The sequence below is a fragment of the Starkeya sp. ORNL1 genome (assembly GCF_012971745.1).
In the GTDB taxonomy this organism is placed as follows: Bacteria; Pseudomonadota; Alphaproteobacteria; order Rhizobiales; family Xanthobacteraceae; genus Ancylobacter.
Genome location: NZ_CP048834.1, coordinates 4,011,846 through 4,126,424, shown reverse-complemented (window position 1 = coordinate 4,126,424; position 114,579 = coordinate 4,011,846). Strand labels below are relative to the sequence as shown.

105 protein-coding genes, 1 tRNA gene and 1 pseudogene (2 of these 107 running past the window's edge) are annotated in these 114,579 nt (G+C 66.0%); 70 read left to right on the top strand and 37 right to left on the bottom strand.

Annotated elements, in window-relative coordinates:
* The 4 genes from fixJ to G3545_RS19630 all read left to right on the top strand — a co-directional run.
* A protein-coding gene (gene fixJ, locus G3545_RS19645; RefSeq protein WP_170014943.1) for a response regulator FixJ crosses the window boundary here: on the top strand, positions 1–393 show its 3' portion. 231 nt of this gene lie to the left of the window's left edge; 393 of the gene's 624 nt are visible here — the last part of the coding sequence; the start codon falls outside the window, past its left edge; it ends in the stop codon at positions 391–393.
* 101 nt (positions 394–494) lie between these two features.
* Entirely contained in the window at positions 495–845 is a 351-nt protein-coding gene (locus G3545_RS19640; protein WP_348644585.1) for a response regulator, read from the top strand.
* Positions 846–1,000: 155 nt separating this feature from the next.
* Complete coding sequence (locus tag G3545_RS19635; protein ID WP_246702485.1) at positions 1,001–1,699, top strand: helix-turn-helix domain-containing protein; 699 nt, start codon at positions 1,001–1,003, stop codon at positions 1,697–1,699.
* A 98-nt stretch (positions 1,700–1,797) separates the two neighbouring features.
* Positions 1,798–3,060, top strand: a complete 1,263-nt coding sequence (locus tag G3545_RS19630; RefSeq protein ID WP_170014941.1) for an MgtC/SapB family protein — start codon at positions 1,798–1,800, stop codon at positions 3,058–3,060.
* 136 nt (positions 3,061–3,196) lie between these two features.
* Here G3545_RS19630 and G3545_RS19625 read toward each other — a convergent pair whose 3' ends face one another.
* A complete protein-coding gene (locus G3545_RS19625) occupies positions 3,197–4,150 on the bottom strand; it encodes a LysR family transcriptional regulator (RefSeq protein ID WP_170014940.1) in 954 nt (317 codons plus the stop codon).
* Positions 4,151–4,577: 427 nt separating this feature from the next.
* Here G3545_RS19625 and G3545_RS19620 point away from each other — a divergent pair, with 427 nt between their 5' ends.
* The 10 genes from G3545_RS19620 (at position 4,578) to G3545_RS19575 (ending at position 15,447) form a co-directional block, all read left to right on the top strand.
* Positions 4,578–5,279, top strand: a complete 702-nt coding sequence (locus G3545_RS19620) for a cyclase family protein (protein ID WP_170014939.1) — start codon at positions 4,578–4,580, stop codon at positions 5,277–5,279.
* A 10-nt stretch (positions 5,280–5,289) separates the two neighbouring features.
* A complete protein-coding gene (locus tag G3545_RS19615) occupies positions 5,290–6,735 on the top strand; it encodes an amidase family protein (protein ID WP_170014938.1) in 1,446 nt (481 codons plus the stop codon).
* The gene (locus G3545_RS19610; protein WP_170014937.1) at positions 6,732–7,208 is read left to right on the top strand and encodes a nucleoside deaminase; all 477 of its coding nucleotides are present in this window, start codon (positions 6,732–6,734) and stop codon (positions 7,206–7,208) included. The genes G3545_RS19615 and G3545_RS19610 overlap by 4 nt, the downstream gene beginning before the upstream one ends.
* A gap of 66 nt (positions 7,209–7,274) precedes the next feature.
* Entirely contained in the window at positions 7,275–8,432 is a 1,158-nt protein-coding gene (locus tag G3545_RS19605) for a spermidine/putrescine ABC transporter substrate-binding protein (protein WP_170014936.1), read from the top strand.
* A 218-nt stretch (positions 8,433–8,650) separates the two neighbouring features.
* Complete coding sequence (locus tag G3545_RS19600; RefSeq protein ID WP_246702484.1) at positions 8,651–9,553, top strand: ABC transporter permease; 903 nt, start codon at positions 8,651–8,653, stop codon at positions 9,551–9,553.
* On the top strand, positions 9,550–10,353 hold the full coding sequence (locus G3545_RS19595; protein WP_170014935.1) for an ABC transporter permease: 804 nt from the start codon (positions 9,550–9,552) through the stop codon (positions 10,351–10,353). The genes G3545_RS19600 and G3545_RS19595 overlap by 4 nt, the downstream gene beginning before the upstream one ends.
* A 5-nt stretch (positions 10,354–10,358) precedes the next feature.
* Positions 10,359–11,441 carry an ABC transporter ATP-binding protein gene (locus tag G3545_RS19590; RefSeq protein ID WP_246702483.1) on the top strand — a complete coding sequence of 361 codons (1,083 nt, stop codon included), beginning with the start codon at positions 10,359–10,361 and terminating at the stop codon, positions 11,439–11,441.
* A gap of 50 nt (positions 11,442–11,491) precedes the next feature.
* A complete protein-coding gene (locus G3545_RS19585) occupies positions 11,492–13,009 on the top strand; it encodes an amidohydrolase (RefSeq protein WP_170014933.1) in 1,518 nt (505 codons plus the stop codon).
* An 11-nt stretch (positions 13,010–13,020) separates the two neighbouring features.
* A complete protein-coding gene (locus tag G3545_RS19580) occupies positions 13,021–13,809 on the top strand; it encodes a creatininase (RefSeq protein ID WP_170014932.1) in 789 nt (262 codons plus the stop codon).
* A gap of 201 nt (positions 13,810–14,010) precedes the next feature.
* Complete coding sequence (locus G3545_RS19575) at positions 14,011–15,447, top strand: DHA2 family efflux MFS transporter permease subunit (RefSeq protein WP_170014931.1); 1,437 nt, start codon at positions 14,011–14,013, stop codon at positions 15,445–15,447.
* A gap of 9 nt (positions 15,448–15,456) precedes the next feature.
* Here G3545_RS19575 and G3545_RS19570 read toward each other — a convergent pair whose 3' ends face one another.
* Positions 15,457–16,536: an SAM-dependent methyltransferase gene (locus G3545_RS19570; protein WP_170014930.1), complete on the bottom strand. Its 1,080-nt coding sequence runs from the start codon at positions 16,534–16,536 to the stop codon at positions 15,457–15,459.
* Between the two features lie 91 nt (positions 16,537–16,627).
* Positions 16,628–17,311 carry a FadR/GntR family transcriptional regulator gene (locus G3545_RS19565; protein ID WP_170014929.1) on the bottom strand — a complete coding sequence of 228 codons (684 nt, stop codon included), beginning with the start codon at positions 17,309–17,311 and terminating at the stop codon, positions 16,628–16,630.
* A gap of 170 nt (positions 17,312–17,481) precedes the next feature.
* On the opposite strand from G3545_RS19565, the gene G3545_RS19560 reads away from it, so the two are divergent.
* The 5 genes from G3545_RS19560 (at position 17,482) to G3545_RS19540 (ending at position 23,241) form a co-directional block, all read left to right on the top strand.
* On the top strand, positions 17,482–18,336 hold the full coding sequence (locus tag G3545_RS19560) for a fumarylacetoacetate hydrolase family protein (protein ID WP_170014928.1): 855 nt from the start codon (positions 17,482–17,484) through the stop codon (positions 18,334–18,336).
* 68 nt (positions 18,337–18,404) lie between these two features.
* Positions 18,405–20,144 (top strand): iron ABC transporter permease, encoded by a 1,740-nt coding sequence (locus tag G3545_RS19555; protein WP_170014927.1) that lies wholly within the window; start codon positions 18,405–18,407, stop codon positions 20,142–20,144.
* Positions 20,144–21,238: an ABC transporter ATP-binding protein gene (locus tag G3545_RS19550; RefSeq protein ID WP_170014926.1), complete on the top strand. Its 1,095-nt coding sequence runs from the start codon at positions 20,144–20,146 to the stop codon at positions 21,236–21,238. Before G3545_RS19555 ends, G3545_RS19550 begins: the two co-directional genes overlap by 1 nt.
* A gap of 14 nt (positions 21,239–21,252) precedes the next feature.
* A complete protein-coding gene (locus G3545_RS19545; RefSeq protein WP_170014925.1) occupies positions 21,253–22,179 on the top strand; it encodes an alpha/beta fold hydrolase in 927 nt (308 codons plus the stop codon).
* Positions 22,180–22,221: 42 nt separating this feature from the next.
* Positions 22,222–23,241, top strand: coding sequence for an ABC transporter substrate-binding protein (locus G3545_RS19540; RefSeq protein WP_170014924.1), 1,020 nt, complete (start codon positions 22,222–22,224; stop codon positions 23,239–23,241).
* 156 nt (positions 23,242–23,397) lie between these two features.
* Here the strand turns inward: G3545_RS19540 and G3545_RS19535 are convergent, their stop codons facing one another.
* Complete coding sequence (locus G3545_RS19535) at positions 23,398–24,345, bottom strand: LysR family transcriptional regulator (protein WP_170014923.1); 948 nt, start codon at positions 24,343–24,345, stop codon at positions 23,398–23,400.
* A gap of 184 nt (positions 24,346–24,529) precedes the next feature.
* Between G3545_RS19535 and G3545_RS19530 the strand changes: the two genes are divergently transcribed.
* From G3545_RS19530 to G3545_RS19445, 18 genes are all read left to right on the top strand, one after another.
* Entirely contained in the window at positions 24,530–25,342 is an 813-nt protein-coding gene (locus G3545_RS19530; protein WP_170014922.1) for an aldolase/citrate lyase family protein, read from the top strand.
* 14 nt (positions 25,343–25,356) lie between these two features.
* Positions 25,357–26,421 carry an Ldh family oxidoreductase gene (locus G3545_RS19525; protein ID WP_170014921.1) on the top strand — a complete coding sequence of 355 codons (1,065 nt, stop codon included), beginning with the start codon at positions 25,357–25,359 and terminating at the stop codon, positions 26,419–26,421.
* 111 nt (positions 26,422–26,532) lie between these two features.
* A complete protein-coding gene (locus G3545_RS19520; protein ID WP_246702482.1) occupies positions 26,533–27,738 on the top strand; it encodes an alanine racemase in 1,206 nt (401 codons plus the stop codon).
* Positions 27,739–27,840: 102 nt separating this feature from the next.
* The gene (locus tag G3545_RS19515) at positions 27,841–29,358 is read left to right on the top strand and encodes an ABC transporter substrate-binding protein (RefSeq protein ID WP_246702481.1); all 1,518 of its coding nucleotides are present in this window, start codon (positions 27,841–27,843) and stop codon (positions 29,356–29,358) included.
* Between the two features lie 224 nt (positions 29,359–29,582).
* Positions 29,583–31,106: an ABC transporter substrate-binding protein gene (locus G3545_RS19510; RefSeq protein ID WP_170014920.1), complete on the top strand. Its 1,524-nt coding sequence runs from the start codon at positions 29,583–29,585 to the stop codon at positions 31,104–31,106.
* A 23-nt stretch (positions 31,107–31,129) separates the two neighbouring features.
* Entirely contained in the window at positions 31,130–32,047 is a 918-nt protein-coding gene (locus G3545_RS19505) for an ABC transporter permease (RefSeq protein WP_170014919.1), read from the top strand.
* A gap of 293 nt (positions 32,048–32,340) precedes the next feature.
* The gene (locus G3545_RS19500) at positions 32,341–33,219 is read left to right on the top strand and encodes an ABC transporter permease (protein ID WP_246702920.1); all 879 of its coding nucleotides are present in this window, start codon (positions 32,341–32,343) and stop codon (positions 33,217–33,219) included.
* Positions 33,212–34,906, top strand: coding sequence for an ABC transporter ATP-binding protein (locus G3545_RS19495; RefSeq protein ID WP_170014917.1), 1,695 nt, complete (start codon positions 33,212–33,214; stop codon positions 34,904–34,906). Before G3545_RS19500 ends, G3545_RS19495 begins: the two co-directional genes overlap by 8 nt.
* A gap of 1 nt (position 34,907) precedes the next feature.
* Entirely contained in the window at positions 34,908–35,984 is a 1,077-nt protein-coding gene (locus tag G3545_RS19490; protein WP_170014916.1) for a tartrate dehydrogenase, read from the top strand.
* Between the two features lie 10 nt (positions 35,985–35,994).
* On the top strand, positions 35,995–37,011 hold the full coding sequence (locus G3545_RS19485; protein WP_170014915.1) for a phosphoglycerate dehydrogenase: 1,017 nt from the start codon (positions 35,995–35,997) through the stop codon (positions 37,009–37,011).
* Positions 37,012–37,052: 41 nt separating this feature from the next.
* Positions 37,053–37,760 carry an RraA family protein gene (locus tag G3545_RS19480; RefSeq protein WP_170014914.1) on the top strand — a complete coding sequence of 236 codons (708 nt, stop codon included), beginning with the start codon at positions 37,053–37,055 and terminating at the stop codon, positions 37,758–37,760.
* 274 nt (positions 37,761–38,034) lie between these two features.
* On the top strand, positions 38,035–39,498 hold the full coding sequence (locus G3545_RS19475) for a carboxypeptidase (RefSeq protein ID WP_170018165.1): 1,464 nt from the start codon (positions 38,035–38,037) through the stop codon (positions 39,496–39,498).
* 142 nt (positions 39,499–39,640) lie between these two features.
* Positions 39,641–40,432, top strand: a complete 792-nt coding sequence (locus G3545_RS19470) for an ABC transporter ATP-binding protein (protein WP_246702919.1) — start codon at positions 39,641–39,643, stop codon at positions 40,430–40,432.
* On the top strand, positions 40,429–41,238 hold the full coding sequence (locus G3545_RS19465) for an ABC transporter permease (protein WP_170014913.1): 810 nt from the start codon (positions 40,429–40,431) through the stop codon (positions 41,236–41,238). Before G3545_RS19470 ends, G3545_RS19465 begins: the two co-directional genes overlap by 4 nt.
* Positions 41,239–41,263: 25 nt before the next feature.
* Positions 41,264–42,289: an ABC transporter substrate-binding protein gene (locus tag G3545_RS19460; RefSeq protein WP_170014912.1), complete on the top strand. Its 1,026-nt coding sequence runs from the start codon at positions 41,264–41,266 to the stop codon at positions 42,287–42,289.
* Between the two features lie 18 nt (positions 42,290–42,307).
* Entirely contained in the window at positions 42,308–43,324 is a 1,017-nt protein-coding gene (locus G3545_RS19455; RefSeq protein ID WP_170014911.1) for an Ldh family oxidoreductase, read from the top strand.
* Between the two features lie 294 nt (positions 43,325–43,618).
* On the top strand, positions 43,619–45,076 hold the full coding sequence (locus G3545_RS19450; RefSeq protein WP_206151283.1) for an MFS transporter: 1,458 nt from the start codon (positions 43,619–43,621) through the stop codon (positions 45,074–45,076).
* Positions 45,077–45,147: 71 nt separating this feature from the next.
* Entirely contained in the window at positions 45,148–45,957 is an 810-nt protein-coding gene (locus G3545_RS19445; protein WP_170014910.1) for an aminoglycoside phosphotransferase family protein, read from the top strand.
* A 90-nt stretch (positions 45,958–46,047) separates the two neighbouring features.
* On the opposite strand, the gene G3545_RS29515 is transcribed toward G3545_RS19445, so the two are convergent.
* On the bottom strand, positions 46,048–47,139 hold the full coding sequence (locus G3545_RS29515; protein WP_206151281.1) for a DUF2778 domain-containing protein: 1,092 nt from the start codon (positions 47,137–47,139) through the stop codon (positions 46,048–46,050).
* Positions 47,140–47,381: 242 nt separating this feature from the next.
* On the bottom strand, positions 47,382–48,266 hold the full coding sequence (locus G3545_RS19435; RefSeq protein ID WP_246702480.1) for a DMT family transporter: 885 nt from the start codon (positions 48,264–48,266) through the stop codon (positions 47,382–47,384).
* Between the two features lie 194 nt (positions 48,267–48,460).
* Between G3545_RS19435 and G3545_RS19430 the strand changes: the two genes are divergently transcribed.
* Both G3545_RS19430 and G3545_RS19425 read left to right on the top strand, forming a co-directional pair.
* Positions 48,461–48,844, top strand: coding sequence for a hypothetical protein (locus tag G3545_RS19430; RefSeq protein WP_170014908.1), 384 nt, complete (start codon positions 48,461–48,463; stop codon positions 48,842–48,844).
* A 106-nt stretch (positions 48,845–48,950) separates the two neighbouring features.
* Positions 48,951–49,352 carry a DUF6006 family protein gene (locus G3545_RS19425; protein WP_170014907.1) on the top strand — a complete coding sequence of 134 codons (402 nt, stop codon included), beginning with the start codon at positions 48,951–48,953 and terminating at the stop codon, positions 49,350–49,352.
* A gap of 90 nt (positions 49,353–49,442) precedes the next feature.
* On the opposite strand, the gene G3545_RS19420 is transcribed toward G3545_RS19425, so the two are convergent.
* Positions 49,443–49,868 carry a lipocalin-like domain-containing protein gene (locus G3545_RS19420; protein ID WP_246702479.1) on the bottom strand — a complete coding sequence of 142 codons (426 nt, stop codon included), beginning with the start codon at positions 49,866–49,868 and terminating at the stop codon, positions 49,443–49,445.
* A 167-nt stretch (positions 49,869–50,035) separates the two neighbouring features.
* Between G3545_RS19420 and G3545_RS19415 the strand changes: the two genes are divergently transcribed.
* Entirely contained in the window at positions 50,036–50,512 is a 477-nt protein-coding gene (locus G3545_RS19415) for a type III secretion system chaperone (RefSeq protein WP_170014906.1), read from the top strand.
* A gap of 23 nt (positions 50,513–50,535) precedes the next feature.
* Positions 50,536–53,280 (top strand): inositol phosphate phosphatase SopB, encoded by a 2,745-nt coding sequence (locus G3545_RS19410; RefSeq protein ID WP_170014905.1) that lies wholly within the window; start codon positions 50,536–50,538, stop codon positions 53,278–53,280.
* Between the two features lie 73 nt (positions 53,281–53,353).
* On the opposite strand, the gene G3545_RS19405 is transcribed toward G3545_RS19410, so the two are convergent.
* Positions 53,354–54,415 carry an amidohydrolase family protein gene (locus G3545_RS19405; RefSeq protein WP_170014904.1) on the bottom strand — a complete coding sequence of 354 codons (1,062 nt, stop codon included), beginning with the start codon at positions 54,413–54,415 and terminating at the stop codon, positions 53,354–53,356.
* Positions 54,415–55,560, bottom strand: coding sequence for a beta-propeller fold lactonase family protein (locus G3545_RS19400; protein WP_170014903.1), 1,146 nt, complete (start codon positions 55,558–55,560; stop codon positions 54,415–54,417). Before G3545_RS19400 ends, G3545_RS19405 begins: the two co-directional genes overlap by 1 nt.
* 463 nt (positions 55,561–56,023) lie before the next feature.
* On the opposite strand from G3545_RS19400, the gene G3545_RS19395 reads away from it, so the two are divergent.
* On the top strand, positions 56,024–57,313 hold the full coding sequence (locus G3545_RS19395) for an MFS transporter (RefSeq protein ID WP_170014902.1): 1,290 nt from the start codon (positions 56,024–56,026) through the stop codon (positions 57,311–57,313).
* A 97-nt stretch (positions 57,314–57,410) separates the two neighbouring features.
* The gene (locus G3545_RS19390; protein WP_170014901.1) at positions 57,411–58,712 is read left to right on the top strand and encodes an MFS transporter; all 1,302 of its coding nucleotides are present in this window, start codon (positions 57,411–57,413) and stop codon (positions 58,710–58,712) included.
* Between the two features lies 1 nt (position 58,713).
* Here G3545_RS19390 and G3545_RS19385 read toward each other — a convergent pair whose 3' ends face one another.
* Both G3545_RS19385 and G3545_RS19380 read right to left on the bottom strand, forming a co-directional pair.
* Positions 58,714–60,393 (bottom strand): FAD-dependent oxidoreductase, encoded by a 1,680-nt coding sequence (locus G3545_RS19385; RefSeq protein ID WP_170014900.1) that lies wholly within the window; start codon positions 60,391–60,393, stop codon positions 58,714–58,716.
* Positions 60,394–60,553: 160 nt separating this feature from the next.
* The gene (locus tag G3545_RS19380) at positions 60,554–61,534 is read right to left on the bottom strand and encodes a FecR domain-containing protein (protein WP_170014899.1); all 981 of its coding nucleotides are present in this window, start codon (positions 61,532–61,534) and stop codon (positions 60,554–60,556) included.
* 448 nt (positions 61,535–61,982) lie between these two features.
* On the opposite strand from G3545_RS19380, the gene G3545_RS19375 reads away from it, so the two are divergent.
* Positions 61,983–62,339 carry a hypothetical protein gene (locus tag G3545_RS19375; RefSeq protein ID WP_170014898.1) on the top strand — a complete coding sequence of 119 codons (357 nt, stop codon included), beginning with the start codon at positions 61,983–61,985 and terminating at the stop codon, positions 62,337–62,339.
* 108 nt (positions 62,340–62,447) lie between these two features.
* On the opposite strand, the gene G3545_RS19370 is transcribed toward G3545_RS19375, so the two are convergent.
* Positions 62,448–62,705: a hypothetical protein gene (locus G3545_RS19370; protein WP_170014897.1), complete on the bottom strand. Its 258-nt coding sequence runs from the start codon at positions 62,703–62,705 to the stop codon at positions 62,448–62,450.
* A 158-nt stretch (positions 62,706–62,863) separates the two neighbouring features.
* On the opposite strand from G3545_RS19370, the gene G3545_RS19365 reads away from it, so the two are divergent.
* Positions 62,864–63,133 (top strand): hypothetical protein, encoded by a 270-nt coding sequence (locus G3545_RS19365; RefSeq protein WP_170014896.1) that lies wholly within the window; start codon positions 62,864–62,866, stop codon positions 63,131–63,133.
* A gap of 27 nt (positions 63,134–63,160) precedes the next feature.
* Here G3545_RS19365 and G3545_RS19360 read toward each other — a convergent pair whose 3' ends face one another.
* The 3 genes from G3545_RS19360 to G3545_RS19350 all read right to left on the bottom strand — a co-directional run bounded on the left by G3545_RS19360 (position 63,161) and on the right by G3545_RS19350 (position 65,540).
* Positions 63,161–63,424, bottom strand: a complete 264-nt coding sequence (locus tag G3545_RS19360; RefSeq protein WP_170014895.1) for a DUF1488 domain-containing protein — start codon at positions 63,422–63,424, stop codon at positions 63,161–63,163.
* Positions 63,425–63,542: 118 nt separating this feature from the next.
* Positions 63,543–65,177, bottom strand: a complete 1,635-nt coding sequence (gene groL / locus G3545_RS19355) for a chaperonin GroEL (protein ID WP_170014894.1) — start codon at positions 65,175–65,177, stop codon at positions 63,543–63,545.
* Positions 65,178–65,225: 48 nt separating this feature from the next.
* The gene (locus G3545_RS19350) at positions 65,226–65,540 is read right to left on the bottom strand and encodes a co-chaperone GroES (RefSeq protein ID WP_170014893.1); all 315 of its coding nucleotides are present in this window, start codon (positions 65,538–65,540) and stop codon (positions 65,226–65,228) included.
* Between the two features lie 315 nt (positions 65,541–65,855).
* Between G3545_RS19350 and G3545_RS19345 the strand changes: the two genes are divergently transcribed.
* Complete coding sequence (locus tag G3545_RS19345) at positions 65,856–66,881, top strand: fatty acid desaturase (RefSeq protein ID WP_170014892.1); 1,026 nt, start codon at positions 65,856–65,858, stop codon at positions 66,879–66,881.
* A gap of 137 nt (positions 66,882–67,018) precedes the next feature.
* Positions 67,019–67,735 (top strand): class I SAM-dependent methyltransferase, encoded by a 717-nt coding sequence (locus G3545_RS19340; RefSeq protein WP_170014891.1) that lies wholly within the window; start codon positions 67,019–67,021, stop codon positions 67,733–67,735.
* Positions 67,736–67,765: 30 nt separating this feature from the next.
* Here G3545_RS19340 and G3545_RS19335 read toward each other — a convergent pair whose 3' ends face one another.
* Together G3545_RS19335 and G3545_RS19330 are read right to left on the bottom strand one after the other, a co-directional pair.
* The gene (locus G3545_RS19335; RefSeq protein WP_170014890.1) at positions 67,766–69,379 is read right to left on the bottom strand and encodes an MDR family MFS transporter; all 1,614 of its coding nucleotides are present in this window, start codon (positions 69,377–69,379) and stop codon (positions 67,766–67,768) included.
* A gap of 50 nt (positions 69,380–69,429) precedes the next feature.
* Positions 69,430–70,653, bottom strand: coding sequence for an HlyD family secretion protein (locus G3545_RS19330; RefSeq protein ID WP_170014889.1), 1,224 nt, complete (start codon positions 70,651–70,653; stop codon positions 69,430–69,432).
* Between the two features lie 117 nt (positions 70,654–70,770).
* Here G3545_RS19330 and G3545_RS19325 point away from each other — a divergent pair, with 117 nt between their 5' ends.
* The 6 genes from G3545_RS19325 to G3545_RS19300 all read left to right on the top strand — a co-directional run bounded on the left by G3545_RS19325 (position 70,771) and on the right by G3545_RS19300 (position 77,077).
* Positions 70,771–71,418: a TetR/AcrR family transcriptional regulator gene (locus tag G3545_RS19325; protein ID WP_170014888.1), complete on the top strand. Its 648-nt coding sequence runs from the start codon at positions 70,771–70,773 to the stop codon at positions 71,416–71,418.
* 132 nt (positions 71,419–71,550) lie between these two features.
* The gene (locus tag G3545_RS19320; RefSeq protein ID WP_170014887.1) at positions 71,551–72,579 is read left to right on the top strand and encodes a YeiH family protein; all 1,029 of its coding nucleotides are present in this window, start codon (positions 71,551–71,553) and stop codon (positions 72,577–72,579) included.
* A 7-nt stretch (positions 72,580–72,586) separates the two neighbouring features.
* Entirely contained in the window at positions 72,587–73,495 is a 909-nt protein-coding gene (locus G3545_RS19315; RefSeq protein WP_170014886.1) for a LysR family transcriptional regulator, read from the top strand.
* Between the two features lie 134 nt (positions 73,496–73,629).
* On the top strand, positions 73,630–74,559 hold the full coding sequence (locus G3545_RS19310; RefSeq protein WP_170014885.1) for an alpha/beta hydrolase: 930 nt from the start codon (positions 73,630–73,632) through the stop codon (positions 74,557–74,559).
* Positions 74,556–76,157, top strand: a complete 1,602-nt coding sequence (locus tag G3545_RS19305; RefSeq protein WP_170014884.1) for a rhodanese-like domain-containing protein — start codon at positions 74,556–74,558, stop codon at positions 76,155–76,157. Before G3545_RS19310 ends, G3545_RS19305 begins: the two co-directional genes overlap by 4 nt.
* Before the next feature lie 143 nt (positions 76,158–76,300).
* Positions 76,301–77,077 carry an enoyl-CoA hydratase-related protein gene (locus tag G3545_RS19300; RefSeq protein WP_170014883.1) on the top strand — a complete coding sequence of 259 codons (777 nt, stop codon included), beginning with the start codon at positions 76,301–76,303 and terminating at the stop codon, positions 77,075–77,077.
* Between the two features lie 96 nt (positions 77,078–77,173).
* Here the strand turns inward: G3545_RS19300 and G3545_RS19295 are convergent, their stop codons facing one another.
* The 3 genes from G3545_RS19295 to G3545_RS19285 form a co-directional block, all read right to left on the bottom strand.
* Complete coding sequence (locus G3545_RS19295; RefSeq protein WP_170014882.1) at positions 77,174–78,733, bottom strand: tripartite tricarboxylate transporter permease; 1,560 nt, start codon at positions 78,731–78,733, stop codon at positions 77,174–77,176.
* A 10-nt stretch (positions 78,734–78,743) separates the two neighbouring features.
* A complete protein-coding gene (locus G3545_RS19290; RefSeq protein WP_170014881.1) occupies positions 78,744–79,244 on the bottom strand; it encodes a tripartite tricarboxylate transporter TctB family protein in 501 nt (166 codons plus the stop codon).
* Positions 79,245–79,314: 70 nt separating this feature from the next.
* Positions 79,315–80,310, bottom strand: a complete 996-nt coding sequence (locus G3545_RS19285) for a tripartite tricarboxylate transporter substrate binding protein (protein ID WP_170014880.1) — start codon at positions 80,308–80,310, stop codon at positions 79,315–79,317.
* A gap of 452 nt (positions 80,311–80,762) precedes the next feature.
* Here G3545_RS19285 and G3545_RS19280 point away from each other — a divergent pair, with 452 nt between their 5' ends.
* The 5 genes from G3545_RS19280 to G3545_RS19260 all read left to right on the top strand — a co-directional run bounded on the left by G3545_RS19280 (position 80,763) and on the right by G3545_RS19260 (position 85,657).
* Positions 80,763–81,872, top strand: coding sequence for an AbrB family transcriptional regulator (locus G3545_RS19280; protein WP_246702478.1), 1,110 nt, complete (start codon positions 80,763–80,765; stop codon positions 81,870–81,872).
* Positions 81,856–82,650 (top strand): SDR family oxidoreductase, encoded by a 795-nt coding sequence (locus tag G3545_RS19275; protein WP_170014879.1) that lies wholly within the window; start codon positions 81,856–81,858, stop codon positions 82,648–82,650. Before G3545_RS19280 ends, G3545_RS19275 begins: the two co-directional genes overlap by 17 nt.
* Before the next feature lie 69 nt (positions 82,651–82,719).
* Positions 82,720–83,817, top strand: a complete 1,098-nt coding sequence (locus G3545_RS19270) for an isocitrate/isopropylmalate family dehydrogenase (protein WP_170014878.1) — start codon at positions 82,720–82,722, stop codon at positions 83,815–83,817.
* Positions 83,804–84,913, top strand: a complete 1,110-nt coding sequence (locus G3545_RS19265) for a tartrate dehydrogenase (protein WP_170014877.1) — start codon at positions 83,804–83,806, stop codon at positions 84,911–84,913. Before G3545_RS19270 ends, G3545_RS19265 begins: the two co-directional genes overlap by 14 nt.
* A 48-nt stretch (positions 84,914–84,961) precedes the next feature.
* Positions 84,962–85,657 (top strand): FCD domain-containing protein, encoded by a 696-nt coding sequence (locus G3545_RS19260; protein WP_246702477.1) that lies wholly within the window; start codon positions 84,962–84,964, stop codon positions 85,655–85,657.
* 216 nt (positions 85,658–85,873) lie between these two features.
* Here the strand turns inward: G3545_RS19260 and G3545_RS19255 are convergent, their stop codons facing one another.
* Both G3545_RS19255 and G3545_RS19250 read right to left on the bottom strand, forming a co-directional pair.
* Complete coding sequence (locus tag G3545_RS19255; protein ID WP_170014875.1) at positions 85,874–86,917, bottom strand: 4-hydroxythreonine-4-phosphate dehydrogenase PdxA; 1,044 nt, start codon at positions 86,915–86,917, stop codon at positions 85,874–85,876.
* Between the two features lie 34 nt (positions 86,918–86,951).
* Positions 86,952–87,638, bottom strand: coding sequence for an FCD domain-containing protein (locus G3545_RS19250; protein WP_170014874.1), 687 nt, complete (start codon positions 87,636–87,638; stop codon positions 86,952–86,954).
* 311 nt (positions 87,639–87,949) lie between these two features.
* On the opposite strand from G3545_RS19250, the gene G3545_RS19245 reads away from it, so the two are divergent.
* The 3 genes from G3545_RS19245 (at position 87,950) to G3545_RS19235 (ending at position 91,154) form a co-directional block, all read left to right on the top strand.
* On the top strand, positions 87,950–89,035 hold the full coding sequence (locus tag G3545_RS19245) for a tartrate dehydrogenase (RefSeq protein WP_170014873.1): 1,086 nt from the start codon (positions 87,950–87,952) through the stop codon (positions 89,033–89,035).
* 26 nt (positions 89,036–89,061) lie between these two features.
* Positions 89,062–90,483 (top strand): MmgE/PrpD family protein, encoded by a 1,422-nt coding sequence (locus tag G3545_RS19240; RefSeq protein ID WP_170014872.1) that lies wholly within the window; start codon positions 89,062–89,064, stop codon positions 90,481–90,483.
* A gap of 107 nt (positions 90,484–90,590) precedes the next feature.
* Entirely contained in the window at positions 90,591–91,154 is a 564-nt protein-coding gene (locus G3545_RS19235) for a PadR family transcriptional regulator (RefSeq protein WP_246702476.1), read from the top strand.
* 194 nt (positions 91,155–91,348) lie between these two features.
* Here the strand turns inward: G3545_RS19235 and G3545_RS19230 are convergent.
* Positions 91,349–91,423 (bottom strand) — tRNA-Gly (locus tag G3545_RS19230).
* A gap of 222 nt (positions 91,424–91,645) precedes the next feature.
* On the opposite strand from G3545_RS19230, the gene aguB reads away from it, so the two are divergent.
* Positions 91,646–92,536: an N-carbamoylputrescine amidase gene (gene aguB / locus G3545_RS19225; protein WP_170014870.1), complete on the top strand. Its 891-nt coding sequence runs from the start codon at positions 91,646–91,648 to the stop codon at positions 92,534–92,536.
* Between the two features lie 10 nt (positions 92,537–92,546).
* Positions 92,547–93,641 (top strand): agmatine deiminase, encoded by a 1,095-nt coding sequence (aguA, locus tag G3545_RS19220; protein WP_170014869.1) that lies wholly within the window; start codon positions 92,547–92,549, stop codon positions 93,639–93,641.
* A 140-nt stretch (positions 93,642–93,781) separates the two neighbouring features.
* Here the strand turns inward: aguA and G3545_RS19215 are convergent, their stop codons facing one another.
* The 11 genes from G3545_RS19215 to G3545_RS19165 all read right to left on the bottom strand — a co-directional run bounded on the left by G3545_RS19215 (position 93,782) and on the right by G3545_RS19165 (position 103,069).
* Positions 93,782–94,252 (bottom strand): MucR family transcriptional regulator, encoded by a 471-nt coding sequence (locus G3545_RS19215; RefSeq protein WP_170014868.1) that lies wholly within the window; start codon positions 94,250–94,252, stop codon positions 93,782–93,784.
* Positions 94,253–94,584: 332 nt separating this feature from the next.
* Positions 94,585–95,235: a TenA family protein gene (locus G3545_RS19210; protein WP_170014867.1), complete on the bottom strand. Its 651-nt coding sequence runs from the start codon at positions 95,233–95,235 to the stop codon at positions 94,585–94,587.
* A 79-nt stretch (positions 95,236–95,314) separates the two neighbouring features.
* Positions 95,315–96,190 carry a Pnap_2097 family protein gene (locus tag G3545_RS19205; RefSeq protein WP_170014866.1) on the bottom strand — a complete coding sequence of 292 codons (876 nt, stop codon included), beginning with the start codon at positions 96,188–96,190 and terminating at the stop codon, positions 95,315–95,317.
* A 12-nt stretch (positions 96,191–96,202) separates the two neighbouring features.
* Positions 96,203–97,480: an MSMEG_0569 family flavin-dependent oxidoreductase gene (locus tag G3545_RS19200; protein WP_170014865.1), complete on the bottom strand. Its 1,278-nt coding sequence runs from the start codon at positions 97,478–97,480 to the stop codon at positions 96,203–96,205.
* A 17-nt stretch (positions 97,481–97,497) separates the two neighbouring features.
* Entirely contained in the window at positions 97,498–97,785 is a 288-nt protein-coding gene (locus tag G3545_RS19195) for an MSMEG_0570 family nitrogen starvation response protein (RefSeq protein WP_170014864.1), read from the bottom strand.
* Positions 97,778–98,932, bottom strand: a complete 1,155-nt coding sequence (locus G3545_RS19190) for an MSMEG_0565 family glycosyltransferase (RefSeq protein WP_170014863.1) — start codon at positions 98,930–98,932, stop codon at positions 97,778–97,780. The genes G3545_RS19195 and G3545_RS19190 overlap by 8 nt, the downstream gene beginning before the upstream one ends.
* A complete protein-coding gene (locus tag G3545_RS19185; protein WP_170018159.1) occupies positions 98,929–99,906 on the bottom strand; it encodes a sll0787 family AIR synthase-like protein in 978 nt (325 codons plus the stop codon). The genes G3545_RS19190 and G3545_RS19185 overlap by 4 nt, the downstream gene beginning before the upstream one ends.
* Positions 99,906–100,448 (bottom strand): MSMEG_0567/Sll0786 family nitrogen starvation N-acetyltransferase, encoded by a 543-nt coding sequence (locus G3545_RS19180; RefSeq protein WP_170014862.1) that lies wholly within the window; start codon positions 100,446–100,448, stop codon positions 99,906–99,908. The genes G3545_RS19185 and G3545_RS19180 overlap by 1 nt, the downstream gene beginning before the upstream one ends.
* Positions 100,445–101,572, bottom strand: coding sequence for an MSMEG_0568 family radical SAM protein (locus G3545_RS19175; protein WP_170018158.1), 1,128 nt, complete (start codon positions 101,570–101,572; stop codon positions 100,445–100,447). The genes G3545_RS19180 and G3545_RS19175 overlap by 4 nt, the downstream gene beginning before the upstream one ends.
* Complete coding sequence (locus G3545_RS19170; protein ID WP_170014861.1) at positions 101,490–102,545, bottom strand: Nit6803 family nitrilase; 1,056 nt, start codon at positions 102,543–102,545, stop codon at positions 101,490–101,492. The genes G3545_RS19175 and G3545_RS19170 overlap by 83 nt, the downstream gene beginning before the upstream one ends.
* A gap of 41 nt (positions 102,546–102,586) precedes the next feature.
* Positions 102,587–103,069 (bottom strand): MSMEG_0572/Sll0783 family nitrogen starvation response protein, encoded by a 483-nt coding sequence (locus G3545_RS19165; protein ID WP_170014860.1) that lies wholly within the window; start codon positions 103,067–103,069, stop codon positions 102,587–102,589.
* A gap of 487 nt (positions 103,070–103,556) precedes the next feature.
* Here G3545_RS19165 and G3545_RS19160 point away from each other — a divergent pair, with 487 nt between their 5' ends.
* The gene (locus G3545_RS19160) at positions 103,557–104,948 is read left to right on the top strand and encodes a PLP-dependent aminotransferase family protein (RefSeq protein WP_170014859.1); all 1,392 of its coding nucleotides are present in this window, start codon (positions 103,557–103,559) and stop codon (positions 104,946–104,948) included.
* 16 nt (positions 104,949–104,964) lie between these two features.
* Here G3545_RS19160 and G3545_RS19155 read toward each other — a convergent pair whose 3' ends face one another.
* The 3 genes from G3545_RS19155 to G3545_RS19145 form a co-directional block, all read right to left on the bottom strand.
* The gene (locus G3545_RS19155) at positions 104,965–105,435 is read right to left on the bottom strand and encodes a hypothetical protein (RefSeq protein WP_170014858.1); all 471 of its coding nucleotides are present in this window, start codon (positions 105,433–105,435) and stop codon (positions 104,965–104,967) included.
* Positions 105,422–105,721 (bottom strand): hypothetical protein, encoded by a 300-nt coding sequence (locus tag G3545_RS19150; RefSeq protein WP_170014857.1) that lies wholly within the window; start codon positions 105,719–105,721, stop codon positions 105,422–105,424. The genes G3545_RS19155 and G3545_RS19150 overlap by 14 nt, the downstream gene beginning before the upstream one ends.
* A gap of 241 nt (positions 105,722–105,962) precedes the next feature.
* On the bottom strand, positions 105,963–106,742 hold the full coding sequence (locus G3545_RS19145) for an SDR family oxidoreductase (protein WP_170014856.1): 780 nt from the start codon (positions 106,740–106,742) through the stop codon (positions 105,963–105,965).
* A gap of 183 nt (positions 106,743–106,925) precedes the next feature.
* On the opposite strand from G3545_RS19145, the pseudogene ligD reads away from it, so the two are divergent.
* The 6 genes and pseudogenes from ligD to uraD all read left to right on the top strand — a co-directional run.
* Positions 106,926–107,768, top strand: a pseudogene (ligD, locus tag G3545_RS19140) (non-homologous end-joining DNA ligase); the annotation flags it as partial.
* A gap of 221 nt (positions 107,769–107,989) precedes the next feature.
* A complete protein-coding gene (pucL, locus tag G3545_RS19135) occupies positions 107,990–108,829 on the top strand; it encodes a factor-independent urate hydroxylase (RefSeq protein ID WP_170014854.1) in 840 nt (279 codons plus the stop codon).
* Between the two features lie 15 nt (positions 108,830–108,844).
* Entirely contained in the window at positions 108,845–109,666 is an 822-nt protein-coding gene (locus G3545_RS19130; RefSeq protein ID WP_170014853.1) for an FAD binding domain-containing protein, read from the top strand.
* Positions 109,663–112,365: a molybdopterin cofactor-binding domain-containing protein gene (locus G3545_RS19125; RefSeq protein WP_170014852.1), complete on the top strand. Its 2,703-nt coding sequence runs from the start codon at positions 109,663–109,665 to the stop codon at positions 112,363–112,365. Before G3545_RS19130 ends, G3545_RS19125 begins: the two co-directional genes overlap by 4 nt.
* Positions 112,362–113,696, top strand: a complete 1,335-nt coding sequence (gene guaD / locus G3545_RS19120) for a guanine deaminase (protein ID WP_170014851.1) — start codon at positions 112,362–112,364, stop codon at positions 113,694–113,696. Before G3545_RS19125 ends, guaD begins: the two co-directional genes overlap by 4 nt.
* Before the next feature lie 4 nt (positions 113,697–113,700).
* A protein-coding gene (uraD, locus tag G3545_RS19115; RefSeq protein ID WP_170014850.1) for a 2-oxo-4-hydroxy-4-carboxy-5-ureidoimidazoline decarboxylase crosses the window boundary here: on the top strand, positions 113,701–114,579 show its 5' portion. 6 nt of this gene lie beyond the right edge of the window; the window shows 879 of its 885 coding nt (coding positions 1–879); the start codon lies at positions 113,701–113,703; the stop codon falls past the right edge of the window.

Below are 114,579 nucleotides of genomic sequence, written 5' to 3'. Positions count from 1 at the left end.
CCGGTGATCGTCATGACCGGCCATGGCGACGTGCCGCTGGCGGTGACGGCGATGAAGGAAGGCGCCGCCGACTTCATCGAGAAGCCGTTCGACGATGACGCCATCATCGATGCGGTGCGCGCCGCCCTCGAACGCCAGAGCCAGGACCGCGACCGCAAGGAAGCCGTCGAGGCTGTGGCGCAACGCGTCGGTTCGCTGTCCGAGCGCGAGCATCAGGTATTGCTCGGCCTGATCGAGGGCCATTCCAACAAGGTGATCGCGCAGAATCTGTCGATCAGCCCACGCACCGTCGAGATCTACCGCGCCAATCTGATGACCAAGATGCAGGCCTCCAGCCTCTCCAAGCTGGTGCGCATGGCGCTGACGGCAGGGATCGGCTCCGATCCGGTTTGAGCGACATCAAGTCGCCCGGACATTGAAGAGCCTATGGATGAGCATGGCTCATTCCCGGGCCCGGTCAAATCCCGATGCCGCCCCTTCCTGGACCAGTCCTGGTGATCGACGACGACGTGGCAGTGCGCCGCGCGCTGAAATTCGCGCTCGAGACCGAAGGCCTCGACGTGCGCCTCTATAGCGGCCCGGCCGAGCTGCTTGACGAAGTGGCGCTGCCGGCTGCGGGATGCCTCGTCGTCGACTACAGCATGCCGGCGATGAACGGCATCGAGATGGTGGCGGCCCTCCATCATCGGCACGTCGTCCTCCCCGTCATACTCATCGCCGCCCGTGTCGACACCGAGCTACGCGCCCGCGCCGCCCGCGCCGGCATAGACCGCGTGCTGGAAAAGCCGCTCTCCGACGGCGCCCTGATCGACAGCATCCGCAGCGCCCTGACGGCGCAAGGGTAGGAACCGGCTCAAACAGGACCTCATGCTGAGATAGCCCTGATCGACCTACGGGATTCCCCTTAAGGGCTTTCCCTCAGCGTCGAACCGGAATTTCGAGAGCCCCGGCAGCGCGTTACCCATTACGCATCGCTCCCGAGGCAATCGACGAGGCTCCGATGCAGACCGCGCTCACGGCAATCGATCGCACCTTCTCCATGCCCATCGCGACGGAGAACGCCGCACCGCAACCGCGCTTCGCCGCGGAAGCCGCCGGCATCGGCGCGACCCGCTCCTTCGCCAAGGACGAGGAGATTTATGCCGAGGGCGATCCGGCCACGCGCTATTACAAGCTGATCTCCGGCGTGGTGCGCACCTGCAAGCTGCTCACCGATGGTCGCCGCCAGATCGAGGCATTCCACGTCGCCGGCGAGATCTTCGGCATCGAGCGCAGCGCGGAGCATCGGTTCTCGGCCGAGGCGGTGAGTCCGGTGACCGTCATCGCCTATCGCCGCTGTCCGCTCGAAGTGCTCGCTTCGAGCGACGGCCCGCTGGCCCGCCAGATCGTCGCCACGGCGTTGCTCAATCTGGAGCGGGCGCAGGAGCACGCGGTCCTGCTCGGCCGCAAATCGGCGATGGAGAAGGTGGCGACCTTCCTGCTCGACATGGCGGAGCGGGTCCATCATCACGACGACGCGTTTGACGCCATCGAGTTGCCGATGGCGCGCAGTGACATCGCCGACTATCTCGGCCTCACCATCGAGACCGTGTCGCGCACGCTGACCCAACTCGAACGCGACGCCGTCATCGCGCTCCCCGCCGCCCGCCGCAACATCGTGCTGCGCAACAAGGCAGCGCTGCGGCGCCTGAATGCGTAAGGCTGCGCCCTTTCCATCAGGCGCTCGAGCGACCAGATGATTCCTTAAGCCCGATCCGGCTATAGAGACCGGGGTCCGTACCAAACCCGGCCTGCGGGATGAATGACGATCTGGCGTTCCGGCTTGCTCTTGCGCTCGCCATCGGCCTGGTGGTCGGCGTCGAGCGCGGCTGGCGCGAACGCAAGGCCGAGCCCGGCAGCCGCACCGCCGGTGTGCGCACCTATGCACTGATCGGCCTGCTCGGCGGCGTATTCGGCGCGCTCGGCACCGCGACGTCGACGCCCCTGTTGATCGGGCCTGGCTTCGTCGGCTTCGTCCTCGTCTTCGCCTGGTTCAAGCGTGCCGAGGCAGAGCAGGACCGTGATTTCAGCATCACCGGGACCGTGGCGGCGATGCTGGTCTTCGGGCTTGGCGCCTTTGCGGTGGTCGGCGACATGCAACTCGCCGCAGCCGCGGGCATCGGCACCGCCGCGGTGCTGGCGAGCCGGGAATATCTGCACGGCGTCCTCAGGCACCTGACCTGGCTCGAATTGCGCTCCGCGCTGCTGCTGCTCGGCATGACCGCGATCGTGCTGCCGCTGCTGCCGGATCGCCCGCTCGACCCGCTCGGCGCCATCAACCCGCGCGAGATCTGGCTGTTCACCATCTTCGTCGCCGGCTTGTCCTATGCCGGCTACATCGCGATGCGGGTGCTCGGTCCGGAGAAGGGCATACTCGTTACCGGAGTGACGGGCGGCCTCGTGTCCTCGACCGCGATTGCCGTCGCCTTCGCCCGTCGCGCCGTGGACGGCGAAGACGCGGGCCGGCTGGTCGCCGGCGCGGCAGCCGCCGGCGCGGTTTCCCTGCTCCGGGTGATGGCGCTGGTCGGCACCATCGTGCCGTCCCTCGGTTTGCAGCTGGCACCGGTCGCGATTATCGCCGCGGCGGCCTTCTGCGTTCCGGCCTTCCTCGCTCTGCGCCGTCCGGCACCGGACCAGGCCGGCAAGACGGAGCTCGGCAACCCGTTCGACCTCATGCCGGTGCTCGGTTTCGCAGCGCTGCTGGCCGCTGTCATGCTGCTGACGGCATGGGCGACGCAGCAGCTCGGCAGCGCCGGTCTCTATCCGCTGGCGGCGCTCTCCGGGCTGGTCGATGTCGACGCCGTCGCGCTCTCCACCGCCCGCCTTGCCGGCGGCAGCCTCGATCTCGGCGTCGCCACCGTGGCGATCCTGCTCGCTCTGGCGTCGAATGCGGTGGCGCGGCTGGTCTATGCCGCGCTCATCGAACGCGGGCCGTTCGCGCTGCGCTATGCCGCCGTCACGCTCGGTGCTCTCGCCGTGGGTGCGGCGGCGGCGGCGCTGACGGGCACGCTGCTGTTCTGAGAGACGAAGACGAAATAGAACCATGTCATCCTGAGGTGCCGCGAAGCGGCCTCGAAGGATATCCATCCCCGATCGCCGTCTTCTGCTTGAACATCCTTCGAGGCTCGCTGCGCTCGCACCTCAGGATGATGTGGAATCACCGCGGGTTCCTTGCCGCGTAGGACTTCTCCGACTTCAGCCGCGCGCGCCAGATGCCCTGGTCGACGAGGTCGGCGATCACTTCGGCCATCACCCGGGCGACGCCGTCGCTGCCGCGCATGTTCATGGTGCGCTGGGAGACCACGACGGAAAGCCGCCAGGACGGCGTCGGGTCGATTATGGGAATGGCGATCATCTCGCCGCGCTCGATCTCGGTCGCAAAGGCGAAGTGCGGCATCACTGTGTTGTATTGCGACGAGCGCACCAATTGGGCGATGGCCGGCAGGCTGTCGCAATCCATCGCCCTGGCCTCGACATTGTGCCGGGCGGCGAGCTGCTCCAGCACGATGCGCGCCACGTTCGGCCGCGCCGGCAGCACCATGGGCAGATCGAACAGCTCGGCGAACGGGATGGAGGTGAGCTCCGCCAGCGGGCTCCCAGTGGGGACGAACAGCATCAGGTCCTCGACCATCATCTCGGTCCAGGCCACGTGCTCGAACGCCTTGTGGTCATAGAGCAGCGCGACGTCGAGCCGGCCGACCTGCACCAGCTCGTCGAGGTAGCCGGTCATCGCCTCGACGATATGCAGCTGGATGTTCGGCAGCCGTTCGGCGATCGCCTTGAACAGGTGCAGCGACAGCCCGCGGCAGGCCGAGGTCGGCAAGCCCACCGAGACCCGCCCCGCCGGGCTCGCCGATCGCGAGCGCACCGCTTCCTTGGCGCGGTCGGCCTCCTGGATGATGCGGCGCGAATGATCGCAGAACTGCATGCCGAGATCGGTGAGCGTCACGCCGCGGGCGTGGCGCACGAACAGATCGACGCCCAGTTCGTCTTCCAGCGTCCTGATCTGCTGGCTGAGCGAAGGCTGCGCGACGCGCAGCATCTCCGCGGCGCGCGAGAAGTTCCCGCAATCGGCGATCTGCACGAAATAGCGAAGTTGTCGGAGATCCATCAGCGGCCGTCATGTCCTGATCTTCGGTCATGGTGGCGGCATGCCTGCTTTTGTCAACTGCTATCAAATTGTGCAATCTGCTTATTCTATAAGCATTTGTTTTATCAATGCATTGATATAACACGATAATTCAGCCTATAGGGTCGATCAAAGCTGCCTATAGTTCTGATCAATAGTAAATTCCTATGGGATGGATTGGAATTCCGTCTTTGTTTGCCTGGCCCGGAAATGCCTATCGTCGGGTCCGCCGGATGGATGAAGCCAAGCGCACCCGCCGCAAGTGCGGCGCATCCAGGCGCGGCATACTGAGGGAATAGGAAAACCGAAAGGCAGTTTTCGCGCGGCCGCGCTCGTGGCCGCGACCGCCATTGCTTTGCGTCGTGCCAGTCATTCGGGCGCGGCGCCGTTCACAGGACAGGTACATCGCATGAGCCAGCGCATCGTCGATCTCAGCGTCGCCATTGAAGACAACATGCCGGCGCACAAGCTCTTCCAGCGCCCGGTCATCACAACGCATCTGAGCCACGAGAAGTCGAAGGCGTTCGATCTCGGCGTACCCGGCGACGCCATGACCTTCCAGACCAATTTCATCGCCATGCTCGACCATGTCGGCACCCATGTGGACGCTTTCCGCCATGTGAAGCCGGACGGCGCACCGATCGACGAGATGCCGCTCGACCTGTTCATGGGCAAGGCGGTGTGCTTCGACCTGCGCCACATCCCCGATCTCGGCGATATCGAGGCCGCCGACATGGAGGCGGCCGAGGCGAAGTCCGGCGTCAAGGTCGATGGCCACATCGTGCTGCTGTGCACCGGTTTCCACGCCCGCAACTATCCGAGCCTCGATTCGGTGTGGAAGAACCCGCTGCTCACCGTCGGCGCCACCCGGTGGCTGCATGAGCGCGGCTCGCGCATGCATGGCGTCGAGGGTCCCTCCACCGACAAGCCGACCGACAACATCTTCGCCCAGCATCGGCTGTGCCGCGATCTCGGTATCAGCCATTGGGAATGGCTGATGAATCTGGAGGAGCTGATCGGCAAGGGCGAGTTCCAGTTCTTCGGCGTGCCGCTGAAGTTCAAAGGCGGCTCGGGCTCGCCGGTGCGCGCCTTCGCGCTGCTGCCGAACTGACGGAACCCAGATGTCGGCCGGGTTCGACCACAGGACGGCGAGCGAGCTCAGGGCGCTGGTTGCGTCCCGGCAGGTTTCGCCGGTCGAACTCACCCGGCGCGCGCTGGACGCCGCCGAGGCGACGCAATCGACGCTCAACGCCTTCTGTTTCCTCATGCCTGACGAAGCCATGGCCGCCGCCCGGCAAGCGGAAGACGCCCTCATGCATGGACTCCCGCTCGGGCCCCTGCACGGTCTGCCGTTCTCCGCCAAGGACCTGATGGCGGTCGCCGGCAAGCCTTATGCCTCCGGCTCCCGCGCCATGGCGGACAACATCGCGACGGTGGACGCGCCCGCGGTGGAGCGGGCAAAGGCAGCTGGCGCCATCCTGATCGGCAAGACCACCACCAGCGAATTCGGCTGCAAGCCGGTCGGCGACAGCCCGCTCACCGGCATAACCCGCAACCCCTGGAATCCCGCCAAGACCCCCGGCGGCTCCAGCGCCGGCGCGGCCGCCTCGGTCGCTGCCGGTGTCACGCCTTTTGCGCTGGGCACCGATGGCGGCGGCTCGATCCGTATTCCCTGCGCCTTCACCGGCCTCGCCGGCATCAAGGGCCAGTTCGGCCGCGTGCCGGTCTGGCCGACCTCGGCGACGCCGACGCTCGCCCATGTCGGGCCGATCGCCCGCAACATCGCGGATGCGGCGCTGCTGTTCAGCGCCATCGCCGGCTACGACCCGCGCGACCCGTTCAGCGTCGCCGGCAAGGTGCCGGACGTGCTCGCCGCCACTGCGGAACCCATCGACGGCATGCGCATCGCCTGGAGCCCGACGCTCGGCTATGCCCGCCCGGACCCCGACGTGCTGCGCGTCGCCGAAGGCGTGGTGCGCGCTCTGGAAGATCGCGGCGCCGCCATCGAAGAGGTCGATGCCGTGTTCGCCGCCGACCCCGCGGACATGTGGATCGCCGAATTCTATGCCGGCGTCGGCACCCGGCTGCGCGAGGTCGTGGAACAGCGGCGCGAATTGCTCGATCCCTCAGTCGCCACCGTGCTCGACGCCGCCTTGGCACAGGAGATGCGCGCCTATTACGAGACGGTGTTCCGCCGCTACGCGCTACGCGAGGAGATGCGGCGCTTCTTCGAGCGCTACGACGCGCTGGTCTCGCCGGTGCTGCCCGTCACCTCGCTCGATGCCGGCGTCGACATGCCCGCTCACCTCTCAGACCGCAATCTGGTGAGCTGGGTGTTCTACACCTACCCGTTCAACCTCACCGGCCAGCCGGCCGCGTCGGTCTGCGCCGGCCTTGCCGCCGACGGCATGCCGGTCGGCCTGCAGATTGTTGGCCGCTCGCTTGCAGAGGCGGATGTGGTGCGCCTCGCCGCCGCTATCGAGCGGGCGCGCCCCCCGGTCAGCCTGGTGCCGCCGGCCTTCCGCTCTTCCGATCCCGTCCGCTCTCTCAACGAGGCCCTCTCATGAGTACTCCCGAGACCTTCATGCGCCGTGCCATCGAGATCAGCCGCGACAAGATGAGGGCGGACGGCTCGGCGCCGTTCGGCTGCGTCATCGTCAAGGATGGCGTCATCGTCGGCGAGGGCGTCAACAACGTCGTCAATAATCATGACGCAACGTCCCACGGCGAGGTCGAAGCAATCCGCGACGCCGGCCGCAATCTGAAGACGTGGGATCTCAGTGGTTGCGACCTCTATACGACATGTGAGCCGTGCGAGATGTGCGTCGCCTCGATGTTCTGGGCGAAGATCGGCCGCATGTACTACGCCAACACGCTGAAGGATTGCGCCGAGATCGGCTTCAAGCTGGAGCCGCTGACGACGATGGTACGCAGCGATCTACACGATCGCACGCTTCCGGCACAGCGCTTGCTTGAGGGCGAGGCCCGCGCGGTTCTCGACGAGTGGGCGTCCACGCCTGGTTTCGAACCCTTCCAGTGACCACCGGCCGGCGCATGCACCCGGCCCCACCAACCAACAAGACCGCTTCCAGATGGAGATGACGACATGACCCCGCCGGATGAGCCGATCACCGATTTTCGCGCCCTTCTGCATCCGATGAACCGCCGCCGCCTGCTGCAGGGCGCGGCCGGCCTCGCCGGCGCCGCCGCACTCGGCAGCTCGCTGCCCGAGCCCGCTTATGCGCAGGACAAGGTGCTGAACCTGCTCTCCTGGCCCGGTCACGCCGACCCGGCGGTGGTGAAGCCGTTCGAGGACAAGTACGGCGTCAAGGTCGTCGCCAAGGAATATGTCGGCGGCGAGCCGATGCTGGCGCTGATGAACCAGTCGCCCCCCGGCTCGTTCGACGTGGTGCTCGCCGATGCCGAATATATCGGCATGCTGAAGGAAGGCGGCTTCATCGACAAGCTGAACCCGGCGGATTATTCCTTCGCCGACTATTGGCCGGAGTTCCAGAAATTCGAGCCGCACTGGCCCGGCGGCGAGCTCTATTCGGTGCTGATCCGCTTCGGCTATCTCGGCATCGCCTATCGCACCGACGTGCTCACGGAAGCCGACGTGAAGTCCTACAAGGTGCTGTGGGATCCGAAGATCAAGGGTAAGCTCGGCTTCTTCGACTGGTACTTGCCGACCATGGGCTGCCTCAGCCTCTATAACGGCAACAAGCCGCCCTTCGACATCTCCGACGCCGCCTTCGGCAAGCTGAAGGAGACACTGTTCTCGCTGAAGCCGCAGGCCAGCGGCTTCTATTCGATGGCCGACCAGTTCTCCATGCTGACCAACGGCACCGCTGCCGCCATTCCCGGCGTCGGCGACTGGGTGGTGCTGCTCTTGCAGAAGAACGGCGTGCCGGTTTCCGCCACCGTGCCGGACGAAGGCGGCATCCAGTGGACCGAGTCCATGTCGATCGTCTCCTCCTCGCCGAAGAAGGACCTCGCCAAGGCTTTCATCCAGTACATGTCCTCGGCCGAAGGCCAGGTGCGCTCGGCGCACATGCCGGCCTATTGGGCCTCCATCCCCAACAAGAAGGGCTGGGAGCTGCTCAACAAGGACTTCCCGGCCGACGCCAAGGCGCTCCGCCACACCTTCGACGCCCGCAACGTCATGGACGAGTACAAGGACGGCAAGATCTTCATCCGCAAGACCCCGGTGAAGCAGAGCATCGAAGCCTGGAACGACGTCTGGTCCGAATTCAAGGCGATGTGACAGCGTCCTGGGTGCCGATAACTCCCTCTCCCCGACGGGGAGAGGGTTGGGGTGAGGGGGTCTTCGCGGCTTCCCGGCCGGGCTCCCCCTCACCGACCCGCTTCGCGGGCCACCTCTCCCCAATGGGGAGAGGGAAGTACGGGGCCGCACACTAAGAACGCAGGCGGCCGTGTGCCGCCCGCCGCTTCCACCGGACGCTTCAAGCAGGGTTCATATCAGTGACGTCGCCTACGGACGCCGTGTCCGCTCCATCGACGCCGCCGGGCACACGCCGCGCCACCGGCGCGCGCTTCGCCGTGTTCTGGGGCGCGCCGCCGCTCATCTGGCAGCTGGCCTTCTTCCTGGTGCCGCTCGGCTTCCTGGTGGCGATGACCTTCTGGTCGGTGAAGAACTTCCGGCTGGCGCCGGATTCCACGCTGGCCAACTGGATCTTCATCCTCAATGCCGGCTTCTTCCGCAGCGCCTATGTCTACACTTTCTGGCTCTCCGCTTTGACCGCGGTGCTCGCCAGCCTGATCGCCTTCCCCGCGGCCTATACACTCGCCTACAAGGTGAGCCCCGCGACGCGGCGCTTCATGATCTTCATGCTGGTGGTGCCGTTCTTCACCTCCTACCCGGTCCGCATCTACTCGACGCAGATCTTCTTCAGCCCGCAGGGCATCATCAATACCGTGCTGACCCCGCTCGGCCTCGGCCCGCTCCAGGTGCTGAACACCGCGACCGGAACGATAGTCGGCTACATGGTGCTGGTGCTGCCGCTGGTAGTACTGCTGCAGACCTTCGCGCTCTCCAACGTGCCGCGCATCCTCATCGAGGCGGCGCACAATCTCGGCTGCGGCCGGCTGCGCACCATCCTCACCGTCATCATCCCCTCGGCCCGGATCGGGCTGATCGTCGCCGGCACCTTCGCCTTCGTGCTGGCATTCGGCGACTATGTCGCCCCGGTCTATCTCGGCGGCTCGAAGCCGCCGACGCTGAGCATCCTCATCGCCGACCAGGTGAAGTCCGGCAATAACTGGCCGCGTGCCTCGGTGGTCGCGGTGACGATGATCGTGACGCTGATGACGGTGATGCTGGTCATGCTCGGCCTCGCTTACGGCAAGCGGGGGGCGAAGCGATGAGCGGCGCCGTGCTCCGCCGAGGCATGCTGGTCGCCTATACCATCCTGGTGTTCGGCTTCATCTTCGCCCCGATCGTCTCGACCATCGTGTTCTCGTTCAACGCCGACCGCTTCCCCAGCCTGCCCTGGGGCGGCTTCAGCCTGCAATGGTACGAGGCGATCTTCGCCGACGACACCATCAAGCGCGGCCTGATGAACAGCCTGACCGTGGCCGGCGCCACCGCACTGATCGCCACCTTCCTCGGCTTCGCCGCCGCCTATGTCGACTACCGCTACCGCTTCATCGGCAAGTCGGCCTATCTCGCGCTGGTCGCGCTGCCGCCGACCGTGCCGGTGGTGATCCTCGGCGTCGCCATGCTCACCTTCGAGGGCCGCGTCGGCCTGTCGGGGACGATAACCGGAATCATTGTCGGCCATGTCGTCCTGAGCGCGCCGTTCGCCATGGCGCTGGTGCGGATGCGCCTCGCCGATCTCGACCCTGACATCGAGCGCGCCGCCTGGAATCTCGGCGCCACGCCCTGGGCGACGATGTTCGGCGTGATCGTGCCGTTTTGCCTGCCGGCGATCCTCGCGAGCCTGTTCCTCACCGCGGCGGTGTCGTTCGACGAATTCATGATCGCCTGGTTCGTCTCCGGCCTCAACGAAACGCTCCCGGTGCGCGTGCTCGCCATGCTGCAGGGCCAGGTGAGCCCGCGCATCAACGCCATCGGCGCCGTGGTGTTCGGCGTCAGCATCACCCTCGTCGTGCTGGCGCAAATGCTGATCGGCCGCCGCCTCGGGCGCACAGCCAAGGAAGGATGAGACCCATGGCCGCTCCCATGATCGAGATCGACCGTGTCGCCAAGCACTATGACAACCACGTCGCGGTGGCCGAGGTGTCCTTCGTCATCGAGAAGGGCGAGTTCATCGCGCTGATGGGTCCTTCCGGCTGCGGCAAGACCACGACGCTGCGCATGATCGCCGGGCTCGACCAGCCGACCTCCGGCGAGATCCGGCTGTGGGGCCGGCGGCTGAACGAGGACGCGCCGTGGGAGCGCGACGCGCCGCTGGTGTGGCAGAGCTACGCGCTCTTCCCGTTCCTGTCGGTGCGCAAGAATGTCGAGTTCGGCCTGAAGCAGCGCGGCCTGCCCGCGCCCGAGCGCCGCAAGAAGTCCGACGAATGGCTGGAGCGGCTCGGCATTTCCGCCTTCGCCGAGCGCGGCGTCGACCAACTGTCCGGCGGCCAGCGCCAGCGCGTCGCCTTGGCTCGGGCGCTGGCGCTCGAACCCGAAATGCTGCTGCTCGACGAGCCGCTCAGCGCGCTCGACCCGCATTTGCGGGTGCGCATGCAGGCGGAGCTGGTGCGCCTCCATCGCGAGCTCGGCATCACCTTCATCTGCGTGACGCACAGCCATTCCGAGGCCTTCGCCATGGCCGACCGCGTCGTCATCATGAATGAGGGCCGGGTGCAGCAGATCGGCAGGCCGCAGGAGATCTATCGCCGCGCCGCCAACCGCTTCGTCGCCGAATTCGTCGGCGGCAACAATATCCTCTCCGGCACCGCCAGGGTGGACGGCGAAGCGATCGAACTGGCCGGCGCGTTCGGCACGGTGCGCGCGCCACTGCCCGAGGGCCGCACCATCGCCAGCGGCGAGGCGGCCACGCTGGTCGTCGCCGCCGACCGCATCGAGCTGGCGGAAGTCCGCAACGGCACCGGTAACGAGGTCGCCGGGCGCATCGCCACGCTCGAATTCGTCGGCTCCACCGTCACCGTGTTCCTGGAGACCGACGGCGGCGGTGAATTGCGCGTGCAGCGCCCGCTGCACGACATCGAGAACACCCCGCTCAGCGTCGGCCAGCCGGTCGTCGCCCGCTGGTCGCCCAGCCTAGGCTTCTTCCTGCCGGGGTGATTGCTTTTTCCTTCCCGCCTGAACTTGCCGGAAATCATGGAGTGAATCCGATGTCGATCTTCATTCGCGGCGCCACCGTGCTCGCCATGGGCGGCGCGCAGGGGTCGGTACCCTTCGTCGGCGACGTGCATGTCGAGGGCGAGCGCATCAAGGCCATCGGCACCGGCCTGCCGGTTCCGGAGGGCGCGGAGATCATCGACGGCACAGGCAAGCTGGTGATGCCGGGCCTGATCAACGCCCATCTGCATTCCGGCGAAGCGCTCTACAAGGGGCGCTACGACAACATGCCGCTCGAGATCTGGATGCTTTATTCCTATCCGATCCTCGGCGCCAAGGCGCTCAGCGAGCGCATGATCTATCTGCGCTCCATGGTGGTCGCCATCGAGTCGCTGAAGACCGGCGTCACCTGCCTCACCGACGATATATTCGAGGCGCCGCGGCAGACCCTTGGTCAGCTTGGCGCGGCGGTCGCCGCCTATGACGATGCCGGCATCCGCGCCACCGTCTCCGGCCATGTGATGGATCGCGATTTCCTCGATTCCATCCCCTATTCGCGCGAGCACGTGCCGGCTGAGCTCCAGGCCGAGGTGGCCAAGCTCGTCCCGCCGACCACGGCCGAATACATCGCCTTCGCCAAGGAGGCTTATGCCGCCTTCCATGGCCGCTCGGGCCGCATCCGCTTCATGCTGGCACCCTCGGCGCCGCAGCGCTGCACGCCGGAGCTGATGCAGGCGGCCAACGAGTTGGCACTCGAATGGCAAGTGCCGTTCCACACCCACATCGTCGAGACCAAGGTGCAGGGCGTCACCGGGCCGGCGCTCTATGGCAAGACGCTGATGCGCTACATGGCCGATCTCGGCCTGATGCATCCCGGCGTCACCATCGCCCACTCGATCTGGGTGACTGAGGACGACATCGCGCTGATGGGCGAGGCCGGTGTCTCCATCGTCCACAACACCATCTCCAACCAGAAGCTGGGAGCCGGCGTTGCGCCGGTGCGCAAGCTTCTGGAGGCGGGTGTAAACGTCGCGCTCGGCTCGGACGGCATCTGCTCCAACGACACGCCGCGCATGTTCGACGTGATGCATGCCTGCGGCCTGATCCACAAGGTGACGACGCCGGACTACAAGCAATGGCTCAGCGCCGCCGAGGTGCTGCACGCCTGCACGCTGGCCGGCGCGAAGAGCGCGATGATCGGCCATGAGACCGGCTCGCTGGAGGCCGGCAAGAAGGCGGACTTGCTGATCCTCAATCTCGACACGGTGAGCTTCACGCCACGCAACGACATCCTCAACCACCTCGTCTATTGCGAGAACGGCTCGTCGATCGAAAAGGTGATGGTGAATGGCGAGATCGTCGTGGCGGACGGCAAGCTGACAAAGATCGACGAGGCCGCGCTGCTCGCCGAATTGCGCGCGTTGATGCCGGAGTTCAACGCCTATCACTCCGGCGTCGAGGCCAGGAACCGTGCCTTCGAACCCTATTTCGACGCCATCCATCGCCGCTGCAACAGCCAGGATCTCGGCGTGCATCGCCTGATCGGCAACTCCGACATGTGGCCGGCGTGAGAGTGATTGACATGCCCCAGTCTTCCGTCCGCATCGCCGACCTCACCTGGTACGACTTCGCCGCACGAGTGAAGGACGATCCGATCGTCTTCCTGCCGACCGGCTCGGTCGAGCAGCACGGCCCGCATCTGCCGCTGTTCACCGACGTGATCCTGCCGGTCGCGGTGGCCGAGGCGGTGGCCGCAAAGCTCGGCGGCCTCGTCGCGCCGCCGGTGACCTATGGCTACAAGTCGCAGCCGAAATCCGGCGGCGGCAACCACTTCCCCGGCACGCTCAGCCTCGACGCCAGCGTGTTCATCTCGCTCGTGCGCAACATCATCAATGAGCTGGCGCGCCATGGCGTGCGCAAGGTGGTGCTGTTCGACGGCCATATGGAGAACCAGTGGTTCCTGGTCGAAGCCGCCGACCTCGCGCTGCGCGACCAGCGCGCGGAGGGTGTGCACGACCTCAAGATCGTCAAGCTCGGCTATTGGGAGTTCATCACCAAGGCGACCGAGGCGGCACTGTTCCCGGAGGGCATGCCGAGCTGGGAGCTGGAGCATGCCGCGGTGATGGAGACCTCGGTGATGCTCCATCTGCGGCCCGATTTGGTGCGGGTGGACAAGATCCCCGACCACCCGGCGGCGAGCTTCCCGCCCTACGACGTCTACCCCTTCGACACCACGCCGATCCCGCCAGACGGCGTGCTGTCGTCCGCCAAGCCGGCGAGTGCGGAGAAGGGCGCGATCGTGATCGAGCAGGTGGTGCCGGACATCGCGGCCAGCCTGGCGAAGGTATTCGGGAAGCCGACAGAAGCTTGAGCATCCTTCGAGGCTCACTGCGTTCGCACCTCAGGATGACGTGGCTCTCGATAAGCAAACCACGTCATGCTGAGGTGCCGGCGCATCGCGCCGGCCTCGAAGCACGCACGCGCCCGCCGCTGGCTCACTTCATTGATAAGACTCTAAAATCGGCATCGAAAACACTTGCGGCGGCGGCTCGGCGGTCATAGACCGCGCCTCATGCATCCGCCGGAGAGTGCCCCAGAAGAGCCGAGCTTCGCGACCCAGCGCGATCCACGTCTGCGCATCCTCATCCCGGTCATCGTCGCCATGGCGTTCCTGATGGAACAGCTGGATTCGACGATCATCACCACCGCCATCCCCGACATGGCCCGCAGCCTCGGCACCACTCCGGTGCGGCTGAACGTGGCGGTGACCGCCTATGTGCTCACCGTCGCCGCCTTCATTCCGGTGAGCGGCTGGTTCGCCGACCGCTTCGGCGCTCGCCGCGTCTTCATCGCCGCGCTGCTCATCTTCACCACCGGCTCGGTGCTTTGCGGCATGGCCGACAGCTTCGGCATGCTGGTGGCGATGCGCATCGTGCAGGGCCTCGGCGGGGCGATGATGACGCCGGTCGGGCGGCTTATCCTGCTGCGCAGCTTCCCGCGCAGCGAGCTGATGACGGCGATGATGTACATGTCGCTGCCGGCCGTCATCGGGCCGGTGGCCGGGCCGCTGCTCGGCGGCTTCCTTACCACCTATATTTCCTGGCGCTGGATCTTCTACGCCAATGTGCCGTTCGGGATCATCGGCATCGTGTTGGCGCTGCGCTATCTCGACGACGTGCGCGACGACACCAGCCACAAATTCGACTTTGGCGGCTTCTTCCTGGTCGCCACCGGCGTCGTGCTGCTGCAGTTCGGCATGGAGAATGTCAGCCACCCGCTGGTCTCGGCTCCGGCCAATGCCGCCTTGATGGTGGCGGCGGTGCTGCTGCTCCTCGGCTTCCGCTATTATGCCCGCGGCGTCGCCGAACCCGTGGTCGACCTGACGCTGTTCCGGCAGCGATCCTTCGCCGTGGGCACGCTGGCCGGCGGCTTCTGCCGCATCGCCATCAACGGCATGCCCTATCTGCTGCCTTTGATGCTGCAGATCGGCCTTGGTCTCAGCCCGGTCGCCTCGGGCTTGCTGACCTTCGTGGGCAGCGTCGGCGCCATCTTCATCCGTCCGCTGCTGTCACGGCTGCTGCGCGCCTTCGGCTTCGGCAATGTGCTGATCGGCAGCGCACTGGCGGCCTCGGCCATGATGGCGGCAGGCTCCCTCATCGGTCCGGCCACACCCTACTGGCTGATCGTGCTCTATGTGCTGGTGTTCGGCGTGACCCGGACCGTGCAGTTCATGACCTCGAACACGCTGGCCTATGCCGATACGCCGGACGAGAAGCTCAGCCGGGCGACCAGCTTGGGAGGCATCCTGCAGCAGCTCACCGTCAGCTTCGGCGTGTCGCTGAGCGCCATGCTGCTGAGCATCGTCAGCTGGCACGGCGAGGCATTGACGCCCGGCCATTTCCACGAGGTGTTCCTGATCATGGCGATCCTGCCGCTGCTCGCCATCCCCGGCTTCCTGCTGCTGCGGCCGGAAGACGGCGTGCATATCAGCGGCTATCGGAAGAAATAACGGGCCGCCTTACGCCTTGGCGAGGACCAGCGCCGCCAGCGGGATCACCATCGCCTCCGGCTTCGCCGCCAGCCGCTGCGCCATGCCGGCTTCCAGCCGCGCAACGAAATCAGCGTGGCGCGGATCGGCGCTGCCGCCCTCCAGGCCAAGCGCCAGCGTCGGCAGCACGGACGCGCGCGAGAAGGCCGCCCAGCGCGCGCCGTAGGAGGCCGCATCGCCGTCGCGCTGGAAATCGTGCCAGATCGAATCCTCGCCGAGGAACACCTCGGCATGCTCGACTTCAAGGCCGGCAAATCCGCCGGTGGCGGCGAAGGGCGCCAGGAATTGCGCTCGCGTGCGGCCGACGGTCGGTATCGCCATGCGCCGGGCTTCCTCCGGCCGCACGAGGCCTTCGCTGACCAGCGCCAGCAGGCTCGCATACATCGCCTTCAGCACCGGCCGGTAGCCGAAGTCGCCGGCGTCGGTCAGCGCCATGGTCAGCACCACCAATCGCCCGCCGGCGCGCAGCTCGCTCGCGCGGTGGCGCAGGAACGTCTCCCAATCCGCCGCAGCCTGGCGCGTGAAGGCGGCATATGCCCGCTCGTCCCGGCTATAGGCGACCTGCACCTGGTCGGGAATCGGACAGGGCGTGCGGCTCAGCCACTGCACCGCCCATGAGCTCCAGCCGAGCGTGACGGATGAGGCCGGCAGGATCTGCCCATAGAAGGAGCGGCCGACGGCCGAGGCGAAGCTTGAGGGATCGCCCCGCAGATAGCTGGCCGGATCGGTCTCCAGCGTCTGGAACAGCACGCTGAAATCATTGCTCGGCAGATCGGTATGGACAACCGAGACGGTCCGCTCCAGGCCGACCCGCGCGCGCAACGCCTTGATCGTGGCGCCGATCGGCGCCAGCGAATTGCGCCCTTCCGACGAGCCGTAATCGGCAATGACGATCGGCTCGGGCGCCTCCGCCAGCGCGACGCGCCGTGCCGCTTCCTCGATCAGCGGCAGTGCTGGCGAAGAGCCCGCCGCCTGGACGCCGGAGCTGCGATTATAGGCGCCGTGCCCTTCCATCGGGGCCGGAGCGGCCGGAACAGCTGTGCTTGCCATGGCGATGCCCCCGCCTCGCTGCGATGATGTCGCGACACATCAGCCATAACACGCCCCGCGTGCAAGAGGCCTCGCGGCTCAAAGGCCAGCCTCACTCCCCCAGCAAATTCGCCTTCACCCGGTTGAGGTGCCGCGTCAGCGCCGCCTCGGCCTGCTTCGCATCGCGGGCGCGCAGTGCGGCGACGATTTCGCGGTGCTCCTGGCGATAGTGGTCGCGGCGCTCCTTGGTGATGCTCATGCGCTTGAGATCGCCCCACTCGGCATGGTCGCGCGCCGCGGTGATGGTGGCGTAGATGTCGATGATCAGCCGGTTGTGGGTCGCCTCGGCGATCGCCTGGTGCAGCGCCGCGTCCCACTTCTCGAAGCCCTCGAAATCCTCCGCGGCTTCGGCGCGCCGGTTGCACTCCTCCATGCGTTCGAAATCGGCGGCGTTGGCATTCATGGCGACGAGCTGGGCGAGGCGCGGCTCGACGATGAGGCGCGCCGCCATGATCTCGGTCGGGCTGGCGTCGGAAAGCGCGGGACCGACGGCAGCAGAGGCGGGCAGCGTCTCGGCGACATAGGTGCCGCTGCCCATGATGCGCACCACCTTCTGCTGCGCCTCGAACACGGACAGCACGTCGCGCACCGCCGAGCGCGGCACCCTCAGCCGCTCGGAAAGCGCGCGCTCGGTCGGCAGCTTGGAGCCCGGACCATATGTGCCTGACCGTATCGCCTGGTCCAGGAAGTCCTGGACCAGCAGCGTCGGCCGGCGGTCAACCAATTCCCTGTCCATACCATTCCTCGGCCCCCGATTGGCATTCTGTATGCCAAGCGAATCTCCCCGTCAATTCACTCAAGCCTCAGCATTTATAGCAAAACCGCGATTGACAAGCGATCAACCAATCGGTTTTAAGTGGGCTGAATTGGTGTACCAATCAAGGCCAAGAGCGACAAGGGCAACACATGAAATTCGCCACCTACACGCACGGCGGGCATGAGCGGGTCGGGCTGGTTGATGCCGAGGCCGGGCGCATCCACCCCGTGGATGCCGCGGACATGGTCGACCTCATCGCCCGCTATGACGAGATCAAGCCGGCGATCCACATGAATGGCAGCGGCGTGGCGCTGGACGAAGTCACGCTGCTGGCGCCGATCCCCCGCCCGCGCCGCAACATCTTCTGCGTCGGCAAGAATTATCGCGACCATGCCAGGGAATTCGCCAAGAGCGGCTATGAGGCCGGCGCGGTGAAGGATGTCGACGATTATCCGGCCGTATTCACCAAGCCCGCCACCTGCGTGGTCGGCCCGGGCGCCACGGTCGAAACCCATCCGACCGTGACCAATGCGGTCGACTACGAGGTCGAGCTGACCATCGTGATCGGCCGCGGCGGCCGCGATATCAAGCGCGCCGATGCGCTGAGCCACATCTGGGGCTACACCATCATCAATGACGTGACCGCGCGCGACCGTCAGAAGAACCACCGCCAGTGGTTCCTCGGCAAGGCGCTCGACACCTTCTGCCCGATGGGCCCGTGGATTACCACCGCCGACGAGGTCGACGGCTCGAACGTCCAGGTGCAGACCTGGGTGAATGGCGAACTGCGCCAGGACGCCAACACAAGCGACCTGATCTTCGACATTCCCGGCCTGATCGAGACCATTTCCGCCGGCACCACGCTGGAGCCGGGTGACCTGATCGCCACCGGCACTCCGGCCGGCGTCGGACTCGGTTTCAATCCCCCCAAATTCCTCAAGGCGGGTGATACCGTGACCATGTCGATCACCGGGCTCGGCACGCTCACGAACCCGTTCGCCTGAGCTAACGACCCTCGTCGAGCATCGATCGGCCGAAGCGCAGGGAACATGCGCCGGCCCTTGGAGGAAAAATGGCTGTCTCCACCGTCGCGGTCCCGTCTCGCACCCCCGCATTGCCTGCCTGGCTGAAACTCGAGAATCTCGTCATCGGCGGCGCCATATTGGCGCTGGTGGTGCTGGTCGTCCTCCCCGTCGCCTCGCTGCTGGTGGCGAGCGTGTGGAAGGATGGTGGCCTCACCCTCGAGTATTTCGCCGAGGCGGTGAGCGGGCGCTCCTATCTGCGCGCGCTCGGCAATTCGCTTGTCCTCGGCGCCTGGACCGGCCTGCTCAGCATCGCCATCGGCGTCCCGCTGGCCTGGGCGGTCAGCCGCACCAACGTGCCCGGCAAGGCGTTGATTCAGTTCACCTCGACGCTGTCCTATCTCTCGCCGCCCTTCCTCACGGCGATCGCCTTCGTGAACCTGTTCAGCCCGAACGCCGGCATCGTGAACGTCTTCTTTCGCGACGTGATGGGTCTGCCGGAGGTCGGCTTCAACATCTTCACCATGAGCGGCCTGGTCTTCGTCACCGTGCTGCATACGTTTCCCTTCGTGTACCTGCTGGCATCGAGCGCGCTGCAATCGGTCGACGCCTCCTACGAGGAAGCCGCGCAAATCCTCGGCGCCAGCAAGCTGCGCACCGCGCTCACCATCACCGCGCCGCTGGTGGCCCCGGCCATCCTGTCGGGCGCGCTGCTCGCCTTCGTCAACGCCATCGCGCTGTTCGGCTCGCAGGCCATTATCGGCCTGCCCGGCCGCATCGTGACGCTGCCGACCCGCATCTATTCGCTGTTCGATTATCCTCCGCAGTACGGGCTGGCCTCGGCGTTGTCGCTGCTGTTCGTCGCCATCACCGTGGTCGCGCTCTATCTGCAGCGCGCCTTCCTCGCCCGTCGCTCTTATGTGACGCTCGCCGGCAAGGGCGCCCGCCCGCAACTGATCGATCTCGGGCCATGGCGCTGGCTGCTGTTCGCGCTCTGCGTCGTCACCTTCATCGTCGCCATCCTGCTGCCCTATGGCACGCTGATCGCGGTGTCGTTCTCGAAGTCGTGGGGCCTGAATTTCTGGCAGAACCTCACGCTCGCCAACTACCGCTTCGTGCTGATCGACTACGACGTCACCCGCCGCGCCATCTTCAACAGCCTGGTGCTGGCAACCATCGCCGCCACCTTCTGCGCGCTGTTGGGGGCCATCATCAGCTGGATCGACCTGCGCACGCGCCTACCCGGCCGCAAGCTGCTGGACTATGCCGCGCTGATCCCGCTCGGCCTGCCGGGCATCGTGATGGCGGTAGCGCTGCTGCAGTTCTGGCTGACCATGCCGATCGCGCTCTACGGTACCTTCGCCATCCTGCTGCTCGCTTATGTCGGCCGCTATGTGCCGCTCGGCGTGCGCGCCGCGAACTCCTCGCTGCGCCAGATCGACCCCTCGCTGGAGGAGGCGGCGCAGATCCTCGGCGCCTCCTGGGGCCACACCATGCGCGAGATCACGCTGCCGCTGATCCGCCCCGGCCTGTTCGCCGGCTGGCTGCTGGTATTCGTGCCGGTCATCCAGGAACTGAGCGCCTCCATCCTGCTGTTCAGCTCCAAATCCATCACCCTCGCGGTCGCGGTCTACAACCTCTACGAGACGGGCTACACCGAGCCCGTCGCCGCGCTCGCCATCGTCAACATGATCATCATCGCCGTGGCCATCAGCATCGCCCGCAAGTTCGGGGGTAGCCGCATCGGTCTCAAGACCGGCGAGAATTCGCGCACTGGAGTTATGGGCTGATGGCAAGCATCCGCATTTCCGGCCTATCGAAATCCTATGCCGGCAAGGATAGCGGCGCCGCGGTGAGCGGCCTCGATCTCGACATCAAGGACAACCAGTTCGTCACGCTGCTCGGCCCGTCGGGCTGCGGCAAGACCACGACGCTGCGCCTGATCGCCGGCTACATGACGCCCGACACCGGCACCATCCGGGTCGGCGATCGCGTGGTGTCCTCCGCCGAGGGCGTCGCCCCGCCGGACCGCCGCGGCATGGGCATGGTGTTCCAGAACTATGCAGTGTGGCCGCACAAGACGGTGTTCGAGAACGTCGTGTTCGGCCTCAAGCTGCGCAAGATCGCATCGGCCGAAGCCAAGCGCCGCGTCGAGGAGGCCCTTGCGCAGGTCAATCTCGCTGGCCTCGAGGGCCGCTTCCCGGGCGAGCTTTCCGGCGGCCAGCAGCAGCGCGTCGCGCTCGCCCGCTCGCTCGTGGTCGAGCCGGAGATCCTGCTGCTCGACGAGCCGCTCTCCAATCTCGACGCCAAGCTGCGCGAGCGCATGCGGGTCGAGCTGAAGCAGCTGCAGCGCCGCACCGGCATCACCTTCGTCTATGTCACCCACGACCAGGCCGAGGCGCTGGCGCTGTCCGACCAGATCGCCGTCATGCATGGCGGCAAGCTGCAGCAATACGGCACGCCCGATGATGTCTATCGCCGGCCGGCCAACAAGATCGTCGCCGACTTCATGGGCATCGTGAATTTCGTGCCAGGCACCGCCCGCGGTGGCGATATCGTCGACATCGACGGCGTCGAGATGCGCTCGCCGCGCGCCCTCGGCCTTGCCGCCGGCGCGCCGGTCGATGTCGCGGTGCGGCCGGAGAATGTCCGGCTGTTCCGCACGGCGAGCGCCGAAGCCCGGCTGGCCGGAACCATCACCGAGAAGACCTATCTCGGCAACATCATCGAATATTGGGTGCAGCTGAAGTCGGGCGCGGTGCTGCGCGCCCAGACCCACCCGGTCGAGCAGTTCGCGCCCGGCGACGAGGTCCATCTCATCATCGATGCGGCCGAGTGCAGCGTCTTCCCGCGCACCGAAGCCGCGCCCGCCACCAAGCATTAGGAACGGAGAAGACCATGCAGAGCGCAAGCGCGCTGAAGCCCGCCGCTGTCGGCCAGGAACACTGGACCAAGAACGGCGATTCCGACCTGTTCCTCTTCCAGAAGGCGCCGGCCGACGGCAAGGCACCGGCCGGCACCGTGCTGTTCGTCCACGGCTCCTCCATGGCCTCGCAGCCGACCTTCGATCTCCAGGTTCCCGGCCGGCCCTATTCCTCGGCGATGGACTATTTCGTCGACCAGGGCTTCGAGACCTGGACGCTCGACTTCCGCGGCTATGGCCGCTCCGACAAGCGCCCCGGCACCCGCGCCACCATCGCGGAAGGCGCCGAGGATCTCTCCGCCGCCACCGACTACATCCTCAAGACCCGCGACTGCGGGCCGTTCCACGTCTATGGCATCTCCTCCGGCGCGCTGCGCGCCGCGGCCTTCACCGAGATGCATCCCGATCGTGTGAAGCGCCTCGCGCTCGATGCCTTCGTATGGACCGGCGAGGGCAGCCACACGCTGGACAATCGCCGCAAGAAGCTCCCGGATTTCCGCGAGGGCGAGCGCCGGCCGATCGACAAGGCCTTCGTCTATTCCATCTTCAACCGCGACCATCCGGGCACCGCGGAAGACAAGGTGATCGACGCCTTCGCCGACGCCATCACCTCGCTCGACGATTCCATGCCGAACGGCACCTATATCGACATGTGCACGCGGCTGCCGCTGATCGACCCCGCCAAGATCACCGTGCCGACCATTGTCATGCGCGGCGAATATGACGGCATTGCCGGCTTCGATGATCTCATCGAGTTCTACAAGAAGCTGCCCAATTCCGACAAGCAGTTCGCGGTGATGCCGGGCATCTCGCACGCCTCGTTCCAGCAGAAGAACTACATGCTGGTCTATCACATCCTGCATGCTTTCTTCACCCAGCCGGAACCCATCTATCGCGGCTGACGCCATTACGACGCCACAACAAGAACGCTCCGGGAGGAAACAATGACGAAGACGATCATCGCAACCCGCATGCTCGGTGCGGCGCTCGGCCTGATGGCTGGCGCCGGCCTGGCCTTCGCCGACGATGTCGACATGGCCAAGGCCAAGGCCGAGGGCAAGGTAGTGTGGTACACCTCGACCCCGATCGAACAGGCCAACAAGATCGCCCGCCTGTTCGAGGCCGACACCGGCATCAAGGTCGAGATGTTCCGCTCGGGCGGCTCGGCCATCCTGCGCCGCTTCAACCAGGAGCAGTCCGCGGGCCTGAAGGCCGCCGACGTGCTCACCACCTCAGACCCCGCCGCCTCGAACGTCATGGCCGAGCAGGGCATGTTCGTTGCCTTCAAGCCGGTGGATTTCGACAAGGTGCCGGCCGAGGCCAAGGACCCCGCCGGCAACTGGATCGGCCAGCGCCTCAACCTCATCACCATCTATATGCGTGGCGACAAGGTTGCCGAGGCCGACCGCCCGCAGAAATGGACCGACCTCACCGACAAGAAATACAATGGCAAGCTGGTGATGACCGACCCGTCCTTCACCTCGCTGCAGCTCTCGGTGGTCGGCACGCTGTCGCAGAAGCTCGGCTGGGACTATTACGAGAACCTCTCGAAGAACGACGTCATGGTCGTGCAGGGCAACCAGCAGGTCTCCGACAACCTCAAGCGCGGCGAGCGCCTGATCGCGGTCGGCGCGCTGGATTCCTACGCCGCCGAGGACCGCAAGAGCGGGCATGAGATCATCACCGTCTATCCCAAGGACGGCACCTTCGTCATTCCCTCGCCCACCGCGGTGGTGAAGGGCAGTCCGAACCCGAACGCCGCCAAGGCCTTCGCCGCCTTCATGATCAGCCCGAAGGCGCAGCAGATCTTCCCGGAAGACGGCGGCTATTCCGCCCGCAGCGACATCGACCCGCCCAAGGGCAGCCCGAAGGTCGGCGACCTGACGCTGCTGCACGTCGACTATGACGCGCTGGAGAAGAATGGCGGGAAGATCAAGGAACAGTTCAACGACATCTTCCGCTGAGCGAAGCGTGTCCTGAAAATAACGGCCCCGTCTCGAAAAAGACGGGGCCGCTATCATTTTATACCCAACCTCATCCTGAGGTGCCCGGCAAAGCCGGGCCTCGAAGGATGCCCGTCCCCGATCGCCGTCTTCTGCTTCAGCATCCTTCGAGGCTCGCTACGCTCGCACCTCAGGATGAGGTTCCGCAGGGCCGATGGAAGGCTCCCGCCACGGCGTCGGCGACAGGATCTCTTGCAATATCTGCAGGAAATGCGTGGTCCGCGCGGTGCGCCCATGCTTTGAGCCGAGCAGCACCACCACATCGGCGGACGGTGGCGACCAGCCCGGCAGCAATTGCATCAGCCGTCCGGCCTTCAGGTCCTCCGCCACGTCCCACTCCGAGCGGATGACGACAGCGCGCCCGTCGAGCGCCCAACTGCGCACCACCGCGCCGTCATTGCTCGACATGACCGGATGGATGCGCACCGACTCGGTGCCGAGCTCGGCATGGTGGAAACGCCAATAGGTGGCATCCTGGCTGTTCTCGCGCAGCGCCGCGCACTCATGGTGGCGCAGTTCTCTAGGGCTCTCCGGCACGCCGCGGCGCTCCAGATAGGCCGGCGAGGCGCACAGGATGCGATCATTGCGTGCCAGCACCCGCACTTGCATCGCCGAATCGATCAGTTCGCCGACATGGACGATGATGTCCCACGCCTCCGCCTTGTCGGAGATCGGGTTGTCGAACAGATCGAGCCCGACCGAGGTCTCCGGATAGCGCGCCCGGAACAGCGCCGCGGCCGGGGCGACGAAGCGCCGGCCGAAGCCGAACGGCGCGGCGATGCGCAAATGTCCGGTCACCGCGCCGCGCCGACTGGCGAGGATCTCGGCGAGGTCGTCGACCTCCTCGATCAGCCGCCGCCCGCGCGCCGCCAGCAATTCGCCCTCGGTGGTGAGCGTGAGATGCCGGGTCGAGCGATCGACGAGGCGCACCCCGATCTTCTCCTCCAGCAGGCGCAGCCGCTGCGTCACCGCCGGCGAGGAGACGTCGAGCGAACGCGCCGCCGCCGCCAGCGAGACGGATTCGGACACGATCGAGAAGAAGCGCAGATCTTCGGTCGAGATCATCGGGCAGCCCGGATCATTAAGGTGTAGCTTAATTCATAAACCGCTTTGAGCTTAGTGGAATCCTCGCCTCGCCGTCGATAGCGTTCACCGGTCCGATAATCAGAACAACGGACCTTTGCCGGCTCGCCAGCCGGCTCAGCAGCACGGCCAGGTTCGGAAACGCCAGGGTTCGAGGAGACGCCAAATGGAAGTCAGTGGCAGCATTGCGCGCCAGCGCATGGAGCGCGGCGAGGTCGCGATCGGCATCGGGGTCAAGTTCGCGCGCACCGTCGATATCGCCAAGGCGATGCGGGCCGCCGGCTATGACTGGCTCTTCATCGACCTCGAGCATGGCTCGATGTCGCTCGACACCGCCTCGCAGATCGCCATGGCCGCGCTCGATGTCGGGGTGACGCCGCTGGTGCGGGTGCCGAACGGCGAGTTCGGCATGGCGACGCGCATTCTCGACAATGGCGCCATGGGTATCGTCATGCCCCATGTCGACACCGCCGACGAGGCCCGCGAGATCGTCTCCAAGCTGAAATTCCCGCCGGTCGGGCATCGCTCGGTGTCGAGCGGCCTGCCGCATCTCGACTACAAGCCGCTCGGCATGCGCGCCATCGCCGAGACGCTGAACGCCGCCATGCTGCTGGTGGTGATGCTGGAGAGCCCTGAGGCCATCGCCAATGCCGAGGAGATCGCCGCGGTACCCGGCATCGACGTGCTCCTCGTCGGCTCCAACGATCTCTGCGCCGAGATGGGCATCCCCGGCGACTACGGCAATCCGCGGCTCGGCGAGGCGGTGAAGCAGGTGGTCGCCGCCTGCGAGAAGCACGGCAAATGGCCGGGCTTCGCCGGCGTCTATGACGAAGCCCTGATGCCGCGCTATCTGGAGCTTGGCCCAAAGTTCGTGCTGTGCGGCACCGACATCTCCCTCATGATCTCCGCCGCATCCAAGCGCAGCGCCTTCGTCCGCAAGAGCATGGACGGCTCCGAGGCGCAGCGCGCGGCAATCTGAGGCGAGGGATTACGATGAATGTGAATGCGGCGGGCACGGTGCATGTGGCGGCACCGGCGCTGGAGGATTGGGTCGCGGCGGTGTTTGCCCGGGCTCGCGTGCCGGAGGTGGACGCCCGCCAGACCGCGGCGGTGCTGGTGCGCACCAATCTTCGGGGCATCGACACCCACGGCGTGATGCGGGTGATGCCCTATCTGGAGAAGCTGCGTTCCGGCGAGGTGAATGCCGCGGCGCATCCCCGCGCCGAGGTCCGCGAGGGCGTGCTGCATGTCGATGGCGATCGCGGGCTCGGCCAGGTGGTGGCCAGCTTCGCGGTCGAGCGGGCGGTGGAACTCGCCCGTTCGCAGCCGGTGGTGATGGGCATCATCCGCAATAGCGGCCATCTCGCCGCGCTCGGCCTGTTCGTGCTGCCGGCCGCCGAGCAGGGCATGATCGCCGTGCTGTGCCAGGAGACGCCGCCCTTGATGGCGCTGGAGGGCGCCTCCGGCGCCGCCATCGGCAACAACCCGATCGCCTTCGCCGCGCCGGTGGCGGAAGGGCAGCCGCTGGTGTTCGACATGGCGACCAGCATCGTGGCGCGCGGCAACGTGCTCCAGGCCGCACGCGACAAGACGCCGATCCCGGAAGGCTGGTCGATCGGCCCGGACGGCCTCCCGACCACCGATCCGATGGTGGCGCTCAAGGGCGCGATGCTGCCCATGGCCGGCCACAAGGGCATCGGGCTCGCCATGATGGTGCAGATACTGGCCGGCAGCCTCTCCGCCTCGCGCACCGCCGAAAGCGCGGCGACCTTCGGGGCCACGAGCGCGGCGGGCAATGTCAGCGCCTTCCTGCTGGTCATCAATCCGGATCGGGTGGTGGGCCGCGCGGCGTTCGACGCCCATGTCGCGCAATGGCTGACCACCTACGCCACGGCATCGGGCGAGGAGGCGCGCTATCCGGGCGAGCGCGCCAGCCTCTGCGAGGTCGAGCGGCGGCGCGACGGCATACCGCTGTCGCTCGGGGCGGTGGCGGAACTGCGAAAGGTCGGCGAGCTGGTCGGCCTCGAGTTTAATCTCGCGCCCGCGGCATGTCCTTAAGCCACCTACTGATATGCGGTATACGCCGGGCGATGCGGCCTCTGGCATTAAGGCTGGACTTAATCGAATAGTCACCGCGGGCGGAATTGTTGCCTGCCCCCGACCTGGGACATGCTGAACGTCATGAGGGACGCCCGCGACACTTCGCTCGTTCTCGACCGCCCCGGCGCCGCAGACGCGGCCATCCTGGTGCGGCTCGACGATCTGGCGACCCCGGCGCTGGTGCTTGATCGCGACCGCATGGACGCCAACATCGCCCGCATGCGCCGGCAGCTCGCACCCCACGACGTGCTGCTGCGCCCGCATCTGAAGACCGCCAAGTCGATCGAGGTGGCGCACGCGCTGCTCGCATCGAGCGGTGGCCCGGCCACGGTGTCGACCTTGAAGGAAGCCGAGCAGTTCGCGGGCGCCGGCCTCACCGACATGATCTATGCGGTCGGCATTTCCGCCGACAAGCTCGACCGCGCGGTTGCGCTGCGCCGCCGCGGCGTCGATCTCGCACTGCTGCTCGACAGCGTGGAGCAGGCCCGGCTGGTCGCGGCGACGTCCCGCGAGACCGGCGTGCCGCTGCCGTGCTGGATCGAGATCGATTGCGACGACCATCGCGGCGGGCTGAAGAGCGACGATCCCGCGATCCTCACAGTGGCGCGGGCGCTGCAGCAGGGCGGCGTGCCGCTGCGCGGCGTGCTCACCCATGCCGGCGAATCCTATAATGGCATGGGCGGCGCGGACGACCTCGCCGCCGCCGCCGAGCAGGAGCGCCGCGCCGCAGTCGGTGCCGCCGCCCAGATCCGCGCCGCCGGCCTGCTTTGCCCCGGTGTCAGCGTCGGCTCGACGCCGACGGCGCTGTTCGGGCGCAATTTCGAGGGCGTCAGCGAAGTCCGCGCCGGCGTCTATGTGTTCTTCGATCTGGTGATGGCCGGCCTCGGCGTCTGCCGCGCGGAGGACATCGCCGTCTCGGTGCTGGCAACGGTGATCGGCCGGCGCGGCGATGGCAAGGCGATCATCGATGCCGGCTGGATGGCGCTGTCGCGCGATCTCGGCCGCAGCCTGCGCGAGGGCCAGCCGAACTATGGCGCAGTCTGCGACCTCGACGGCCATGTGCTGCCCGGCCTCGCCGTCACCGGCGTCAACCAGGAGCACGGCATCGTCGGCTCGCTCAGTGCAGACGGCATTGTGCCGCTGCAGATCGGCGAGCGCGTCCGCATCCTGCCCAACCATGCCTGCGCCACCTCGGCGCAACATGACCGCTACCACGTCGTCGCGACCGGCTCGCGCGCGGTCGAGGCGGTGTGGCCACGCTTCAACGGCTGGTGATCGCCTCTCGCGCGAGACCACAGGAATTTCGTGCCGCGAATACCGAGCTTCGAAAAAACGAAGCCGACTTATCAAAGAGAAACGCCACCCTGGGAGGAGGCCGTGAAGTTATCGCCCGTGCTGGCCATGGCACTGTCCATGGCGTTTGTACCCACGCATCTCTACGCGCAGAATCCGGCGCGCTCGGTCACCATCGTCCTGCCTGAAGCGCTGCAGACCGTCGAGCCGTGCCAGTCCGCAGTCTCGACCGTGGGCCGCGTCGTCAAGCAGAACGTCACCGAGACGCTGACCGAGCTCGATTTCGACACCGGCACCATCAAGCCGCGCCTCGCCACCTCGTGGGAGCGGCTCGACGACACCACCTGGCGCTTCAAGCTGCGCGAGGGCGTCAAATTCCATGACGGCGCGCCGTTCAATGCCGATGCGGTGGTCTATTCGATCAACCGCACCATGGACACCGCGCTCACCTGCATGGTGCGCAACAAGTTCTTCGGCAGCACGAAGTTCAGCTTCAAGGTGGTCGATCCCTATACGCTCGACATCACCACCGATCCGGCACAGCCGATCCTGCCGACCGTGCTCACCACCATGACCATCACCTCGCCCAACACCAAGCTGGGCGAGGCCAGCCGCAAGCCGGCCGGCACCGGCCCCTATGTGATGAGCACCTGGGATCCCGGCCAGAAGATCGTGCTGGACCGCTTCGAGGGCTATTGGGGCGACAAGCCGGCGGTCGAGCGCGCAACCTATGTCTGGCGCACCGAATCCGCCGTGCAGGCGGCGATGGTGGCGACCGGCGAGGCCGACATCGCGCCGACCATCGCCATCCAGGATGCCACCAACCCGGCGACCGACTTCGCTTATCCGAACTCGGAGACCAGCCGCATCCGCATCGGCGCCGACCAGCCGCCGCTGAACGACGTGCGGGTGCGCAAGGCGCTGAACCTCGCCATCAACCGCGAGGCCTTCCGCGGCAGCATATTGAGCAAGGACGTCATCCCGGCCTCGCAGCTCGTGGTGCCGGGCACCAATGGCTACAACACCGACCTCAAGCCGTGGCCCTATGACCTTGCCGAGGCCAAGAAGCTGCTCGCCGCCGCCAAGGCCGACGGCGTGCCGGTGGACAAGGAAATCCGGCTCATCAGCCGCACCAACATCTTCCCCAATGTCACCGAGACCATGGAAGCCCTGACCCAGATGTGGGGCGAGGCCGGTCTGAACGTGAAGCTGCAGATGCTGGAAGTGGCGCAGGTGCTGAAGCTCGGCACCAAGCCCTATGCGCCGGATCGTCCGCCGACCTTGGTGATCGACCAGCACGACAACAACACCGGCGATGCCTCCTTCACCATCCTCTACAAATACTCGTCCTCTGGCGCCCAGTCGGACTCGGCAGATCCCGACCTCGACCGGCTGATCAAGGAAGGCACCGCCTCCACCAATCCGAAGCGGCGCGAGCTCTACCAGCAGGCTTTCGCCCGGATCCAGCAGGTGGTGGTGCCGGATGTCATGCTGTTCCACATGGTCGGCTACACAAGGGTCAATCCGCGCCTGATCTACCGGCCGAGCATCTCGACCAATAGCGAGCTGCAACTCGCCCAGATCAAGTTCAAGTCGTCCTGAGTCTTTCGGGGACGTCATCCTGAGGTGCCGCCATCGGCGGCCTCGAAGGATGCTGAAGCAGGAGAACGGCCATCGGCTTGGGCATCCTTCGAGGCTCGGGCTTTGCCCGAGCACCTCAGGATGAGGTGGCTCTGAAATCTTCCCTGTCCGACCGGCACGCCAAGGCCGGCCGGACAGACCAGACCAAATCAAAAACCAACAGAACAGCTTTCCGGGAGGAGACCATGAGACACTGGATTTTGCCTGGTGCCGCGATCGCCGCCACGCTGTGGCTGGCCGCCGGCCCCGCTTTCGCCGACGCGTCGAAGGACATCACCATCGTGGTGCCGGACTCGATCGACAATCTCGATCCCTGCCGCTCGGCGCGCAACGATGTCGGCCGCATCATCAAGCAGAACGTCACCGAGACGCTGACCGAATTGAAGGCGGAGGACGGCTCGATCCAGCCGCGCCTCGCCACCTCCTGGCAGCAGCTCGACGCCAATACCTGGCGCCTCAAGCTACGCACCGGGGTGACGTTCCACGATGGCAGCCCGTTCGACGCCAATGCGGTGGCGCGCTCCATCGACCGCACGCTGAACCCCAAGCTCGACTGCATCAACCGCCAGAAATTCTTCGGCGGCGTCACCCTCACCCCGAAGGTGATCGATGCCGAGACCATCGAGATCGCCACCACGCCGCCGCAGCCGATCCTGCCGACGCTACTGTCGACCATGACCGTGGTGCCGGCCTCGACCCCGGTGGACCAGTCGGTGAAGAACCCGGTCGGCACCGGCCCCTATGTGTTCAAGGATTGGCAGCCGGGCCAGAAGGTGACGCTGGAACGCTTTGACGGCTATTGGGGCGCCAAGCCCGAGGTCGAGCGCGCCATCTTCGTCTATCGTGGCGAATCCGCCGTGGCGGCGGCGATGGTGACGACCGGGGAGGCCGACCTCGCGCCCTATATCGCGGTGCAGGACGCCACCAACACGAAGACCGATGTCAGCTATCTCAACACCGACACCGCGCAGGTGGTGCTAGCGAACAACGTGCCGCCGCTGAACGACATGCGGGTGCGCAAGGCGCTGAACCTCGCCGTCGACCGCCAGGCCTTCATCGGCACCATCCTCTCCAAGGACGTGCAGCCGGCGAGCCAGCTGGTGCTGCCCTTCATCAACGGCTACGCGCCGGACCTCAAGCCCTGGCCCTATGATCCCGATGCGGCCAAGAAGCTGATCGCGGCCGCCAAGGCCGACGGCGTGCCGGTCGACCGCGAGCTGACGCTGTTCGGCCGTCCCGGCTTCCTGCCGAACCTGCCGGACGTGATGAGCGCGCTGGCCCAGATGTGGCAGGCGGTCGGCCTCAATGTGAAGACCCAGATGATCGAGAAGGCGCAGTTCATAAAGCTGGTCAGCGCCCCGCATCCAGCCGACCGTCCCGCCAGCATGTTCCTGAACCTGCACGACAATGCCAGCGGCGACGCGGTCTTCACGCTGTTCTTCAAATACTCCTCGAAGGGCGGCCAGAGCGAGCTGGCCGATCCCCAGCTCGACGCGCTCATCGTGGAAGGCGGCCAGGCCACCGGCGACAGGCGCCGCGACCTCTACCAGCAGGCGTTCCGCCGCATCACCAAGGACATCGTGCCGGACGTGATGCTGTTCCACCTCGTCGGCAATGCCCGTGTCGGCCCGCGCATCGAGTTCAAGCCGAACGCGCTGACCAATAACGAGCTGCAGATCGCCACCATCCGCTTCAAGCCGAAGTCGTAAGCCGGCGCGATCGGGAGAAAGCCATGTTCAGCTATCTCGGAAAACGGGTCGGGCAGAGCGCGCTGTCGATGATCGGCCTCATCGTCCTCGTCTTCTTCCTGGCTCGGCTGACGGGCGATCCGTCGGCGCTCTATCTCCCGATCGACGCCACCGCCGAAATCCGTGCCGAGTTCTCCGCCCAGCACGGCTTCGACCAGCCGGCCTTCGTGCAGTTCGGCAGCTTCCTGTCGGATATCTCGCGTGGCGATTTCGGCGAGTCGCTGCGCCAGGCCCGCCCGGCGCTTCCCGTGGTGCTGGAAGCCTTCCCCACCACGCTGACGCTCGCCGCCTTCACCATGGCGATCGCACTCACCATCGCCATCCTCACCGGGGCGCTGGCCGCCTGGCGCCCCGGCGGCTTCTTCGATCGCGTCACGAGCATCCTGTCGCTGCTCAGCGCCAGCGCGCCGAACTTCTGGGTCGCGATCGTCGGCATATTGGTGTTCGCGGTCGGCCTGCACTGGCTGCCGACCTCCGGCACCGGCGGGCCGAGCTACTGGGTGCTGCCCATCGCCGTGCTGGTGCTGCGCCCTTGCGGGCTGATCGCGCAAGTGGTGCGCGGCTCGATGATCAGCGCGCTGTCCTCCGCCTATGTGAAGACGGCACGCGCCAAGGGAGCGAAGAGCCGGGCCATCATCTTCATCCACGCGCTGCGCAACGCCATGCTGCCGGTGATCACGGTCGCCGGCGACCAGGCCGCCGGCATCATCAATGGCGCGGTGGTGGTGGAGACGGTGTTCGGCTTCCCCGGCATCGGCAAGCTGCTGATCGACGCCATCACCTATCGCGATTTCGCCGTGCTCCAGGCCGCCGTGCTGGTCACCGCGGTCGCCATCTTCGCGCTGAACATCGCGATCGACATCGGCTACGCGCTGCTCGATCCGCGCATCCGGCACATCTGAGGGAGCGCGATGATGAGAAGTCCTTTCGAGCCGGCGACCTTCGCTTTCCCCATTTCACCACCTCATCCTGAGGTGCTCGGGCAACGCCCGAGCCTCGAAGGATGCTCGCCGCCGATGGCCGTCGTCCTGCTTCAGCATCCTTCGAGGCTCGCTGCGCTCGCACCTCAGGATGAGGTTGCTGGTTTTGAGTTCGACCCCGAGGGCTAGAGATGAACCGCACGATGACATCCGTTCTCAACCCCACGACTACCACGACGCCGAAAGAGCGCAGCGGCCTCGCCACCGCGTTCCGCATGCTGTGGCGCGACAAGCTGGCGCTCATCGCCGCGATCTTCCTCACCATCATCGTGCTCAGTGCGATCTTCGGGCCGATGCTGGTGGGGCCCGAAGCCACCACCATGAATCTGCGCATGCGCAATGCCGCGCCATTCCAGCTGGACAAGGGCTGGCTGTTCTTCCTCGGCGCCGACACGCTGGGGCGCAGCATCCTCGCCCGCATCATGGTTGCCAGCCGCAACACCATGGCAGTGGCGGCCGGCGCGGTGCTGCTCTCGGCGCTGATCGGCACCACGCTCGGCCTCATCGCCGGCTTCCGCGGCGGCTGGGTTGCCAGCGTCATCATGCGGCTCGCCGACATATTGATGAGCTTCCCCTCGCTGCTGCTCGCCGTCGTGGTGCTCTATGTGCTGGAGCCGCGGGTCTCCAACGTGGTGCTGGTGCTCGCCGTCACCCGCGTGCCGGTCTATCTGCGCACCGTGCGCGCCGAGGTGCTGGAAGTGCGCGAGCGCATGTTCGTCTTGGCGGCGCGGGTGATGGGCGCGAGCCCATGGCGCATTGTCTGGCGCCATATGTTGCCGGTGGTGGTGCCGACGCTGATCACCGTGGCGACGCTCGACTTCGCCTTCATCATGCTGGCGGAATCCAGCCTCTCCTTCCTCGGCCTCGGCATCCAGCCGCCGGAGATCAGCTGGGGCCTGATGGTGGCGGACGGGCGCAATTACCTGTCCTCCGCCTGGTGGCTCGCCTTCTGGCCGGGCCTCGCCATCATGCTCACCACCACTGCGCTGAACCTGCTCTCCAACTGGGTGCGCATCGCCACCGATCCCAAGCAGCGCTGGCGGCTGGAGCAGAGCCGCGCGGCGACCGCGACCGCGGGGGACGACGATGAGTGAAGCGAGCGAACATCTCCACGCCGAGCATCTCATCCAGGTCGAGAATCTCAGCGTCGATTTCGACACCCGCTACGGCGTGGTGAAGGCGGTGCGCAAGGTCTCGTTCCATGTCGACCGCGGCGAAACCCTCGCCATCCTCGGCGAGAGCGGATCCGGCAAGAGCGTCAGCGCCTCCGCCATCATGGACCTGATCGACATGCCGCCGGGCCGCATCCGCTCGGGCGTCATCCGCTATCGCGGCGAGGATCTGCTCACCGCCCCGCGCGAGCGCCGACGCGCCATCAATGGCCGCAACATCGCGATGATCTTCCAGGATCCGCTGGCGGCGCTCAATCCGGTCTATACGGTCGGCTGGCAGATCGCCGAGATCTTCAAGATCCATGGCGCCGAAGCCGGCAACGAGCGCGAAGCCTCGATCCGGCTCATGGAGCGCGTCGGCATCCCCGACCCCACGCGCCGCATCGACGACTATCCGCACCAATTCTCCGGCGGCCAACGCCAGCGCATCATGATCGCGATGGCGATCGCGCTCAGGCCCGATCTCCTGATCGCCGACGAGCCGACCACGGCGCTCGACGTCACCGTGCAGGCGCAGATCCTGAAACTGTTGAAGGATCTGCAAGCCGAGACCGGCATGGGGCTGTTGCTCATCACCCATGATCTCGGCGTCGCCCTGGAGGTCGCCGACCGGGTCGCGGTGATGCAGGAGGGCCGCATCGTCGAGACCGGGAGGGTCGCTGACGTGCTCGGCAACCCGCAGCATCCCTATACGCGCCGCCTGGTCGATGCGGTTCCCGGCCGCCACGGCTTTGCCGACGCGCAGGCCTGCGAGGGCGAGACGCTGCTGGCGGTGAACCACCTCTGCAAGACCTATGAGGTGACGAGCCTGTTCTCCCGCAAGCCGGCGCAAAGCGTGCGCGCGCTCGACGATGTCAGCATCGCCCTGAAGCGCGGCGAGAGCCTCGGCATCGTCGGCGAGAGCGGTTCCGGCAAATCGACGCTGGCGCGCACCATACTTGGCCTCGAGGAGGCGAGCGAAGGCGAGGTGCTCTATCGCGGCAAGAATGTCGCCGGCTTCACCCGCGAGGAGATGTTCGCCTTCCGCCGGCAGATCCAGGTGGTATTCCAGGACCCGACCGCCTCGCTCAACCCGTTCATGACGGTCGGCCAGATCATCGCCGAGCCTTGGGCGATCCATAAGGATGTCGTACCGCGCAATGAGCGGCCGGCTCGCGTGCTGCAATTGCTGGAGAGCGTCGGCCTCAAGGCCGAGCACGCCCAGCGCTACCCGCATCAATTCTCCGGCGGCCAGCGCCAGCGCATCGCCATCGCCCGCGCTTTGGCGCTGAACCCCAGCATCATCGTCTGCGACGAGGCGGTCTCCGCCCTCGACGTCTCGATCCAGGCGCAGGTGATCGACCTGCTGAAACGGCTGCGCCGCGACTATGCGCTGTCCTACCTCTTCATCGCCCACAACCTCCCGGTGGTGCGCGACTTCTGCGACCGCGTGGCGGTGATGTATCGCGGCAGCATCGTCGAGATCGGCGAGACCGCCGCGCTCTTCGAGGCGCCGCAGCACCCCTATACACGCGACCTCCTGAATGCGAGTCCGGTCATCGAAGGCATCGCCTTCACGCCGGCGGGCAAACCGGCGGGTCCCTCCACCATCACCAGTGCAGCAGGATAAAATGAGCGAACGTCGGACACATCGCATCGCCGTCATTCCAGGGGACGGCATCGGCAAGGAAGTCGTGCCGGAAGGCGTCAGGGTGCTGGAGGCGGCGGCGGCCAAATTCGGCTTCGACCTCCAGCTCGATCATTTCGACTTCGCCAGCGCCGACTATTATTTGAAGCACGGCAAGATGATGCCGGACGACTGGAAGGCGCAGATCGGCAGCCATGACGCCATCTATTTCGGCGCCGTCGGCTGGCCGGCCGTCGTGCCCGACCATGTCTCGCTCTGGGGCTCGCTGGTGCTGTTCCGCCGCGAGTTCGACCAGTATGTGAACCTGCGTCCCGTCCGCCTGATGCCCGGCGTGCCTTGCCCGCTGGCCGGCAAGGTGCCCGGCGACATCGATTTCTATGTCGTGCGCGAGAACACCGAGGGCGAATACTCCGCCATCGGCGGGCGCATGTTCAACGGCACCGACCGCGAGATCGTGATGCAGGAGACGGTGCTTACGCGCTACGGCGTCGACCGCATCCTGCGCTTTGCCTTCGAGCTGGCCGCCAGGCGCGGCAAGAAACACCTCACCGCTGCCACCAAGTCCAACGGCATCGCCATCACCATGCCGTACTGGGACGAGCGCGTGGAGGCGATGGCGCAGAACTATCCCGACATCAAGTGGGACAAGTACCACATCGACATTCTCGCCGCGCAGTTCGTGCTGCACCCCGAATGGTTCGACGTGGTGGTGGCCTCCAACCTGTTCGGCGACATTCTCTCCGATCTCGGTCCGGCCTGCACCGGCACTATCGCCATCGCCCCGGCCGGCAACATCAATCCGGAGCGGAAATTCCCCTCGCTGTTCGAGCCGGTGCATGGCTCGGCCCCCGACATCGCCGGCAAGGGCGTGGCCAATCCGATCGGCCAGATCTGGTCGGGCGCGATGATGCTGGAGCATCTCGGCGAAGTGGATGCCGCCCGCGCAGTGGTGAAGGCGATCGAGGCGACGCTGGCGGAGACGGCGCTGCGCACCCGCGACCTCGGCGGCAAGGCCAACACCGTCGAGTGCGGCAAGGCCGTCACGGCGGCGCTCGGCTGAGGATTGCGACATGAGCGCGAACGACCGCAACGTCCTGGTGACGCTCCGCTTCTTCGACGACGAGTCGATGGCGATCCTCACCGATGCCGGCTGCACCGTCACTATCCACGAACCACCCCAGGGCGCCAATGACGGCGCCTTCTCGCCCGGCCAGCTGAAGGAAATGCTGGAAGGCAAGCAGGGCTGGGTCGTCGGTCATGCCTGGGTGACACGCGAGGTGCTGGAGGGCTCCCCCGAGCTTGCGGTCGTCGCGCGGCGCGGCGTCGGGTTTGAGCGCGTCGATGTCGCCGCCGCCAAGGAGCTTGGCAAGGTCGTCACCATCGCGGCGGGGGGCAATGCGCCCTCCGTCGCCGACCAGGCCATCGGCATGATGATCGCCGTCGGCCGCCGCTTCCACGAGCAGCAGGCCCGCATGGCCACTGGCGACTGGACCATACTGGTCGGCAGCGAACTCTATCGCAGCACGGTCGGGCTCATCGGCTTCGGCCGCATCGCCCGCCAGCTGGCGCGCCGGCTCAAGGGTTTCGAGACCGAGATCCTCGCATATTCCCCGCGCCTCGATGCGGCGACCGCGGCGGAATATGGCGTGCGCCCGGTCGACCTGCCGACGCTGCTGCGCGAGAGCGACTATGTCAGCGTGCATGCTCCGCTCAACACCTCGACCCGGCATATGATCGACGCGCCGGCGCTAGCGGCGATGAAGCAGACCGCCGTCCTCATCAACACCTCCCGCGGCGGCCTCGTCGACGAGACCGCGCTGCTCGCCGCCCTGCGCGCCGGCACCATCGCTGGCGCTGCTCTCGACGTGTTCGAGGGCGAGATCGATCCTGCCATGCGCGCGGTTGCCCAGGAGCTGTTGAAGCTGCCCAATTTCATCGGCCAGCCGCATTCCGGCGCCTCCACCAATGAGGCGCTGGGCCGCTCCAATGTGCTCGCCGCCCGCTCCATCGCCGCGGTCCTCACCGGCACGCCGCCGGCCGCCGATTGCGTCGTCGTCGACGGGCGCGCTCCCGCTCACGCCGGCTGACTGCCGCACCTCGTCTTCAGAACACCAAGGAAGGAAACGACATGTCACAAGCTGCAGTGAAAGACGCCTCGAAGAGCTGGCCGGCCGGCTATGCCTGCAACCCGCGCGGCGCCGGCCCGACCAGGGAGCAGATCGAAGCCTTCAAGAAGATCCCCGCCGCATGGGCGAGCGACTGTCTCGGCCGCTCCACCGGCGCCATCGGCCTCAACCGCTACCACCCCTCGCTGTCGCTGATCGCCTGCGGCCCGGCCTTTACCGTGCGGGTGCGCCCGGGCGACAACCTCATGGTCCACAAGGCGCTGGAGCTGATCCAGCCCGGCGACATGCTGGTGATCGACGGCGGCGGCGACATCACCCAGTCGCTGATCGGCGGTAATATGCGCATCACCGCACTGCGGCAGAAGATAGCCGGCTTCGTGATGGACGCAGCCATCCGCGACATCGCCGACTGGGACGACGAGATGCCCTGCTGGGCGAAGGGTATCAACCATCGCGGCCCCAGCAAGGACGGCCCCGGCGAGATCAACATCCCGATCGCCTGTGCCGGCATGGTGGTGAATCCCGGCGACCTGATCCTCGCCGACGGCGACGGCGTGCTGGCGATCCCGCCGGCCGAGATCCCGGCGCTGCTGGTGCGCATCCGGGAACAGGAAGCCAAGGAAGCCAAGCTCAAGGTCATCAATGCCGACGGCACCGCCGACCCCGAGCGCTTCAACTCGATCCTGCGCGCCCGCGGCTGTCCGGTGTGACAATGACCGGCGCCTTCTCCCTCTCCCCGATGGGGAGAGGGTTGGGGTGAGGGGTCTTCACCGCTCTGCAATCGTGTTCCCCCTCACCGACCCGCTTCGCGGGCCACCTCTCCCCAACGGGGAGAGGGATATTCGAGGGGCGCTCATAACGCGGGATTGACCGTCATCACGCGGCGGTGCCTTGGAACTGCGCGTCTTCACGTGCAGGAAGGCCCATGACATCAACCGCGTGGACGTGATCATCGTGAACCGGATTTTCGTGCGTGGCATTGCCATGGCATTGCTGTTGCTCGGCTTTGCCAATGCTCCGGCATTGGCGCAGCGCGGCCAGGATGCGCCCGCCGCCGGTGTGCTGGCGCTGCTGCCGTCGGATTCCGTCACCGAGCACACGCTCGACCTTGGCGGGCAGAAGCTCGCTTATACCGCCACCGCCGGCACCTATTCGCTGTTCGACCGGAATGGCGAGCGCTCGGCGGCGATCTTCTACACCGCCTATACGCTGAAGGGCACTGACGCCGGCACGCGGCCGGTGACCTTCGTGTTCAATGGCGGGCCCGGCGCCTCCTCCGCCTATCTGCATCTCGGCGTGGTCGGCCCGCGCGTCGTCGATTTCAGCGCCAATGGCGACGCCGCCGACGCCCGCCTGCACGACAACCCCAGCACCTGGCTGAAATTCACCGACCTGGTGATGATCGATCCGGTCGGCACCGGCTGGAGCCGCGCCGCCAAGGCCGACAAGGCGAGCGACTTCTGGAGCGTCGATACCGACGCCGAGACGCTCGCCAAGGTGATCGCGCTCTACATCGCCAAGAACAGCCGCGCCGCCTCGCCGAAATATCTGCTCGGCGAGAGCTATGGCGGTTTTCGCAGCGTGAAGGTCGCCCGCGCCCTGCAGGAGGACCAGGGCATTCTGGTCAATGGCATCGTGATGCTCTCGCCCTTCCTGGAGGGGCGGCTGCAATTCGCCGCCAACCGCTTCCCGCTCGGCGCCGCGCTGCAATTGCCCTCGCTCGCCGCCGCCGCGCTCGACCGCAAGGGCAGTTTCACGCCGGAGGCGCTTGCCGCGGCGGAGCGCTTCGCCTTGAGCGACTATCTCACCGCGCTGGCCGGCAAGCCGCTGGAGGGCGAGGCCGCGAAAGCCTTCTATGCCAAGGTTTCCGACATCAGCGGCGTGCCGCTCGACATCGTCACCCGCACTCGCGGCGTCATTGGCGACGCCTATACCAAGAATGCGGGCAATGCCGACGACAGCGTCGCCAGTTCCTATGACGCCGCCACCATCGCCCCCGACCCGTTCCCGGAATCCCCGTCGGATGACGGTCCCGACCCGGTGCTGGACGGTTACACCCAGGCGCTTGGCGGGCTGTTCGTCGGCTATGCCCGCGACACGCTGGGCTTCAAGACCGACATGACCTTCAACCTGCTCAATCGCGAAGTGTCGGGCAAATGGGATTGGGGGCGGCGCAGCAGCCTCGGCTCGGCCAGCATCGCCCGCGACCTGCGCGAATTGCTGGCGCTCAATCCCAAGCTCACCGTAATGGTCGCGCATGGCCGCAGCGATATCGTCACGCCCTATTCGGTCTCGCGCTATGTGATCGACCACATGCCGCCGCTCGGCAGCGCCAAGCGCGTCGACCTCAAGCTCTATAAGGGCGGCCACATGTTCTATTTCGACCCCGCCTCGCGCGCCGCCTTCGCCAGCGACGCCGGCGCCTTCTACGCGGCGGGAGAGCTTTAACGATCGTCAGGCTTGCGCCGCGGCCGCATGCCGCTAATTTCCCGGCAGAAAAAACGGTTCAACGTGCCGTCGGGAGGAAAGATTGGGAGTGGTCGCCGCGCAGCCCCTGGCCGGGGACGCGCTCTTGTCCCGCGCGGTTGCGCTGAGCGGCGTTCGCATCACCTTCGCGGCGCGTGATCGCGGCCGGCAAGGCTTCACCGCGGTCGAGAATGTCGATCTCGCGGTCGCCGACGGCGAATTCGTGGCCATTGTCGGCCCCACCGGCTGCGGCAAGTCCACCCTGCTCAATGCCAGCGCCGGCCTGCTCACCCCCAGCGCCGGCACCGTCAGCATCTTTGGCACACCGCTCGCCGGGCTGAACCGGCAGGCCGGCTACCTGTTCCAGGCCGAAGCGCTGTTCCCCTGGAAGACCGCGCTCGACAATGTCGCCATCGGCCTCGAAGTCGCCGGCGTCGCCACGGGCGTAGCCCGCGAGCGCGCCCGCGGCTGGCTCGGCCGGGTCGGGCTCAAGGCCTTTACCGACCGCTATCCGCACATGCTCTCCGGCGGACAGCGCAAGCGCGTCGGCCTCGCCCAGGTGCTGATCCGCGATCCCAAGATCCTGCTGATGGACGAGCCGTTCGGCCCGCTCGACGCGCAGACGAGGCAGATCATGGGCAACCTGCTGCTCGAACTGTGGAACGCCGAGCGCAAGGCGGTGCTGTTCGTCACCCACGACCTCGAGGAGGCCATCGCGCTGGCCGACCGCGTCGTCATCATGAGCGCCGGGCCGGCCTCGCGCATCATCGGCGAGTGGCGGGTCGACCTGCCGCGGCCGCGCGACATCATGGAGATCCGCGTCCATCCCGCCTTCCATGCTCTGCACCGGGAGATCTGGTCGACACTCAAGGACGAGGTGGTGAAGACCTATCGCGACGCGGAGGGCGTGGCGTGAAGCATTTCAAGCTGCTCGCCTTGCAGATTCTGGTCGCTTTGGTGCTGATCGGCGTCTGGCATCTCGGCTCCACCATCAAGGTGCCGGCCGGCATCCTCTCGCCGAAGGCGTTCTATCCGCTCGACCCGTTCTTCTTCTCGACGCCGGTCGACGTGTTCGCCCGCACCTGGAAGGATTTCGCCTCGGGCGTGATCTGGTACCACCTCGGCATCACGCTCTTGGAGACCGCGCTGGCCTTCGTCATCGGCGCCGCCGGCGGCGTGCTGATCGGCTTCTGGTTCGCCCGGCAGGCGCTCGTGGCGGCGGTGTTCGACCCCTATGTGAAGATGGCGAACGCGCTGCCGCGCGTGGTGCTGGCGCCGATCTTCGCGCTGTGGCTCGGCCTCGGCATCTGGTCGAAGGTCGCGCTCGGCGTGACGCTGGTATTCTTCATCGTCTTCTTCAACGTCTATCAGGGCGTGAAGGAAGTGAGCCCCACCGTCCTCGCCAATGCCCGCATGCTCGGCATGAATGAGCGGCAATTGATGCGCAACGTCTATTGGCCGTCCGCACTCTCGTGGATGTTTTCCTCGCTGCACACCGCGGTCGGCTTCGCGCTGGTCGGCGCCGTGGTCGGCGAATATCTCGGCTCGGCGGCAGGCCTCGGCTACCGCATCCACCAGGCCGAGGGCGTGTTCGACGTCACCGGCGTGTTCTCCGGCATGCTGGTGCTCGCCATCTTCGTCATCATCATCGACGCCTTCGTCACCGCGATCGAGAACCGGTTGCTGGTCTGGCGGCCGGCGCCGGCGGCGAGCCAGAACTGAACACGGCATAACAGGAGGAAGCCCGATGAAAACCTTGATCAAGGCTGTTGCGGTGGCCACGCTCGGCGCCCTTGCGCTGACCGCGCCCGCGCTCGCCCAGAAGGCGGAAAAGCCCAGCCTGACGCTCGGCGTCGGCGGCAAGCCGCTGCTCTATTACCTGCCCCTGACCATTGCCGAGCAGAAGGGGTTCTTCAAGGAAGAGGGACTCGACGTCACCATCAATGATTTCGGCGGCGGCGCGAAATCGCTGCAGGCGCTGATCGGCGGCTCGATCGACGTGGTGGCGGGCGCCTATGAGCACACCATCCGCATGCAGGCCAAGGGCCAGGACATCGTCGCAACCATCGAGCTCGGCCGCTATCCCGGCATCGTACTGGTGGTGAAGAAGGACAAGGCCGACCAGATCAAGTCGATCAAGGATTTGAAGGGCGCCAAGATCGGCGTCACCGCGCCGGGCTCCTCGACCAATTTCTTCGTCAACTTCCTGCTCGCCAAGAACGGCCTGAAGCCTGACGACGTCTCCTTCATCGGGGTCGGCGGCGGCGCTTCTGCGGTGGCGCAGATGAAACGCGGCGAGATCGACGCCATGGCGAACCTCGACCCGGTCATCACCAAGCTGGAGAGCGACGGCGACGTCGTGGTGCTGGCCGACAGCCGCACCGAAGCCGGCAACAACGCCATCTTCGGCGGCACCAATCCGGCGGCGGTGCTCTACATGAAGACCGACTTCGTGAAGGACAATCCGGTCACCACGCAGAAGCTGACCAACGCCTTCTACAAGGCGCTGAAGTGGTTGCAGACCGCGACCCCCGAGGACGTCGCCAAGGTGGTGCCGGAGGAATATCTGCTCGGCGACAAGGCCCTCTATATCGCCGCGGTGAAAGCCTCCAAGCCGATCTATTCGGTGACCGGCGTCATTCCCGAGGCCGGCATGAAGAACGCGCTCGGCATGCTGGTAGAGTTCGATCCCGAGTTGAAGGCCGCCAAGATCGATCTCTCCAAGACCTTTGACGGCTCGTTCGTCGCCAAGGCTGCCGCGACGATCAAGTAGCCCTACCCAGGAGACGACATGGACTCGATCCGCCTGAGCCTCGCCGAGGTGCATGATCTCACTTTGGCGACGCTCCGGGACAATGGGCTGGGCGAACCGCATGCTGCGGCCATCGCCCGCTCCATCACCCGCGCCGAGGCGGACGAATGCCATTCGCACGGCATCTACCGGCTTCCGGGCTATGTCGCCTCGACCCGCAGCGGCAAGGCCGATGCCGCCGCGCTGCCGGAACTCACGCAGGCGACGCCCGCGGTGCTGCGGGTGGATGCGCGGCGCGGCTTCGCTCCGCTCGCCATCGAGACCGGCATCCCCGCGCTCATCGTGGCAGCGAAGACCTATGGCATCGCCGCGCTGGCGATCCATGATTGCTACCATTACTCCGCGTTGTGGGCGGATATCGAGGGCGCGGCGGAAGCCGGCCTCGTCGCCTTCGCCTTCACCGTCGGCCAATGCTGCGTGGCGCCGGCCGGCGGGACGCAGGCGCTGTTCGGCACCAATCCGCTTGCCTTCGGCTGGCCGGGTCCGAGCGGGCGGCCCTTCATCTTTGACTTCGCCACCAGTGCGGCCGCGCGGGGCGAGATCGAACTGAAGCGGCGCGCCGGCGAATCCATTCCCGCCGGCTGGGCGGTCGATCCCGACGGCAAGCCGACCACCGATCCCGCCGCCGCGCTCAAGGGCGCGCTGCTGCCGTTCGGTGGCCACAAGGGCTCGGCGCTCTCCATGATGGTCGAGCTGATCGCCGGACCGCTGATCGGCGACCTCACCAGCCGGCAATCCAGGGCGGCCGAGAATGGTGACGGCGGCCCACCGCTCGGCGGCGAGTTGATCCTGGCGATCGATCCCGCCGTGTTCGGCAAGGATAGCGTGGGCGAGCGCCTCACCATCGCCGACGAATTGTTCGCCCTCGCCCGGCAGCAACCCGGCGTGCGCCTGCCCTCCGATCGCCGCTACGCCGCGCGCCAGCGCACCCGCGAGCACGGTGTCGAGGTGCCGACTGCCTTGTATGCGGAGTTGAAGGCACTGATGCCGGGGTGAGATACTGTCGCATGTTGCGAAACCTCATCCTGAGGTGCCCGGCATTAGCCGGGCCTCGAAGGATGCTCCCGCAGAAGACCGTCTTCGGCTTCAACATCCTTCGAGGCTCGCTATGCTCGCACCTCAGGATGAGGTGGTTTGTTGAATCCCATCCCCGGATTTTTAATTGATAGCTCACTCAATCGCCTATAAAGGGCAATCATCCCGCCGCCCAAGCCGGTCTCACCCGCGCCTGCCTTCCGCGACGGACAATGCCGGCTCCTCGGGTCAGGGGCCGATCGTGGTGGCACGCCGTTGAAACGTGAAGAGCTCACCGAACAGGGCGCCGGAGCCCAGCAGCCGTCCCCGGAGCCGGTGCCGGCCAGCAGCATGACGCTGACCTTCCTGGTCGCGGCCTCGCTGTTCATGGAGAATCTCGACAGCACCATATTGGTGACGGCGATCCCCGACATGGCCGCCGCGTTCGGCGTGCGCCCGGTCGATCTCGGCATCGGCGTCTCCGCCTATGTGCTCACCTTGGCCATCCTCATCCCGCTCAGCGGCTGGATGGCCGATCGGTTCGGCAGCCGGCGGGTGTTCGCCAGCGCCATCATCATCTTCACCGGCGCCTCGATCCTGTGCGGGCTCAGCGAGAGCCTGCTGACCTTCACCCTCGCCCGCGTTCTCCAGGGCATAGGCGGCGCCATGATGGTGCCGGTCGGCCGTCTCGTCGTGCTGCGCTCGATCGACAAGAAGGACATGATCCGGGCGATCACCACCCTCACCTGGCCGGGCCTTGCCGCGCCGGTGCTGGGGCCGCCGCTCGGCGGCTTCATCACCATGTACCTCTCCTGGCACTGGATCTTCTTCATCAATGTGCCGCTCGGCATCGCCGCCTTCTTCTTCACGCTCAAGCTGATGCCGAAGGAGAAGATCCACGCCGTGCGCCCGTTCGACGTGCTCGGCTTCGTGCTGACCGGGGCAGCCTGCTTCTCGCTGATGTACGGCGTCGAACTGATCACCCACGAAGACGTATCGTGGCCGCTGGTGGCGGCGGCGATCGTGGTCGGCTTCGCCAGCGGCCTTTATGCGATCGTCCATGCCCGCCGCCACCGCCACCCGCTGGTCGAGCTGTGGGCGATGTCGGTGCCGAGCTATGCCGCCGCGGTCCGCGGCGGCTCGGCGGTCCGTGTCGCCATCCACGCCATCCCGTTCCTGCTGCCGCTGCTGTTCCAGGTCAGCCTCGGCCTCGATCCGCTGACCTCGGGCCTGCTGATCCTCAGCGTGTTCGCCGGCAATCTGGTGATGAAGCTGGTGACGACGCGGCTGCTGCATCGCTTCGGCTTCCGCCCGGTGCTGATCGTCAACGGCGTGCTGAACGCGGCGATGATCTTCGCCTGCATGCTCATCACCGCGGAAACGCCGTTCGCAATCATCGTGATCCTGCTGTTCCTCAGCGGCCTGACGCGTTCGCTCCAGTTCACCGCGGTGAACGCGCTCACCTATGCCGATGTGCCGCAGGACCGCATGAACGGCGCCAACACGCTCTCCAACATGGCGCAGCAGATGGCGATGGGCGGCGGCGTCGCGCTGGGCGCGCTCGCCCTGCGCTTCGCCGAGTTTGTCAATCCGGCCGGCGCTTCGCCGGGTATTCCCGCGGCCGATTTCCAGATCGCCTTCTTCATCGTCGGCATGGTGGCGCTGCTCGCCGCGCTCGACGCCATCCGCCTTGCACCCAATGTCGGCGAAGCCATCCGCCGGCGCCGGGCATGACACTTACCTAACGTAACAAGACCCGCTGGCGCTGGCGCTGGCGCTGGCGCCGGATGTGCTAAGGCTCCGGCATGTTCGACATGTATCTCGACCGATGGGACCTCGTCCCCGACGGCGCCCCCATCACCACCCATTCGAGCCACCTGCTCCCGGTTCAGCATCGCGGCGCGCCCGCCATGCTCAAGCTGGCGCTCGACGAGGAGGAGCGCTTCGGCGGCGCGCTGATGGAATGGTGGGACGGCATCGGCGCCGCGCGCGTGCTGGCGCGCGATCCCGATGCTCTGTTGATGGAACGCGCCGAAGGCGGCGCATGTCTTGCCGACATGGCCCGCGACGGGCGCGACGACGAGGCCTGCCGCGTGCTGTGCGCGGTAGCGGCCCGACTGCATGCCCCGCGATCGAAGCCGCTGCCGGAACTTGTCCCGCTGACCCGCTGGTTCCGCGACCTGGAACCCGCCGCAGCAGTGCACGGCGGCATCCTCGCCCGTAGCGCCGAGACCGCCCGAGCCCTGCTGGCTGAGCCGAGCGAGGCGGTCGTGCTGCATGGCGACCTGCACCACGGCAATGTGCTGGACTTCGGCGCGCGCGGCTGGCTCGCCATCGATCCCAAGCGGCTGATCGGCGAGCGCGCCTTCGACTACGCCAATATCTTCACCAATCCCGACCTCGACGATCCCTCCCGTCCGGTCTCGACCGTGCCGGGCCGTTTCCAGCGGCGCCTCGACGTGGTGGTGGAGGCAGCCGGCCTCGATCGCCGGCACTTGCTGCGCTGGATCCTGGCGTGGACCGGTCTGTCGGCGGTCTGGTATCTCGGCGACGGCGACCCGGCCTTCACCGACCTGACGATCGCCGAGCTGGCAGCGGCGGAGCTGGACCGCTGATCGCGGGCGACACTCGTGATTTGCCACGTCATGGCCGGGCTTGTCCCGGCCATCCACGGTTACTCGCCTGGTGAGTTGCGAGGCAGATCTTCAGATCTTCAGCCAGGAGAACAGGTTCTTGCCTGGCGCCGTGTTCGGCATCTCGGTGACGACGACGATGCGCGAAATCTCGCCGCGCTTATAGGCCGCCAGGAACCGCTCATATTCCTTGAACGACACGCAGCCATTCGAATCGCCACGCGGTCCAAGCAGATAGCTGTGGGCGAGGATGCCGTCGCGGCCATACATCTTGCTATGGTCGGCCGGCGTCATGCGCAGCGCTTCGACGCCGTGGAACAGCGCCTCGCGGGGGGTGAGGTCGTAGATATTCGGCGGCGTCGGCCCGCGCATCTTCACCGAGATATGGCGCGGATTGTCAAACATCTCGCCGAGCCCGGAATGGGCTTCCAGCTTCTCGCCGCTGGGCAGGTAGACGGTCTTGGCGCGGATGTCATAGACCGCATAGCGGTCGGTGCGGCCGGGCAGCGTCACCTCGGCGTTCAGGTCCGGCTCGTCGCTCGGCGAAGGACCGGGCTGCGGCGGCGGCAAGGCCGCGACCTCGCCGCGATCGCCAAGCGGATTCTTGAGCGGGAGCGGTGCTACCGCCATCGGCACGGCCGGCGCCTGCAGCGTGAAGGGCTCGGCGGCCGCGCGCTCGGCGAGCAGCGGATTGGCCGGCGGCAGCGGCACCTTGGCCTGTGCCACCTGCCCCGGCGCCGGATCGGCCGGGGACGCGTCGGCCTGCGCGGTGTCGGCCTTGGCGGCCGGCGCGATCGCCAGCACCGGGGCCGCAAACACCCAATCGCCGCCGTCAACGAGCGTGCCGGCCGAACGGAAATCCATGATGTCGGTGACGGTGCCGCCCGCGGCCTCGGTCTCGGCCGGGACCGTCGCGACATCGGTCGTGGTGGTGTCGACGGGACCGAGCGACGCCATGGCGAACCGCTTCTGCGGCGTGACCAGCGCCGCCTCGGCCGGCCTCGGGCCAGCGGCGAGCATGAACCAGGCCCCGACCATCGCCACGGTGGCAATGCCCCCGAAGCCGATCAGAACAGCATGAGCTATGCGCGGACGCGCTTTGGTCTGGCGAGCAACGGCGGCCTTGCGACGGCCCTTGTCGTCGGTCCGAACGTTTTGCCTCATGATCCCCACAAGTCGAACTGCTACGCTTACGGCTACCGGGACCAATCGGCCCCGTTCCCCAGGCCGGACGCGCGCGGCAGTGAGCTCATCTGCGCAGCCAGCACGTCAATAGACCCGATTCTTGGTAACGAATCTATTTACGCGGCCCTTTGTGAAACAGATGAGCGCGGCGATAATGTGTTTACACTCTGGACCGCGTGATTTCGGCAACACCTTTAAGCTGCGACTCACCGCGATTCGGTTCAGCGCGGCTGGATTCGCGCCTTGCGGCCAATTGCCACGATGCCGACCACGGCGAGCGCGGCCACGATCGTGACCGGGTCGATATGCTCGCCATTCACGAGAGCGGAAAGCGCAAGCGTTACAAAGGTTTGCAGTAGCTGCACCTGGCTGACGCGGGCAACGCCCCCCATCGCCATGCCCGCATTCCAGGCGAAGAAGCCGAGGAACATGCTGAACAGTGCGACATAGCCGAAGCCCGCCCAGGCGCTCGCCGGGACGGCGGAGACATCGGCCGGCATGGTCCAGAGCGCCAAAGGCAGCATGACCGGCAAGGCGAGGACCAGTATCCAGCAGATTACCTCCCACCCCGGCATGTCGCGCGCCAGTCGGCCGGAATAGACGTAGCCCACCGAGGCGCAAATCGCCGCAGCGAACATGTAGAGGTCGCCGATCGCGACATGCCCGCCGCCGTCCCGCAGGGCAAAGACGATCACCACGGCGGTGCCGAGGACGGCGAAGAGCCAGAAGCGCAGCGAGGGCCGCTCGCCGAGGATCAGGCTTGCCGCCGCGGCCGTGGTCAGCGGCAAAATGCCGAGCACCACGCCGCCATGGGAGGCTGGCACCGTCTGCAACGAGAGCGCCATCAGCCAGGGAAAGCCGATGGTGATCATCGATCCGGCCAGCGCCATGGTGCGAAGCTGCGATGGGATCGGGAGTCGGCGCCGGAGCAGCAGCAGGATCCCCGCCGACAGCACGCCAGCGACTGCCGCGCGGCCCACGGTGATGAAGAGTGGATCGAGCCCGACGACCGCAAGCCGCGTCGCCGGCAGCGTACCGCCGAAGAGGACGACGCCAAGCAAGCCCAGCCACATGCCGAGCGTTTCGCGGGAGACGCCTGGTGTCATTGCCGATTCATGCTGCATGTCGGCCGTGGCACCGCATTCTGCAAAGGATACTTATGTGCGCCGCTCTTAGCAGCATCGAGGCACGGTGTTTAATCAAAGCTTGTGATGCAGCTGATATGCGCGTTTCACGCTCGACTCACGGCGCCGGCGTATTCCCTGCCCCATGCATTGGAGCAGACAGGGGAGACGCCGCCATGATGAAGAGCCTGGTGAATAGACGCCGCTGCTACTGGACGCGCATCCTGCCGGCAATCGCCATCGCCGCGCTCGCCACCACGGGTGCCCACGCCGACCCGCACCAGCGTTCGACCACCGGGAAGATGTTGCTGCAGTTCTGCCTCGGCCCGTCCGCGGATGCGACCTGGTGCGACGCCTATATTACCGGGGTGGTTGAAAGCATCTACGGCTCCAGCACCCTCCCGGCGCGTTGCTTCAAGGACCGGCCGCAGCTCGGCGACATGAAGAAGGTGATCGTCGACTATGTCGAATGGTCGAACCTCGACGGCGACGACTATCCGCTGCGGCGCCCGGCTCCGCTGGTGATCCAGCAGGTGCTCACGGTAAAATACTGCGGCTGACGCCGGCCGCGCTAGGAACGGCACAGCATAATCACGGCCGATTCACGCAAGGGGAGCTCTTCTCACCATCGCGGTCAAACCGATCGCCAATCGAGGAGGCTTCGACATGCGACATGTTCTTTACGCGAGCCTGATCGGCCTTGTTCTCTGCTTCGGCAGCTTCAGCTCCGCCGGAGCCAGCCAGGCCGTTGGATGGTGGGGCGGTGCGTGGTCCTGCAACATCGATGGACGGCCGGCACAGATGAAATGGGCCGTCGTCGACGACAGCCAGACCAGCTGCAACGGCAACATCTGCAGCACCAGCAGCGGCGTCAAATGGAAGGGCAGCTTCTCCGACAACGGCTCGCGCTGGGTGCCGCTCACCAATCCGCGTACCGGGAACCTCGGCGGCGTCTATTTCAACCATGCCGACGGCAACCGATGGTATCTGCCCAAGCCGAACGGTCGGCAGAGCGTCGGCTGGACCACCTGGAACGGCCAGCGCTACCGGCTCGCCTGCTGGCATTGATCGCCGATCTGTAGTCGCCAGAAGAATGACGGGACCGGCGCCGGCATCGGCCGACGCGCTGGTCCCGATCCATTGCAGAATCCTGCGGCGTCAGACTTTGCGGAACTCGATCCGGTAGATGACTTCCTCTCCGGTGGTCGGATCGACCGCCGGGGCGCCGCTGATGACCAGGCTCTCGCCATCGCAGGTCAGCGGGCGGACCTGGTCCACCTGCCAGGCCGGATTCCACGCCGCATCGACATGATGGATCACCCGGTCGGCCTCGAGCGTATAGGTGCCGGTATAAGCGAGCATCGAGTCGAACAGCTTCACCTTCTCCTCCGCGGTCGGCGCCGGTGACGCCGGCTTGATCCGGTCGCGGGTGAACACCATCGCGGTCATGCGCCCGTCGGGATGATAGGCGATGTAGCCGACCGGATCGGGGCCCATGGCGTCGTCGACCTTGCCGGTGGCGACCACCGTTCGGGTCCACGACAGCATCTTCCAGGTGCCCAGCATTCGTCGTCCATTCAGCATGGCCGCGCCCTCCCGGGGCCGACGATAGCGCAACTTCCTCGCTGCGCCTCGTGATTGAGCAGCGCCGGTGTCCCATACGGCACAGGCTCCCTCCTCCCGTTTGCTAGCACTTGCCGGATCGGCCGGATCACACGGCCGCGGCTGCATCAGCAGAAGGGGGATGGATCATGTCGGTGGAAGCCTACGCGGAACTGATCCGCAATTTCGGACACTCGATCGGCCTGGCCGAGGCCACCCCGGACGCCGACGGCTATTGCGCCATGAGCTTCGACGAACTGGTCGTCCATTTCCAGTATGACGCCGACGATTTGGTGATCTTCTCCCGGCTCGGCGAGGTCGACGAGGACCGCGTCGAGGGCATTTACGGCATGCTGCTCGCCGCCAACATGTTCTGGCAGGGCACCAAGGGCGGCACCATTTCGGTGGAGCCGGATTCCCGCGTCGCCTTCATCGCCGACCGCCGCCCCCTCGCCCATACCAGCGACGCCGCGTTCCGCGACTGGCTCTCCGGCTTCATCGACATTGCCGAGCACTGGACCGACCGGCTCGCCACCGCGAACGCCGGCGGGCCGCTGCTTGCGGGCGACGACGAGCTGCCGCCCGAGCCGCTCGATCCCGGCGCCGAATTCATGACCCGCGTCTGAAGCCGCAGGCAGGAGACGCCGTCATGAGCCTGGAAATTTCCGCCTTCCGCTCCGCCCAGGGTAATCGGCTGACGCTCGACCAGGCGCAGCATCCCACCGGGGTCATCCAAGCCGAGCTGCCGTTCGGCGACCGCGTCGTCAATTTCTTCAAGACCGGCGATGCCCGCTACGGCACCGTGCAGCAGCAGCAGGACAATCGCGACTTCAAGACGAACTTCCGCACGGCACTGATCAAGGCCGAGGGCGCACACATCGCCAACCGGGCGGCTCGTTCCGCCGGCCTCCCGCCGGGCTGGCAGAACAGCGCCAAGCCGATGAGCGAGAAGACGGTGAAGCTGGTGCTGGAGAAGGCCCAGCAGTACCGCAAGGAGGCCGTCGACCAGACCGAGCACAATATCGGAGCGTTCCTGCGCCGCACCACGCCGCCGAGCTTCACCAGCACCTTCCAGGGCGGCATCAATCTCGGCTTCACGCATCTGCCCGTCACCGACGCCGGCAACGAGACGCTGCACGCGCTGTTCCGGCGCGAGGTGCGGCAGGATCCGCATTTCGCCACGCGCACGCTCGACGCGACCGACATGCAGAACATCGCTGCGCGCGCCATTGCCAAGTTCGAGCTGCAGAAGCAGAACGCCTTCCGCGAGCAGCATCCCGGCCTTGCCCAGTATGTGAATGCCGGCCATGCCGGCACGCCGCGCGAGGACCAACGCAGCTTCGTCCAGGAGATGCTGCCGAAATTCTCCACCACGACCGCGCAGGGACATCCGCTCTCCACCGAGCCGGTGCAGTTCCGCAGCCTCGCCCAGGACGCACTGGTCGCCATTTCCCACAATGGCGAGCTGCTGTCGGAGATGCGCTACGACCCCGAAGGCTGGCAGGAGTTCGGCAATGAGCTGGTCGCGGCCCATGATCGGCTGAGCCGCCTCGAAGTGGCGCTCAGCCAATTGGCCGGTCCGAACGCGCCCAACACCCAGGAGGGCCAGGACCTGTTCCAGGCCCTGACCACCGAGCTGCGCCACCAGCAGGGCTTGCTGCTGGCAAAGGCCAGCTTCATCGACGATCTCCAGGAGAACGATCCGCTCGGCCAGAAGACGGTCGACTACAGCAACCTGCTGTGGGCCCACGCCGCCGGCAAGATCTTCGACCAGGCGATCGCCGGTACCCAGGACCAGGCGACCATCGCCCGGCTGACGCTGGCCAAGACCAGCTTCATCGACATGCAGCAGCAGATCTACGACAACTCCGGCTCCGGCCCGCGCACCAATCTGCCGGGCACCATCAGCAAGGACCAGCATCCGGCGACGCTCGGCAAGAACACCGCCAAGCAATATCTGACGACGTTCCTGACCCAGGCCGGCATACCGCGCGACACCATCCGCGAGCTGACCTCGTCGGAGAATCTGAGTTCGGCGCGGCGCCAGGCGCTCAACGAGAACCAGGACTGGGCGCCGATCCGCCGCGACATGGTGGTGCATCGCGACGGCGTGACCCGCACCTATCAGAGCCGCATCACGCCCGGCAACGCCATCAATCCGCGCTTCGGCCGGCTCTATGGCGCCCAGCAGGGCATCAGCTCGGCGACCAAGGACGACCAGACCCACGCCCGCAACCTCAAGGTCAGCGAGCTGGTGCGCATGCTCCCCGGCCAGCAGGAAGTGAGCCGGATCAAGCTGATCGGCCACGGCGTGCTCGACATGTGGGACATCCAGAATCCCGGCCAGCGCCACACCGCCAATGTGAACGGCGCCCATGAGGTGCTGGAAGCCGCCATCTCGGTGAACGACCGCATCCGCACCGAGGCGCTGAACCGCGTGCAGGCCGGCGACAACAGGCCGGTGAAGATCACCCATGTCAGCGTGAACCTGATCACGCCAGCGGGCTGGCGCGAACTGCCGGGCATGGAAGGCACCAAGAAGCTCCACGACTATCAGGAGCAGACCTACACGCTCGAGCAGTTCAACGCTTTCCACGAGAATTCCACCGCGCATAATGGCGGCCCGATCCAGTTCCATGTCGACGACGACCGCACGCCGGGCCACGGCGTGGTGCTGGCCGGCAACGATACGCCGATCAATGTCGAGGTCGACGTCATCAGCTTCAGCTTCGGCATCAACCCGATGGCGACCGGCCGGGCGCCGGATTGGGTCGGTGGCTGGGCCAGCGTCTACGACCACAATCGCGGCATGATGGAGAAGTTCGTCGGGGATCTCGGCGAGGGCGAGTTCGGCGCCTTCGGCTCGCGTCCCGGCGGCTTCATCGGCGAGGTGATGGACGGGCTCGACATGAACAACCCGGCGCACCGCGAACTGGCGACGCGCATGCAGGAGCAGGCCGACCTGGTGCGCTCGATGTTCACCCACGAGGATTTCAAGCGCGGCAATGGCGACCCGGCGAAGATGGGCCGCCACATCCTGGCGCTGCAGGGCCTAGCCGAGGAGGCGCTGGCGATCGGCAATGTCGTCGACCACGCCGCCACCATGTCCAAGGGCTGCAAGAGCGACAAGGACCGCGGCGGCGTCACCGACACCGAGCTGAAGCACCAGATCATCACCGAGGACATGGGCGGCGAGATCAGGCCCGACGCGCGGCTCGAAGGCGACGACCAGCAGAATTACTATGTGATCGCCTCGAGCTCCGGCCAGCTGGAGAACCAAGTCTACAATACCGGCCTTGGCGGCTCGAAGGAGGCCGGCAAGCTCGGCACCCGCATCCCCGACACCATTGTGCGGCAATATCTCTCCGGCCTCGGCGAGTTCGCCGCGGAGTAGGCGCAGGTAGAAGCCTGGGGCCGACAAAAGCCCCGCGATTGCGGGGCTTTTCATTTCAGGGGCGCCGGGCGCCCTATCCATTCAGCCGATACACCCGCGCCGCCGTGCCGCCGAACAGCGCCGCCTTCTCCTCGGCGGAGGCCCCGGACGCCAGCCGCTTGAAGGCGTTCCACAAGGTGCCATAGCGGCAGGATTGCTTGTCGACCGGGAAATTGCTTTCGAACATCGCCCGATTTACGCCGAAGGCCTCGATGCAGGTTTCCATATAGGGCCGCCATGCCGCCGCGAGATCTTCCGAAGGCGGCGGGACGTCGCGCAGATGGAAGTCGAAGCCGAAATGCAGCATGCCGAGGCCGCCGAGCTTGACCTGCACGTTCGGGGAGGCGGCAAGCGTGACCATGTCCCGGCGCCAGCTCTCGAAGATCTCCTGCCGCTGCCCGGCATAGGGCCCGACGCAGATCGGGCCGCCGACATGGTCGACGATGATGGTGGTCTCGGGGAAGGCCCGCGCCAGGTCGATCAGGTCGGGCAATTGGTGGAAGAACAGCCAGGTCTCGAAGTTCAGGCCTAGGCCCGCAAGTTGGGCCACGCCTTCCCGCAGTTCGGGCGCCAGCAGCAGCTTCGGCGGCACCGGGTGCGCCACAAATTTGCCGACGGCATCATGCCCGTCCCAGGCGGCGCAGAACCGGATTCCGCTCAGGCGTCCCGCCGCCGCTTCGATCTCGGCTTCGAGCACATCGCGCACGCTGGCGCCGAGCGTCAGGTCGGCATGGCCGATCATCGCGCTGGCGACCCGCGCCGGGCCGTATTTGCCGGAGGCACTCATCGCCGCCATGCCGCGGACGAACTCGACCTCGCCGAGCGGGCGCAGCGCAGGATCGCCATCGGCGCGGTACATGGCCTCGCATTCGGCGAAGATGGTCCGCCTTATATCGTGACCGCCCTCGGCGACATCAGCGACGAACTCATGCAGCAGATAGCGCCCGCGCTGCGGGGTCTCCCACAGATGATGATGCGGATCGATGATCGGCAGATCGGAATCAAGCGGCGCCTCCGGCGGCGCACCCGCGAGCCAGGCGTTCAGCGCGGCGGGATCGCGATAGATCGAGCCGCGATAGACATAAGGTTCGCTCATCACTCTCTCCCGTCACCGCCGGATAGCGGGACCATGCCGGTCCAGAACAGCTGATGGCCGCCGGTCGCGATCTCGTGGAACCTGAATTGGCTGAGACGGCCGTCCTCGCCGATGCGGAAGAAGGACAGGCCCGCCGGCACGAAGCGCGCGGGATCACCGTCAATGTTCAGCCCGACGATATGCGCGGCGATCAGCTGGGTCGCGCTCGGATCGATCTGAAAGGTCCGGCAATGGATGCCACCGGAATCGACATGCTGGATCGGCGTGGGCTCGCCGGTCGCCGCGTCGATCGCATAGACCACGATGGAGTTGCCGCCGCCGGCATAGGACGGCAGATGGCCATCGCCAAGAATTTCGGGCGCGCGATTGGCGACATAGACGAAGCGCCCATTGGGATGGACGTGGATCGGCCCGGGTCCGGGATGCTGATGGACGGCGTCTTCGCTCTCCAGCGTCGAGCGGCTGAACAGCATCTCGGGTGACACCGTATCCCCGACGCGCGCGAACACGTCGAGCCGGTGCTGCCGCTCCAGCGCAACATAGATCCAGCCGCCTTCGGGGTGGAAATCCAGGTGCCGCGGGCCGAAACCGTATCCGCCGTCCGGGGCGATGCGCTGCTGGCCGGTCAATTGTCCGTCGCGATAGGTGAAGACGCTCAGCATGCCCGGCCGCTCGGGCCGGTCGGGCTTGGCGTCATGACCGCGGCTCACCAGGATCACGAGGCGGTTGTCGGCGGCGACACGAACCTGATGCGGAAATATGCCCGGATCGATCGGCTCGCGCTGCTCCACCTCGCCGCGAGGGCGGCCGTCCTCTGCGATCTGGTAGACGCGCAGCGCCGGCGGATCGCTGAAGGCGATCAGTGCATGGCGAGACGGCGCATCACAGGTCATGTGGATCGGCCGCGCGGGAAGCGGTACCGGCTCGCCATGCGGCGAGAGGGCTCCCGTGGCAGGGTCGACCGCAAACGCACTGAGATGATGGCGCTCGCCAATGATGCCGAGGCCCGGCGCGCCGTCGCTCGACGCGACATAGAGAAAGCGGCCGGAGACGTGCGGCCAGGCATACTGGACATTTGCCGGCAAATCGGCGGCGCGGCCTTCGAAGGTGAAGCTCCCCGTGGCCACGTCCAGCCGGTAACTCAAGATGGTCGGCCCGATGCTCGCGAAGAAAGCGAGGCTATCGGAAAAAGGCGGCTGCGAACTCATCGACACGTCACTTTGGCTGGCGAAGGGGTGGATCGCTCAATGATTCGTCGCAGCGCATGGCGCGCCCTCCCCGCTCGTCACGGTCCATTTTCAGGCGGGCGGTTCGATCAAATCGATCGGCGGCCCTTGCTTTCTCTTCATATAATAGTACTTATAAGCCTATAACTGTCAAGCTTGCACCTTGGCCGCCGGAGCAAATCGCCCGCCCGCCATAGCTTTCGCGAGGTGTTTCGATCCGACACGCTGTCGTCGATTGACCATCTTTGCCCTGACCGGCCACGCCACCGGTCCCCATTACGTAATACGACTACATTACGTAACGTAATATACAATAAAGCACGCGCCATTTTCTCGTGAATATTTCGCTGCGGAAACAACAAAGAATCTCGTGGAGGAAAACATGGTCGACGAAAAGGCCGTCATCGGCAAGGTGGCGTGGCGCTTCATACCCTTGCTGGTGACCGCGGCATTCCTGGCCTATCTGGACCGGGTGAATGTGAGCTTCGCCGCGCTCACCATGAATGCCGATCTCGGGCTTTCGGCCGCGGCCTACGGATTTGGCGCCAGCATCTTCTTCGTCACCTATGTGCTGACCGAAGTACCCTCCAACATCATTCTTGCCCGCGTCGGCGCGCGGATCTGGCTCGCCCGCATCATGTTCACATGGGGGCTGATTTCGCTGCTGATGATCTTTGTGCGCGGCGAATACAGCTTCTATCTGCTGCGCGCCTTGCTCGGCATTGCTGAAGCCGGGCTTTATCCCGGCATCGTCTATTTCATGGCGCTATGGTTCCCGGCCAGATACCGGGCGCGCATCGGCAGCTTCTTCTGGCTGTCGATACCGCTGTCGACGGTGATCGGCGCGCCGATCTCCGGCCTGTTCCTCAATCTCGACGGCCTCATGGGGCTGACCGGCTGGATGTGGCTGTTCATCCTCGAATCCGTCCCCACCATCCTGATGTCGTTCGTGCTCTACACCGTGCTGCGCAACAGCCCGGCGGAAGCGGAATGGCTGACGCCCAGTGAGCGCGAATGGCTCACACGGCGCATGGCGAGTGAGGCCGATGCGGTCGAGACCAACCACGGCGTCCTCGCTGCTCTGGGGAATTCCGTCGTCCTCGCGCTCGGCTTCGTCTGCTTCGGCGCGGTGATCATCAATTACGGCGTGAATTTCTTCCTGCCGCAGATCGTCAAGGGTTTCGGCCTGTCGAACACCGCTGTCGGCTTCGTCACCGCCTTGCCGTCGATCGCTGCGGTCTGCGGCATCCTGTTGTTCGGCTATATTTCCGACAAGACCGGCAATCGCCGCGGCTGCGTCGCCGTCGCCATCACCGCCGTCGCCGGCTGCCTGGCCTTGTCCACGCTCTTTGCGGACCCGGTCTACAAGATGGTGGCCCTGGTCGCCGCCGGCTTCTTCATGTTCGGCTATCTCGCGCCGTTCTGGGCGATTCCCCACCAGTTCCTGAAGGGTGCGGCGCTGGCTGCCGGCATCGCCGCGATCAATTCCCTGGGCAATGTCGGCGGCATCGTCGGCCCCTGGCTGATGGGCTATCTGCGCGACCGCACCGGAAGCTTCGAGGGTGGGCTGCTGGCGCTCGCCGCCGTCGGCCTGCTGGCGGTTCCGCTGCTGCTGATCCTGCGCCGGCCCACCCCGGCCATGCAGGTCGACGTCTCGCGCTCGAGCGCCTGAACCCTGCATTCGAGAGACACGGAGGCACTCCGCCAAGGGTGCCCTCGTTCGCGAGCCCACAAGAAACACGAGAGCAATCCGTCATCGGAGGAACACCATGCGTGGCATTCCCAAGCGGGCATTCATCTATGCCCTGCTGTTCACCTTCCTGCTCATCAGCATGCTCGACCGCATCAATATGTCGGTTGCCGGCAGCTCGATCGCCAAGGAGATGAATCTCAATCCGACCGAGCTCGGCTATCTGTTCTCGTCCTTCCTGTGGATCTACATCCTCTGCCTGCTGCCGGCCGGTGCGATGACGGACCGGCTCGGCACCCGCTGGGCGGTCGCCGGCGCCGTGAGCTTCTGGTCGCTGGCGCAGATGCTGGGTGGCTTCGCCTCCGGCATGGTGACGCTGCTGCTGACGCGGCTCGGCCTCGGCGTCTTCGAATCGCCCACCAACCCCTGCGCCAATCGCGTGATTCGCGAATGGGCACCGCGCTCGGAGCGCGGCCTCGCCTCCGCCATCTGGATCAGCGGATCGCTCGCCGGTCCCTCGATCGGGGCGCTGCTGGTCTCCTGGCTGGTGACCGATTTCGGCTGGCGGCTATCCTTCATCATCACCGGCCTGGTCGGCCTGCTATGGGTGGCGGTCTGGATCGCGGTGTTCCGGCGGCCGGAGCAGGCCGGCTGGCTCGACGAGGCCGAGCGGGCCAAGATCCTCGCCGAGCGCGACATCGCCTCCACCGCGGCCGGGGCCCAGGCCTCCATCGGCTATCGCGGCCTGCTCGCCTCGCCGACGATGTGGAGCATCGCCGTCGCGCAGGGCTGCCTGACCTACATCACCTATTTCTTCCTCACCTGGCTGCCCGGCTATATGCAGATGTCGCGGGGCCTCACCATCATGTCGAGCGGCATCTACACCGCGCTGCCTTACGGCCTCTCGATCATCTTCTGCCTGCTGCTGAGCTACGGCATCGACCGCATGCTCAGCACCGAATCGCTGCGCGCCGGCAAGCGCCGCTATGCGGTGGCGTTCGGCTGCCTCGCCTCGGCAAGCGTGCTGCTGATGCCCTATGCCGATTCCATGTGGACCATCGTGCCGCTGCTCACCGTCGCGCTTACCTTCAGCGCCTCGTCGCAGTCCTGGAACTTCGCGCTGACCAACGACCTGCTGCGCTCGCCCGCCGATGTCGGGCGCGCCTTCGCCTTCGTGACGCTGGGCGGCAACAGCTTCGGCATATTGGCGCCGATCGTCACCGGCTATCTGGTGAATTCGACCGGCAACTTCACCATCGCCTTCGTGATCTGCGGCATCCTCGCTCTTGTCGGCGCGCTGATCGAACTCTTCCTCGTGCGCGGCAGCATCGGCGAAAGCGCCGCCACGCCGAACCTGGCGCCGAGCGAGGCAACAGCCTGATTTAGGCCTGCGTCGTGGTCGCGCCGAGGAAACTATGGATCTGCGCGACCACCGAGGCGCCCTCGCCGACCGAGGCGGCGACGCGCTTGGTCGATCCCGCCCGCACGTCACCGATGGCAAAGACGCCGCGGCGGTTGGTTTCCAGCGGCAGCACCGGCCGCCCGGATTCGTCGCCGGGCTGCGCGCCGGTGATCACGAACCCGTTCGGATCGACGGCGACGCAGCCGTCCAGCCAGCCGGCATTGGGATCGGCACCGATGAACAGGAACAGATGCCGCACCGGGCAGGTGTGCGGCTGTCCGGTGTCGCGATCGCCGAACACGACGGCGGTCAGCCCCTGGGCGCGGTCGCCCTCCAGCGCCCGCACCTCGGTGCGGGTGTGGATCTCCACATTTGGCAGCGATTCGATCCGCTCGATGAGATAGCGCGACATCGACGCCTCCAGGCCGGTACCGCGGATGATGAGGTGCAGCCGCTTCACCCGCGGCGCCAGATAGACCACCGCCTGGCCGGCGGAATTGCCGCCGCCGACCAGCGCGACCTCCTCACCTTCGCACAGCCGGGCCTCCACCGGGGAGGCCCAATAGGAGACGCCGGCGCCCTCGAACGTGTCGAGATTGCTGATGTCCGGGCGGCGGTAGCGGGCGCCCGAGGCGATCACCACGGTCTTCGAGCGCACCGCGACCCCGTTCGACAATTCGAGACGCAGCGAGCAGCGGCCTGCCTTGTCCGGCTCGCCGCAATCCAGCCGCCGCACCCCCAGCGGTATCGCCAGTTCGGCACCGAATTTCTGTGCCTGGACATAGGCGCGGCCGGCGAGCGCCTGGCCGGATATGCCGGTGGGAAAGCCGAGATAATTCTCGATGCGGGCAGACGCGCCAGCCTGCCCGCCTATGGCCCGCTGGTCCAGCACCAGCACGCTCAAGCCTTCCGATGCCGCATAGACCGCGGTGGCGAGCCCGGCAGGGCCGGCGCCGACGATGGCGACATCGTAAAGTCGGTCAGCGGTGAGTTCGGGGACCATGCCGAGGCATACCCCCGCCTCGGCCTCGCTCGGGCACTTCAGCACCGCACCGGTCGGACAGACCATGAGCGGCAATTCGCTTGGCAGAATGCCGAGCCGCTCGACCAGCGCTCGGCCCTCCTCGCTGTGGGCGTTGAGGGTCTTGTGCGGATAGCCGTTGCGCGAGAGGAAACCCTCGAGGCGCGTGACATCGGGATGGCCGGGAACGCCCACCAGCACCGAGCCCACCGCATCGGCCTCGATCAGCCCGACCCGGCGCAGGATGAGCGCGCGCATCACCACTTCACCGATCTCGGCGGAGCCGATGATGAGGGCGCGGAGATGCGCGCTGTCGAGCGGCGCTGCGGTGCAGCCCTCCGGCCCGGCGATGCCGGCAGCCAGAGAGGCGCGAGCGGCAAGCTGGCTGATCTCGCCGGTGAATTCGCCGACCCCCATCGAGGTGATCGCCCGCTCATGGCCAAGCCCGTCACGGCGGCGCACGTCGATGGTCCCCTCAAGGATGATCCAGGTCGAGGAATTCCGGTCGCCGACATCATAGATGGTCTCGCCCGGCGCGAAGCTGCGCGCCTCGCCACTGGCAAACCGCTTCACCAGCTCAAGCTGGGTCGCGTCGAAGACCGGGAACATCTGGTGGCGCCGTGTGTCGAGCAGGCTCATCGCATCCCTCGCAACCGAACGGGGGTGTTCTATCACGATTGCCGAGCCAGCCCTCAAGATGGCGGGAACCCCGCACGTGCGGGGCTCCCATAGTGTGATGCGGTGGCACCGACCCGTTGAGCTTGCTGCAACGATCCGAGGCTAGCAGGAAGCTCCGTCCCTAATCCTTGCTGCGGCCATTACTTCCGCCGGACCTGCCGCTATTGCCGGCACCGCTCTTCCCGCTCCCCTTGGAACTGCCACCGAAGCTGCGACCGCCAAAGCTGCCCCCGAAGCCGCCACCAAAGCTTTTGGCACCGGCGGACAAGGCGGAAGCGCCGAGCCGTGTCGAGGTGTCATAGCTTCCCGTTTCTTCACCTTCGTCGCCGCAATGGTCGTCGGGCGGGCTGGGATCCGGGGCCGGCCGGCTGCTGCTGGTACGGCTATTGGCGCGCCTGCCGTCATTGGTGCTCGCCGGATTGACGCTCAGGCTCGCCTCGCGGTCGGCACATGAGGTGGTGTTCACCCGGAAACGCGGCAGCAGGCTGGCCTGCGAGGCCACATAGGGGAACCGCGCGGCGACGGGCTGGCTCCAGGTCGCCGGGTCCACCCCGCCGCTGGCGGGCGCGACGACCACGGCGCAACTGCCGCGCACGTCGCGGCACACACCCGCGAGATCGCACACCCGCGCCTGCCCCTCGAACAGCGCCAGCGTCATCTCGCCATTGCCCGCCACCGAGAAGTCGAACTCCGTGCCGCGCACGCCGATGGTCGCGGTCGGCGTCTTGATCGTGTAGGCCTGCTTTTCGCTGTTACCGGTGATGAAGCGGAACGCGCCCTTGGCCGCGTTCACGGTGATCTTGCGCGCGGTGTTGTCCGCGTTGAACACGAAGGCGTCGATGGTCATCAGCGAGTTGGGGCCGACAACAAGCTTGGTCGCATCCTTGAACTCGATCTGCGCCTCGCCGCCCGGGCCGGTCTGCACCTTGTCGCCCATGAAGACGTCGCCATCGACCTTGAGGACACGGCGCCCTTCCGCTCCGTTGGCGGCAGCGGCGGGGATGACCGAGACGGCGGTGCCGCTCGGGCCCGCCGCCTGAACCGCGGACACGCCGGCCAGGGCCGAGGCCGAGATGATCGCGCCCCATAAGGCGAGACGCACGGCGATAGGCTTGATACGCAAATGCACGTTTAAGTCCGCCAATTGCGGAACCGATTGGAGTTGCACAAGAGCCTCCTGCTCGAACGATCAATTCGACCCGCGGCAAGAGAGTGCTGGCGTGCGTGAATGGAACGTGAAACCGGGAAATAATCCTTACCCGATGACGGCGCCGCCCGGACGCAGACGCGCCGAAGCGCCCCGCGAGGATTTCAAAACCGCCGGCGCCGAGACGGAGATGGCGATCGGCGTGGTGTGCACCCGCATGGTGTGTTCGCCTGCCTTCGATGATCGCAGTGTATGTATGACAACAATGCTGTGGTGTTCTGTGGTAATATTTCGAGCTTGCAATACGACGTGATGCCAAGTTGAACCACTAATCTTCCGCTACTGGAACTTAGTTTAGCATTCGAAGTTGTTAGCCAGATCGTCCTGACGATTTGGAGGTACCATGAACAGGATTGCCATCTCCGCGATTGCCGTCGCGGTCTGCAGCTTTGCCGGTGCGGCGAGCGCCGCCCCCCTTGGCCCCAGCGCAGGCATTTCGACCCGATCGTCGGTGGAGAATGTTCGCGTCGTCTGCCAGGAGCGGAGGGTGTGGCGCACCGATAAATGGGGCAACCCCAAGCGCGTGACGATTCGCGACTGCGACCGCGTCGGCGGCGGCCCGCGCTATTACGATGGTCGCTATGACGGCCCGCGCTACGTCGAGCCGGGGTACGGCGGCGGGTACGGCGGCGGTGGCGGGCGCTACTACCACGAGGGCAATTACTACTCCGACCCGGGCTTCACGATCCGCATTCGGTAAGCATTGGGCCTGACGCAGAACAGAACGGCGGCGCGATCGAAAGATCGGCCGCCGTTTCTGTTGCATCGAGCGCAGGTGGTTGCTGGTCCGCCCATTGGGCGCGCGAGGCTAAACCGTCGCCGTCACACGGGACCAGTCGGCGTCGGCAAATGTCAGCTGTCCACTTCTGAAGACTGCGACTTCAAGGCCGTCGAGGGTGCCGTCCTCGTGGCGCCCGACGAAGGCGCGGAACTTGCCCGATACCGGGTCATCATAGCGCTGCACCAGGAACGAGCCGTCGGTGCGCGCCTCGATGCTGTATGAACCCGTCAAATCCTTGCGATTTTCCAGTTTAGCGATAATCGCAGCGTCGTTCGCGCTGTTCATTCGTCGGATATTCATTCCTGTCCCTCGCCTCATGAGCGATAAAATCGTGCGCCCGCGGATCAGTACTATATCGTGAGCGGCCATATTAATTTGTTTTTATTTGATATCGACATCCAGGCGAGGCGCGCGTAACCTGTCAGGTCCATGGAGACAGGGATTTGATCAAGATAGCGAAGTCATTCCTCGGCGAGGGCCATGTTCTGGCCGGCGGCAAGGAAATATCGGCCGCCTACAAGATCGAAGGCCGGAGCGGCTCCAACGGATTTGGCTATCTCACCAATGTCGATCCTGCTCAGATTGCGACGATCTGGAAAGAGCGTGGACCGATCATGCTGCGGCTGGTCAATGGCGCAAAGCTTGAAATAAAGCTCGGCACATTCGTTTCCGGTCAGCCTATACCGGTCTCATCGGTGGCAAAACTCACCTGAGCGCGCCGAAATGCTGATGCACAGCCGTCAGAAATCGGCTTTCGAGAGCATGTAGAAGCTGCGCCGCTGGCGTTCATAAGCGGCGTGGGCCGCTCTCTCGATACGCTTGCGATTGCCGTCGAACACGCTCAGCGAGACGGCTTCGTCCATTTGCGGCTGCGGACTGAACTTCTGCAGCGCATCTTCGGCGAGATAGAACGAGATCTCGAATGTCGAATCATACCCCCAGAAGCGGACGCAGCGCTTGAGCGGGTCGTAGGACCGGCTGGTGTTCGGAAAACTGATCGCCATCATAGCCTCCGCGGCTTGAAGAGCCTGGATATGGCCGTAGCCTCCCGGACTACCGGGAGGCTGGTCCACGCGCGACGGGTGGTCCGTCGCACCGGTGCGACGGACCAGTCTTCGCGTCTCAGTAGTCCATGCCGCCCATTCCACCCATGGCCGGCGCGACCTGGGCATTCTTGGCAGGAATGTCCGCAATCATCGCCTCGGTGGTGATGAGCAACGCCGCGACTGAACCGGCATCCTGCAGAGCGGTGCGCACGACCTTGGCCGGATCGACGATGCCGGAGGCGATCATGTCGACGAACTGCTCGGTCTGGGCGTTGAAGCCGAAGTTCTGGTCCTTCGATTCCTGCACCTTGCCGACCACGATCGAACCTTCCACGCCGGCATTCTCGGCGATCTGGCGGATCGGGGCTTCCAGCGCGCGCAGCACGATCTTGATGCCGGCAGCGATGTCGGGATTGTCGGAGGTCAGCTTCTCCACCGCCTTCTTGGCGCGCAGCAGGGCAATGCCGCCGCCCGGGACGATGCCTTCTTCCACCGCGGCGCGGGTGGCGTTCAGCGCGTCGTCGACGCGGTCCTTCTTTTCCTTCACTTCGACTTCGGTCGCGCCGCCGACGCGGATCACCGCGACGCCGCCGGCGAGCTTGGCCAGACGCTCCTGCAGCTTCTCGCGGTCGTAGTCCGAGGTGGTCTCCTCGATCTGCGCCTTGATCTGCGACACGCGGCCCTCGATGTCTTTCTTCTTGCCAGCACCGTCGACCACCGTCGTGGTGTCCTTGTCGATCCGGATCCGCTTGGCGCGTCCGAGCATGTCGATGGCGACATTCTCCAGCTTGATGCCGAGATCTTCGGAAACCACCTGGCCGCCCGTCAGCGTGGCGATGTCTTCCAGCATGGCCTTGCGGCGATCGCCGAAGCCCGGAGCCTTCACCGCCGCGACCTTCAGGCCGCCGCGCAGCTTGTTGACGACGAGCGTGGCCAGCGCCTCGCCCTCGACATCCTCTGAAACGATCAGCAGCGGCTTGCCGGTTTGGGCGACGGCTTCCAGCAGAGGCAGGAAGCTTTGCAATGCGGAGAGCTTCTTCTCATGGAGCAGGAGATAGGCATCCTCCAGCTCAACGGTCATCTTCTCGGCATTGGTGATGAAGTAGGGCGAGAGATAGCCGCGGTCGAACTGCATGCCCTCGACCACTTCGAGCTCGGTCTCGGCGCTCTTGGCCTCCTCGACGGTGATCACGCCCTCATTGCCGACCTTCTGCATCGCCTTCGCGATCATATCGCCGACGGTGTTGTCGCCATTGGCGGCGATGGTGCCGACCTGGGCGATCTCCTCGGACGACCGGACCTTCTTGGCGCGCGCCGCGATGTCCTTGACCACGGCGACCACCGCGAGGTCGACGCCGCGCTTCAGGTCCATCGGGTTCATCCCGGCGGCGACCAGCTTGGCGCCTTCACGGATCACCGCGGCGGCCAGCACGGTGGCGGTGGTGGTGCCGTCGCCGGCGAGATCATTGGTCTTCGAGGCCACTTCGCGCACCATCTGCGCGCCCATATTCTCGAACTTGTCGGCCAACTCGATCTCCTTGGCGACGGTGACGCCGTCCTTGGTGATGCGCGGAGCGCCGAAGCTCTTCTCGATGACGACGTTGCGGCCCTTCGGGCCGAGCGTCACCTTCACCGCATTGGTGAGGATCTCGACGCCGCGCAGCATGCTGTCACGGGCGTCAGTGGAAAAACGTACTTCTTTGGCAGCCATGGTGGTGCTCCAATATATTTTATGAAAAGCTGACGAGGCGGGAAGTTGTCAGGCCGCCTTCTTGGCGGACGTGACCTTCTCGATAACGCCCATGATGTCAGCTTCCTTCATGATCAGGAGCTCCTGACCATCGATCTTGACTTCGGTGCCGGACCATTTGCCGAACAGCACCAGGTCGCCGACCTTGACGTCGAGCGGCACGAGCTTGCCGGCCTCGTCGCGGGCGCCGGGGCCGACCGCAAGTATCTCGCCCTGGGAGGGCTTCTCCTTGGCGGTATCGGGAATGATGATGCCGCCTTTGGACTTCTCTTCGCCTTCGAGACGCCGGACGGCGACGCGGTCATGCAGCGGGCGGAATTTCATGGGATGCCCCTTTCGGGCTGGGCAGGCATTTCCTGCTGCCGTGAGGTGTACACCCTTTGGCACTCGATTGATACGAGTGCCAAAGGGTGCGGTTCCGGAATGTTCGAGACGATCGGCCCGGCTTACGGGCAATCCGCACGTCACGCGGCGGCTTGGTCGGCTGGGTGAGGAACGACCACCCGCACATTTTCGACACCGTGAACCAGCATATTACGATATGGAAGGGTCGGCGCCCCGCGCGACCATCCATTCACGAACGTCACGATCCGCCCGGACACGCGCGATCAAGGTGCGTACCCAGCCGGAGAAACGTTGATGTCGACTTCCATCCAGCCCGTGACGTTACAGCAGGATGCCGTGAGCTGGATGCGGAAGCTGAACCACTATCGGCGTTCCGACGCGCGCCGCAGCGCCCTGGAAATCGCGATCACCGCCCTGCCGTTCGCCTTGGCCTGGGGCGCGATGCTGCTGGCGCTGAAGCTCGACCAGGTCTGGCTCTATGGCCTGCTAATGCTGCCGACCGCCGGTCTCCTGGTCCGCCTGTTCATGATCCAGCACGATTGCGGCCATGGCTCGTTCTTCTCCAACAAGAGCAGCAATGACTGGACCGGCCGGGTCCTCGGGGTCCTGACCCTGACGCCGTATGACCACTGGAAGCGCAGCCATGCGATCCACCATGCCAGCCAGGGCAATCTCGACCATCGCGGCATCGGCGACATCGATACGCTGACGGTCCGCGAATATCGCGCCCTCTCGCGATGGGGGAAGCTGCGCTATCGGCTGTATCGCAATCCATTGGTAATGTTCGGCATTGGTCCGATCTATATCTTCATGCTGCAAAGCCGCCTGCCGCTCGGCGCTTTCCGCAAAGGCTGGACGCCCTGGGTCAGCACCATGGCGACCAATCTCGCCATCGCCCTCATCGCCGTGGCGCTCATCTATGCGGTGGGCTTCTGGTCGTTCGTGCTGGTGCACCTGCCGATCGTGTTCCTTGGCGCCGCGGCGGGAGTCTGGCTGTTCTACGTCCAGCATCAGTTCGAGGGCGCGCACTGGGCGGGAGACGAGAACTGGAGCTTCCACGAGGCGGCGCTGCACGGCAGCTCGCACTACGATTTGCCGGCGCTGCTGCGGTGGTTCACCGCCAATATCGGCATGCACCATGTGCACCATCTGTGCAGCCGCATCCCCTATTACCGCCTGCCGGAAGTTCTGCGCGACCACCCGGAGCTCCGCGACATCGGCCGCCTCACGCTGTGGGAAAGCTTCAAATGCGTGCGGCTGACGCTCTGGGACGAGGAGCGGCGGCGCCTGATCTCGTTCCGGGAACTGGCCTCGGCATAGCTCGGCGTTCGACGGGGCGCTGCCGTGTTGTCGGCGGCACTGGTCGCGTTTCGCTTCGTCCCCCATATGGAGGCGCCTTCGAAAGGCCGGCCGGGCAGCCGAGGCCGGCCATTGTCGCGACCAATGCAGGGATCCCCATGCCTGATGTTTCGCAGGAGCCGGATGGCGGCGACGCCCGCCAGGACCGTTCCCATGCCGGACAGGCGATCTACTCGCCGATCACGCTGGCGCTCTACGACTTCGTCGTCCTCACTGTGTCCAATCCGCTGGTCTGGCGCTGCCCGACGGACCGCATCCTGCAGCTCTACAATCAGCACGTGACCGACGATCACCTCGATGTCGGCGTCGGCACCGGCTGGTATCTGGATCGCTGCCGGTTCCCGGCTGCCGCGCCCCGCGTCGGCTTGCTGGATTTGAATCCGAACCCGCTTGCCGCGGCCTCGCGCCGGATCGCGCGATACCGGCCGGAGCTCCATCAGGCCGACGTCCTCAAGCCGCTCGCCATCCCGGCACCGCCATTCCGATCCATCGCGCTGACTTACCTTCTGCATTGCCTGCCGGGCGACATCGCCGAGAAGGCCGTGGCGTTCGATAATCTCACGCCGCTATTGGCACCCGGAGGCGCCGTGTTCGGGGCGACGCTGCTATCGATCGGGGTCGAACGCTCGGCGGCCGCGCGGGCGCTGATGGGCGCCTATAATCGCAAGGGCGTGTTCTCGAACGCCGCCGACAGCGCATCCGCACTCCAGGCTGCGCTCGATCAGCGGTTCCGGACGGTGCGGATCGATATCATCGGCTGCGCCGCCTTGTTCGTCGCCGGCGATCCCCGCCGCCCGGACGCTCCCGGCGGATAATGCCGGACGGCAAGGGCTCCGGACACGCTCTCAGTGTGCCGCGGCGCTGCCGCCCGGCTTGCCCTTTTTCGCGAACAGCAGCAGCACGGCGGCGATGGCGAGCATCACGCCGATCACCGCGAAGGTGTCGCTGAAGCCCATCACGAGCGCCTGGCGCTTCACGGTCTTGCCCAGCGCAATCACGGCCTGCTGCTGGGCGGCGGCGTGGTCGGACATGCCGTGCGCCATGAAGTAGTCGGTCATCTGGGCGATGCGCTGGCGGACTTCCTCCCGCGAGGTCGTCACCGCCTGGCCGATGATGTTGGAGTGGAACTGCTCGCGCTTGGTGATGATGGTGCCGAGCGCAGCGGTGCCGACCGCGCCGCCGAGATTGCGCAGCATGTTGAACAGGCCGGAGGCATTGGCCGCGTCCTTCGGCGCGATTCCGAGCGTGGCAATGGCGGTCAGCGGCGTGATCACCATGGCCTGGCCTACCGCGCGCACGATGTTCGGCAGGAAGAACTGATCGCCGGAATAATCGAGCGACATTTGCGTGTTCATGAAGCAGCTCACCGCGAACAGGCCGATGCCGACGAAGCCGATATAGCGGACGTCGAAGTACCGCATCATCAGCGGCACCAGTGGGATCAGCAGCAGCTGGGGCAGCCCGGTCCAGGCCAGCACGGCGCCGATCTGCTCGGCATTGTAGCCCTGCACCTGCCCGAGATACTGCGGCAGGATATAGACCGAACCGAACAGCGCGAATCCCACCAGCACATTGGCGAGCGTGCCGATGCCGAAATTGCGGTTGCGCAGCAGGCGCAGATCGACGAGCGGCTTTTCAATCTTGAGTTCGATCCAGATGAAGGCCGTGAGAAACACGACCGCCACCACGGCCAGCTTCACGATGAAGGGCGACTGGAACCAGTCGTCCTTGTTGCCTTCCTCCAGCAGGGTCTGCAGCGCCGAGAGCCCGACCGCCATGGTGAGGATGCCGAACCAGTCACCTTCCTTCAGCAGGCTGAACTTCATTGGGGCGCGCTCCAGGGTGAGATAGAGCGCGACGATCATCACCGCGCTCGGCGCGGTGTTGATGAAGAAAATGGTCTGCCAGCCGTAATTCTCGGTGAGATAGCCGCCAATGGTCGGGCCGATGGCCGGCGCGAACGTCACGGCAAGGGCGAACATGGCGAGGCCGGTCGGCTGCTGCGCCTTCGGCAGGCGGGTGGCGACCATGGTGAACGCCATCGGGATCAGCACGCCGCCGGCAAAGCCCTGCAGGCCGCGCATCGCGATCATCTCGCCGAGATTGCTGGCGAAGGCGCACGCCATCGAGAAGATGGCGAAGAAGAAGGTGCTGCCGATCATGTAGGCGCGGAACGAGAACACCCGGCTGAAATAGGAGGTGAGCGGAATCACCACGATCTCGCCGATGAGGTAGGAGGTCGAGATCCACGCGCCGTTGTCGACGCCGGTGCCGATGCCGCCCTCGATGTCGAGCAGCGAGGCATTGGTGATCTGGATGTTGAGGATCGCCATGAAGGCGCCGATCATGCCGGCGAGGATGGCGATCCAGGTGGTGAGGCTGGCCTTCTCGGTGACGCCCGCCGCGCTCGGCCCTGCGCCCGCTGGCATGGCGCCGGCTGTTGCTGTGATGCTCGACATGTCCCTGCCTCCCGGCATCGCGCCGTGCGCGTGCCCGATATGCGGCTGTCCTAGTGCGTGGTTGTCTCAGCGTGCTGCGCCAACGGCGTCGAAACGTCCGCTGTCGAGACGTCCGCCTTGGTGTCGATGGTCGGGTTGACCGACATGCCGGGGCGAAGCTCGCCTGCGAGCGGGTTGTCGGCATCCAGCACGATCTTGACCGGGATGCGCTGCACCACCTTGGTGAAGTTGCCGGTAGCATTGTCGGGCGGCAGCAGAGCGAACTCCTGTCCGCTGGCCGGGGCGATGCTGTCGACATGGCCCGTGACGGTCGTGCCGGGGAACATGTCGACCTCGACCTCGACCTTTTGGCCGGGACGCACGTCAGTGAGCTGGGTTTCCTTGTAGTTCGCCACGATGTAGGTGCCGGCGATCGGCACGACCGACATCAGCTGGGTGCCGGCCTGCACATACTGCCCGACCCGCAAGGTTCGGTTGCCGACCACGCCGTCCACCGGCGAGACGATGGAGGTATAAGAGAGGTTCAGCTCGGCCTGGCGCTGCACCGCCTCGTCACCTGCCAATGTCGCCTGTGCCTGGGCGACCTCGGCCTTCAGCAGGTCGACCTGCTTCAGCGCGTTGGTGAGCGCCGCATTGTCGCGATCGATAGTGGCGCGAGCGGCGGCGATTCGGGAGGCGGCCTGCTGGGCGTTCTGCTGGCTGCCATAGCCGGAGGCGGCAAGCGTCGAATAACGCTTGTCGTCCTGCGCGGCGAAGGCCGCGTTGGCCTGATCGACGCTGATGGTGGCCCGTGCGTTGTCGATGATGGATTGCTGCGCATCGAGCTGCGCCTGCTTGCCCGCGACCATCGCCCGCGCGGCATCGACATCGGCCTTGGCCTGCTGGAGCGCCACCGCGAAGTCGCGGTCGTCGATCCGGGCGAGGACCTGCCCGGTCTTCACCGGCTCATTGTCGGCGACCAGGACGGTGGCGATATAGCCCGAGACCTTGGGGGCGATGGTGGTGCTGTCGGCCTTCACATAGGCATCGTCGGTCGAGATGTTGAAACGCCCGACGGTCCAGTAGTCGTGGCCGTAGTAGCCGGCAGCCGCAAGGGCCGCGAGGCCGGCGCCGATCAGCAGCAGGGTGCGCCCCACACGTCTGCGGGCCGGAGGCGGAGCGGGCGGCGCCCCGGCTTCGGCAGGCTGGGCCGGCGTGACCTCGACGGGCTGAGGAAGCGCTTCGGATGCCGGCACCGTCCGTTCGGCCGAGAAACTACCAGAATGCTTCGACATCTCACCGCTCCCGCGTTTCCGGAATGCGTCGCCACGCGGCGCTCAGATATTGGAAACTTGCTGATTTCCAAAATAGGCACTATAAAATGAGTGTCAACGGGAATTTGGAAAATCGCTATGGTCGAAATTCAACAAGCTGAGAAGCGCGCGCGCGGACGGCCGCAGGCCCGCTGCGACGACGACACCCGCCACCTGATCGTTGAGGCGGCGGCAGCGGAGTTCCAGGCCAATGGCTACGCAACGACCAATATGGGCACGGTCGCGCAGCGCGCGGGCGTGTCCACCAAGACGCTGTACCGCCTGGTGCCGACCAAGGCCGAGCTGTTCGAGAATGTGGTGAAGGATCGGATCTGCCGTTTCATGCTGGCCATAGATAACGACGTCGTCGGCGGGCAGGACCTTGCGGCCGGCCTCGAGCGGCTCTTGTTCGCCTTCGGCACGCTGACCCTCAGCGACGAGGTCATCGCCCTGAACCGGCTGGTGATCGGGGAGTGCGATCGTTTCCCGGAGATCGCGCGGACCTTCTATTTGTCCGCCATCGTGCCGGTGAACGGAATGCTCGAAGGCTGGCTCCAGCGGCAGATCGACCAGGGCAAGCTGCAGATCGCCGACATCCACCTCGCCTCCGGCATCTTGCGCGGCATGATGATCATGGAGCCGCAGCGCGTCGCCATGCTGCGCCAGCGCGAGGCTCCGGATGCGGCCGAGATTGCAAGCCGCGCGAAGATCTGCGCGCAACTCTTCCTCGACGGCTGCCGAAGCTGACAGGGCTACGGGCAACCCGGCACATCGGCGCGCACTAATCATTCGATTTAGTCGAACGATTCGTGCGATATAATGCGTTGGATCGATTGATCACTTGCTGCGATGAAAGATTGTCATCCAGGAGGTGTGGACATGGTCGCGCAGTCCGAGTTCGCCCACAGCGATAGTGCAGCAAAGGCATCGCGGAATGGCATCTGGCCGGGTCTGGTGCTCGCGGCGACAATCGCGGCGGCCGCATTCGGCCTCCGGCAGATACCGATGGTCGGCGTGCTCAGCCCGATGATCCTCGCCATCACGATCGGCGTCGCCGTCCGCAACATTGTCGGCATGCCGGCTCAAGCGACGGCAGGGGTCAAATTCTCGCTTCGCCGCATCCTGCGCTTCGCGATCGCGCTGCTTGGACTTCAGCTCACCGCGGCACAGGTGATCGAGGTCGGCGCCACCGGCATTGCCATCATCGCGCTCACCCTCCTCGCCACCTTCTGCTTCACCATCTGGCTCGGCCGAGTGATCGGCGTCGAGCCCAAGCTCGCCGAGCTGATCGCCGCGGGCACCTCGATCTGCGGCGCGTCCGCCGTGATTGCGGCCAACACGGTAACGCGGGCTCACGATGAAGACGTCGCCTATGCGGTTGCCTGCGTCACCGTATTCGGCTCCGTCGCGATGTTCCTGTACCCGCTGCTCCCGGGCCTGTTGCACCTGACGCCGCATGCCTACGGTCTCTGGGCCGGCGCCTCGATCCACGAGATCGCGCAGGTGGTGGCGGCAGCCTATCAGGACGGCCAGTCGGCCGGCGAGTTCGGCACTATCGCCAAGCTGTCGCGGGTCATGATGCTGGCGCCGGTGGTGCTCGCGCTCGGCCTGCTGGCCAGCCGGCGCGCCCCGCAGGGAGCGGGACAGGCGAAGCCGCCAATCCCATGGTTCGTGCTGGGCTTTCTCGCATTGGTCGCCGTCAACAGCGCGGTTCCCATTCCGCCGGACGCCAAGGCCGCGCTGGTGATCGCCACGACGTTCCTGCTGTCGATGGCGCTGGCAGCCATGGGTCTCGAGACCGACATCGCCAAATTATGTGCAAAGGGACGCAAGCCCTTCCTGCTTGGCCTGGCGGCGTTCATCTTCATCGGCACCTTCAGCCTGCTGCTGGTGAAGATGACCGCATGAGTTGAGCATGACGCTGGAACAGCTGCGCATCTTCGTCGCCGTTGCCGAACGCGAGCACCTGACACAGGGCGCGCGCGAACTGAACCTCACCCAATCGGCCACGAGCGCGGCCATTGCCACGCTCGAAGCCCGCTACGCTGCCCGCTTGTTCGATCGGGTGGGCCGCCGCATCGTCCTGACCGAAGCCGGCCGGCTGTTCCTCGCCGAGGCGAGGGCGGTGCTGGCCCAGGCGGCCGCAGCCGAGAAGGTCCTTACCGACCTCGCCGGACTGGAGCACGGCTCATTGAGCCTGGCCGGCAGCCAGACCGTGGCAAATTATTGGCTTCCCGGCCTGATCGAGCGCTACCGCGTTCTCTATCCCGGGATCGCGGTGAGCCTCGCCATCGGCAACAGCGACTTCGTCGCCGGGCGCATCCACGACGGTGGCGCCGATCTCGGCTTCGTCGAGGGCGCGGTCGACGACCCAGCGCTTGCCGCCATGCCGGTGGCGGAAGACGACATGGTGCTCGTCGCGCCGGTGATCCACCCGTGGGCGTGGCAGGCGCCGCGTGGCGCCGAGCAGCTCAAAATGGGCCCCTGGGTGCTGCGCGAGCCGGGATCGGGCACACGTTCCTTCTTCGAAGCCCACCTGCAGGCCATCGGCTTACCGACCGGCGAACTCAATGTCGCGCTGGAATATCCTTCGAACGAGGCCGTGCGCGCCGCTGTCGAGGCCGGCAGCGGCGCGACGGTGATCTCCCGGCGCGTCGTCGAGGGGTCGATCCGGGCCGGCACCATGGCGGCCATCGACTTCCCGATCCCGCCGCGCCGATTTCTCGCTCTGCGTCACAAGGAGCGCTACGCCACCAAGGCGGCGCAGGCGTTCCTCGATCTCGTGACGAGCGCGACGACACGCTCGCCGGACCTGGTACCGTAGAGCGCGTTTGCTCGCCACCCCATGAAATTCGTCGAAAGGCCGGAAGAAGCCATCGCACGTTTCGTCAAATGAATTGTCGACAGTTGGCAGAAATATACGATAAATATGGCCAAGCCTGCTTAAGGAGGAAATCGATGCTCGTCGACGGCGCAATTCCGGAACTCGTTGAATCCCGCAGCCTGATGGAAGGCTTCACCTGGCAACGCATCCAGACCCGCGGTGCCGAGATCAATGTCGCAACCGCCGGCGAGGGACCGCCTCTGCTGCTGATCCACGGCAACCCGCTCTCGCTGGTGAGCTGGCACAAGATTGCGCCCTCGCTGGCCCGTGACTTCTCGGTCGTCGCCATCGACATGCGCGGCTATGGCGACAGCTCGAAGCCCGATGGCGGCGAGGACCATTCCGGCTATTCGTTCCGCGCCCTCGGCGAGGATGCGTTCGATGTGATGGACGCGCTGGGGCACCACCAGTTCGGCGTCGCCGGCCATGATCGCGGAGCCCGCGTCGGCTTCCGCATGGCGCTCGACCGGCCTGAGCGCGTCACCGGGCTTGCCGCGCTGGACATAGTCCCGACCCACCATGTCCTGAACAACATCACGCTCGGTTGGGCGCGAGAAAGCTATCACTGGTTCTTCATGGCGCAGAAGGCGCCATTCCCGGAAAAGCTCATCTGCGCCGATCTTGATTATTACATGCGTTATAAGCTGAACAAGAAGGGCGTTGGCCTGGAGATATTCACGCCTGAGGCGATGGCTGAGTATATTCGCTGCGCGACGCCCGAGCAGATCCACGCGGTGTGCGAGGATTACCGCGCCACGGTGACCGTCGATCTCGACATGGACACCGCCGAATATGGCAAGCGCAAGATCGCCTGTCCGACCCTCGTCATCTGGGGCGACAACAGCCATTGCGGGCGGCATTTCAAGCCGGTCGAGGCATGGGCGGAATGGGCCGATGACCTCGTCGGCTTCTCCGTTCCGACCGGCCATTATCCGGCCGAGCACCGGCCGGATCTCATCTATGCCGCCTTCTATCGCTTCTTCCGCGGCGAACCCGTCACATGAGTGCACGCAGCCTCACTGCGGCAGCCGCGAAGCAGCGTCTGCACGCCGGCCGGGAGATCGCCTTCCTCGACGTTCGCGAACCCGCCGCTTTCGGCGAAGGGCACCCGCTCTTCGCCGTGCCGTGCCCGTATAGCCGGCTCGAAGTGTTGACAATTGCCCTCGTCCCGCGTGCCGATGCGGCGGTGCTGCTCATCGACGACGGCGATGGTGTCGCCGCGCGTGCGGCGGAGCGGCTCGCGGCATGCGGCTACACCGATGTGAGCCTCATCGAGGGCGGCATGCCGGCCTGGGCGGCGGCGGGATACGGCGTGTTCGCCGGCGTGAACGTGCCGAGCAAGACGCTCGGCGAAATGCTCGAGCACACGCACCATCCGCGGACCATCGATGCCGCGACGCTGCGCCAATGGCAGCGGGAAGGGCGCGAGCACCTGTTCTTCGACGCCCGCCCGCCGGCCGAGTTCGCCAAGATGCGGATCGAGGGCGCACGGTGCCTGCCCAATGGCGAGCTCGCCCATCGCTTCGCCGCCGTGGTGCCGGACGAGGCGGTGCCGGTCGTCATCACCTGCGCCGGCCGCACCCGCGGCATTATCGGTGCGCTCGGCCTGCGGGCCGCAGGCATACGCAACCCGGTGCTGGCACTGGAAAACGGCACGCAGGGCTGGGCGCTCGCCGGCTTCCCGCTCGATCGCGGTGCGGATCCCAACAAGCTGCCTGATGAGCTTCCCCTGCTCGATCCGCAAGCGCGGCAAGCCAGCCGCGCCCGTGCCGAGACCCTGATCGCCCGCAACGAGCTGGCGCGGATCTCGGCGACCGACGCCGCCGCGATGCTCGATGACCGCAAGCAGACCAGCTACCTGTTCGACCTGCGCAGCGCGCACGAGCGCTCCGAGCGCCCCTGTCGCGCCGCCGTGCCGGTATTGGCGGGGCAATTGGTGCAGGCCACCGACCAGTATGTCGGCGTGCGGCACGCGCGGCTGATCCTCGTCGACGACACCGGCCTGCGCGCCGCACTAACGGCGCTGTTCCTGCGCGCGCTCGGCTTCGAGCCGCATATCCTTGTCCTCGACGACGAGCCGCAGGCCGCGCTGCCGCAGAACCGCACAACCACGCTTCGCCATCCTGAAGCGCCGCCGGCGATGACAGCCGGGGAGGCGCTGCGCCACGTGGAGGCGGGAGCCGCTCTTTTGGATCTGCGCCCGTCGCAGGCCTGGGAGGCACGCCGGCTTGAAGGCGCGCATTGGATCAGCCGCGCGGACTTGCCCGCAACGCTGCCCGCCGGCACGCGCGCAGTGGTGCTGCATGCCGAGGAGGCCGATGCCGTCGCGGCGGCAACGATCGATCTGGCGCAGGACGGGATCGCGGTGCACTGGCTGGCAGCGAGCCTTGATGCCTGCGCCGAGGCCGGATGGGTCATCGAAAGTGAGCCGCGCACCCTGACGCGGGAACAGGCGAGCGACCGGGTATGGTTCGTCCATGACCGGCACGACGGCAATCGCGAGGCGTCGCTGCAATATCTCGCCTGGGAGATGGGTCTCATCGCCCAGCTCGACGCAGATGAGCGCGCAGCGTTCGGCGCGGTCGATCTGGCCAACGCTTGATCGTCCCGGATGGGATGAGAGCCTCGTGAACGCCGAAATCGCCGCCCGGTGCCCCGCCACTGTCGGATATAGTGGGTGAGGCGCCGTCGTCGCCCCTCAACCCGGCGGCTTCGCAGCGGCGCCGGCACAGGAGGCCGAGCGCGATGACCAGCCGCTACAAGGACATTCTCTACGACATCGAGGACGGAGTGGCGCGGGTCACCATCAACCGGCCTCAGGTGCTGAATGCCTTCACCCAGGACACGCTGGACGAAATCGAACATGCCATCGACACCGCCGAGGCCGACCGGCGGATCGGCGTGCTGGTTCTGACCGGCGCGGGCGAGCGCGCCTTCTGCGCCGGCGGCGACGTGAACTGGGAGGCGACGGGCGGCCTCAATGGGGTGCGCTACGAGCTCGGGCGCCAGATCGTCAACTGCTCCAAGCCGGTGATCGCCAGAGTGAACGGCTACGCGATCGGCGGCGGGAATCATCTCCAGTATTTCTGCGACATCACGGTTGCCGCCGAGCACGCCGTCTTCGGCCAGAACGGGCCGAGGGTCGGCTCTCCCGCCAGCGGCCACATCGTCAGCCATGCAGCGAACATCATCGGTCACAAGCGGGCACGCGAGATGTGGCTGACCTGTCGCCGCTATTCGGCGCGTCAGATGCTCGACTGGGGCCTGATCAATGCCGTCGTGCCGTATGCCGAGCTCGATGCCGAGGTGCGACGCTTCGCCGACGACATGCTGGCGCTCAGCCCGACCTGCCTGCGGCTGATAAAGGCGTCGTTCCGGCAGCAGATGGAACCGATCCTGGCGCTCGACATGAACGACTTCGTCCGCCAGTTGAAGCCGGACTATTACGAGACCGGCGAGCAGGCCGAAGGCGCCGCCGCATTCCTGGAGAAACGCAAACCCGACTTCAGCCGCTGGCGCTGAGCGTCCGTCGCATCCACCACGCACCAACGTGAATGCCCGGGACAAGCCCGGGCATTTTGGTCGTACCACGCGACATGCGCGCCGGCTTTTCGAAGCTCAGACCTTATGGCCGCGTGCCATCTCTTCCTGGTGCAGGCGCTCGATCGCCGCTTCCTCCGCGGCTTCCGCCCTGGCCTGCTTGCGCTTGCCCCAGGCGGTCATCAGCAGCGACAGCAGCATTACCGCGACGATCCCCATCGCCCCGGGCCGATTCAGGATGTAGAGCGGATTGCCGCCACTGAGCTGATAAGAGCGCAGGAACTCGGTCTCCAGCATGCGGCCGAGCAGGATGCCGACCACCACCGCCGAGATCGGATATTCGTAGCGCACCAAAGCGAAGCCGAGCAGCGCGAAGACGAACAGCGTGATTGGACCCGCCGTCTCGCCGGTGACGGCATAGGTGCCGAGCGTCGCGATCACCAGGATCGCCGGTAGTATGTAGCGCGTGCGCACCCGCACGATATTGCTGGCGACATAGATGAAGCCGATGCCGACCGCCAGCAGCACGATGGCCTGCACGATGTTGTTGAGGATGATGGCATAGACCATCGGCTTCTGGGTTTCGATGAAGTTCGGGCCCGGCACGATGTTGTGCATCATGAAGGCCGCGATCAGGATCGCGGTGGCACCGCCGCCGGGGATGCCGAGCGCCAGCATCGTCGCCATCGAGCCGCCCTCGGCGCTGGCCACCGCGGATTCCGCGGCGATGACGCCCTTCGGATTGCCCTTGCCGAAGGTGGCGCTGTCCTTGGCGGTGCGCTTGGTCTCGGCATAGGCGATGAGGTTGCCGATCGAGGAGCCGACTCCCGGCACCGCGCCGATGATGATGCCGATGATCGACCCGCGGATCAGCACGCCGGGATATTTCAGCGTGCCCCAGCAGCCGATGAGGATCTTGCGCACGCTCACCTCGCGCGCGCTCTCGGCATCGAGAATGTAGTCCTTGCCGGCAAGCGTAAGCAGCTGGCCCGCCGCGAGGAGGCCGATCATCGCCGGGATCGGCGCGATGCCGTCCAGCAGTTCCGGCAGCCCCATGGTGCCGCGCGTAAAGCCGGCAGTGTTCATGCCGACGGTGCCGAGCAGGATGCCGAAGGCCGCGGCCAGCAAGCCGCGCGTGAGGTATTTGGAACCCAGCGAGCCGAGCAGCAGCATGCCCCAGATCGCCACCGCGAACATTTCCAGCGGCCCGATGCGTAGCACGATGTTGGCCATCGGCTCCACCACCAGCAGCAAGAGCACATAGCCGAGGATGCCGCAGATGGTGGAGGCGAACAGCGCATAACCGAGCGCCTCGTTGTGCTCGCCCTTCTTCGACATGGCGTAGCCGTCGAAGGTGGTGGCAAACGAGGATGGCGAGCCGGGAATATTCATCAGGATGGCCGGCACGGATCCACCGAAGCCGGCGCCGGTATAGACCGACGTCAGGAAGACGATGGCGGAAAAGAAATCCATGTAGAGCGACATCGGCAGCACGATCGCCATCGCCATGGTGATCGAGATGCCGGGAATGGCGCTGAAGACCAGGCCGACGATAAGGCCGGGCACGATCCATCCCCAGGACCCGGCGGAAGTGAACATGATGCCGAGAGCTTCCTGGAAGGCAGAAACATCAAGCATTTTCGTGCCCTCAGAGGATGACGGTGAACATGGGGAAGGGAATCAGGGCGCGGAAGCCGTAGATCGCCACCACCGTGACGGCGAGCGGGTACAGCACCAGGCGGACCGGCCGGCGCTCTCCGCAGATCGCCATGGCGGCAGCGGCGAACAGGAAGATCGCGACATCGAAACCGATGGTGTTGAACGTGAACACCATCACGCCCAGCGAAAGGCCCAGCAATCCCATGCGGATGACGTCGGAGCGCTCGGTCGGCAGCTTCGGCGCCAGCGGATCGTACTCTTCCGGCTTCTGCACCACCGGTTCCGCGGTCTCCCTCTGGAAGCATTGCGGAATGATCAGCAAATACATGACCAGCGCGAATATCGCCGTCGGCTGCACCAGAAGCAGATTGTTGATGCTGGTGGAAACACCGCGCGCATCCAGCAGATACCAGATCACCGCCCCGGCGATTACGGTAAGCAGGGCGAAATGGCCGTAGTCGACGGTATAGGAATGGCCACCGATACGCATCGTCGCCTCCTCGAGATCAAGAGTAGAAGAGGCGCGGGCAAGCACGAAGCCGGCCCGCGCCGGGACGCGCCTATTTCAGGAGATTGACATAACGGGCCATCTTGGCCGCGTTGTCGCGATAGGCCTTGTCGGAAGCCTCCGGGCCGTACCAGGTGGTCGCAAGATCCTGCATCTTCAGGGCCTCGATCGCCTTGGGATTCTTGCTGGCGCGCTCGATCGCGGCAACCAGGAACTTGTAGATCTCGGGCTGCTCGTTCTTCAGCTTGCTGGTCACCGCCCAGCCGCGCTGGGAGCCTTCGACGAAATCGGTCTTGAGGCCGCTCTCGGCGATCAGCGGGGCTTCGGGATACCACTCGACCTTTTCCGCCGCGAACATCGCCAGCGGCCGGATCTTGCTCTTGAGCGGCAGGAAGCCTTCGGCACCGACGAAGCCGACATCCACCTGGGCGCCGGCGGTCGCATTGCGGGCGGGACCGCCGCCATCATAGGTGACGATGCGCAGCTTGGTGATATCGATCCCGGCAGCCTGCATCGCCAGCACCATATTGGCATAGTCGGCCGAGGCCGGCTGCACGCCGATGCTGATGCTGCTCGGATCGGCCTTCAGCTTGTCGACGACTTCCTTGTAGCTCTTCAGCGCGCTGTCGGACGAGGTCGCTGCCAGCGTGTAGTCGCGCGACGGCAGGTTGATCATCGCGAAGTCTTCGAACTTGTACGGCGCGTTCTGCAGCAGCACGGTCAGCGGAATGTAGGGCGCGGCCGAGGTGCACAGGATGCTGTAGCCGTCTGCGGGCTGGTTCAGCGCGTAGGAATTGCCGAGCTGGGTTCCGGCGCCCGGCTTGTTGACGATGACCGTCGGCTGCCCGAGCTCCTTGTCGAGATAGGGGGCGAAAGCCCGTGACAGGCGATCATTGTAGCCGCCAGTGGCGAAGGGCACGATGACGTTGATGGGCCGCGTCGGGTAGGCTGCGGCCCGCAAGATGGACGGCATGGCGATGATGCCTCCTGCCGCAGCCAGACCGCCTGCCGTCCATTTGAGTGCGTCGCGTCGCGTGAGATGTGTCATTTGGTCTCCTCCTGCCGCTCCATCTCGATTTGGCCGGCGGAGACGACGAGCGTCGCTGGCCTGGTGGATTTGGCATGCCGAGCCTCTCGCGCCGAACGTCAACTGTCAACACATTTGACGCGGATGCCCGGCGATCGCCTTCGCGAACGCAAAAAGCGTCGGCGGCGGCAAGCGTTTTTCCCGGTCGATGGGCCCGGTTATGACCGTTTCACGCCACTTTGTGCCCAATTGAAGTTACGCTATAGCATCATGATACCGTGTGGGTATCTGTTGACAGTCTACATGAATACTGCCTCAATCGCCCAAACAAGCCTCGCATGCGACGAGGCGCGAACGGGAGGGTGGCACGCCATGCGCGCAGGATCGATCTCAAGCCGGCCGCCATGCCTGTTCGACGTCTCGCAGGCGGGAGCTGCCGGGAAGGTCGACAAGCGGTACCGGGCGCCCGCGTCATGACCAGTACCCAGCTTGACCCCGGGACGGCTCGCCCCGCGTGGCGCAGCTATGGCCCGACCTGGTGGCTGCGCCTGGTCGTGACGTATGCGATCGCGGCGCTGGCCGGCTATCTCGCCATGCGCGCCCATATGCCCCTGCCCTGGATGCTCGGCCCGCTCTTCGCCTGCGGCGCAGCGACGGCATGCGGCGTGCGCCTGCAGGCCGGCCCGCACATGCGGGAGATCGGGCAGGTGATCGTCGGGGTCGCCGTCGGCATGCGTTTCACGCCTCACGTCCTCGCCGCGGCGCTGCACCTGCTGCCGGCCATGCTGGTGGCGACCCTCTACATCATCGCCGTCACCTTCATCGGCGCGCTCATCATGCGCCCGCTGGCACGCATTGACCCGACCACGGCCTTCTTCGCCACCGCCGCCGGAGGCATGGCCGACATGGCGGTGGTTGCCGCTGCCCGCGGCGGCGACACCAATGCGGTGTCCGTGGTGCATGCGCTACGCGTCACTTCGGTGGTCAGCATCGTGCCGTTCATGGTGTTCGCCTTCGGCGAACAAGGCACCGCGCAGACAATCGAATTCAGTGCCGACCACAGCCTGCTCATGCTGCTTCTGGCGTTCGGCATCGCCTATCTGTGCGCCCAGTTGATGCGTCCTACCGCGATCCCGAATCCCTGGCTGCTCGGCTCGCTGCTGCCAAGCGCCGCGCTTGGCGCCTCGGGGCTGCTGGTCGTCGACGTGCCCGGCTACTACCTCGTTGTCGCGCAGATCATGATCGGTGTCTGGCTTGGCCTGCGATTCCGCCGCGAACTGTTCGCCCGCCTGCCCCGTGTCGCCGCTGCCGGCCTGCTGGTGTCGCTGATGCTCATCCTGGCCGCGGCGGCGGGAGCGGAAACGCTCTCATGGGCCACCGGCCTGCCCCTGACCACCAGCTTCCTGTCGCTGGCGCCGGCCGCGGTGACCGAGATGGTACTGACCGCGCGGGCGATGCATGCCGACGCCGAAATGGTCACGGCCTTCCATATCGTGCGCATCGGCCTGATCGCCTCGACCATCCTGCTGGTGTTCCGCCTCTACCGCTTCGTGCTGAGGAGCCACTATGAACCTCGGGTTTGACGGCCGCCGCGCCGTCATCGTCGGCGGCAGCTACGGCATCGGCGAGGCCACCGCGGACGTGCTGCTGCGCGAGGGCGCCGAGGTGCTCATCGCCTCGCGCAGCCGGGACAATCTCGAAGCCGCGGCCCGCCGCCTGTCCGCCTCCATCGGGCGCGCGCCGCACATCTTCGTCGCCGACATGGTGGAGGACGAGCACGCGGCCGAGGCATTGGCGCAGCACACCCGGGACCGCTGGGGCGGGCTCGACATCCTCGTCAATGCGGTCGGCGGCAGCGTGCGCGCGGACTTCGCCACCCTCTCCGACGCCGACTGGCTCGGCAATTACAGCTTCAACATCCTGTCGACGGTGCGCGCGGTGCGTGCGGCCGTGCCGCTGCTGACCGACGGGCGCGATCCCGCCATCGTCGTGCTCGGCGCGGCGGCGGCCAAGATGCCCTACGCCCACCAGGTGATGAGCAATGTCCACAAGGCCGGGCTGCTCGGCCTCGTCAAGACGCTGGCGCTCGAACTCGGCGAGAAGGGCATCCGCGTCAATTGCGTCGCGCCCGGCCGCACCAAGACCCCGCTGTGGATCAACCGCGCCACGAAGATGGCCGCCGAGCGCGGTGTCGAGGTGGAGGCGATCTATGAGGAATTCTCGGCCGAAATCCCGCTCGGTCGCTTCGCCGACCCTTTGGAAATCGCGGTGATGGTGGCCTGGCTCGCCAGCCCGCTCGCCAGCTATGTGACCGGCCAGGCCATCAATGTCGACGGCGGCATTGCCCGCGGCCTTCTCTGAACTGGAGTTACCGATGATCGATACAGACTTTGCCTCGAACCTGCCCAAGCGGCAGAAGGGCAGCAACTGATGAGCGGTTCCGCTACCCTCACCATCGGCGTCCTCGAAGGCGACGATATCGGCCACGAGATCGTGCCCGCGGCATGCCGGATCACGGACGCCGCCGCGCTCGCGAGCGGCCTGAAGATCGAGTGGCGCCCGCTGCCCATCGGACGCAAGGCGTATGATGAACTCGGCACCACCATGCCGGCCGGCACGCTGGAGACGCTGGCCACGCTCGACGGCTTCATCCTCGGGCCGATCGGCCATCAGGCCTATCCGAAGGTGCCGGCCGCCATCAATCCGCATCCGATCCTGCGCAAGACCTTCGACCTGTTCGCCAATGTGCGCCCGACCCGATCCTATCCGGGCATTGGCTGCCTCTATGACGACATCGACCTCGTCATCGTGCGCGAGAACAATGAGGGCTTCCAGCCGGACCGCAACGTCGTCGCCGGCTCGGGTGAATTCCGCCCGACCGAGGACATGACGATCTCGGTGCGCGTCATTACCCGCGCCGGCAGCCGCAAGGTGGCGCAGGCAGCGCTGGAACTCGCCCGCTCCCGCCGCAAGCGCCTCACCGTCGTGCACAAGGACACTGTGTTCAAGCTCGGCTGCGGCATGTTCGTCGAGGAGTGCCACAAGGCGGCGCAGGATTATCCCGACGTCACCGTCGACGAGGTGATCGTGGATACTTTCGCGATGAAGCTGGTGCGCGAGCCGCAGCGCTTCGACACCGTCGTCACCACCAACATGTTCGGCGATATATTGACCGACGAGGCGGCGGGCCTGGTCGGCGGGCTCGGCATGGCGCCGGGACTGTGCATCGGGCGCGGCGAGATCGCGATGGCGCAGGCCACTCACGGCTCCGCGCCGGATATCGCCGGCAAGGGCATCGCCAATCCCTACGCCATGATCGAATCCACCCGGATGCTGATCGAATGGCTCGGCCGCCGGCGCGGCATAGCCGCAGCCGCCCGCGCCAGCGCGCTGATGAAGGCTGGCCTCGATGCGGCGATCGCCGGTCCCGCATCCCGTACCCCGGATATACGCGGCACCGCCAGCCAGGCGGAGATGATCGCGGCGATCCTGAAGAACATGGAGGATGTCGCCCATGCGCCGGCATAAAATCGCGCTCATTCCCGGTGACGGCATCGGCTCCGACGTCATCAATGCCGGACGCCGCGTGCTCGACGCGCTCGCTGCGGCGGACGGTAGCCTGGGCTTTGACTTCGAGACGTTCGACTGGGGCTCGGACCGCTACCGGCGCGTCGGCAAGATGATGCCGGACGACGGCGTCGATACGCTGCGCGGCTTCGACGCCATCTATTTCGGCGCCGTTGGCGATCCCAAGATCCCCGACCACATCACGCTGTGGGAGCTGCGGCTCGCCATCTGCCAGGGGCTCGACCAGTACGCCAATGTGCGGCCGTCCCGGCTGCTGCCGAACATTGTCGGCCCGCTGCGGCCCGAGCTCGGGCGCGACATCGACTGGGTGATCGTGCGCGAGAACAGCGAGGGCGAATATGCTGGTGCCGGCGGGCGGGCGCATCGCAGCCTGCCGATCGAGGTCGGCCTCGACGTCTCGGTCTTTACCCGCGCCGGCGTCGAGCGGGTGGCGCGCTTTGCCTGCGAACTGGCGCTCTCGCGCCCGCGCAAGCTGCTCACCATCGTCACCAAGTCCAACGCCCAGCGTCACGGCATGGTGCTATGGGACGAGGTCTGCCGCGAGGTCATCGCCGACTTCCCCGACCTCACCGTCGACTGGATGCTGGTCGACGCCATGACCATGCGCATGGTGCTGCGCCCCGGCACCATCGACACCGTGCTGGCGACCAACCTGCACGCCGACGTGCTCTCCGACCTCGCCTCGGCGCTGAGCGGAAGCCTCGGCATCGGTGCGACCGCCAATCTCGCACCGGACCGCAGCACGCCATCCATGTTCGAACCGATCCACGGTTCCGGCTTCGACCTGATCGGCAAGGGTATCGCCAATCCGATCGGCGCGTTCTGGAGCGCCGTGCTAATGTTGGAACATCTGGATGAGTCGGCTGCGGCCGCGGCGCTGATGAACGCCATCGAGCGCGTGGCGGCCGAAGGAACGACGCTGACGCCGGACCTAGGTGGTACAGCCACGACCCATGATGTTACCGACGCAGTGATCCGCATAATTCAAAGACAAAATGACGCAGTAGCAAATGCTACGCGCGCCGTTGCCGAATGAACTAAGAGGCGAGACTGATCATTACTGTCAACAATTAACGGTTTGGCCATGAGCAGCGATTCCAGCTTCCTGAGCGACCTGTCGGTGGTCAAGAGCGCGTCGCTGACCAGCGTGCTCGAAAAGGAGATGGAGCGCCTCATCCTGACCGGCGAACTCGAGCCGGGCGAGCGGATCAACGAGATCCATCTGTCCAACCGGTTCGGCACCAGCCGCGGTCCGCTGCGCGAAGCCACCCGCAGCCTGGAGGCGAAGGGCCTCGTCGAGGTCGTTCGCAACCGGGGTGTGTTCGTGCGGCGGCTCTCGGTGGAGGACGCCATCGAGATCTACGATGTGCGCGCCGCGCTGTTCGGACAGGCCGGCCGGCTGCTTGCCGAGCGCATGACCGACGAGTTGCTGGTCCAGCTCACCAAGCTGGTCGATGAGATGGATGTCGTCGCCGAGCGCGCCAATTTCGACGAATATTACCCGCTGAACATCGCCTTCCATAATCTGATCGTGACGTCGGCCGGCAACCGCACGCTCACCGCCGAGTATCAGCGGTTCGTCAACAAGCTGCATTTGTTCCGCGCCCGCGCTCTGGTGCAGGGCGGCGGCCTCTCCGTCTCCAACCGCGAGCACCGTGCCATGCTGGACGCGCTCGCCTCCGGCGACGGCGATCGCGCGCAGATCACCCATTGGCGCCACGTCGCCCTCGCCAAGCGCCGCCTCATGGCCGCGGTGAACGGCGCGACGAGGATCGATTAGGTCCTGCCTACCGCGCCACGCCATCCGAGAGCCTGATCGAAAATTCCAATCGGCCCTCATCCCCGGACTTGATCCGGGGATCCAACCCATCCGCATGCATCCGGTCGAAGTCTGGATCCCCGGGTCAAGCCCGGGGATGAGGGTGGGAGGGATGGCCCGCGTCGGCCGAACCGAATCTCTGAGTCAGAAAGTGACGTGGCTCCATAAGCCAAGATCTCACGCCGCCTTCGCGCGCGCCTCGATCTTGCGGGAGGCCATGCGGGCGGCGAGGCGGATAGCGGATTCGAAGGCGCCGACATCGGCGATGCCCTTGCCGACAATGTCATAGGCGGTGCCGTGCGCGGGCGTCGTGAACACGATGTCGAGCCCGGCAGTGATGGTCACGCCCTTGTTGAAACCCTTGAGCTTGGTCGCGATCTGGCCCTGGTCGTGGTACATCGCCAGCACGCTGTCATATTCGCCGCGGAACGCCTTCAGATAGACGGTGTCGGACGGGAACGGTCCCTGGCAGTCGATGCCGCGCGCATGCATCGCCTCCACCGCCGGGCGGATGATCTCGATCTCCTCCATGCCGAACAGCCCGCCTTCGCCATTGTGCGGATTGAGCGCGGCGACGGCGATGCGCGGGTGCTCGATCCCGGCGAGGTGCATGGTGTCGTTGGCGAGCGTCAGCGCGCCGCAGATCGCATCGAACGTTACCTGGTCGACCGCGGTGCGCAACGAGACATGCGAGGTGACGCGGGTCATCCACTGGCCGTCGAGCACGTTCATCTCGCTGAATGCTCTCGTGTGGCCCAGCAGATGCGCGAACATCTTGTGCTCGTCCGGAAAACGCCACCCGCCCTTGAACATGGCCTGCTTGCTGAGCGGCGCGAAGGTGATGCCGTCGATCTCCCCGGCCTTGGCGAACTCGATGGAGCGCGCCAGCGTGTCGCCGGTGAGCCGGCCGGAATCCGGGCTGGCGACGCCGATGGGAAATTCCGCCGGATCGGTATTGGCGAGATCAACCAGCGGGATGCGCGGGTCGCTCCAGTCCACCGCGGCAGGCGCTCCATAGCGGCGGAAGTCGAGCGCGACGCCGGCATGGCTTGCGCCCATTTCCATGACGCGGGCATCGCCGACCACCACCAGCCGGGCGAATTCGCGCATGCGCCCCTCGGCGAGGCTGCGGGCGACGAGTTCCGGCCCGATACCGGTGCAGTCGCCGGGGGTCAGCGCGATCACAGGCAGGCTTGCGGAGGTCAGGCTGTCGGACACCATGGGAACTCGCCTCGAGATGGGTTGGGATACCGGTTCAGTTTGATCGGTCGTTCAGCGTGCGCAGGAACCGCGCCTTGCCTGCGAGGATGTGGCGCTCCATCAGCCGGCCGGCAGTTCCGCCATCGCCATGGCGCAGCGCATCAACGATGGAGCGGTGCTCGTCATTGGAGGCGCGCATCGAGCCGGGCAGCACCAGGCCGCGCCGCCGGAACAGATGCAGCTCGGCCTCAAGGGTTGGAAACAGCTCGATCAGCTTCGAATTGTCGGAGCAGGCGATCAGCTGCCGGTGCATCTCGTTGTTGAGCGGATAGAAGGTGGCGATGTCGAGGGCATCGATCGCCTCGTCCATGCGCGAGACAAGCTCGTCGAGTACCAAAAGCTGCTGGGCACTGATGATGGCCGCGGCGAGCCGGCCGGCGGTGGCGAACAGCCCGGCGCGCACGTCGTAAATATCGATGGCTTCCTTGGTGCTGATTTCGCGGACGAAGAATCCGCGATTCAGCTCGCTGCGTAACAGGCCGAGCTGCTGCAGCGCGCGGCAGGCCTCGCGCACCGGCCCGCGGCTCATGCCGAGCTTGAGCGCCAGCGCGCTCTCATTGATGCGGGTACCGCCGTGCAACTCCCCGCAGCCGATCAGCCGCTCGACCTCGCGCTGAACCACCGGCACGAACGACGCCGTGCGGGGCGTGCGGGCAGCGGAGCGGGCGGAGAGTTTGGACATGGGTCGTTTGTGCCCTTGGAATAGGCGACTGTCAACACTATAGGCGCAAAAGCCACATTATCTGGCCGGTTACGAAGGCAGTCGCGCTGCCGGTGAAAAGCCGTCGCGCGTTCGCCTTGTCGAGTAATCTTCTTTGAAAACATACGATTATGCCCATATGCGGACTCTTGTGGACCCCCGGGCGTGTCATCGCCGCGACTCACCGAGATGATAATTGTTGACAGTTCGAGCGTGCTTGGACACTTTGCCCGGGCAGTTCCCCCGCCGCCGACCGGCGCGCCCTCCCGGCCTCATCTTCTGGAGAAACGACCATGCGCAACTACCGGATCGCGGTGATCCCCGGCGACGGCATTGGCAATGAAGTAGTGCCCGAGGGCCAGAAGGTGCTGGAGGCAGCGGCCGGTGGCGACTTCCGGTTCGAGTGGGTGCATTTCGACTGGAGTTGCGAGCGCTTCGCCAAGACCGGCGCGATGATGCCGGTCGACGGCCTCGACCAGTTGCGCACGTTCGACGCCATCTATCTCGGCGCGGTCGGCTTTCCCGGCGTGCCGGACCATGTCTCGCTGTGGGGACTGTTGATCCCGATCCGCCGCGGCTTCCACCAATACGTCAATCTGCGCCCGATCAAGCTGCTCAAGGGCGTCGAAAGCCCGCTGAAGGGTCGCGAGGCCGGCGACATCGATTTCTATGTCGTGCGCGAAAACAATGAGGGCGAGTATTCCTCGATCGGCGGCCGGCTCTATGAAGGCGGCGCCGACGAACTCGTGATGCAGCAGTCGATCTTCACCCGCCGCGGCTGCGACCGGGTGATGCGCTACGCCTTCGAGCTGGCGAAGGGCCGCAAGAAGCACGTCACCTCGGCCACCAAGTCGAACGGCATCAGCCACACCATGCCCTATTGGGACGAGCGCTTCGCCGCGATCTCGAAGGAATATCCCGGCTTCACCACCGACCAGTTCCACATCGATATCCTGACCGCGCATTTCGTGCGCAACCCGGACTGGTTCGACGTGGTCGTCGCCTCGAACCTGTTCGGCGACATCCTGTCCGATCTCGGCCCGGCCGTGGTCGGCTCGATCGGCATCGCCGCCGGCGCCAACATCAATCCGGAGAAGGACTACCCGTCGATGTTCGAGCCGGTGCATGGCTCGGCCCCGGACATTGCCGGCAAGGGCCTCGCCAATCCGATCGGCCAGGTGTGGTCGGGCGCGATGATGCTGCGCCACCTCGGCGAGGAGGACGCCGCGCTCGCTGTCGAGGCCGCCATCGAGGACGTGCTGGCGAACCGCGACAGCCTCACCCGCGATCTCGGCGGCAAGGCTTCGACCACCGAACTCGGTGACGCGCTGGTGCACGCCGTCAAAGCCGTCCGCCGCCCGCTCGCCGCCGCATCCTGACAAGAACATCCGAGGGAGTTCCGCCCATGACCGTCCATCTGACCAACCCGGCGGTCGACCGCCCCGTCGTCGAAGGGCTGACGAAACAGGCCGCCGAATTCGTGGTGAACACGAAAGTCGTACCGGACGAGGTGATCGAGGCCGGCAAGAAGTCGATCCTCGACGGCATCGGCCTCGCATTGTCCGGCTCGGTGGCGAAGAGCGGCGAGTTGGTGAAGACGTATCTGTCGACGCTCGGCATCAAGGATGGCCCGGCGACGGTGATCGGCATGGGCCTCAAGGTGCCGGTGCGCTTTGCTGCCTTCGCCAATGGCGTCGGCATCCATGCCGACGACTATGACGATACCCAGCTCGCTGTCGCCAAGGACCGCGTCTACGGCCTGCTGACCCACCCGACCGCGCCGGCGTTGCCGGCGGCGCTCGCGGTGGCGGAAGCGACCGGGGCCTCGGGCACCGAAGCGATGCTCGCCTACCATGTGGGCGTCGAACTGGAGTGCAAGATCGCCGAGGCGATCAATCCGCGCCACTACCAGCACGGCTTCCACGCCACCGCGACCTGCGGCACCTATGCCGCCGCTGCGGCCGCGGCCAAGCTGAAGGGGCTGAATGTCGAGCAGACGGTGCGCGCGCTCGGCTGCGCCGGCAGCCAGTCGGCGGGCCTGCGCGAAAATTTCGGGACCATGATGAAGCCGTTCCATGCCGGCCGCTCCTCGGAGAGTGGCGTGGTCGCGGCGGACTTCGCCGAGCTCGGCTGGACCACCACCGACAAGATCCTGGAGGCGCCACGCGGCTTCTTCCAGGCCGCGGGCGGCGGCTTCGATGCCGACGCCATCGCCGGCAAGCTGGGCGCGCCGTGGACCTTCGCTTTCCCCGGCGTCTCGATCAAGCCGCATCCGTCGGGCTCGCTCACCCATCCCGGCATGACCGAGCTGCTGCGTCTCATCCGCGAGCACGGCATCAAGGCGGACAATGTCGAAAAGCTCGATGTCGGCACCAACCAGAACATGCCGAACGCGCTCATTCATCACCGCCCGAAGAACGAGCTGCAGGCCAAGTTCTCCATGGAATTCTGCATGGCGATCCTGCTGCTCGACGGGCGCGGCGGCCTGCCCGAATTCACCGACGAGGTGGTGGAGCGGGACGACGTCAAGGCGATGATCGAGCGGGTCAATTTCCACGTCCATCCGGAGGCGGAGGCCGCCGGCTACGACAAGATGACCACCATCCTCGACATCCATCTGAAGGACGGCCGGACGATCTCGGGCCGCGCCGATTTCGGCAAGGGCAGCCCGGCCAATCCGATGAGCTACGAGGAATGCGCCGACAAGTTCCGCGGCTGCGCGGAATTCGCCAAATGGCCGACCGTAAAGGCCGAGGCCATCATCGCCATGGTGCGCGACCTCGACCGCCTTGGCGACATAAGGGAGCTGATGAAGCTCTGCGCGTGATTTTCAGGGGCGGCGCGGCTTCGGCTCGCGCCGCCCCTGACGGGTTTAGATATATCTTGATTTACGATATATCGTGATCTATATCGAAGCCCATGAGACACAGACACATGGGCGGTCCAGACCGCTATTTTTCCGCACCCGACGATCACTCGGGTCATCCCCACCCTCACCACGGCCGGCATCACCGGCCGCATCGCGGCGGCCGCCACGGCGGGCGCCTGTTCGACTATGGCGATCTGCGATTGCTGCTCCTCGCCATGATCGCCGAGCGGCCACGGCACGGCTACGAACTCATCAAGGCGGTCGAGGAGCGCTTCGGTGGCAGCTACACGCCGAGCCCGGGCGTGATCTATCCGACGCTGGCCTGGCTCGACGACATGGGCTACGCGGCCATCGAGCCGGTAGATGCCGGCCGCAAGCGCTACCGCATCACCGCCGAGGGCGAGGCCTTCCTCCTTGCCAATCGCGCGGCGGCGGACGAGTTGCTGTCCCGCGCCGGCCCGGCTGGCACGGACGGCAGTGACCCGGTGCCGGCGCCGCTGGTGCGCGCCATGGAGAATCTCAAGATCGCCATGCGCCTGCGCCTGAGGCGAGGCCCCATCGATCAGGCCACAGCCGAAGCCATCGCGACAGCCCTCGACGCCGCGGCGCAGACCGTGGAACGCAGCTGATCGCGAGGACATGCGGACCCACCGCGATCGCTCCGGCGCCACGCTGGTAGGGAGGATCACGCGACCTTTTGCGAGACCGGCCGGCCAGCGGTAGGCAATCGCGTCCGCTTCCGGTCCCTGGCAACAGCAGGATTCGCAAAGCCCAGAAACGACAAAAGCCGCGCAACTGCGCGGCTTTTTGCCAATTGGAAAATTGGAGCGGGCGATGGGATTCGAACCCACGACCCCAACCTTGGCAAGGTTGTGCTCTACCCCTGAGCTACACCCGCACCGCTCCTTCGGTAAGCGCTGCCGTCTGGCCGGCGCCCCGAATGGGCCGTCTCTATGCCTCATGCCGCGGGCGATTGCAACAGGCTTGATGCCGGCTTCCCCAGCAAGCGTTCCGCATTCTCTGGCGCGGCTTTCCGGCCGGCGCTAATACAGGCGGCGAACCCTTGAGCACCAGCAGCGGCGCGGAATCTCCGGCCGCGCGGACAGCACCGGAGCCCCGCATGCGCAGCCTCACCGTCGCCGCGACCCAGATGGCCTGTGATTGGGACCGTGCGGGAAATATCGCCCGCGCCGAGCGTCTGGTGCGCGAGGCCGCCGGGCGTGGTGCCCGCCTCATACTGCTGCAGGAATTGTTCGAGACCCCCTATTTCTGCCAGGATCAGCTCTACGAACATCTCGCTTTGGCGCAGCCCTTCGCGGGCAATCCGCTGATCGCGCATTTCGCCGCGCTCGCCCGCGAACTCGGCGTCGTGCTGCCGCTCAGCTTTTTCGAGCGCGCCGGCGAGGCCGCCTTCAACAGCCTCGCCATGATCGACGCCGACGGCACCGTGCTCGGGCTCTACCGCAAGAGCCACATTCCGGATGGGCCGGGCTACACCGAGAAATTCTACTTCTCCCCCGGCGATACCGGTTTCCGGGTCTGGCAGACGCAACTGGGCCGCATCGGCGTCGGCATATGCTGGGACCAGTGGTTCCCGGAGTGCGCTCGGACCATGGCGCTGATGGGCGCCGAGGTGCTGCTCTATCCTACCGCCATCGGCTCCGAGCCGCACGACCCGACGCTCGATTCCTCCAGCCACTGGCAGCGCGTCATGCAGGGCCACGCTGGGGCCAATCTGGTGCCGCTCATCGCCTCCAACCGCATCGGCACCGAGGCGGGCCGCAACGGCACCTCCATGACCTTCTATGGCTCCTCCTTCATCGCCGACCCGACAGGAGCCAAGGTCGCCGAGGCCGGCCGCAGCGAGGAAACCGTGCTGACCGCGACCTTCGACCTCGACGGCATCGCGCAGCAGCGCCGCTCCTGGGGCGTATTCCGCGACCGCCGGCCGGAGCTCTATGGCGCGCTGCTGACGCTGGACGGCCGCCACCCGTCCGCCAGCGCGCGCTGAGGGCGGTGCCATGAGCGAGACCCTTGCCTCCACGCCTGCCGCCGACGGCTTCCGCATGCCGGCGGAGTGGGAGACGCACGCCGGCTGCTGGATGATATGGCCGGAGCGGGTGGACAATTGGCGCGGCGGTGCCGCGCCGGGACAGGCAGCGTTCGCCGCCGTCGCCAGCGCGATTGCCGCCCATGAGCCCCTGACCATGCTGGTCTCCCCTGGCCAATGGAGCAACGCCCGCCGGCAGCTTCCCGCCAGCGTGCGGCTGGTCGAGGCCTCCACCGACGATTCCTGGTGCCGCGACAGCGGGCCGAGCTTCGTCGTCGACACGCGTGGCCGGCTGCGCGGCGTCGATTGGGAGTTCAATGCCTGGGGCGGGCTCTATGCGCCCTGCGAGGCCGACCGGCTGCTGGCCGCCAAGGTGCTGGAAGTCGAGCGGGCGCCGCGTTATCGCGCGCCGCTCGTGCTGGAAGGCGGCTCGATCCATGTCGATGGCGAAGGCACGGTGCTCACCACCGAAGAATGCCTGTTGAATCCGAACCGCAATCCGGAGCTTTCGCGGGTCGAGATCGAAGAACATCTGAAGGATTATCTCGGCGTCTCCACGGTGATCTGGCTCGGCGCCGGGCTGGTCGACGACGAAACTTCGGGCCACATCGACAATCTCGCCTGCTTCGTCCGGCCAGGCGTGGTGGCGCTCACCTGGTGCGAGGATCCGAACGATCCGCAATATGCCATCTCGCGCGACGCCCTTGAGCGGCTATCGAAGGCGCGGGACGCGCGCGGGCGCACGCTCGAGATCGTCAAGCTGCCGCTGCCGGGGCCGCTGTTTCGCGGCACCGAGGAGGCGATCGACTCCATGGAGCCGTCACACGGCACCATGAGCCGCGGCGCCGGCGAGCGGCTCGGCGCTTCCTATGCCAATTTCTATATCGGGAATGGTCTTGTGCTGATGCCGGAGCTCGATCCGCGCACCGATGGCGAAGCCCGCAGCATCCTGACGAAGCTGTTTCCGGATCGCACGGTGATCGGCCTGCCGACGCGGGAGATACTGCTCGGCGGCGGCAATATTCACTGCATTACGCAGCAGCAGCCGGCGGGCATCCCCGGCTGACATACATGCCTGTTTGCCGAAGCACTTGCCTGCTTAATGAAACAGGGCCCTTGTCCTTGCGGATGACACCATCCGCAAGGACAAGGGCCCGTTTATTGGCGCGGGGCGGACTGACCGCCCCGCAGCAACATCTGCCGAAATCAGGCGGCAACCTTCTTGGCGCGGCCGCGGCCCTTGGCGGGCGCCGGCGGCGGGGTCGGCTTCTTGCGCTGCTGGCCGAGGCCCATCTTCTTCGCAAGGTTCGACCGCGCTGCAGCATAGCTGGGCGCCACCATCGGATAATCGTTCGGAAGGCCCCACTTTGCGCGGTATTCTTCCGGAGTCATGTTGTATTTGGTGCGCAGATGGCGCTTCAGCGACTTGAACTTCAGCCCGTCTTCCAGGCAGATGATATATTCGGGCGTGACCGACTTCTTGATCGACACCGCAGGCTTCAGCACTTCGTCAGCGACCACCGGGGCCGGATTGCCGAGGCGAAGCAGCGCACCGTGGACCTTTGCGATGAGTTCCGGCAGCTCAGACGCCGGGACCGAGTTGTTACCGACGAACGCGGCGACGACGTCTGCCGTCAGGCCGAGAAAATCGGTGGTCGAGCTGCTTTGTTCGGTCATTTATTTCCTCCATGGGCAATGTGTGGGATTTAACAGCATTTATGGAAACGTCAATAAGCGCCCAATATCTCCATAAACAAATTGCTGAGAATATAGTCTCGTTATTCCGGTCAAACCGCCACGGACTCTGTCGCACCGACAAGCTTAATAAGAGACGTACGCAATCAAAGCGGGATTTCCATACCATACGCAAACAATCGCCGGCAGCCATGGACTGAACGTATTCGCCGCAGTGCGGGGTAATGCAGCCGGCATCAGGATCGTGAATTCACCGGGCGGAAAGCCGCATGACTTAGCTTAATTTAACCGTAAGCCGGCTGCTCTCTTCGCCCTTATTCGCCCTCATATATGTAATCGAAGAACGCCCGTTCGAGCTCGACCGCCCGACGGAAGTAACCGGCGGCGACATGCCGTTCAGCGTCGTTCAGAAAATCGTGAATACGATCGAGCTCAGACCGCAGCCAAAGTACAAATTCCCGGAAACCGGGACTGTTATGAAGCGTGATCCACTCGGCATGGATGAAGTCGGCCGGCAATGGGTACCCCTGGTCAGCCCATTCCAGATAGATGCCCTCGGCCACCGTGAGCACCGCGAGAGCGTTTGCATAGCTTCGACTTGCCGCAGCCTCCGCCATCAGCGCCTGGAATTGTCGGGTGACATCGGCCAGATGAGGCGCCGTCCGTTCGCTTTCGGGAACGCCTAGAGCGTTGAACGAGCGCTGAAAATAAGTGTTCTCGTCACTGGTGATCATCGCCGCGAACTGGGCGAATCGGATGCGCGAGGCATAGAGATCGGCACTGGCAATGGCGGCGCCGAGCAGTGCAACGAAGCGGTCGATGAACTGATAATCCTGCACCAGATAGCGCCGCATCACCTGCGACGGCACCGCGCCGCGGAAGATCTCTCCGACAAAGCGATGGTTTATCGCGGCATTCCAGTTCTCGATATTGTCCGCGCGCAAACGCTCGCTGAAGCTCGACATCTCGCTCTCCCGCCCAATCATTCGGGCGGAATCGCTCTATTCGGCTTTGCGCATGCAGTCGATATGCGAGCTCAGGAGATCAGACCGGCGCGATCAACTTTTCGGTGAAGACATCCGCGAGCGGCGCACCATCGATGTGCCGGGTGATTCGGCACCAATGCGCGATGCGATCGGCAGATCGGCGCTCGCCCATCAATTGCACGACGACACGATCGCCGATCTCGACATTGCCGTGATAGATGAGGTCGCGATCAAGGGTCGAACTTATACTTAAGTTGAAGAATTCCCATTCGGCGCGATCAACGAAGGACTGGAACGCGGCGAAATAGAGAAAGTCCGCACCGTTGAAATCCTGCGATGGGCAGGGATTGATCACTATTTCCCGGCGCACCTGCCCCGCCGCGCGGACGAAGCCGAAATGCTCCTGCCATTCCCCGCTGCGCAGCCGCGCCGCCAAAGCCGCCGCCGCGCCAAAGCCGGGAGCCAGCGCCGCCGGCGGGAACAGATCGAGCGCCACGCGCGCCACCGAGCGGTTTCGCCCCGGAATGCCGCGCCTGACGAACACCGAGGACAGCTCCACCCGGCCGACGCTGCGCCCGCGGCAGCGCAATTCGTGCAGGCTGGCGAACTGGGTGCGGGAGATACGGGCGATGCGCGATTCGATGGAGAGCTCGTCGTGCTCGCGCAGCATGCCGAATGCGGCGTTACTGATCGTCACCGCGCAGAAGGCGGCATAGACCGGATTGCTCTCGGCATCACGGAATTCCGGTACGGCACGCCCGGCCAGAAGCGCCAGTAATTGCCAGTGCCGGTGGCCGAGTTCCTTCAGCAACCAGGTCTCGGACAGCCCGCCAAGGCTGAGATGCGGCATGCCGAGCACGATGCGGTCCAGCATCGAAGCGTCGCGGCAGGCGAGGGCGTCACCGGCGCCGGGTGGAGGAAAGGCGACGTTCATGCGCGGATTCCCTCAGCTCGCGACCTTGAGACGTGCCGATAAGGAGCGCGCGCCCATCCGCTCGACCATATGGCTGACGATGAACTCGGCGTCGCGCCCGACGCTGCCGAAGCGCCCCGAGCCCCAGGTGTGCAGCCAGGGCAGGCCGATGAAATAGATGCCCTCCTCGCCGGTGACGCCGCGCCGGTGCCTGGGGTGGCCGGCACCATTGAACACGGCAGCGTCGAGCCAGCGGAAATCCGGCTTGAAGCCGATGCACCAGACGATGGAAGTGATGCCCGAGCCCTCCAGCGTCAGTGTGGGACGCTCGCCTTGCGGCCGCCATACCGGCTGATAGACCGTGCCCGGCGGGGCCTGGATGTTGTTCTCGGCGATATGCTTGTCGATCGCGGCATTGATGCCGTTATAGGTCCGGTCGGCGTCGTCGAGAGCCTTGGTCAGATTGCTGTCGAAGGCGAGATCGGCGCCGTCGAAGTCCCGCAGCACGCCATAGAGCTCCATGCCCTCGCTGGCGAACTTGCGCAGATCTATGTCGCGCCCGCCGTCGCGGCCGGTAACATAGTGGTTGGTGTTGTCGCGCACGCCCTCGCGCAGCGGGTGCTGCTCCACCGGCATGTCGTAATAGCCCATGTCGGCGAGCCAGGTGACGACGTCGCGGCCGCGATGGAAGCGGGCGCAACGCGGCGCGGCGCCGACGGCGAGGAATACCTTGCGCCCCTCGAGATGCAGGTCTTCGGCGATCTGCGCGCCGGACTGGCCGGAGCCGACCACCAGCACCGCGCCTTCGGGAAGCTGTTCGGCATTGCGATACTGCGCGGAATGGATCTGCGTGATGGAGGAAGGCAGGCGTTCCGCCATGCGCGGCACGATCGGCTCATGATAGCCGCCGGAGGCGACTACGACCTGGTCGGCGGTGTAGTCGCCGGCCGAAGTGGCGACATGGAAACCGCCGTCCTCGCGCCTCGTCACCCTGGACACCGCGACGCCCTCGCGGAGCGGCGGATCGACCGCGGCGCGGAAGCCCTTGAGATAGGCGAGGATCTCGTCCTTCTTCATGAAGCCGTCGGGATCATCACCGGCATAGGCGTGGCCCGGCAGGTCGCACTGCCAGTTCGGCGTGACCAGGCAGAAATTGTCCCAGCGCTGGGTTTCCCAGGCATGCATCGCCTTATGTTTTTCGAGCACCAGATGCTCGATGCCGCTGCGCTGCAAATGCCAGCTGGTGGCCAGGCCGGCCTGGCCGCCCCCGACGATGAGGACTGGGAGGTGCGGGATTGCGTTCGAGGTCATGACGGGATCTCCGGCGCTCACTCGTCGAAAGCTTCGACGGCGACGCACGCATCAGGGGTTTCAAGGAAAAGCCGGCCGGCCGCCTCGATGCGGGCAAGCTGGCCAAGCGCAAGCGAACAGGGATGGCCGTAGCGTGCGGCGACGCGCGCACTGGCGATGCTGAGCGCGGTACGGCTGCGCTCCAGGAAATCGACGAGCGCATAGCGCTCGCCGGGCACGAAATAGTCCTTGATGACCAGCGAGGGCGAATAGCAGCTCTCGGAACGACCATCGGGCCAGCGGATATGGAAGCGCATCTCAGGCATAGGTGCGCTCCCGCAGGGCCTGGTAGGTCTCGATATGGGCGGCGGCGGTGGCGCCCCAGTCATGGCGCCGTGCGGCGACCGGCCCGCGCGATCTCAGCCGGCCGGCGAGTTCCGGCGTGAGCGCCGTGGCGAGCGCATTGACGATGGAGCCGGCGTTCATCGGGTCGCACCACACCACCTCCTCATCCCGCAAATGCTCGGTGAAGGGCGCGATGCGCGAGACAATCACCGGCACGCCGCTCGCCATGGCCTCCAGCACGACAAGGCCGAAGCCCTCCTTCACTGATGGGAAGGCCAGCACGTCGGCGAGGCGATAGAGCGCCGGCATGTCTTGCTGCAGCACCGGGCCGGTCTCGATCACGGCATGGGCCGGCAGAGCGAGACTGGAGCGCGCGGCGGCAAACGCCTGCTTGTAATCATGGTGGTCGAGCAGGGTGGCGCCGCCGGCGATGACGAGTTGGGCATGCGGATGCATGACGTGTAGCTGGGTGAAGGCCTCCAGCAGCCGGATCGTGTTCTTGCGCGCCTCGATGCCGCCGACCGCGAGGATCACCGGCCCGACGCCGATGCCGTGCCGCTCTCGCAACGCCGCCTCGCGGCCGTCGCGGTTGGGCGTGAAACTCCCGGTATCGACGCCATTGCCGACCACTACGGAAGCAATGCCGTGGCGTTGCTTGAGTTCGGCTTGCCACATGCGGCTGACGGTGAAATGCCGGTCGGCGGCGACGATGGCCCGCGTCTGCAGGGCCTGGAGCTTTGGGTCGCGGAAGGCGTCGATGTGATGGACGGTGCGGGCGAAGCCTGCAATGCTCTGGCGTTGCTTGAGCGTTGCCAGAGCATTGCCGGAAATGCCGTCTTGCGCGTGGAACACGTCGAAGCGGCGATGCGCGGGATTCTCGAAGTGCCGGACATAATCGGCGGCGCGGATCTCCACCATCTCGGTGATGTCGCTGCCGACCGGCGAGGCGGGCACGGAAACGGTCTCGCACAGGCTCTCGCGGAAGAAGCCGGTGCGCTTGGCATCGGGCGCGTGGACCACCGGCTCGTGGCCAAGCTTTACCAGCGCATCGGCGAGTTCGAGCGCATGCACCACTCCGCCGCGCGGATTGGTGGAATGAGCGAGTATGGCGATGCGGAGCGCGCTCATGCCGCCGCCTCCGCATCGCTGGTTGTCGGGCCGCAGCCGAGCAGTGGCTGGCGGGTGAAATCCCAGATGGACTCGGTCGACGTGCCGTCGGTGATGGTGACGCGGCGATCCGCGGTGACCGCGCCGATATCCGCAGCCCCAATGCCGCGCGCCCGGAACAGCGCCGACACCGCCGGCACATCGGCGGGCCGCACCGACAATAGGTAGCCGTAGCTCGGAAAGCTCAGCAGCCAGCGCGCCGGATCCACGCCGTCCGGCGCCGGCACGGACCGCACGTCGATGGCGATGCCGACGCCGGAGCACTCGGCGAGCATGGCTGCGGTGCCGATGACGCCGCCCTGGCTGATGTCCTTGGCGGCGCGCGACAGCCCGCTCTCGGCGATCAGCGGCAGCACTTCGAGATCGCCGCGCAGCCGTTCGCCCGGCGCATCGAGCGCCGCCTGCCAATTGGCGAACGGCTCGCGATAGGCGCCGCGCAGATCGATGGCGGCGATGAGCCGCTCGCCGGGCTGGGCATCGAAGCTGGTGAGCAGGCGCTTGGCCCGGCCGAGTATGGCCACCGAAAGCTGCCCGCGATCCGTCCTTATATTGGTGTGGCCGCCGACGAGAGGCACGCCGAAGCGCTCGGACGCCGCGCGCAACCCCTCCAGCACCGGCGCCGCCTTGTCCTCGCCATCGGCCCACACCGCATCGACCACGGCGATCGGCCGCCCACCCATGGCGGCGATATCGGAGATGTTGACCATCACCCCGCACCAGCCTGCAAACCACGGGTCGCCCGCCACGAATTCGTTCATGAAGCCTTCAATGGCGAGCAGCAGCCAGCCGTCGCCGTCCGGGATCGCGGCGCAATCGTCACCAACCGGAACCGCACTCGCACCCGAGAGCCCGAGCCGGGCGGTGGCTAGGCCGATATCCGCCTTGGCGGCGAGGCCGCGGCTGGTGCGCAGGGTCTGAGCGAGCCCGGTCAACATCACGCTGCCTTTCGCGAATGGGCGTGGAAGCCGGTCTCGGGCTCAGTGAAAGGCGGATAGTAATTGAGGTCCGCCTCCATGCGCAGATGCGGGCGGCCGAGCAGCTCGAATTCCTCGACGATGCGCCAGCGCATGCGGCGGAACAGGAGGCCATTCTGCGCCTGCACGTTCGCCAGGAAACGCGTGCAGCCGCGCGCATGGGCGGAGGAGACCGCGAGCCGGATCAGCGCCGGCCCGAGCGCACCGGCGCTGCGATAATCCGCCGCCACCGCGAGCCGCGAGCCCCACCACAGGCCCGGCGTCTCCTCATGAATGCGCACCGTGCCGACGACGTCGGCGGCGGCGACGCCGAGCATGGAGAGCGCGACGATCGGCGTCGCCACCGCGTCGATGACGTCGCGGTCGTCGCCCTCGAAGATGCCCTGCTCCTCGCAGAACACGTCCCGGCGCAGGCGAGCCGCGCCTTCGCGCTCCCACGGGTCGGTAGCGTACTTCACCGTGAAGGCGCTCGCGGTGAAGGGCTTGAACGGCTCGAACATCACGAGCAGGCCCTCCGCTCATAGGTGGCGAGCGCCGAGCAGGCGCCGCATCTGGCGCAGCCGGCCTTTACGTCGATGGCTTTGAGCCCCGAGGCGATCAGCATGCCGGACAGCGGGCCGAGGATGGAATGCATGAAGGCCGGGGAGGGCGTCGGATGGCTCTCCAGCGGCGTGCCGGAGATCGGCACGAACGGCACCACGAAGGGATAGACGCCGATCGCGGTGAGCCGCCGGCAGATGTCGAGTATCTCGTCGCGAGTATCACCGAGCCCGGCGAGGATATAGGTCGAGACCTGGCCTCGGCCGAACACCGGCACCGCCGCCTCGAACGCCTGGAAATAGCGCTCCAGCGAGACTTGCGCCTTGCCCGGCATGATGCGCTGGCGCACCGGATCGGTGACGGCTTCCAGATGCATGCCGAGCGCATCGACGCCGGCCTCACGCATGCGCATGAACCAGGCATCGTCGTCCGGCGGCTCGCATTGCGCCTGGATCGGCAGGTCGACCGCCGCCTTGATCGCCGCCGCGCTCTCGGTGAGGATCGCCGCGCCGCGGTCCTTGCCGGGCGGGGTGCCGGTGGTCATCACCATATGCTTCACCCCGTCGAGCTCGACCGCCGCTTTCGCCACTTCGGCAAGCTGCGCAGGGGTCTTGCGCTCGATGGTGCGGCCGGCGGCGAGCGACTGGCCGATGGCGCAGAACTGGCAGGTCTTGGTCCGGCTCTGATAGCGGATGCAACTCTGCAGCACCGTCGTCGCCAGCACGTCACGCCCGTGCAGCACCGCGATCTTGGAATAGGGGATGCCGTCCGCCGTCGTCAGCCCGTAGAATTTCGGCTGCAACGGGAAGGTCACCTCGCCGAGGCTGAGCCCATCGCGGCTGATGCGGCTGCGCCCGAACGCATCCGGCTTCTCCACCAGATACGGGCTCTTGAAGGCCGGCGCGGTATGCACCGGTACCATCACCGTCATGCCGTCGATGGTCAGCGCCTTGTGGTCGGATGGGCCTGCCCCGCCGCGGCGGCTGTCCGCCCCGGCCCGGGGATCAACGAGCCGCACCCCGTAGGACTGCAACTCGTTGATCAGGCGCTCCGTCGGCAGCGGCGCGAGATCGCTCGTCAGATCCATCGGCTTCATCGGATTGGCTCCCTGCAAGGACGGGGAAGGTCGCGTGCGCCTGCATCGGCGCGGTCGGACGGTTGTCGAGAGTGAGGCTGAGCAGTTCCGGCCGGGCGTAATGGCCGACCGAATCCATCATCCGCTTGCGCTTGGTGATGAGGGCCATGTCGAGATCGGCGATCAGGATGCCCTCACCCGAAGTGAGGGGCGGCACCAGATGCGAGCCCTCCGGCGAGATGATCGCCGTCATGCAGCCGCCGGTCAGCGCGCGGCGCAGCTTCTCGTCCGGCGCAATGCGGGCGATCTGCTCCTCGGTGAGCCAGCCGGTGGAATTGACGACGAAGCAGCCGCTCTCCAGCGCGTGGTGGCGGATCGTCACCTCGATCTGCTCGGCGAAGATCGGCCCCACCAGCGAACCGGGAAACTGCGCGATATGGATCTCTTCGTGCTGCGCCATCAAGGCGTAGCGGGCGAGGGGATTGTAGTGCTCCCAGCAGGCCAGTGCCCCGACCCGGCCGACCGCGGTGTCGACCACCTGGAGCCCGGCGCCGTCGCCCTGCCCCCAGATCATCCGCTCATGGAAAGTGGGGGTGATCTTGCGGCGCTTGAGCTTGAGCGAGCCGTCGGCATCGAACACCAGTTGGGTGTTGTAGAGCGAACCGTGGTCGCGCTCATTGACGCCGAGCACGACGACGATGCCGTGCCGCCGGGCGGCGGAGGCCACCGCCTCCGTCACCGGGCCGGGCACCACCACGGCATTCTCATAGAGCCGCAAATGCTCGCCACCAGTCAGCACCGGCGGATAGACGAAGGAGAAGTACGGGTACCAGGGCACGAAGGTCTCGGGGAAGACCACGAGCTCCGCGCCCTTTCCCGCCGCTTCGTCCAGCGCCGCCTGCACGCGGCTGAGCGTGCCCTCGACGCTGTCGAGATCGGGCGCGATCTGCACCGCGGCGGCGCGGACGGCTCTCTTCTCGGCCATGGCAGCCTCCTTGTCAGTGGGCGGGCTTCACAGCGTCCAGATCACAGCGTCCAGGTATGGAGCATGAAGGCATCGTCCTTGCGGTGGAGCAGGATCAGGTCGAGCACATCGAGCGGGCTGATCGGGATGATGCCGGGGATCAGCGAGGGCTCGCCATGGCCGTAGAGCGCCTGGAGCGCGAAGCGGCAGGCATAGACCTTGCCGCCTTCTTCCATGAACTTGGTGATCTGGTTGTTGAAGTTCAGGTGGCCGGGGAAGGCCTCGTCGCCGAGCTTCGGGAAGCCGCGCTGCACGCCGAGCGTGACGCCGGGGCCATAGAGCAGCACCGAGGTGTCGAAGCCCTTGCGCTTCAGGCGCAGTGCCTGGAGCAGGTTGACCAGCCCGATCGAGCCTTCGAAGGCGACGGTGTGGAAGGTAACGAGCGCCTTCTCGCCGGGAGCGGCTTTGACGTCCTCGAACTTCTTGTCTTCGTAGTCGACCAGGAAGTCGCCCTTCTGGTGGGCGGGGGCGGTGACGGCGGGCATGGTGCACTCCTTGGCGGGGATCTGGGCTGGAATTGAAGGACCGGCGCTTGCCGGCAGCACGCCAACGGAGACTGCAATCAATGTGCCAATTGACTGTTTGCACGAAGAATCATCAAAACAGTCAATTTACATTCAATAATACATACAATACTGTCGTTCAGATGATTTTCGAAATGCCCGAACGAGAGGCGAAAGCGCGCTCAAAAGGCAGGGAAATGCTCGATTCCTTGGCATCGCGGCATCCGCGCAGCATCCACACCCATGATGCAGCAAGATGGAGTCCACAGGTGACAGGCCATCTCTGCAACATTATACAGTCAATCCGGTCGCCGAGTTGGCGACCCTTCCTCGCGACCTCATCCTGAGGTGCGAGTGAAGCGAGCCTCGAAGGATGCTCAAGCAGAGCGACCCGGACGAGCATCCTTCGAGGCCCGGCTTACGCCGGGCACCTCAGGATGAGGTTCGACTGAAGTGGACGACGAGTGACATGCCCGACTGGACGCCCGACCTCTCCCGCTCCGACAAGCCGCGCTATCTCGCCATCGCCGACCTGATCGCCGATGACATCCGCGCCGGGCGGCTCGCCATCGGCGACCGCCTGCCGCCGCAGCGCAAGCTCGCCGGCCGGCTCGACATCGACTTCACCACGGTGGCGCGCGGCTATGTCGAGGCGCAGAAGCGCGGCCTGGTCGAGAGCCGGGTCGGGCAGGGCACCTTCGTCACTGGCCTGCCGCGGCCCGTGCTGCGCAACGCCCCCGCCCGCCATCACGGCCGGGAGATCGTCGATCTCTCCATGAACCTGCCGCCGGAGCCGGACGATCCGGTGCTGATCGGGCGCATGCAGGACGGCCTTGCCGAGGTATCGCGCGATCTGGTGGCGCTGCTGCGCTACCAGGGCTTTGGCGGTGCCCCGGCGGACAAGGATGCCGCCTCGGCCTGGCTCGGCCGCCGCGCTTTGGTGCCCTCGCAGGAGCGCATCTTCGTGACCCCGGGCGCCCATCCGGCGCTGCTCGGCATCTTCACGCTGCTGGCGAAACCCAGCGATGTCGTGCTGTGCGAGGCCATCACCTATCCCGGCGCGCGCTCCATCGCGGCCCAGCTTGGCCTGCGCCTTGTCGGCCTGCCGATGGATGCCGACGGCATCGATCCCGACGCGTTCACCGAGGCCTGCCGGACGCTGGCGCCCAAGGCGCTCTATCTCAATCCGACGCTGCAGAACCCGACGACGCTCACCATTCCCGAGGCGCGGCGCACCGCCATCGCCTCGGTGGCGCGGCGCTTCCATGTGCCGATCGTCGAGGACGACGCCTATGGCTTCATTCCCGCCCACGGCCTGCCGCCCTTCGCGGCGATCGCGCCGGACCTCACCTGGCATGTCGCCGGGCTCGCGAAATGCATCGGCGCCGGCCTGCGCACCGCCTATGTCGTGGTGCCGGAGGCCCGCGCCGGCTGGCCGTTCTCCGCGGCGCTGCGCGCAGCCAGCGTGATGGCCTCGCCGCTGACCGTTGCGCTGGCCACGCGCTGGATCGAGGACGGCACCGCCGACACCCTGCTGCGGTTCATCCGCGCCGAGACCGCGGCCCGGCAGAAGCTGGCGGCGGAGATCCTGCCGGTGGGCAGCTTCCGCGCCGATCCGATGAGCTTCAATCTCTGGGTCGAATTGCCCGAGCCATGGACCCGCTCCGCCTTTGTCGGCCACATGTTCTCCACCGGCATCGGGGTGGTGGCGAGCGACGTCTTCACCGTCGACGGCGCCCCGCCGGAAGCCGCGCGGGTCTGCCTCGGCGGCCCGGTGAACCGCGAGAAGGTGAAGAGCGCGCTGGAATATATGGCGCACGCGCTCGCCCATTCACCGGAGGCCGCGTCGGCGTTTTTGTGAGGTTAGCGGGAAGCTTTCATTGTCGATCTTTGAGCAGAACATAAGCGCAGAATGCACGCCTGTCTTTCTTGTCCGTATTGGCATACGCCTTAATTGCTGATCTGGCTTGGCCGATCTCTAATAGCACGTCTGTCTTGAACTGCTTTTCGTTAGGATGGTAATCAGCTAGATGTCGCTTTTCCTGCATAGTCACGAATCTTATAGCAAATTCTTGTATATCTTGAGGGAATAGCCTCATCTTAGCCGTATTTTTGCACGCGGACTTGGCGAAGCCGTGATCAAGGGATCTGTAAACCTGCCGCCACGCTTCGAGACTTTTGCCTGCTCCTGCACCGCCGATCAGTAGGTCAGCGCAGGAGCAGGCCAGCGTATGAAACAAGGCATAGTAGACGCTACTCATCGCCCGCCGCAGGTTCGACTGCCGCGGCTTGCCGTTGCTGGCGTTGACGAGGTCCTCTGCTGTTAGCAGCAGGTCAAGCGGCTTCAAACCTCATTCCCTTCGCCTCCTTCTGGGACAGGAAGGAGAACAAAGGAAAAGCTGATTCGTCAATCTCGCTCAACCGAGGGATGAGTCTCCGAGTGGCGCCAGAGAGTTTGCTGGCGTCGAAATTCTTGAGATCACCCTTGAAAACAACCTCGATTCGGAGAATCGAGTCCCCGTCGCGGTCCTTGTCTTGAATGGCGTTGATGCCGACGATTTCGACCTTGTCAAACTCCGCACGGAAGACGTCTCTAACGAGATCAGCGACTTTTTTCATATCCTGATTGCGCATGATCAGAGCCCTCTACCGCTACATGGCAGACACTGAGGTCTGCTTAGAACCAATAAGCATCGGATTGGTTCATAGGAAGGCGGGGGCAAGACAAAGATACGGTGATTTGGCAATCCATTCAAATGGAATTGTAGCCATGCACAAACTGCATGGACTGTACCACTAGCCATTCGCTTTCGCGAGGGCGGCGTGTGAGATCAGCCTCGTCCGGCTTGAAGTACATAATCCCCACGCGGGATGCCTACATCCGCACAGTCTGACCGCCATCCACCGTCAGCACATGGCCATTGACGAACGACGCCTCGTCGGAGGCCAGGAACACTGCGGCAGCGCCGATCTCCTCCGGCTTGCCCCAGCGGCCGATCGGCACCCGTACATCGACGAAGCGCGAGAAATCAGCATCGGTCACCAGATGGGCATTCGTCTCGGTGGCGAACATGCCGGGAGCGATGGCGTTGCTGGTGATGCCCTCGCGCGCATGATCCACCGCCAAAGCGCGCATAAGCCCGGTCACTCCACCTTTTGCCGCCGTGTAGACAGAGTCGCCGCGGTTCGCGACATGGCCGACGATCGAGGTCATGAAGATCAACCGGCCATGGCCCTGCCGCTTCATGATCGCTGCCGCTTCACGCGCCAGCAGCGCCGGCGCGATCAGGTCGGTGGCGATGAGCTGCTGCACCTCCTCGGGCGTGAAGGCATCGAGCGGCCGGCGGTCCCGCGCGCCGACATTGTTGACGAGAATGTCGAGCCGCCCGTATCGGGCGACGATAGCCGCCAGCGCCGCCTGGGCGGCTGGGTAGTCGGCGACATCGAAGGCCATGGCATCCACCTCGGCCTCGGTCTCGCGGCGCAATGAGGTAACTGCGGCCTCCAGCCTCCCGGCATCGCGGCCATTGATCACAACTGCCGCACCAGCACGCGCAAGCGCCTTCGCCATCTCATAGCCGAGCCCGCGCCCAGCACCGGTGATGAGGGCGACGCGGCCTTGGAGCGCGAAGAGCGGGCGGGAGCTGGCAACCATGCGGGCATATCTCCAGGAAAGCAGAACCTATCTATTGCCCCCGGTGGTCCGGGCTTTCTACCCGATTTGCACGCTCTGGACGCCTTAGGCGGTTCGCGCGAGGCTAGACGCCGCGACTTCAGCCGGGAGATGACCGTGCCGAAAAGCAAGCAAGCCGAAACAGACGTCACGTCGGGCGGCGGGATCAAGCTCACCCATCCCGACCGGCTCTATTGGCCAGAGGATGGCGTCACCAAGCAGCAGCTCGCCGACCATTACGCTTTGGTCTGGCCGCGCATCGCGCCGCATGTGGTGGGGCGCCCGCTCGCTTTGCTGCGCTGCCCGGATGGCATCTCCCATGCCTGCTTCTTCCAGAAGCATGCCTGGCGCGGCATCAACAAGGCGATCCGGCAGGTGCCGGACCCGGGAGACAATGCGGCCGAACCCTTCCTCATCATCGATGATCTCGACGGACTGATCGCGCTGGCGCAGGCCGGCGCACTGGAGATCCACCCCTGGGGAGCACCGCTCAAGACGCTGGAGACGCCGGACCAGATGATCTTCGATCTCGACCCCGGCGCCGGGGTCGGCTGGGACGGCATGGTCTCCGCCGCCCGCGAGGTGAGGGCGCGGCTGGAGGCAGCGAAGCTCCCTGCGTTCGTCAAGACCTCCGGGGGCAAGGGACTGCATGTGGTGGCACCGGTGGCGCCGAAGGCAGGTTGGGACGAGGTGAAGGACTTCGCCCACGCTCTGGCGGAGAGCATGGCGGCGGACGCACCGGAGCGCATCGTCGCCCAGGCGGCGAAGGCAAAGCGCGACGATCACATCTTCGTCGACTATCTGCGCAATGCGCGCGGCGCCACCGCCGTCGCACCCTATTCCACCCGCGCCCGCCCCGGCGCCGCGGTGGCGACTCCGGTGGCCTGGGACGAGCTCGACGGCCTGGGCAGGGCAAGTGTCTTCACCGTGGCGAACATCGCCAAGCGCCTTCAGGCCGCCGATCCATGGGCCGACTTCCGCAAGGCCGCCGCGCCGCTGCGTTCGTAAAGCCACGTCATCCTGAGGTGTGAGCGCAGCGAGCCTCGAAGGATGCTAATGCAGGAGACGTTCATCGGGGACGGGCATCCTTCGAGGCCGCTTCGCGGCACCTCAGGATGAGGTCGTTTGGAGGCAGGCGCATGTGAGGGACTGGCCGGACCAATTCCTGCATGCCAATGATTTCACACCGGCAATGCCGGACCGGATTCGAGCGCCGCGGGGAGTGCCAGATGCCGCTGATCCAGAACACCTACGGCAAAGGCCGCGTGCGCATCATGCGGGTGAAGCGGGATGGCGAGCGGCACGAGGTGCGCGAGCTCACCGTACAGACGATGCTCACGGGTGCGTTCGAGGCCTCCTACACTGAAGGTGACAATGCCTCGGTGATCGCCACCGACTCCATCAAGAACATCGTCAATATCGTCGCCCGCGACCATGTCGGCGCCGAGAATGAGGACTATGCGGGCAAGCTCGCTGCCTATTTTCTCGACCATTATGCCCATGTCGAGAAGGTCGACATCTTCGCCAGCGAGACCAGATGGGCGCGGCTTGCGGTGGACGGGGCGCCACATGCCCACAGCTTCACGCTCGACGCCAATGGCCGGCCGTTCGTGAAGCTCAGCGCGACGCGCACCGGATCCACCCTCAGCTCCGGCATCGAGGGCTTCACCTTCATGAAGACCACGCAGTCCGGCTGGGAGAATTACTGGATGGACGAGGTCACCACCTTGAAGCCGACCGCCGATCGCATGTTCGCCACCGCCATGGACGCCTCGTGGCGGTGGTCCTCGGTGCCGGCCTCTTATGCTGACGCCAACGCCAAGGTGTTCGATGCCGCGCTGAAGGTGTTCGCCACGACCTATAGCCCCGGCGTGCAGAACACCCTGTATCTGATGGGCGAGGCGGTGCTCGCCGCAGTGCCGGAGATTGCCGAGATTTCGCTCGCCTGCCCGAACAAGCACTATCTGCCGATCGATCTGACCCCGTTCGGCCGATCGTTCGACGGACAGGTATTCGTCCCCACCGACGAGCCGCATGGCCAGATCGAGTGTACGGTGGCGCGGGGCTGAGGCGCGTCAGGCGGCATGGACCTCAACAGCATAGAAGCCGTCGCCCGGCCGCGTCAGCGCGCGGATCTCGCCGGCTTTGCCGGCGGCGACGCATTCCTGGCGGGCGGCACCTGGCTGTTCTCCGAGCCGCAACCGCAATTGAAGCGGCTGATCGACCTGACGGCGCTCGGCTGGCAAGCGCTGCACGCCGACGCCGACGGGCTGGCCATCGCCGCAACCTGCACTGTCGCCGAACTCGACGCCTTCGAGGCCCAAGACGCATGGACCGCGGCGCCGCTGATCGGCCTCGCCTGCCGCGCCTTCCTCGCCTCCTTCAAGATCTGGAACACCGCCACCGTCGGCGGCAATCTGTGCATGGGCCTGCCGGCCGGACCGATGATCTCGCTCGCCGCCGCGCTCGAGGGCGTGTGCGAGATCTGGACGCCGGATGGTGGCGAGCGCCGCCTGCCGGTGGTCGATTTCGTGCGCGGGCCGCAGCACAATGCGCTCGCCCCCGGCGAGGTGCTGCGCGCCATCCATCTGCCGCGCGAGGCGCTCACCCGCCGCTTTGCCTTTCGCCGCGCCTCGCTCTCGCCGATCGGACGCTCCGGCGTGCTGCTGATCGGCACGCTCGCAGGCGCCGAGATGGCGCTGACGGTGACGGCCTCGACCCGCCGCCCGGTGCGCCTCGCCTTCGCCGGCATGCCGGATGCGGCGACGTTGGCGGGCCGGCTGGCGGCCGAGATCCCGGATGCGCTCTATTATGACGACATGCACGGCCGGCCGGACTGGCGCCGGCACATGACCTTCATTTTCGCCGAGGAGATCAGGACCGAGCTGGCGGAGGCACGGGCGTGAGCTTCCTCGTCAACGGCACGACGTTCGACGCCACGCCGCGGCCCGGCCAGTGCCTGCGCAGCTTCCTGCGTGATCTCGGCTGGCTCGGCGTCAAGAAGGGATGCGACGCCGGCGATTGCGGCGCCTGCACCGTGCATCTCGACGGACGGCCGGTGCATAGCTGCCTGGTCCCGGCCTTCAAGGCCGAGGACAAGCCGGTGACCACCATAGAGGGGTTGGGAGCCGGCACGCTCCACCCGATGCAGACCGCCTTCCTCGACGCGCAGGGCTTCCAGTGCGGCTTCTGCACCGCCGGCATGGTGATGACCGCAGCGGCGCTCGACCAGGGCCAGCTCCGCGACCTGCCCGCTGCGCTCAAGGGGAATCTATGCCGCTGCACCGGCTACCGCGCAATCGAAGATGCGATCGGCGGCGTGCCCCATGTAGAGGCGGATGCGGCCGGCGACGGGGTCGGCCGCAATCTGCCGGCGCCGGCCGGCCCCGCCATCGTCACCGGCCAGGTGCGCTACACCATGGATGTCGCCCCTAGTGGCGTGCTCGACGGCCTGCTGCACATGAAGCTGCTGCGCTCGCCTCACGCCTCGGCGCGGATCGTCGGCATCGATACCAGCGCGGCGCTGGCGGTGCCCGGCGTCGTCGCGGTGCTGACGCATGAGGACGCGCCGGCGGTGCTCTATTCGTCCGCCCGCCACCATCACGCGACCGACGACACCGACGACACCCGCGTACTGGACGATGTGGTGCGCCATGTCGGCCAGCGTATCGCTGCCGTGGTGGCGGTGAGCGAGGCGGCGGCGGAAGCCGGGCGCGACCTCATCAAGGTTGAGTACGAGCTGCTGCCTGCGGTGTTCGATCCGGAGGAGGCGATGGCGCCGGGCGCGCCGGTGATCCACGACAAGCCGGCCGCCTCGCGCATCGCCAATGCCGCGCGCAACATCGTCGCCGAGATGCACGGCCATGTCGGCGACGTCGATGCCGGCTTCTCCGAGGCCGACCTCATCCACGAGGGCACCTATGCGACGCAGCGGGTCCAGCACGCCCATCTGGAGACCCATGGCTCGATTGGCTGGATGGACGGCGAGGTGCTCACCCTGCGCACCTCCTCGCAAGTGCCGTTCCTGACCCGCGACGCGCTGGCGACGCTCTATGCGCGGCCACGCGAGAGCGTGCGGGTCTTCACCGAACGGGTCGGCGGCGGCTTCGGCGGCAAGCAGGAAATGCTCACCGAGGACATCGTGGCGCTGGCTGTACTGAAGCTCGGCCGTCCGGTGAAGCTGGAATATACGCGGCAGGAGCAGTTCATGGCCTCGACCAGCCGGCACCCGATGCGGGTCACGGTGAAGCTCGGGGCGAAGCGCGATGGCACGCTGACGGCCATCCAGATACGCGTGATCTCGAACGCGGGCGCCTATGGCAATCACAGCGCCGGGGTGATGTTCCACAGCAGCAATGAAAGTGTCGCGCTCTATCGCTGCGCGAATAAGAAGATAGACGGCTATGCATCCTATACCAACACGCTGCCGAGCGGTGCGTTTCGCGGCTATGGGCTGAGCCAGACCAATTTCGCTGTGGAATCGGCGATGGACGAATTGGCGCATGCGCTCCGCATCGACCCGTTCGCCCTGCGCCGCAAGAATGTGGTGACGCCGGCCGATCCGCTGGTGGCGCTCGACAGCGCGCCGCACGATGTCGAGTTCGGCAGCTACGGCCTCGACCAGTGCCTCGACATTGTCGAGCGTGAGCTGGCGCAGGACGTGGCGCACGGCCTCGATGACGATTGGCTGGTCGGTCGCGGTGTCGCCGCCGCCATGCTCGATACCGTGCCGCCGCGCGGCCATCGCGCCGAGAGCCGCATCGCGCTGATGGCGGATGGCGGCTTCGAGCTTTCCGTCGGCACCGCCGAGTTCGGCAACGGCACCACCACGGTGCATGCGCAGATCGCCGCCACGATACTCGGCACGACATCGGGGCGCATCCGCATCCGCCAGTCCGACACCGCAAACGGCGGCTTTGATACTGGCGCCTATGGCAGCACCGGCACGGTGGTCGCCGGCGAGGCGACGCGCCGGGCGGCAGCGGCGCTGTCGGAAGCGATACGGGAAGCCGCCGCCGCACGGCTCGGCGTCGTGACCGCGGCCTGCCGACTGGAAGACGGACATATCGCCGCCGGCGATCGCCGCATCGCTCTGGCGGATCTCGCGCCGCTCAGCACGGAAGGCGTCGCCGACGGCACGCCGCGCTCGGTCGCCTTCAATGTGCAGGGGTTTGAGGTCGCGGTGCATCGCCGTTATGGCGAGATCCGCATATTGCGCAGCATCCACGCCGCCGACGCCGGCACGGTGATCAATCCGATGCAGTGCCGCGGCCAGATCGAGGGCGGCGTTGCCCAGGCCATCGGCGCCGCGCTCCATGAAGCGATGCTGGAAGATGGCGAGGGCCGCATCACCAACCCGACCTTTCGCGGCTACCACATCCCGGCCTTCGCCGACGTGCCGCGCACCGACGTATTCTTCGCCGACACGTCGGACAGGCTGGGGCCGCTGGGGGCGAAATCCATGAGCGAGAGCCCGTTCAATCCGGTCGCGGCGGCGCTGGCCAATGCCATCTTCGACGCCACCGGCGTGCGCTGCACCGCGACGCCGTTCAAGGCCGACACGCTCTATCGCGCCGTCATCGAGGAGCAGAGCGAGCGAACATGAAGGCGATCCGCGCTGCTGCCGTCACCCTGAAGGACAATCCGTTCGAGAAGAGCGTAGCCGACTGCCTCGTTTATCACGAGGATGCACTGGTGTTGGTCGAGGACGGCACCATCGCCGCCTTCGGCCCGTATGCCGAGCTGGCGCCAACCCTGCCGGCCGGCGCCGATCTGGTGGAATATCCGGATGGCCTGATGATGCCGGGCTTCATCGACGCCCATGTGCATTATCCGCAGCTCGAAGTGATCGGCGCCTATGGCAGCCAGCTGCTGGAATGGCTGGAGCGCTACACTTTTCCCGCCGAGCAGCACTTCGCCGATGCCGCGCATGCGGACGCGGTGGCGAAGCTGTTCCTGCGCGAATTGCTGCGCGCCGGCACCACCACGGCGATGGTCTATTGCACCGTGCATCCGCAATCGGTCGAGGCGTTCTTCGCCGAGTCCGTGCGCTACAATACGCGCATGATCGCCGGCAAGGTGCTGATGGACCGTAATGCGCCGGCCGCGCTGCTCGACACCGCCGAGCGCGGCTATGATGAGAGCGACGCCTTGATCCGCCGCTGGCACGGCACGGGCCGCCAGCTCTATTGCGTCACCCCGCGCTTCGCCCCGACCAGCACGCAGGCCCAGCTGGACGCCGCCGGTGCGCTGTTGAGGGCGCATGACGGCGTCTATCTGCAGACCCACCTGTGCGAGAACCTCGACGAGATCGCCTGGGTGCACGAGCTGTTCCCGGAACGCGCCTCCTATCTCGATGTCTATGCGCATACCGGGCTGGTGGGCGCGCGCTCGATGTTCGGGCACGGCATCCATTTGCACGAGCATGATTTCTGCACTTGCCACCAGGCCGGCGCGGCGCTGGCGCATTGCCCGACCTCGAACCTCTTCCTCGGCAGCGGGCTGTTCAAGCTGTTCGAGGCGGCCGACCCGGTGCGCCCGGTGCGGGTCGGGCTCGGCACCGATGTCGGCGGCGGCACCAGCCTCTCGCAATTGCAGACGCTGAACGCCGCCTACAAGGTCGCCGCTATGGCCGGGCACAAGCTGAACGCGGTGCAGGCCTTCTATCTGGCGACGCTGGGCGGCGCCCGTTCGCTGCATCTCGACGAACGGCTCGGCCGGCTGGCGCCGGGCTATGAGGCCGACCTCGTGGTGCTCGACCCCAAAGCGACGCCGCTTATGGCGTTCCGCAACGGCTATTGCCGCGACATCATCGAGCAGCTCTTCATGCTGATGGTGCTCGGCGACGATCGAGCGGTGCGTGCCACCTATGTCGCCGGCGAAACCGTCTATGATCGCGAGCGCAGCGGCGATCCGTTCCGCTATGCTGAAGGATGAGGCCATGGCGCCCGTAACCCTCGACGAGCTGAACGCCGCCTTCGACGCCGATTTCGTGCTGGCGCTCGACGGCATCTACGAGCACGCGCCGTGGGTAGCTGAGGCCGCTGCGCCACATCGGCCCTATCCCACCGTCGCCGCCTTGCACGAGGCGCTGATGGGCGCGGTCCGTGCACAGACGGCAGACGAGCAGATCGCCTTCGTGCGCAACCATCCCGACCTTGCCGGCAAGGCGGCGCGCGCTGGCGATATGGCGCCGGCCTCGGTCTCCGAACAGGCCGGGCTCGGCCTCGACCGGCTGTCGCACGAGGAATATGACCGCTTCGAACGGCTGAACGCCGCCTACCAGCAGCGCTTCGGCTTTCCCTTCGTGGTCTGCGTGCGCCGCATGACGCGCGACGCGGTGCTCGACACCTTCGAGCGCCGGCTCGGCAATGATCCCGCGGCCGAACTGGCCACCGCGCTCGACGAGATCGGCTACATAACCCGCCTGCGCCTTGTTGAGCGGGTCGACGGCCCCGGCTTGCCGCCGGTGTTCGGCCGGCTCTCCACTCATGTGCTCGACACCCACCGCGGCGGCCCGGCTGAGGGCGTCGCGATCGCGCTCTATGAAGTCGGCCGCTCCGGCCGCGCCAGGCTCGCGGAAGCAGTGACCAATGCGGATGGCCGCACTGACGTCCCGCTCCTCAGTGGCGCGCCGCTGCGCATCGGCGTCTATGAGCTGGTGTTCCAGGTCGGCGAGTATTTCTCCCGTCGCGGGCTCGATCTGCCGGGCCAGCCCTTCCTCGGGGAGGTGCCGCTGCGCTTCGGCATCAGCGAGCCCGAAGGCCACTATCACGTGCCGCTGCTGGTCACGCCCTGGGGCTTCTCCACCTATCGCGGC

Bases quoted from the DNA above. Each gene is read 5' to 3' on its own strand.
- G3545_RS19635 (WP_246702485.1), top strand. From the start codon at position 1,001: ATGCAGACCGCGCTCACGGCAATCGATCGCACCTTCTCCATGCCCATC.
- G3545_RS19630 (WP_170014941.1), top strand. From the start codon at position 1,798: ATGAATGACGATCTGGCGTTCCGGCTTGCTCTTGCGCTCGCCATCGGC.
- G3545_RS19625 (WP_170014940.1), bottom strand. From the start codon at position 4,150: ATGGATCTCCGACAACTTCGCTATTTCGTGCAGATCGCCGATTGCGGG.
- G3545_RS19620 (WP_170014939.1), top strand. From the start codon at position 4,578: ATGAGCCAGCGCATCGTCGATCTCAGCGTCGCCATTGAAGACAACATG.
- G3545_RS19615 (WP_170014938.1), top strand. From the start codon at position 5,290: ATGTCGGCCGGGTTCGACCACAGGACGGCGAGCGAGCTCAGGGCGCTG.
- G3545_RS19610 (WP_170014937.1), top strand. From the start codon at position 6,732: ATGAGTACTCCCGAGACCTTCATGCGCCGTGCCATCGAGATCAGCCGC.
- G3545_RS19605 (WP_170014936.1), top strand. From the start codon at position 7,275: ATGACCCCGCCGGATGAGCCGATCACCGATTTTCGCGCCCTTCTGCAT.
- G3545_RS19595 (WP_170014935.1), top strand. From the start codon at position 9,550: ATGAGCGGCGCCGTGCTCCGCCGAGGCATGCTGGTCGCCTATACCATC.
- G3545_RS19590 (WP_246702483.1), top strand. From the start codon at position 10,359: ATGGCCGCTCCCATGATCGAGATCGACCGTGTCGCCAAGCACTATGAC.
- G3545_RS19585 (WP_170014933.1), top strand. From the start codon at position 11,492: ATGTCGATCTTCATTCGCGGCGCCACCGTGCTCGCCATGGGCGGCGCG.
- G3545_RS19580 (WP_170014932.1), top strand. From the start codon at position 13,021: ATGCCCCAGTCTTCCGTCCGCATCGCCGACCTCACCTGGTACGACTTC.
- G3545_RS19575 (WP_170014931.1), top strand. From the start codon at position 14,011: ATGCATCCGCCGGAGAGTGCCCCAGAAGAGCCGAGCTTCGCGACCCAG.
- G3545_RS19570 (WP_170014930.1), bottom strand. From the start codon at position 16,536: ATGGCAAGCACAGCTGTTCCGGCCGCTCCGGCCCCGATGGAAGGGCAC.
- G3545_RS19565 (WP_170014929.1), bottom strand. From the start codon at position 17,311: ATGGACAGGGAATTGGTTGACCGCCGGCCGACGCTGCTGGTCCAGGAC.
- G3545_RS19560 (WP_170014928.1), top strand. From the start codon at position 17,482: ATGAAATTCGCCACCTACACGCACGGCGGGCATGAGCGGGTCGGGCTG.
- G3545_RS19555 (WP_170014927.1), top strand. From the start codon at position 18,405: ATGGCTGTCTCCACCGTCGCGGTCCCGTCTCGCACCCCCGCATTGCCT.
- G3545_RS19550 (WP_170014926.1), top strand. From the start codon at position 20,144: ATGGCAAGCATCCGCATTTCCGGCCTATCGAAATCCTATGCCGGCAAG.
- G3545_RS19545 (WP_170014925.1), top strand. From the start codon at position 21,253: ATGCAGAGCGCAAGCGCGCTGAAGCCCGCCGCTGTCGGCCAGGAACAC.
- G3545_RS19540 (WP_170014924.1), top strand. From the start codon at position 22,222: ATGACGAAGACGATCATCGCAACCCGCATGCTCGGTGCGGCGCTCGGC.
- G3545_RS19535 (WP_170014923.1), bottom strand. From the start codon at position 24,345: ATGATCTCGACCGAAGATCTGCGCTTCTTCTCGATCGTGTCCGAATCC.
- G3545_RS19530 (WP_170014922.1), top strand. From the start codon at position 24,530: ATGGAAGTCAGTGGCAGCATTGCGCGCCAGCGCATGGAGCGCGGCGAG.
- G3545_RS19525 (WP_170014921.1), top strand. From the start codon at position 25,357: ATGAATGTGAATGCGGCGGGCACGGTGCATGTGGCGGCACCGGCGCTG.
- G3545_RS19520 (WP_246702482.1), top strand. From the start codon at position 26,533: ATGCTGAACGTCATGAGGGACGCCCGCGACACTTCGCTCGTTCTCGAC.
- G3545_RS19510 (WP_170014920.1), top strand. From the start codon at position 29,583: ATGAGACACTGGATTTTGCCTGGTGCCGCGATCGCCGCCACGCTGTGG.
- G3545_RS19505 (WP_170014919.1), top strand. From the start codon at position 31,130: ATGTTCAGCTATCTCGGAAAACGGGTCGGGCAGAGCGCGCTGTCGATG.
- G3545_RS19500 (WP_246702920.1), top strand. From the start codon at position 32,341: ATGCTGTGGCGCGACAAGCTGGCGCTCATCGCCGCGATCTTCCTCACC.
- G3545_RS19495 (WP_170014917.1), top strand. From the start codon at position 33,212: ATGAGTGAAGCGAGCGAACATCTCCACGCCGAGCATCTCATCCAGGTC.
- G3545_RS19490 (WP_170014916.1), top strand. From the start codon at position 34,908: ATGAGCGAACGTCGGACACATCGCATCGCCGTCATTCCAGGGGACGGC.
- G3545_RS19485 (WP_170014915.1), top strand. From the start codon at position 35,995: ATGAGCGCGAACGACCGCAACGTCCTGGTGACGCTCCGCTTCTTCGAC.
- G3545_RS19480 (WP_170014914.1), top strand. From the start codon at position 37,053: ATGTCACAAGCTGCAGTGAAAGACGCCTCGAAGAGCTGGCCGGCCGGC.
- G3545_RS19475 (WP_170018165.1), top strand. From the start codon at position 38,035: ATGGCATTGCTGTTGCTCGGCTTTGCCAATGCTCCGGCATTGGCGCAG.
- G3545_RS19460 (WP_170014912.1), top strand. From the start codon at position 41,264: ATGAAAACCTTGATCAAGGCTGTTGCGGTGGCCACGCTCGGCGCCCTT.
- G3545_RS19455 (WP_170014911.1), top strand. From the start codon at position 42,308: ATGGACTCGATCCGCCTGAGCCTCGCCGAGGTGCATGATCTCACTTTG.
- G3545_RS19445 (WP_170014910.1), top strand. From the start codon at position 45,148: ATGTTCGACATGTATCTCGACCGATGGGACCTCGTCCCCGACGGCGCC.
- G3545_RS29515 (WP_206151281.1), bottom strand. From the start codon at position 47,139: ATGAGGCAAAACGTTCGGACCGACGACAAGGGCCGTCGCAAGGCCGCC.
- G3545_RS19435 (WP_246702480.1), bottom strand. From the start codon at position 48,266: ATGACACCAGGCGTCTCCCGCGAAACGCTCGGCATGTGGCTGGGCTTG.
- G3545_RS19430 (WP_170014908.1), top strand. From the start codon at position 48,461: ATGATGAAGAGCCTGGTGAATAGACGCCGCTGCTACTGGACGCGCATC.
- G3545_RS19425 (WP_170014907.1), top strand. From the start codon at position 48,951: ATGCGACATGTTCTTTACGCGAGCCTGATCGGCCTTGTTCTCTGCTTC.
- G3545_RS19420 (WP_246702479.1), bottom strand. From the start codon at position 49,868: ATGCTGAATGGACGACGAATGCTGGGCACCTGGAAGATGCTGTCGTGG.
- G3545_RS19415 (WP_170014906.1), top strand. From the start codon at position 50,036: ATGTCGGTGGAAGCCTACGCGGAACTGATCCGCAATTTCGGACACTCG.
- G3545_RS19410 (WP_170014905.1), top strand. From the start codon at position 50,536: ATGAGCCTGGAAATTTCCGCCTTCCGCTCCGCCCAGGGTAATCGGCTG.
- G3545_RS19405 (WP_170014904.1), bottom strand. From the start codon at position 54,415: ATGAGCGAACCTTATGTCTATCGCGGCTCGATCTATCGCGATCCCGCC.
- G3545_RS19395 (WP_170014902.1), top strand. From the start codon at position 56,024: ATGGTCGACGAAAAGGCCGTCATCGGCAAGGTGGCGTGGCGCTTCATA.
- G3545_RS19390 (WP_170014901.1), top strand. From the start codon at position 57,411: ATGCGTGGCATTCCCAAGCGGGCATTCATCTATGCCCTGCTGTTCACC.
- G3545_RS19385 (WP_170014900.1), bottom strand. From the start codon at position 60,393: ATGAGCCTGCTCGACACACGGCGCCACCAGATGTTCCCGGTCTTCGAC.
- G3545_RS19375 (WP_170014898.1), top strand. From the start codon at position 61,983: ATGAACAGGATTGCCATCTCCGCGATTGCCGTCGCGGTCTGCAGCTTT.
- G3545_RS19370 (WP_170014897.1), bottom strand. From the start codon at position 62,705: ATGAACAGCGCGAACGACGCTGCGATTATCGCTAAACTGGAAAATCGC.
- G3545_RS19360 (WP_170014895.1), bottom strand. From the start codon at position 63,424: ATGGCGATCAGTTTTCCGAACACCAGCCGGTCCTACGACCCGCTCAAG.
- groL (WP_170014894.1), bottom strand. From the start codon at position 65,177: ATGGCTGCCAAAGAAGTACGTTTTTCCACTGACGCCCGTGACAGCATG.
- G3545_RS19350 (WP_170014893.1), bottom strand. From the start codon at position 65,540: ATGAAATTCCGCCCGCTGCATGACCGCGTCGCCGTCCGGCGTCTCGAA.
- G3545_RS19345 (WP_170014892.1), top strand. From the start codon at position 65,856: ATGTCGACTTCCATCCAGCCCGTGACGTTACAGCAGGATGCCGTGAGC.
- G3545_RS19340 (WP_170014891.1), top strand. From the start codon at position 67,019: ATGCCTGATGTTTCGCAGGAGCCGGATGGCGGCGACGCCCGCCAGGAC.
- G3545_RS19335 (WP_170014890.1), bottom strand. From the start codon at position 69,379: ATGTCGAGCATCACAGCAACAGCCGGCGCCATGCCAGCGGGCGCAGGG.
- G3545_RS19330 (WP_170014889.1), bottom strand. From the start codon at position 70,653: ATGTCGAAGCATTCTGGTAGTTTCTCGGCCGAACGGACGGTGCCGGCA.
- G3545_RS19325 (WP_170014888.1), top strand. From the start codon at position 70,771: ATGGTCGAAATTCAACAAGCTGAGAAGCGCGCGCGCGGACGGCCGCAG.
- G3545_RS19320 (WP_170014887.1), top strand. From the start codon at position 71,551: ATGGTCGCGCAGTCCGAGTTCGCCCACAGCGATAGTGCAGCAAAGGCA.
- G3545_RS19315 (WP_170014886.1), top strand. From the start codon at position 72,587: ATGACGCTGGAACAGCTGCGCATCTTCGTCGCCGTTGCCGAACGCGAG.
- G3545_RS19310 (WP_170014885.1), top strand. From the start codon at position 73,630: ATGCTCGTCGACGGCGCAATTCCGGAACTCGTTGAATCCCGCAGCCTG.
- G3545_RS19305 (WP_170014884.1), top strand. From the start codon at position 74,556: ATGAGTGCACGCAGCCTCACTGCGGCAGCCGCGAAGCAGCGTCTGCAC.
- G3545_RS19300 (WP_170014883.1), top strand. From the start codon at position 76,301: ATGACCAGCCGCTACAAGGACATTCTCTACGACATCGAGGACGGAGTG.
- G3545_RS19295 (WP_170014882.1), bottom strand. From the start codon at position 78,733: ATGCTTGATGTTTCTGCCTTCCAGGAAGCTCTCGGCATCATGTTCACT.
- G3545_RS19290 (WP_170014881.1), bottom strand. From the start codon at position 79,244: ATGCGTATCGGTGGCCATTCCTATACCGTCGACTACGGCCATTTCGCC.
- G3545_RS19285 (WP_170014880.1), bottom strand. From the start codon at position 80,310: ATGACACATCTCACGCGACGCGACGCACTCAAATGGACGGCAGGCGGT.
- G3545_RS19280 (WP_246702478.1), top strand. From the start codon at position 80,763: ATGACCAGTACCCAGCTTGACCCCGGGACGGCTCGCCCCGCGTGGCGC.
- G3545_RS19275 (WP_170014879.1), top strand. From the start codon at position 81,856: ATGAACCTCGGGTTTGACGGCCGCCGCGCCGTCATCGTCGGCGGCAGC.
- G3545_RS19270 (WP_170014878.1), top strand. From the start codon at position 82,720: ATGAGCGGTTCCGCTACCCTCACCATCGGCGTCCTCGAAGGCGACGAT.
- G3545_RS19265 (WP_170014877.1), top strand. From the start codon at position 83,804: ATGCGCCGGCATAAAATCGCGCTCATTCCCGGTGACGGCATCGGCTCC.
- G3545_RS19260 (WP_246702477.1), top strand. From the start codon at position 84,962: ATGAGCAGCGATTCCAGCTTCCTGAGCGACCTGTCGGTGGTCAAGAGC.
- G3545_RS19255 (WP_170014875.1), bottom strand. From the start codon at position 86,917: ATGGTGTCCGACAGCCTGACCTCCGCAAGCCTGCCTGTGATCGCGCTG.
- G3545_RS19250 (WP_170014874.1), bottom strand. From the start codon at position 87,638: ATGTCCAAACTCTCCGCCCGCTCCGCTGCCCGCACGCCCCGCACGGCG.
- G3545_RS19245 (WP_170014873.1), top strand. From the start codon at position 87,950: ATGCGCAACTACCGGATCGCGGTGATCCCCGGCGACGGCATTGGCAAT.
- G3545_RS19240 (WP_170014872.1), top strand. From the start codon at position 89,062: ATGACCGTCCATCTGACCAACCCGGCGGTCGACCGCCCCGTCGTCGAA.
- G3545_RS19235 (WP_246702476.1), top strand. From the start codon at position 90,591: ATGGGCGGTCCAGACCGCTATTTTTCCGCACCCGACGATCACTCGGGT.
- aguB (WP_170014870.1), top strand. From the start codon at position 91,646: ATGCGCAGCCTCACCGTCGCCGCGACCCAGATGGCCTGTGATTGGGAC.
- aguA (WP_170014869.1), top strand. From the start codon at position 92,547: ATGAGCGAGACCCTTGCCTCCACGCCTGCCGCCGACGGCTTCCGCATG.
- G3545_RS19215 (WP_170014868.1), bottom strand. From the start codon at position 94,252: ATGACCGAACAAAGCAGCTCGACCACCGATTTTCTCGGCCTGACGGCA.
- G3545_RS19210 (WP_170014867.1), bottom strand. From the start codon at position 95,235: ATGTCGAGCTTCAGCGAGCGTTTGCGCGCGGACAATATCGAGAACTGG.
- G3545_RS19205 (WP_170014866.1), bottom strand. From the start codon at position 96,190: ATGAACGTCGCCTTTCCTCCACCCGGCGCCGGTGACGCCCTCGCCTGC.
- G3545_RS19200 (WP_170014865.1), bottom strand. From the start codon at position 97,480: ATGACCTCGAACGCAATCCCGCACCTCCCAGTCCTCATCGTCGGGGGC.
- G3545_RS19195 (WP_170014864.1), bottom strand. From the start codon at position 97,785: ATGCCTGAGATGCGCTTCCATATCCGCTGGCCCGATGGTCGTTCCGAG.
- G3545_RS19190 (WP_170014863.1), bottom strand. From the start codon at position 98,932: ATGAGCGCGCTCCGCATCGCCATACTCGCTCATTCCACCAATCCGCGC.
- G3545_RS19185 (WP_170018159.1), bottom strand. From the start codon at position 99,906: ATGTTGACCGGGCTCGCTCAGACCCTGCGCACCAGCCGCGGCCTCGCC.
- G3545_RS19175 (WP_170018158.1), bottom strand. From the start codon at position 101,572: ATGGATCTGACGAGCGATCTCGCGCCGCTGCCGACGGAGCGCCTGATC.
- G3545_RS19170 (WP_170014861.1), bottom strand. From the start codon at position 102,545: ATGGCCGAGAAGAGAGCCGTCCGCGCCGCCGCGGTGCAGATCGCGCCC.
- G3545_RS19165 (WP_170014860.1), bottom strand. From the start codon at position 103,069: ATGCCCGCCGTCACCGCCCCCGCCCACCAGAAGGGCGACTTCCTGGTC.
- G3545_RS19160 (WP_170014859.1), top strand. From the start codon at position 103,557: ATGCCCGACTGGACGCCCGACCTCTCCCGCTCCGACAAGCCGCGCTAT.
- G3545_RS19150 (WP_170014857.1), bottom strand. From the start codon at position 105,721: ATGCGCAATCAGGATATGAAAAAAGTCGCTGATCTCGTTAGAGACGTC.
- G3545_RS19145 (WP_170014856.1), bottom strand. From the start codon at position 106,742: ATGGTTGCCAGCTCCCGCCCGCTCTTCGCGCTCCAAGGCCGCGTCGCC.
- pucL (WP_170014854.1), top strand. From the start codon at position 107,990: ATGCCGCTGATCCAGAACACCTACGGCAAAGGCCGCGTGCGCATCATG.
- G3545_RS19130 (WP_170014853.1), top strand. From the start codon at position 108,845: ATGGACCTCAACAGCATAGAAGCCGTCGCCCGGCCGCGTCAGCGCGCG.
- guaD (WP_170014851.1), top strand. From the start codon at position 112,362: ATGAAGGCGATCCGCGCTGCTGCCGTCACCCTGAAGGACAATCCGTTC.